Here is a 93,718-nt window from a genome sequence, read left to right as displayed (position 1 = left end):
GAATTCTACAGCGTTTCAAACCGCTGTCAACTGCCTTTTTCACCGCTTCCGACCTTGAAGATCGAAACCCCTCCGAGCTCTCTGAAACGGCCAACTCATTGATTAACAAAGAGTTTATCGTTTCGGCTGCGCCGGAAGTGGGGCGAATTATAGAGCGATTCTGGCGAGCGTCAATAGCCAATACGGATAAAGTTCAAGAAATATAAAATGGGCAATATATTGCTCATTTCATCCGCCTTGGCCATGATACGCCGCACGCATGCCTTTCACATCTGCCAAGTAGCCGACACATGACTCCGCCTTCGCTGACCACCAAGCTCTACCCTATCGCTCTTCTTATTATAGCCATGGCGTCCATCCAGACTGGTGCCTCGCTGGCCAAGGGCATGTTTCCCTTGATAGGTGCACAAGGTACGACAGCATTGCGCCTGATCTTCGCCAGCCTGTTCATGCTGGTACTGCTGCGCCCATGGCGCGCCCGACTGACCTGGACGACGCTGAAGACCGTGATGATCTACGGTATCGCTCTGGGCTGCATGAACCTGCTCTTCTATATGTCGCTGCGCACCGTCCCGCTGGGGATCGCCGTGGCCCTGGAGTTCACTGGGCCGTTGGCGGTAGCCATTCTGGCTTCGCGCAAGGCTGTGGATTTTGCCTGGGTCGCTCTGGCAGTCGTCGGGCTGCTGTTGTTGATACCCATGGGCGAGGCCGAGGCCGGACTTGATCCGGTCGGCGTGTGTTATGCGCTGGGTGCTGGCGTGTGCTGGGCGTTGTACATCCTGTATGGCCAGAAGGCCGGCGCCGACAATGGCGTACAGACTGCCGCACTGGGGGTAATGATCGCTGCGGTGTTCATCGCGCCGATCGGCATCGCGCATGCGGGCACCGCTTTGCTCGACATAGCGCTGATGCCGACCGCCATCGCCGTGGCAATCCTGTCCACGGCGCTGCCCTATAGCCTCGAGATGGTCGCGCTGACACGCTTGCCGGCCCGCACCTTTGGCACGTTGATGAGCATGGAGCCGGCCATTGGCGCGTTGTCGGGGCTGGTGTTCCTGCATGAAGTGCTGAGCACTACCCAATGGTTGGCAATTGGCGCGATCATCATGGCCTCTGTCGGGGCCACGTTGACCATTCGTGCTGAGCACGCTCCTGCCGTGGCCGCCGACTGATCTGGCTTTTCAAACCGGCAGCGTACGGTCGCGCAGCCATTGCAAGGAGACGCCTGCCAGCAGCGGTGCCACTCGCCGTTCCACTTCGGCATGGTAGTCGTTGAGCCATCGGCGCTCTGCTGTCGACAACGCGTGAACATCTATGCAGCGCGTATCGATCGGGCATAGCGTCAGGGTTTCGAAGTCGAGGAACTGGCCAAAGTCGCTTTGCCCGGCTTCGCGGGTGAGGACCAGATTCTCGATACGCACACCCCAACACCCGGGACGGTAGGTGCCCGGTTCGATCGACGTGATCATCCCCGGCAGCATGGCCGTCTGCGGTGTCGTCGCGGCTTGATAGGCGATGACTTGCGGCCCTTCGTGGACATTCATGAAATAACCCACCCCATGACCAGTGCCGTGCCCATAGTCGACCTGATCGGCCCAGATCGGCGCGCGTGCGATGGCATCGAGCAAGGGTGAAAGGATTCCCTTGGGAAAAGTGGCGCGTGACAGGGCGATCATCCCCTGCAGCACTCTGGTGCAATCCGCGCGCTGTTGCGCCGTTGGCGTACCGACCGGAATCATCCGGGTTATGTCGGTGGTACCGCCCAGGTACTGTCCGCCAGAGTCGATCAACAGCAGACCGTCACCCTCGATCACGGCATGAGCCTGTTCAGTGGCGCGATAGTGCGGCATCGCGCCGTTGGCGTTGAACGCCGCGATGGTCGAAAAGCTGAGCGAGACGAAGTTGGGCCGACGTGCGCGCGCCGCCGTAAGCTGCTCGTCGATGGTCAACTCGGTTATCCGTTCACGCCCCCAGGCGCCCTCCAGCCACGCGAAGAACTCGCAGAGTGCTGCCCCGTCCTGCTCCATGGCATGGCGGATATGCTCCGCTTCGGGTGCAGTCTTGCGCGACTTGCTCAACGTAGTTGGATTGAGTGCTTCTACCAGGGCCACACCCGTCCCGAGGTTTTCGATGATGCCAACGGTGACGCGAGCCGGATCGAGCAAAAGCTTCTCGCCTACCGGTACAGCGGCAAGGGCCGACGCGATATCGGCGTATTCGCGAACCTCGATGCCGTCCTGCGCCAGGCTGTCACGCACGGCGGTATCAACCCTGGACCCTGCCGTGAACAAGGTCGCCGAACGCTCGCCGATCAAGGCGAATGCGACGAAGACCGGGTTGTAGGGAACGTCCGACCCGCGCAGGTCAAACAGCCAGGCGATGTCGTCAAGGGTCGCCAATAGGTGCCACTGAGCCCCGTGCGCCTGAATCTGCTCGCGCAGTGTCTTCAGTTTTTCACCGCGCTCGCGCACGGCGTAGGGTGCGGCGTGTGCGTAGACCGGTTGCACCGGCAGTGCCGGGCGATCGGGCCAGGCCTGGGCGAAAAGGTCGGTATCGGTACGCAGTGACGCACCTGTTCGCTGGAGCTTTTCTCGCAACTGCCGTGCGGCGGCAATTGCCATGACCGCGCCGTCGACTGCAACCGTACCGCCTGCGCGCACCTGAGTACCCAGCCAATCCAGTGGACCGGGCTGCCCGGCGATCAGCTTGACCAACTCGATGCCGCTGTCGGCGAGTTCGACCCGTGCCTGCTCCCAATAGCGGCTGTCGGCCCAGAGACCGGCGAAATCGGGGGTCACGATCAGGGTTCCGACCGAGCCCTGGAACCCGGACAACCATTGGCGGGCCTGCCAGTGCTCCGGTAGGTATTCGGATAGATGCGGGTCCGCCGAAGGTACCAGCAAGGCATCTATGCCCTCGCGGAGCATGAGCGCGCGCATGTGGCGCAAGCGCTCGGCAACAGGAAAGCTGGCGGAAGGTGTCAGGCTCATTCGGGCTCCGGTTCGGGTGCTGGATCTTGTAGGCGGATCTTGTAGGCGGATAATGGCGAAGGCAGCTGCGCGGGGCAACCTCGGGCAAGGACGCTTCTTACCTCTCGACACCTTGGCGGTCACCTTGCAGCCTCGAGGCGTTCAGATGACGACGTTACGGACGAAGCGGACAGCCGTTTCGCTGTCGTTGCGGTACGCGTAGGGTTGATTGCTTGGGTAGACGAAAAACTCACCGGCCGCCAGTTCGCGGGTGCGGCCCGCCAATATGACGGTGAGGCGTCCCTCGCAGACGTAGATCTGCTCGCTCCAACCCTCGGCGTCCGCCTCCGATGCGTAGGATTCGCCAGGCTGCAGCAGCCATTCCCAGAGTTCCACCTCCTTGCTGGCCACCGTACTGGCCAGGAGCACAGCCCTGCTGCCCGGCAAGGTGCCGACCCACGCCAGCTCGTTGATACGGCTGGGGTCGCGGTTCTCGCCGGGCTGGATGAGGTCGCTGAAGGCAACATCCAGCGCTTGCGCGACGCGATCCAGGGTGGTCAGGCTGACGTTGTTGTCACCGGCTTCGATGGCCACCAGCATGCGGCGGCTGACTCCGGAGTGTTCCGCGAGAGCCGCCTGGGAAAGTCCGGCGGCCTGACGCAGGCGGCGCACGTTGTGGCTGACATGCTGAAGCACCGAAGCCTTGGAACTGGGGTCTTTGACCAAAGGGATTCGCGCTCGCTGTGAGTAGCCCCGCTGATCGACACAATCCTGGCGGAGCAAACGGTGGTAAAAATTTGTCATAAAAAAACAAGTCGTTACAGCATGCCTGTACGATTCTGCCACAGCTTGCGGGTTGGTGATCACCCAGTGACCCCGTATGATCGTTTTCAATATTCCTGCAGATTAGAAGCCTATGTCCTTGATAGTACTATTGCTTCTGCCCTTCGTAGGCAGTTGCGTGGCAGCCATTCTGCCGCACAACGCGCGCAACGCCGAGTCGCTTCTGGCTGGACTGGTTGCCTTGATCGGCACGGTACAGGTAGCCATGCTGTATCCGCAAATCGCCAACGGCGGTGTGATACGCGAGGAATTCCTCTGGCTGCCCAGTCTCGGGCTCAACCTGGTGCTACGCCTGGACGGCTTCGCCTGGCTCTTTTCCCTGCTGGTGCTGGGCATCGGCACGCTGGTGGCGCTCTATGCGCGCTACTACATGTCCCCGCAGGATCCCGTACCACGCTTCTTCGCCTTTTTCCTGGCCTTCATGGGCGCCATGCTTGGTCTGGTGATCTCCGGCAACTTGATCCAGATGGTGTTCTTCTGGGAACTGACCAGCCTGTTCTCCTTTCTTCTGATCGGCTACTGGCATCATCGCGCCGATGCCCGCCGCGGCGCCTACATGGCGCTCATGGTGACCGGCGCGGGTGGCCTGTGCCTGCTGGCCGGGGTGCTGCTGCTGGGTCATATCGTCGGCAGCTACGACCTGGACAAGGTGCTAGTGGCGGGCGACGCCATCCGCGCACATGCGTTGTACCCGGTCATGCTGACCCTGGTCCTGCTGGGCGCGCTCACCAAAAGCGCACAGTTTCCGTTTCATTTCTGGCTGCCCCACGCGATGGCAGCGCCAACGCCGGTTTCTGCCTATCTGCACTCGGCAACCATGGTCAAGGCCGGGGTGTTTCTGCTGGCCCGGCTATGGCCATCGCTGTCGGGAAGCGAACAATGGTTCTGGATAGTGAGCGGTGCGGGGGCATGTACCCTCGTGCTGGGCGCCTATGCGGCGATGTTCCAGAACGACCTGAAAGGCCTCTTGGCCTACTCGACGATCAGCCACCTGGGCCTGATCACCCTGCTGCTCGGCCTCAACAGCCCGCTGGCCGCCGTGGCGGCGGTGTTCCACATTCTCAATCATGCGACGTTCAAGGCGTCGCTGTTCATGGCAGCGGGCATCATCGACCACGAGAGCGGCACGCGGGACATACGCCGCCTGAGCGGTCTTTTCCGTTTGATTCCGTTCACGGCCACGCTGGCCATGGTCGCAAGCGCATCCATGGCAGGTGTGCCATTGATGAACGGCTTCCTGTCCAAGGAAATGTTCTTTGCCGAAACGGTCTTCATAAGCTCCACCGCCTGGGTCGAGATCGCCCTGCCAGTGGTGGCAACCCTGGCCGGTATCTTCAGCGTTGCCTATTCGCTGCGCTTCACGGTAGACGTCTTCTTCGGGCCGAAAGCGACCGATCTGCCCCACGTTCCCCACGAGCCACCGCGCTGGATGCGTGCGCCAGTGGAATTACTCGTGCTGACCTGCCTGGTGGTCGGCATCTTTCCTGCGCAATCGGTGGCGCCTTTTCTTGCCGCAGCGGCATTGCCGGTGGTGGGCGGTGAGCTGCCCGAATACAGCCTGGCGATCTGGCACGGCTGGAACGCGCCGATGGTCATGAGCCTGATCGCAATGGGCGCAGGGGTGCTGCTGTATGTACTGTTGCGCAACCAGTTCCGTCACGGTCGCCTGCGTTATCCACCGGTGATCGAACGCTTCAATGGCAAGCGCCTGTTCGAGCGTTCGCAGGTAGTGATGATGCGGCTGGCGCGAAGGGCGGAGCTGATGTTGACGACTCGACGCCTGCAGGCGCAGCTGTTCATGCTGGTGCTGGTAGCGGTGCTGGCAGGCATGGCGCCGATGCTGTACAGCGGCCTGAGCTGGGGTGATCGACCTAAAATCCCGGGGTCGGGTGTCTTCGTGATTCTCTGGTTGATTGCCATTGCCTGCGCGCTAGGCGCGGCCTGGCAGGCGAAATACCACCGATTGGCCGCATTGACCATGGTCAGCGTGTGCGGGCTGATGACGTGCGTCACGTTTGTCTGGTTCTCGGCACCCGACCTGGCGCTCACGCAACTGGTGGTCGAAGTGGTGACCACGGTATTGATATTGCTGGGGCTGCGCTGGCTGCCTCGGCGGATCGAGGAAGTGGCGCCGTCGCGAGCCACCCTGGACCGCGCCAAGCTGCGGCGTCTGCGCGATCTGGTGCTGGCCCTGGTCGTCGGCGGCGGCATGGCGCTGTTGTCCTATTCGATGCTCACTCGTGCCACACCCAACTTCATTTCCGAGTTCTATCTGAGCCGTGCCCTGCCCCAGGGCGGCGGGACCAACGTGGTCAACGTCATGCTGGTGGATTTCCGGGGCTTTGACACTCTGGGCGAGATCACGGTCCTTGCGGCCGTGGCGCTGACCGTGTTCGCCCTGCTGCGGCGCTTCCGCCCACCCAAGGAAAGCATGCAGTTGCCTGCGCAGCAGCGCTCACTGGCGCCTGACGTGGTCACCGACCTCATCAACCCACGTGGCGCGGATGACACGGCGCTGGGCTTCATGATGGTTCCGGCGGTTCTGGTCCGCCTGTTGCTGCCGGTGGCCGTGATCGTGTCGATGTATCTGTTCATGCGCGGACACAATCAACCAGGCGGGGGCTTCGTCGCCGGCCTGGTGCTGTCGGTGGCGTTCATCCTGCAGTACATGGTGGCAGGCACGCAGTGGGTCGAGGCCCAGATGCGTCTGCGTCCGTTGCGCTGGATGGGCACTGGGCTGCTGTTCGCGACCGTCACCGGATTGGGAGCGATTGCACTGGGCTACCCCTTCCTGACAACGCATACGGCGCACGTCCACTTGCCGCTGCTGGGTGATTTGCATGTGGCCAGCGCGCTGTTCTTCGACATTGGTGTATTTACCGTGGTGGTGGGTTCGACCCTGCTGATCCTGACCGCCCTGGGTCACCAGTCGGTGCGCGGTCATCGCCCGTCCAGCCTGCCCAAGGGCATTGCCCCCAAAGGAGCCGTCTGATGGAAGAAGTGATTGCAATCGCGATCGGCGTCCTGGCTGCGTCAGGTGTCTGGCTGATCTTGCGTCCGCGGACGTTCCAGGTGGTCATGGGCCTGTGCCTGTTGTCCTACGGAGTCAACCTGTTCATCTTCAGCATGGGCAGCCTGTTCATCGGCAAGGAGCCGATCATCAAGGAAGGTGTGCCACAGGACCTGCTCAACTACACCGACCCCCTGCCCCAGGCACTGGTGCTGACCGCCATCGTCATCAGTTTCGCGATGACCGCGCTGTTCCTGGTGGTGTTGTTGGCATCGCGGGGCCTGACCGGCACTGACCACGTAGACGGCCGGGAGCCCAAGGAATGAGCTGGATGCCCCATCTGATCGTTGCGCCCATCATCCTGCCACTGTTCACGGCAGCGCTGATGATGCTGCTCGGAGAAAAACACCGCCCGTTGAAAGCACGGATCAACGTCATATCCAGCATTATGGGACTGGCGATAGCCTGTTACCTGATGTGGTGGGTGCAGGATCAAGGCCAGGCCAGCTCGATTGGCGTGTACCTGCCTGGCAACTGGCAGGTGCCATTCGGTATCGTGCTGGTAGTGGACAGGCTGTCGGCCATGATGCTGGTGCTGACGGGCATCGTCGGGGTCTGTGCCCTGCTGTTCGCCATGGCGCGCTGGGATCGGGCAGGCGCCAGCTTCCATGCGTTGTTCCAGATCCAGCTGATGGGGCTCTACGGTGCCTTCCTGACGGCTGACCTGTTCAATCTGTTCGTGTTCTTCGAAGTGCTTCTGGCCGCGTCCTATGGCCTGATGCTGCACGGTTCCGGCAGGGCGAGGGTGTCGGCAGGCCTGCACTACATCGCGATCAACCTGCTGGCCTCGTCGCTGTTCCTGATCGGCGCAGCGATGATCTACGGCGTCACGGGCACCCTGAACATGGCGGACCTGGCCTTGAAGATTCCGCTGGTGCCCGAGGCGGATCGCGGCTTGCTGCATGCCGGTGCGGCCATCTTGGCGACAGCTTTCCTGGCCAAGGCGGGCATGTGGCCACTGAATTTCTGGCTGGTGCCGGCCTACTCCGCCGCCAGTGCGCCGGTTGCGGCTCTTTTTGCCATCATGACGAAAGTCGGCTTCTACACCCTGTTGCGACTGTGGACCCTGTTGTTCTCCGGACAGGCCGGCGCCTCGGCGCACTTCGGTGGCCAATGGTTGATCTACGGTGGGCTGGCGACCATCGCCGTGGCCGCGGTGTGCATCGTTGCGGCGCAGCGCCTGGAGCGCATGGCCAGCCTCAGCATCATGGTTTCGGCGGGCATCCTGCTGGCAGCCATCGGTTTCGGGCAGAGTGGATTGATCGGCGCCGCACTGTTCTATCTGGTCAGCTCGACATTGGCGCTCAGCGCCCTGTTCCTGCTGGCCGAGCTGATCGAGCGTTCGCGCTCGGCCAACGAGATCCCTCTGGAGTACGATGCCGATCCGCTGCCGGCGGCAGTCGAGGCCTTGCATCCGCCAAAGGGCATCAACCTCGATGACGAGCAAAAGGCTGTGGTGGGCCAGGTGATTCCATGGACCATGGCTTTCCTGGGCCTGAGCTTCATTGCCTGCGCACTGCTGATCATCGGCATGCCACCCCTTTCCGGGTTCATCGGCAAGCTGAACCTGATTTCTGCACTGTTCAACCCGCAGGGTCTGGGTGTTGCCAGCGAGCAGACCTTGAGTGCGACAGCATGGGCCTATCTGGCGTTGCTGATCCTTTCCGGACTGGCCTCGTTGATCGCGCTGGCGCGGGTCGGCATGCAGCGCTTCTGGACGCCCCACGAGCGGCCTTCACCGTTGCTGCGGCTTAACGAATGCGTGCCGATCATGGTCTTGCTGGGGCTTTGCGTCGTGCTGGCGATGCGCGCAGAGCCACTGTTGCGGTACACGGCGGACACAGCGGCGATGCTCGATGATCCCAAGCAATACGTGATGACCGTGCTGGGTGCTCAGCCGATACCCAGCCCGACCGCTATCAGCCTCGAGGGTGAACCATGAGCCGTCTGCTACCCGCCCCCCTGCTGTCGATTGCCCTCGCCGTGTTGTGGCTGCTGCTCAATGTCTCTTTGAGTGCCGGGAACTTGCTGCTCGCCGTGCTGCTTGGTTGGCTGGCGCCGTTGCTGATGTCTCCGCTGCGGCCTCAGGCGGTGCGGATCCGTCGGCCCATGGTGGTGCTGCAACTGCTGCTGCGCGTGGGCGGCGGCGTGCTGGTTTCCAACCTGCAAGTGTTCTGGCGGGTTTGGACAATGGATGTTCGCGCGCCCCGTTCGGCCTTCATCGAGATTCCGCTGCACCTGCACAATGCCAACGGCCTGGCAGCCCTGGCGGCCGTCGCCACCGTCATTCCCGGGACCGTGTGGTCCGAGCTGGCGCTGGATCGCAGCGTGCTGCTGATGCATGTGCTGGATCTGGATGACGAAGCGCAGTTCATCAAGGAATTCAAAGACACCTACGAACGCCCGCTGATGGAGATTTTCCAATGAGCGCATTGTTGTCCAACGCCATTGTCGCGAGCCTGTTCATCTTTGCCTTGGCCATGTTGCTGACCCTGATAAGACTGTTCAGGGGGCCGTCGGCCCAGGACCGGGTATTGGCCCTTGATTACCTGTATATCCTGGCGATGCTGGTCATGCTGGTGCTGGGCATACGCTACGCCAGCGACACCTATTTCGAAGCGGCGCTGCTGATCGCCCTGTTCGGTTTCGTAGGCTCGTTTGCGCTGGCCAAATTCCTGCTGCGTGGAGAAGTCATCGAATGAACTCGGTACAGGTCCTGCCGTTCTGGGTGGAGGTGGCCACAGCCATACTATTGCTGGCCAGCAGCGTATTCGCATTCACCGGCGCCTTGGGGCTGCTGCGCTTCAAGGACTATTTTCAGCGCATGCACCCGCCCGCACTGGCGTCCACATTGGGCGCCTGGTGCGTGGCGCTGGCTTCGATCCTGTACTTTTCCTGGCTCAAGCACGGGCCAGTAGTGCATGCCTGGCTCATACCCATACTGCTGTCGATCACCGTGCCGGTGACCACGCTGCTGCTGGCCCGGGCCGCGCTGTTCCGCAAGCGTACTGCGGGGGAAGCGGTGCCTGCCGAAGTCAGCAGCCACCGCAGCGACAGTGGTCACTGAGTTATTTGAGGCTGGCGCTGACTTTGCTGGCGACGTCTTCAGGTAGCCACGCCTTCCACACGTCTGGATGATCCTTCATGAAGGCTTCGCTGGCCTGGCGAGGCGATGTGCGGGCTTCGCTCATGTCGGCCAGGGCCTTGTTCAATGGATCGATGGGCAGGTCGACCTTGGCGAAGAAGTCGACCAGTTGCGGATACTCCTGCTGAAACGCCTTCGACACCCCTATCGACAACTTCGAGGGCAGCGAACGGCTCGGCAGCGGCGCAGGGTTGTCGGCATCGGTCAGCGTACCCCAGGCCTTGGCATCGAACGGCGGCTCTTCGAGCTGGACAAGCTTGTAACGCCCCAGCAGCGGCGTCGGCGACCAATAATAGAAGAGTACCGGTTTGCCGCGGCGGATCGACGATGCGATCTCGGCATCCAGCGCAGCGCCGGAGCCCGAACGGAAATTGACATAGTCATCCGTCAGCTTGTAGGCCTTGAGTTTCTGCGCGTTGACGACTTCGGATGTCCAGCCGATGGGACTGTTGAGGAAGCGGCCCTTGTCGGGGCTTTCCGGGTCTTTGAAGACGTCCTTGTAGCGCGCCAGGTCGGCGACGCTGCGCAGCTCGGGCGCAAGCGGCTTGATGCCCTTGGCAGCGTCCCCCTTGATAACGTATTCGGGAACGAACCAGCCCTCGGTGGCACCCTTGACGGTATCGCCCACGCCAATGACCTTGCCTTCGGCTTCGGCTTTGACCCATACCGGGCTGCGTCCTGCCCACTCTTCGGCGATGACCTGAATGTCATTCTTGGCCAGGGCCGTTTCCAGGGTGATGGTCGTGCCGGGTTGGGTATCGGTCGGCAGGTCGTAACCCTTCTCGACGATGTAGCGCAGCAGTTCGGTGATGAAGCTGCCGCTTTCCCAGTTCAGATCGGCAAAATGTATGGGTGCCGGTTGCGCGTGAGCCGGGATGGCTGCGGTCGATAGCCAGAAGCCGGCGCCACAAGCAGCCAGCCAGGCACGTAGTCCTTTCATGCGGGGTTCCTCGGTAAACAGTCGATGACGAGAGTAAGTCACCTTACTGTAGCGCAGGTTCCCCGGGGTGTTACTCGCTGGCCTTGAAGGTCAACTCGCCCTTGCGCCACTTCGCCGCCTTGGCGGTTGCCGCCTTCAAGGTCTTGCCGAGGTTTTCCTCGATGCGCTCGTGGGCAGCGAACACCAGCATGACCGTCTGGCCTTCCTTGAACACGATGCCCTCGCCCTGCGCCATGCTGACGAAGGCATACTCGCCGAGCCCGTAGACGGTAAGCTTGATGTCGCGAAACTTGAGTTCGAACTTGCCACCTTCGCGGCTGGGCAGGACCGCGGCGCGAAAATGGTCGCCGACTTTGAGTTCGAGCCTGGGCTTGTCATCGACCACCAGGGCGGACTCGGTGTCGAGTTCGGCCATATAGATGCCTTCCGCGCTTTGTTCGGTGACATAGACAAAACGCGACTGAAAGAGTTTGACCAACTTCGCACGCAAGTCGCCGAGCACAAAGAGTGCGTGCATATCCAGATTACTTACTGCCAATGAAGAATCCTCAAATCGAAACACAGACTACCGAGCGCGGTTCGCGTGGTAATAACCTGAAGACGCGGGGAGCGCCGAACGGTCGGCGGCACGTGCAATGACTGCCGCCGACCTGCTAACGAAAGACTAAAGGATCGAACCTTGATCCGGGATGCGCAGCGTCGACCCTGCTGCAGGGAAAGTTGCCGATGACCGCGAAGGAAAAAGGCAGGCCTGGACATGTGTGGCTGAGCGGCGCCGGGGCTGTATCGAGCAACCGGCGACCAACATGATCCGGGCGATGATGCGCATGACGGTGATCTGCCGCGAATAGTACCGAATCGAACCCCGGCCTGGTCAAGAAGTTTGTTGCATGGCTGTGGCGCAGACGCAAAGCGGTGCACAGGCCAATGCCTATCGCCGTCCGTGCTGCAGACAAATCCGGCATCGCAAGCGAACTCTGGCGAGGCCCTCGCCTCAGATACTGGGTAACCTTTCAATCATGGCTGGAAACGGCCGCAGAGGAGTCATCATGGACCTGCCGAACCCAAGCCTTACTGGCCTTTTCGATCAACTGGGCCTGGCCAGCGACGAGGCCGATATTCAGAAATTCATTGCCGAGCATCAGCTGGATCAAGACACCAAACTGGTGGATGCGCCCTTCTGGAGTGAACAGCAACGCAACTTCCTGAAAGAAGAGCTGCACAGCGACGCAGAATGGGCGCCCATCGTCGATGAGCTCAACGTGGCATTGCATCCGCAGGCGTAAGGGATACCTGCGCCGGGGAGATCATGCCTGACGCTGATGCTTGTCGATCTGCTCGTGGCGCTCTTGCGCCTCGATGCAGTACTTGGTGGTGGGGCTGATCAGCAGACGCTTGAGGCCGATCGGCTCGCCACTGTCATCGCACCAGCCAAAGCTGTCGTCGTTGATCCGGCCCAGGGCCATTTCCAATTGCGGCAGCAGGCGCTGGTCGCGATCGATGACATTGACCAGCCAGTGACGCTCCTCTTCCACGGAGGCAGCATCGGCGGGATCGGCCGGCGTATCCAGGCTTTCGATGGCTACACGGCTCTGCTCGATGCGCTCCTGGGTCTCGATCTTCATGGCCTGCAACAGCTCGGTGAAGTAGGCCAGTTGCTCGGCGTTCATGTAGTCATCAGCCGGCATGGCCAGCAACTTTTCCTTTGTCATTGATTTCTCTGCAAACGAATAATGCGCTAGGGCAAAACGGGAAGCTCGCGACGCTGGAAGCGACGCAGGCAGAATTCTTCAAGCACCACAGGGCACATGGTCAAGAGGGGCGGCAGTCTAAGGCCGGTTTTGACGCGCAGCAACCCTAAATTTGGCGCCCGCCAGGGTGATGACTTGCCATCGCGCGCATCGCCGCGCCACAGGCGGCGGCAGGCAGCCGGGCAAGCGTCTTTTTGCGCGGCTTTTATAGCATACTGGCCGTCTATGATTGTCTGCGATGATTGCCTGGGGTTTCGCCATGAACGACGTTGAAACGACTGCCTCCGAACCACTGCAGCTCGATGCCATCGAGATCCGCGTGCTGGGTGCACTGATCGAGAAGCAGGCCAGCAATCCGGAAACCTATCCGCTGACGCTCAATGCGCTGGTGTTGGCCTGCAACCAGAAGACCAGCCGCGAGCCGGTGACTCAGTACACCCAGGGGCAGATCGGGCAGAGCCTGCGCGCACTCGAAAGCCGGCAGATGACCCGACTGGTGATGGGCAGCCGTGCCGATCGCTGGGAACATCGGCTGGACAAGGCGCTTGAGCTGGTGCCCGCCCAAGTCATTCTGGTGGGCCTGATGTTCCTGCGGGGGCCGCAGACTGTTGGCGAGCTGCTATCGCGAAGCGCTCGCCTGCACGATTTCGAGGACGCCGAGCAGATCGTGCATCAGCTGGAGCGGCTGATCAGCCGTGGTTTCGCTGTGCACGTGCCGCGCCAGGCTGGCCAGCGCGAGGATCGTTACTCCCACGCCCTGGGCGATCCTGCTGCCATTGACGCAATCATGAGCGAGCGTGCTGTGACACCCGAACGCGGCGGTTCGCGGCCTGGCGATACCCGCCTCGACGAGCTGGAGGCGCGCATCGCCGCACTGGAAGAGCGTCTGTCGAGACTGGAATGACGCGCTGATCAGGTGCGGGCGTACTCGGTTGCCAACCGCAGTTGCTCGGCCGTTGGACGCACGCCGGTGTAGAGCACGAACTGTTCCAGGGCTTGGATGGCAATGACCTCCAGACCGGTGATCACCGGTTTGCCCAGTTCGCCCGCGGCCTTGATCAATGGTGTCTGCCAAGGCAACGCGACCACATCGAATATCCGCTGCGCTGCTTCTATGGCGGCGGTCTCGAACGACAACTCGTCGGCCTGCTCGCCACCGGTCATGCCGATCGGTGTGACATTGACCAGCAATTGCGGGCGCGAATCGCCCAGCTCGGCCTGCCAGGGATAACCGCAGGCGTCGGCCAACGCGCGGCCGGTTTCGTAGTTGCGGGCGATGATCAAGCCATTGTGCAGACCAGCGTCGCGAAATGCCGAAGCCACGGCCTTGGCCATCCCGCCGCTGCCGCGCAGGGCAAAGGTGGTGTCGGGATCGACGCTGTGCGTGTCGAGCAGTTGGCGAATGGCCAGGTAGTCGGTGTTGTAGGCCTTCAGGTGGCCGTTGTCATTGACGATGGTATTGATCGACTCGATGGCCGCTGCCGATGCATCCAGCTCGTCCACCAGGGGTATGCAAGCTTCCTTGAACGGCATCGACACGCCACATCCACGGATGCCCAGGGCGCGCATGCCGCTGATGGCGGCGGGCAGGTCGCGGGTGGTCATGGCTTTGTAGTAATAGTCGAGGCCCAACTGGTCGTACAGATGGTTGTGGAAGCGCACCCCGAATGTTCCGGGACGCGCGGCGAGAGACATGCACAGGATGGTATCGCGACTGGGAGAAATGGACATTGGTGGCCTCCGGGCGGCGTGTTACGTATGAAAGCGGGCAGACGACGCCATGCCCTTACACAAAATTTACCCATGGACAGGGACGCTTTCGACTGATTTTTTGTCATAGTCGTGTCCCCGGCGAAATGCTCTGAACCTATCGCAGGTTCGGACGCCAGGGGTGCGAAACACGAGGAATCTATCATGATGCGTCAACTTCCCAAGATCGCTCTGTTGATCGGCTCGCTGGCGATGGCCAGCCAGGCCTCGGCGCACGGCGGCGGCTGGCAGGGTGCCGGGCCGGGAATACTGGGCGCGGTATTGGGTGCGGCCGTGGTCGGCGCGGTGGTCACATCCAATGCACCGCAGCGGGTCTATGTGGAACAGCAACCGGTGTATGTGCAAAGCCCGCCACCGGTGTATGTGCAACAGCCTGTCTATGTACAGCAGCCAGTGTATGTCCAGTCGCAGCCGGTGTATGCGCAGCCCTACCCCGTGTACGCGGCACCGCCGCCGCGTGGATACTACGGGCCGCCGCGTGGCTACTATGGGCCACCGCCGGTCTACTACGGCTCGCCACGCTGGTGAGTCGCGGCGCTGGGGCGTGATAGGGATTGTCGATGGTGACTATCGAGCAAGGTGATTTCTAACGTGCAGGTCGATTTCGTAAGGTGGTCGGCAGGAACCACGGAGGTCTCTCATGCCTATATTAAGAATCATGTCGGTAGTCGGCAGCGCAGTCCCGGAAAAGTTGCGCGACTTGGGTCTTCTGGCCTGCTGGTATGTAGTGCGCGACGGCGAGGCAATCAGTGGCCCGCTGCCCTCCCTGCCCCATGCCAAGCAAGCGTACGCCACGCTCAATGCGGCGCAGCACCACCAACTGGCCTGAACCACTGCGCGCTCTACAAAGCCCCGCTGTGCGGGGCTTTTCATTGGGCAGCAGGCTGGATGAGCTTTTCTTCACGCAGTGCATCCCGACAAGCGCGACAATCGGCAGGCGCTTTGCCATACTTCCAGCGTGTGACACTCGACACTCTCGACCCCGCCTCGATCATCAGCCCGATCTACCTCTTTTTTCAGTGAGCGCTCCGCGTGAAGACCCCGCTATCTTTTTTCAGCCTGTGGCTGGCCTTGACCACCTTCGTCGTCGCCCCGAACCTGCAAGCGGCGGAAAAAGCCGCCATCCCGCGTGACCCGTCGCAGTTGCACCTGGCCTCGGGCAGTGCCTTGCTGATCGATCTGCAGACCAACAAAGTGGTCTACGAGAACAACGCCGACCATGTGGTGCCCATCGCGTCGGTCACCAAGCTGATGACCGGCATGGTGGTGCTGGATGCCAAACAGTCCATGAGCGAAGTGATTTCGGTAGACATCAGCCACAACAAGGAAATGAAAGGGGTGTTTTCGCGGGTCAAGCTTGGCAGCGAGCTGAATCGCCGGGACATGCTGCTCATTACCTTGATGTCTTCCGAGAACCGTGCAGCGTCCAGCCTCGCGCATCACTATCCGGGTGGCTACGGCGCGTTCATTGCGGCAATGAATGCCAAGGCCCGCTCGTTGGGCATGACCCATACGCGCTATGTGGAGCCCACGGGGCTGTCTACCAGCAACGTCTCGACCGCACGCGATCTGACCAAACTGCTGGTGGCGGCGCAGCAGTATCCGCTGCTGAGCGAACTGAGCACTACGCGGGAAAAGACCGTGGCGTTCAAGAAACCCAGCTATACATTGGGCTTTCACAACACCGACCACCTGATCAACAAGGATGATTGGGACATCAAGATCACCAAGACCGGCTTCACCAACATGGCCGGCCACTGCCTGGTGCTGGTGACGCGCATGGGGGGGCGGCCGGTGGCCATGGTGATCCTCGATGCCTTCGGCAAGTACACCCACTTCGCCGACGCCAGCCGCCTGCGCAAATGGGTGGAAACCGGTAAGAGCAGCGCACCGCCGGCAGTGGCAATGGACTACAAGGCGCAGAAGAAGCAAATGCGTCAGGCCGCGGACTGACTGCGTCGTTCACGAACGCCTGGCGGCCTGCTTGCGGGCATACATGGCGCCATCGGCATCGGCCAGCAGACGCTTGACGGTGTCGTGTCGCCCGGGGTCGTACTCGATGCGACCGACGCTGTAGGTGATCGTGTAGCGGCCTTGAAGTTCGGCGTTGGCCTCGGCCAAGGCCTGGCTCAAGCGGTCGATGACCGCATCGCCCGCGGCGGCATTGGACCCCAGCAGCAGCGCGACGAACTCATCCCCGCCCATTCGCCCGATCACATCCATTTCCCTGAGCACCCTGCGCAATACCTGGGCGAACGTGACCAGCGCACGGTCGCCTTCGGCGTGACCGAAGGTGTCGTTGATGGCTTTGAAACGATCGAGGTCGAAAAACAGCAGCGACGCCGGGGTGCCCATGCGCCTGCACATGCTCAGGGCATGCTCGGCAAGGGCTTCGAACCCGCGACGGTTGGACAATTGGGTGAGGTCGTCGATGCTGGCCAACTGCAAGGCGGCGATCTCGCGCTCGGCCATGCTCGCCAGGTCCAGCAGCAGGCCGCGTTCCTCGGCGTCGAGGACTCGCGGCCGGGTATCGAGCAGACACAACGTCCCGACGTTGCTGCCATTGCCCACTTTCAACGGGCAGCCGGCATAGAAGCGGATCTTTGGTTCACCGGTCACCAATGGGTTGTCGTGGAAACGCTCGTCGCTGCCAGCATCGGGGACCATGAGAATCTGGTCGCTGAGGATGGCGTGAGCGCAGAACGAGACATCTCGCGACGTTTCAGTGGCGGCCATGCCCTGGCAGGACTTGAACCATTGGCGGTCGCTGTCCACCAGACTGACCAAGGCAATGGGCACGTCGAACAGCCGCCTGGCCAGGCGGGTAAGGCGGTCGAAACGCTCCTCGGGCCGAGTGTCGAGAATGTTCAGGGCATGCAGTGCGTGTACGCGCTCTTCTTCATGCACAGGCTTGGCAGGCGCCAGCATTCGGTAGCTCCTCGGTGATGTCTGCCTCTAGCCTAGCTCATGGGCCAGGGGTTTATAAGCAGCCTGGGGTGGACTTCACGCCGTGGTACTGACCATGGACCCGGCGGTGCTGCTGCCGGATTCCTGCATGGCCTGAAGCAGCCCGGCGGTGGCGGTCTGCAACGCCGCAGAGGTGGCGACCACCTGCGCCTGGATGGCGGCCACGGAGGCTGCCTTGCTTTCTTCGCTTTGCTGGCTGGCCTGGATGCGGGCCATCTCCTGCTGCTGTTCCTGAAGCTGCTTCTGCAGCTCGGCAATCTGCTTTTGCAGCGCCTTGATTGTGTCCGATGTACCACTGCTGCCCTGGGCTGCGCCCGCGCCGCCAGCGCCACCGGCCGGCGCGCCTTTCTCGGTCGCGGCGGGCGCGGCAGCGGTCTGCGTCGCCTCGCTGTCGGCGACTGCCGTGGGCGCCGGCGCGGCAGTGCTGCTCGGGGCCGACGGGCGAATGCTCAAGGTGCTGGCGATGTTGCTCAAGGCGTTCATGACGAGTGCGTCCCTATAGGCTGTGACCGTTGCATCGGCCTGAAACGGCCAGGCTTTAGCAACACTGCACAGGAACCGTGTCATCCGTCGGCCTGCGGCCTTGGAACCGCCCTGGGATTACCCAGAAAAGATGAGGTGGCGCAAGATGAAAAAAACTTCAACGAGCCGTGCGCGGATTGTTGTCACAATGCCGCCATCCTCAGCAGACATCATCGGGTAGAGACCAACATGACGCGCGTACTGACCATCGAAGACGATGCCGTGACCGCCAGGGAGATCGTGGCGGAACTGAGCAGCCACGGCCTGCAGGTCGACTGGGTGGACAACGGCCGCGAAGGGCTGGTCAAGGCGGTGAGCGGCAACTACGACGTGATCACCCTGGATCGCATGCTGCCCGAGCTGGACGGCCTGGCCATCGTGACGACCCTGCGCACCATCGGGGTGAGCACGCCCATTCTGATGATCAGCGCACTGTCCGATGTCGACGAGCGCGTACGCGGCCTGCGTGCCGGTGGCGATGACTACCTGACCAAGCCGTTCGCCTCGGACGAGATGGCGGCTCGCGTCGAGGTGCTGCTGCGCCGCAACAACCCCGTAGCCGCCGCCGACAACACGCTGCGCGTCGCCGACCTGACCCTGGACCTGATGACCCGCGAAGCACGCCGTGGCGAGCAGGCGCTGAACCTGCTGCCCACCGAATACAAGCTGCTGGAATTTCTGATGCGCAATGCCGGGCAGATCCTGACGCGCATGATGATCTTCGAAGAAGTCTGGGGTTATCACTTCGATCCGGGCACCAACCTGATCGACGTGCACATTGGCCGCTTGCGCAAGAAGATCGACCCACCGGGCACCGCACCGTTGATCAAGACCGTGCGAGGCTCCGGCTATGTCATTGCCGAACCTGTCTAAAGGCTGGCGCTCCTCCAGCAGTCGGCTGCTGGCGCTCTACAGCTTTCTGTTCGTGGCCTGGAGCAGCATCCTCATGGGGGTGTTGTACTACGAGGTATCGACCTACCTTGCCGACCTGGCGCGGCACTCCCTGATGCAGCGTCAGCACCTGTTCTCGCGTTTCCACGGTGAAGCGCTGAACGAGGCACTGGCCGCCAGTGAAGCATTCGACGACCGCACCTTCGATGCCTATGGCCTGTTCGACCTGCAACTGCGGCCGTTGTCCGGCCAGCTGCTGCAGGTGCCGCGGGGCCTGCCGCTGGACGGTCGCATCCACGACCTGGACAGTTGCGTGGACAGCGCCAATCCGCAGATGCCGCAGAACAGCTGCGACGCGGTGGCCATGCGTACCCTGGACGGTCGCTGGCTGGTGCTGGTACGTGACAACGGCTCGTTGTTCGCGGTGACCCACATCATCCTGCGCGCATTGTTGTGGGGGATTTCGCTGACGATCATTCCCGGTATCGCCGGCTGGCACCTGCTGCGACGCAGGCCTTTGCGACGCATCCGCGCCATCGAGGCCCGTGCCGATGCCATCGTCGCCGGTGACCTGACCACCCGCCTGCCGCTCTCCGACCGCCGCGACGAACTGGACATGCTGGCGGCGATCGTCAACGCGATGCTCGAACGCATCGAGCAACTGATGATCGAGGTCAAGGGCGTCTGCGACAACATTGCCCATGACTTGCGCACGCCCCTCACCCGCCTGCGCGCCCAGCTGTATCGCATCCAGCAGGAGGCGCCCGCGGATTCGCGCCAGGCATTGCAGCTGGACGACGTGATCGCTGAAGCCGACACGCTGATGGCACGGTTTCGCGGGTTGTTGCGCATCTCGGAAATCGAAGACCACCGCCGACGTTCCGGCTTCATTTCCTTCGACCCGCAACCGCTGCTGCACGAACTGCACGATTTCTACCTGCCTTTGGCCGAAGACGAAGGCATCAATCTGCGTCTGGACGTACCGGACACGCTGCCGATGCTGCATGGCGATCGCGCGCTGCTGTTCGAAGCCGTGGGCAACCTGCTCAGCAACGCCATCAAGTTCACCCCGGCGCACGGCCTGGTGGTGCTTGGCGCCACGGCGGAAAACGGCGCCACGCGCCTGGAAATCAGCGACAGCGGGCCGGGCATCGCGCCCGAAGAGCGTGAAGCGATCTTTCAACGTTTCTATCGTTGCGAAGCCGACGGCCAGCACAGCGGCTTCGGCCTGGGGCTGTCGATCGTAGCCGCGGTGGTCAAACTGCATGGGTTCACCCTCGAAGTGGGCAGCAGCGAACAAGGTGGCACGCGGATGACCCTGTGGTGCCGGCAAAGCAAGGCATTGGTGTGAACATGAACCTGCTCTATATCAGCGACACGCCCGACACCGCACTGCAATGCGCCTTGGCGGAACATGCCACAACGCTGCACACGGTCGATACGGCCACAGCAGCGCAGACGCTTGCGCCAGGCCGCTATGGGTTCATCGTGCTGGCACTGGAACGCTCCGTCCAAGGGGCGCTGGAACATTGCCTGGCCCATCGGGGCGATGCCGCGGTGATGCTGTTGCTGACCGGCGACGACCGTCAGGCCCGCATCGCCGCCCTGCGTGCCGGGGCCGATGCGTGCTTGACGCAGCCAGTCGCCCCGGCTGAAGTACTGGCCCGTCTGCAGGCACTGGCCCGTCCGCGACCGCGCGTTGCCACCCTGCCGCCCTCGCGCCTGTGGCTGTCGCCCTCGCGACTCATGGTTGGACGAGGCAAGCGCCAGCAGAGCCTGACCGTCAGCGAGCATCGCTTGCTGGCGATGCTGGCCAGCAACCCCGGCGCGGTCAGTCGGCAATCCATCGAGCAACAGTTATGGGGCGCAGGCCAGGCGTCGAAGACGGCGCTGATCGAACGACATGTGTGCAACCTTCGTCGCAAGCTGGCCCAACTCGATTGCCCCGAGGCCCTGCAGACCCTGCGCGGCTTCGGCTACAGTCTGGCAGAACCCCTGCTGCTGCGCGCCGATTGAGCGCTCCCCGGACCCTCAGCGGGCGCGCACCATGCAGCGGGCGTAGCGCTCGTCCACCCGTTGGGCGAACCAGGCCGTGGTCAGGTTGCGGGTGATCTTCGGGCTCTGCAGTTTGATGCCCGGAAGGATCGCCCGCGGGACCGGCTTGCCGGCGGCCTTGTCAGCCAGGGCGAAGGTACGCTGGAAGAGCGTGGTCTTTTCGAAATCCAGGGTTTCCCCCTCCTCGAGGGCACGGCGAATGTCGCGGTCGTTCATGTTCAAGCGGTTGCCAAGATTGCGTACTGCCAGCTCGGTGTTGCTGGCAGCGCTGGAGTCGTAGCGGATCAGATCGCCGTCGAGCGCCAGACGGCCGCCTGACAATTGATTCACCGCATTCTGGAACGCTGCGTTGCGGCTTGCGTACCAGCCGGCGTTGAAATCGGCGAAGCGGTACAGCGGACGTTCGTAGCTGGCCGGATAGCCAAGCAGATGGGCAATGCCGAAATACATGCCGCCGCGCCGGGTGAACACTTCGCGGCGAATCGAACCGTCCACGGTGTAGGGGTAGCGCGCGCGGTGCTTCTCGGCGAAGTCGATGCTGACCTGCATGGGTCCGCCGGTGCGGACTGGATTGAAGGTGCCGAACAGCTGCCTGCCCAGGGGCACCATGCCGGTGAAGTCATCGAAGATTTCACTGAGCTGTTTTTCCGAGCGCGCAGCCTCCAGGCGTTGTGCATAGGACTTGCCGTCGCCCGAGCGAATGCCCAGAGCCGCGTCGACGAGAAAGCCAGGCACATGCACGCGGCCGGCGCGGCGGTCGATTTCCTGGCGGGCGATCTTGCCCAGCCCCGGCACGCTGGGGTCGACCTGGAAGGTGGATTCCTGCTCGGCCACGGCCAGCACCGCGCACAGATTTTCATCGCTGCCGGGGATGCCCTGCACGTTCAGGGCCGTTTCGATATCGGCAGCCCAGCCTTCGCGGTCCGTGACCTTGGCGGGCAACAGCTGCACGAGCTTGGCGCGGACCTGTTCGGGCGAGGGTGCCGGGGGTTGGTTGCTGCGTTGGCTGGAACAGGCGGCGAGCAGGACAAGGAGGATGCTCAGTGCGCCATGGCGCACGGCGAGCCGGCTTCTGGACATGTAAGGCCTTGGGAACGGATGGATTTGCGCCAGTATGGACGAGGCCCCGGCATGTCGACACCCCCAGTGCAAATACCCCGCAGTCTGGCTATGCTTGCGCTCATGACCATGGCCCCTGCCACTCGCCAACCCTGCCCACCCGGCGCTTGCATCTGCGAGCGCGAACGCCTGCACGCGGTCCCCGATGCCGACCTGCGCATCCTGCGCCTGACCCGCGATGAAGAAAAGCGCCTGCTCGAACGACTCGAGAACCTGGAAAGCCTGGACGACCTGCGGCGCTTGCAGCAGCGCATCTTCGACCAGCTTGGCCTGCGTGTCGAAGTCACGCCCGGCTCAGGCACCGTGCGCAGCATGCGTGGCATCGCTATCCACCTCGACGCGCTGCCGGGACTGTGCCGCAAGACGCGTCAAGCGATCCCGGCCGCCATCCGTCGCGGCCTGGAAAAGAACCCGCAGGTGGCCTACCGGCTCCTCGACGCCCACGACCTGCTCGGAGGCTGACGGGAGCTGGCACGGAATCTGCTCAAGCCCTGCTATTCAGTGTCGAAACGCCATGTTTTCGTCACTCTTTCCGAACAGACGGGGTTGGCATGGACACACGTTTTTCCTGCACGGGTTGTGGCAAATGCTGCAGCGACCATCACGTACCGCTGACGCTGTCCGAGGCGCGCCATTGGGCGGAAGATGGCGGCCAGTTGATCGTGTTGCTCGAAGCCTTCCTGGAAAACGGCCCCGGGCTGCACAGCCTGAACCTCAGCCACGCGCAACAGGAACATGCCAGACGGCGTTCGCTGCCCGTGTTGTGCGGCAGCGCGCCCGCCTACGTCTCGATCACCTTCGCCGCCTACAATGTCGGGCCCTGTCGCAATCTGAATGCCGACAATCGCTGCGGCATCTATGCCGAGCGGCCGCTGGTGTGCCGGATCTATCCGATGGAAATCAACCCGCACATCCCACTGCGCCCGGACATGAAGGATTGCCCGACCGAAGCCTGGGCCACTGGGCCGGCGTTGATTGCCGGTGGGCAACTGGTCGACGCGCCGCTGGCGGCGTTGATCGAGCGCTCGCGCCAGGCTGACCGTGACGACATCGCTGCCAAGGCGCAGGTGTGCGCGCAGCTGGGTATCCACACCGCTGCGCTCAAGGGTGATGGCTTCACCACTTACCTGCCGCCGCCCGCCGCTTTCCTCGCGGCGCTGCGCGAAGTCGACAACATGCCAATGCTGGCGAACAACCCGACGCGCTGGGACCTGCACGTCCCGGATGAGGACCTGGCACGGCGCCTAGCCGAAACCGGAGCGATGATTGCCGCCATCCTGGCCGACGACGCCATGTTCATTTCGCTGCGCCGCGCGGCCTGAGTACCGCAAACGCGTAGATGGGAGATGCATGTCTCGAATCATTACGTTATATTATAACCATAACATAATGGATCGTTGCACATGCGCTCACCTCGTTTTGCCCCCATGGCCGGCCTCGCCTTCAGCGTACTGGGGATGCCCGCCTACGCTGAAACCTCGCCCGAAACCCTCGAACTGGAAGCCATCAGCGTGACGGCGGGTGGCGATATGGAAACCGCGACCGGTCCGGTCACCGGCTACCGCGCGACACGTTCGGGCAGCGCGACCAAGACCGATGCCGCGATCAAGGACATTCCCCAAGCGGTCAGCGTGATTCCGGTCCAGGTGCTTGAGGACCTGGGCAGCAGCAATGTCGAACGTGCCCTGCAATACGCCGGGGGTGTGTCCCAGCAGAACAACTTCGGCGGCCTGACGCTGTACGAATACAGCGTACGCGGTTTCAGCACCTCGGAATTCTACCGCGACGGGTTCAGCGCCAACCGTGGCTACCCTGCGACCCCGGACGTCTCCAGCATCGAGCGCATCGAGGTGCTCAAGGGGCCGGCCGCCAGCCTGTACGGACGTGGCGATCCAGGCGGCACGGTCAACATCGTCAGCAAGAAACCACAGGCCGAGTCGTTCGCACGCCTGTACGGCAGCGCCGGCTCCTGGGACCGCTATCGCACCAGCTTGGACCTGAACACACCCCTGGATACCGAAGGCCAGGTGCTCAGCCGGGTCAACCTGGCGGTGGAAGACAACCACAGCTTCCGTGACCATGTGCAGAGCAAGCGGGTGTACGTGGCGCCTTCGCTGAGCTGGCAGCTGGACCCGGACACCTCGTTACTGGTGGAGACCGAGCTGGTGCGCCACCAATCGGTGTTCGACCGCGGTGTGGTAGCGCCGGGCAACGGCTGGGGTGGAGGCTCGCGCCGGACCTTTCTCGGCGAGCCGAACGACGGCTTCATCGACAACGACAACAACCGCATCCAGGCCGCGCTGGAACACCGGCTTAACGACGACTGGCAACTGCGCGTGGCCAGCCACTACAAGCAAGGCGAGCTGAGCGGCGATGCCAGTGAGGCACGCGCGCTCAACGCCGACGGCCATACGGTCAACCGGCGCTTTCGCGAGCGTGACATGGATTGGCACGACAGCATCAGCCAGGTCGAGCTGCGCGGTTTCCTCGACACGGCCAGCGTGCAGCATGAACTGTTGATCGGCAGCGAGTACGAGGATTACCGCAAGAACGAACAGGTGACCGCCACCGCAGGCGCCTACCGGATCGACATCTTCGACCCGGTGTACGGCCAGCCCAAACCCACAGGCGCGCGGTCGGGCTCGGATTTTCGCGAGCATGTGCGCAGCCACGCGCTGAATCTGCAGGACCAAATGGTATTCACCGACCAACTGCGCGGCATGCTGGGCGTGCGCTATGAACATTTCGAACAGCGCATCGCCGACTACACCACCGGCAATCGCAACCTCCAGCGCCAGGATGCCTTCACCCAGCGCGCCGGGCTGCTCTACCAACTCACGCCGCAATGGGGGCTGTTCGCCAATGCCTCGACGTCGTTCAAGCCCAACAGCGGGCTGGATGAGCGCGGCAAGTCGTTCGATCCGGAAGAAGGCATGGGCTACGAGGCCGGCCTCAAGGCCGAGTTGTTCGACGAGCGCCTGAGCGCGACCCTGGCGGCGTTTCACATCGACAAGGAGAACGTGCTGGCGCTGGACCCGGCGAGCAACCTCAATCGCGCTATCGGCAAGGCACGCAGCCAGGGCGTCGACTTGCAGTTCAGCGGCCAGCTGACCGATGCATTGCGTGTGATCGGCGCCTACGCCTGGATCGATGCCGAGGTTACCGAAGGCGACGCCAGCGTGCCCAAGGGTAGCCGCCTGCTGGGCGTGGCACGCAACAGCGCCAGCCTGCTGGGCGTCTATGCGTTTCAGGACGGGCCGTTGCGCGGCTCCGATATCGGTGCCGCGTTTACCTATGTAGGGGATCGGTCCGGCGAATCCGGGGGAAATTTCGAGTTGCCCGCCTATCACACAGTCGATTTGCTCGCGCATTACAAGGCCAGCGACAAAGTCACCCTGGGGGTCAACCTGAATAACCTGTTCGACGAGAAGTACTTCGAGCGATCCTACAGCAACTACTGGGCGATGCCCGGCGAGCCGCGCAACCTGACCTTGAGCGTGGCAGTGGATCTGTAGACAGCGCTTGCCAGGACGACGGCCTTATCTCTCAAGGCCGCCCTACCGGCGCATGCTCAGGCGTCAGATACGGAAACTGCCAACCAATTGCTTGAGGCGCAGCGCCTGCTGTTCGAGGTCGGCGCATGCACGCAGGGTGGACTGCAGGTTTTCCACACCTTCCTGATTGAGCGTATTGATCTCGGTGATATCGACGTTGATCGATTCCACCACGGCGGTCTGCTCTTCGGTGGCGGTGGCAACCGACTGGTTCATGCCGTCGATCTCGCCGATGCGCTGAGTCACGCTGACCAGACGCTCACCGGCCTGGTTGGCGATGGTGACGCTGGACTCGCTCTGGCCCTGGCTTTCGTTCATCAGGATGACCGCCTGGCGCGCACCCACCTGCAACTGCTCGATCATGCCCTGGACCTGCTGCGCCGATTCCTGGGTGCGGTGCGCAAGGTTGCGAACTTCGTCGGCGACCACGGCAAAGCCCCGCCCGGCTTCGCCGGCGCGCGCGGCTTCGATTGCCGCATTGAGCGCAAGCAGGTTGGTCTGCTGTGAAATGCTGGTGATCACTTCCAGAATCTGACCGATGTTGACGGTGCTGGCGTTCAGGCTTTCGATGTTGCTGCACGAGCCGCTGATCTTCTGCGACAGCACGTTCATGGCACTGATGGTCTGGCCGACCACCGCCTGACCATCGGCGGCCAGGTTGCGCGCGGCACTGGAGTGCTGCGAAGCCAGGGCGGCGTTCTGGGCGATCTCCTGCGCGGCGGCGCCCAGTTCGTTGATGGCGGCGGCCACGCTGCTGGTGCGGTTGACCTGCTGATCGGAGTTGGCCATCGAGGAATTCGAGGCGCTGACCACGCGCAGCGCCACTTCGTTGACCTGGCCGGTGGCCGAAGCCACCTCGCGGATCGAGTCGTGGATACGCTCGACGAAACGGTTGAACGACAGCGCCAGGGCGCCGAACTCGTCGGCGCTGTGCAGGGTGAGTCGACGGGTCAGATCGCCCTCGCCTTCGGCGATGTCGTGCATGGCCCGGCCCATTGCGTGCAGCGGTTGCATCAGCAAGCGAATCAGCATGCCAAGCAGGGCGATGGTGAGGACCACGGCAATGACCGTAGCGATCACCGCCGAGCTGCGAAACTGGCTGAGCATCGAGTAGGCCTTGGCCTTGTCCATGCTCAGACCGATGTACCAGTCGACCGAAGGCAGCCCCTCGACCTTGGCGAAGGTGACGATGGACGGACGGCCATCGCGTTCGACCTCGGTGACGTCGCTGCCGATGCGCGGTGTGTGCTGCGGGTACACGTCCTTGAGTGACTTCATCACCAACTGGTTGTCGGGGTGGACCAGGATCTTGCCGTCGGCGCTGACCAGAAAGGCGTAGCCACTGCCGTCGAAATCCAGCGAGTTGATGGTCTTGACCAGCGTCTCGAGGCTCAGATCCCCGCCCACTACACCGACCGGCTGACCATTGGCGCTCAGCGAGGGGGTGGCAATGGTGAGGATGGTCTTGCCGTTCGCGGCATCGACGTAAGGTTCGGTGAGGATGGTCCGGCGCGCGTTCATGGCGTCGGTGTACCAGGGACGGGTGCGCGCATCGTAGCCTTCGGGCATGGTATCGGGCGGCTCGAGGAAATAACCTCCCGAGACATTGCCCAGGTAGGCAAACTCGAAGTTGGCCAGCAAGGTTTTCTGTTTGAGCAGCGCGCCTATGGCCTCGGGGCTGGGGTTGAGGGCGACGCTCTCGGCCAGGGTCTCGGCCAGCAGAATACGCCCCAAAAGCCAGTGCTGGATATTCGTGGCGGTACCACTGCCCATTTCGTGCAGGTAGCTTTCCAGGTCGGCGCGGATGGCGTTGCGCTGCAGGTAATCGTTATAGAACGTGAACAGAGCGAAAGCTGCAGTCACGATGAGCGAAGCGGCCAGGAGAATCTTGTGGCTGAATTTCAGGGTTTTTTGCATGGCCGGTAGGTCCGCTGTGATGTTGCACGGGCTATCGGCAAATGTGTGACAGTATTTAGCGTGGATCCAATAATAGCCTGATGCCATTAGTTATTTCCGACTGTCGGTAGTTATTTCCATAACACGATGTGTCGGATTTGACTGACCGCTGGGCTTTGACCAACAGTGAGCAGCACTCGGGTCGATCGGTCCAACCGGGCACCGCAGGTGAGTGTCACGTATTGAGGAGTGAGCGCATGGCAATCGAACGCTACAACGGCCTCGCCCAAGCCTTGCATTGGCTGACGGTCGCCGCGCTGTGCCTGGTGCTGCCGTGTGTGTGGGTAGCGGAGAATTTTCCGCCCGGTCCGGTGCGGGTGCTCTGGTACCTGGCACATGAATCCATGGGCATCAGTGTCGGTCTCTTGGTGCTGATTCGGCTGACCTGGCGCTGGCGCCACCGGGCCCCGGCCTATCGAGCGGACATCGGTGCCGGTACGCGGGTATTGGCCCATCTGAATCATGGCTTGCTGTATGCGGTGTTGCTGACGATGCCAGTGACCGGGTACCTGATGGCCGGAAATGGCCAGGACGTACCGTTTTTCGGGCTGGTGTCGCTGCCTGGGTTCGTCCAGAACGAGGCGCTGGGTAAATTCGCCAACACCGTACATGTGTGGGGGCAATTCGCGCTGTACGGATTGATCATCCTGCATGTGGCCGCCACGGTATGGCACGTGGCGGTGCGCCGGGACGGCATGCTCGAGCGGATGCTGCCGCCGCAGCGCGACTGACGCGTACGGCGGCCGCCTGCCGTCAGCGCTGACCGATGCTGCTGAACTGTCCGAGCAACTGCGCGAACTGCGACAGAGGCATCTTCTGGCCGTTGAAATCCACCACGGCATCGCTGTAGCGCAGGCTGGCACGTAAATGCTCGCCTTCGTCCTTCACCAGGCCAAGCATCTGCCCCAGCGCGGCGACGGTGGCGCTCAGATCGCGCCCGGCCTGTTCCACACGCGCCGGGTCGGTCTGCCCCTGGAGCCTGGCCTGCAGGCTGCCCACGTCTGCCAGCATCGGCTTGGACAGTTGCAGATCCGCCTGAACATTGGCGATCAATGCGGGCCAATAGGCCGGCGAGCCCGGTTTGGCAGGCGCCGGATTGGCCAGGCGAGCCGTCATGTTCAAATGGCTTTCACCGTGTTCGGTGGCCAGGCTCAAGCGTTCCAATTGCAGCTGGGGCCTGGCGTCCAGGAGCCTGCCGACAAGCGTTTCCAATTGCTGCCGCTGCGTACTGTTCAGGCGCAAGGGCGGCAGCGTGCCGTCGGGCAGCGGTGTCTGCCACTGCGGTGCGATGACCGCTCGATAAAAATCACCGAAGTCACGACTGGCCGCAATATCCAGGTTGGCCAACTTGATGCTCATCTGCAGCGCGCCGACGGGTCGGCTGGCGTAGTTCAAGGCGCCGATGCTGTAGCTGGCCTGGACGTCAAGATTGCCTTCCACTTCCTGCATCAGACCGGAAGCGGAAAGGTTTTCAACCTGAATGGGGGCGATCTCGGCGCCCTGCAGACTGGCCTGGACCAACTTGAGGTCCGAGTGCCCCAGGTACAGGCCAGAGGCGCCCAGGGTGCCGCCGGTATCGAAGCTCAAGCCTTTGAATTGCGCCTGCAGGCGACCTGCCTGGCCTTCGATGTCGGCCAGCAGTTCTTCGCTGCGGCCGGTCAGGCTGTAATGACTGGCGTCGGCGCTCAGCACCAGGCGAGCGCTCAACCCGGAAAATCTCACGGTGTCGTTGCCCTCGCGGGCGTCGAGCGGCAACAGTTGCAGGTGCGTGTCACTGGCACCGTCGTAACCGATGCTGGCCTGACCGCGCAATGGCGGCTGGTCCTGACTCATGGCGAACCAGGCTTGGGTGTCGGCGTTGCGTTCGAGGGCGAAGTTGCTTGCGGCCATCACTGGCATCAACCTGAATGTTTTCAGGTGTGACCAAGGCAGCGGCCCGTGCTCGATGTGATCGACCAGCAACAGTTCGCGGTTTTCAGGCCCACCGTCGGCCTGCATGCCGTGGAGTCTGATTCGGTAGTGCGCAGTACTGGTGAAGAAGCGTCGCTCCAGGGACAGCAGCTCGATCTGCATGCCCGCCTGGCCGTCGACGCTGAAGGAGGCAGCGAGCTCGCGGTTGGCCTGCTCGATGGCGTTGTCGAGGACCGGCTCCAACTGGGTGCCGGTGTACCACGCTCCACCCGTGGTGGCGGCAGCAGCCACGACGACGATGCCGGCAATGATGCCTGTTGCTTTGTTCATGATCGGACTCATTCGAAAGGATACCGCTGCACCTGGAGCGCTGCTGCTCAGGGCGATGGCAGAACGGCCACGGGGCAGTGCCGGTCTGCAGGTTAGCACCTGCGCTCTGTGACCAGCCAGCCAGGCAGCGCCTCGTCCGGCTGCAAATTGCTACCGATGATGACTTCTGTCGCGGCCGCTGGAACGAGCCGTTTTCTTTGCATATCCGTAACTTGTGCGCAACAGTTTATGCCCTTTCGTCAGTCTTTTTTTTCCGGCACAGAACCCTTGCGCGTTGCGTCAGTCGACTGTTCAGACGCTTACGCATCATTGAAGGTACGCCCCATGACTACCGCCTCCATACTAGTCCTCGAAGATGAGGACCTTATCCGCCTTCTGCTGACTACAGTGCTCGAAGATGCGGGCTTCGAGGTGACGGCTTTTGCAACCGCCGACCAGGGCTACGACTTTCTGGAGACGCACCCGGGGGCCGTGAACATGGTCGTCAGCGATATCCGTATGCCTGGCCATATGGACGGTTACGATTTGAGCAAGATGGCCGCCGAGCGCTGGCCCAGCCTGCCGATTCTGTTGACATCCGGGTACTCGGGTCGCGATCTGGAATTGGGGCCCAATGTCCAGTTCCTGCCAAAACCCTGGACCAGTGAGCGGTTGTTGAGCAAGGTCAACACATCGCTGCATCTGCATTGATGCACAAGGCACGTCAGCGCAGCTTGTATTGCAGGGAGTCCCTGGCAAAAGTTGCAGCCTGACGGGTCATCTGGTCGAGTTGGCGATCGCGTTTCCTTTCGGCTTCAAGCATGGCTTTGCGCCCGTGCTGGTTGAGCAGGTAGGCGTGAATCTGCCGGACTTCCAGCGAAGCGTAGACCGGCGCGACGTCCAGCACGACAATGGGCTGATCGGTCGCCGTGCCATCACTGCTCAGCTTGACCTGCGGGCCCTGCGCGCCGATGACCTGAAATCCCATGTTCTCGAACCACGGCACTTTACCCAGCACGCAGGCCAGCTCGACGTGCGCGTGACGCCTTCTGATCGCCTCCAGCAGGGCCCGCGCCACCCCTTGCCTGCGCCGAGCCACGCGCACTGCCATGTAGGCCACGGTGCACACCGCAGGGTCATGCTCGGCCCGCAGGAACAGGGCAAAGCCGTCCAGCGTTTCCGGTTGCGCGGCGTCGAAACACAGTACCAGTTCAGGCCGTACCTCTCGCCCGCCTGTCATGGCCTCGAGGTACAGATGCACTTCATAGCCGACGCCGTATTGGTACAGCTGGTACAGCGGATTGCTGGGGGTGATGCCCAGGCTGCTGATGTCGGTGAGGTAGTCGACCACCATCTGCAGCAACTGACTTTTGACATCCTCGGACGGCGCCGAAGTGGAGTGATGAATCAGTGACATCGGTAGCAAGGCTCCGGCACTACGTGCACAGGTGAAAGTGCACGAATGATAAACCCTCGCTTGCCTGGATCGACAGTGGCATGTGCCCGCCACGCGCGTGGCGGGCGGACAGGACTGGCGTCAGCCGCGTCCAACGAACGGCATATTCGTCGCCATGACGGTCATGTTCAGCACGTTGGCAGATAACGGCAGCTTGGCGATGTAGCGAACCGCGTCGACAACGTGAACCATATCGACCATGGGTTCGACGGCTATGTCGCCATTGGCCTGGCGGACACCCTTGGTCATGCGCGCTGACAACTCGGTAAGGGCATTGCCGATGTCGATCTGGCTGCAGGCGATGTTGAACTCGCGACCGTCGAGCGCCAGGCTTTTGGTGATGCCCAGCACGGCGTGCTTGCTGGCCGTATAGGGCATGCTGAAACTGCGTGGCGTGTGCGCCGAGATCGAGCCGTTGTTGATGATCCGGCCGCCCTGCGGTTGCTGCCGGCGCATCAACCCGAAGGCTGCGCGACAACACAGAAACACCCCGGTGACGTTGGTCTGCAGTACATCAGCCCATTTGGCCACGTCCAGCTCGTCGATGGGCACTGCCGGCGCGCCGATGCCGGCGTTGTTGAAGATGACGTCGAGGCGCCCGTAAGTCTGCTCGACCGTGGCAAACAACGCGTCCACGCTGGCACTGTCACGGACGTCGGCCGCCACTGCCAAGGCTTCACCGCCCTGCTCGGCAATCGCCTGTGCCACCGCCTGCACCGCTTCCAGGCGTCTGCCGGCCAGCACCACGCAGAACCCGTCGGCTGCCAGCCCAAGGGCCGTCGCTCGGCCAATGCCACTGCCGGCACCTGTCACCAACGCTATCTTCTTCGACATGCTTGTCTCTCCGGTTTCGGGATCAGTTGCTGTCCGCCGCGCGCCCCTTGCGCTCCTGGATCATCTGCTCGCCACTTTGCTGGCGCTGCTGCTGGAGCATATCGCTGCCTTCAGGCGATGAGGAGGGCGCGGGCTGCTGGAGCGTACTCGAACTTCGAGTAGTCGGCGCGCGATTCATGCTGCTGGACGGGTTGCGGGTCGTATTGGCCTGGGGCTGCGCGGTGCTGGGCGCCGGGGCCGTGCTGGTTGCGGGGCTGGCAGTGGAACCGGTCGCTGGGCTGGAGGCACTGACGCCCTGCGCAGCACCCACGCCGCACGAGGCAGCGAAGAGCATTCCAACGAGGCCGGTGTACTTCAGGGCATGCAAAAGCGCTTTCATGGATGCTTACCTCAGGCAATGACGCGGGGTTTCCTGTTGTAGCTGAGCCTGTGGCGCCTGCGGAGTTCCCCGGCCGCGCCGAGCGCGCAGGCCGTCGTTGGCTTGGGGGGCCGCAGCTGGGTTACCCTTGCAGGGATTAATCTGCACATACCCCTACGTTTCAACAAGGATCGAAACAATGTCCGAGCCGGCGAAAAACCACGCCTCTCATCAGGCCCACTGCAAGGACTGCAGTCTGGCGCCGCTGTGCCTGCCGCTGTCCCTGGAGCTGGCCGACATGGACGCGTTGGACGACATCATCAAGCGCGGCCGCCCGCTCAGGAAGGGTGAGTTGCTGTTTCGCCAGGGAGAAGCCTTCGCCGCCGTCTACGCCGTGCGCTCCGGTGCCTTGAAGACGTTCAGCCTGAGCGACGCTGGTGAAGAGCAGATCACCGGCTTTCATCTGCCCAGTGAACTGCTGGGGTTGTCCGGTGTGGACCGCCTGGTGTACCCGGTGACCGCGCAGGCACAGGAAACCACGTCGGTGTGCGAGATTCCTTTCGAACGCCTCGACGAGCTCTCGGTGCAACTGCCGCAGCTGCGCCGCCAACTGATGCGGGTGATGAGTCGTGAAATCCGCGACGATCAACAAATGATGCTGCTGCTGTCGAAAAAGACCGCCGAGGCGCGTATCGCGACTTTTCTGGCCAATCTTTCGGCCCGGCACACTGCACGCGGCTATTCGGCGGTGCAGTTTCGTCTGAGCATGTCCCGCAACGAGATCGGCAACTTTCTCGGCATGGCGGTGGAGACGGTGTCGCGGGTGTTCACCCGGTTCCAGCACGGCGGCCTGCTCGAAGCCCAAGGCAAGGAAGTGCGCATCCTCGATGCGCAACGGCTGTGCGCCGTGGCCGGTGGCTCGGTGCTCGAATGAGCACGGCAGGTGAGGCAGTACTGGCCACCACTGAGGGTTATACTGCGCAACCCCTGCCCTGCCAGAGCAATGACCGATGGTTTTCGACGAACACAGCTTCAAATCCCTGATCCGCCCTGTGCCGGATTTCCCCAAGCCCGGCGTGGTGTTTCGTGACATCACTCCGCTGTTCCAGTCGCCCAAGGCCCTGCGTCTGGTGATCGACAGTTTCGTGCACCGCTACATCGACGCCCAGTTCAGCCATATCGGGGCCATGGATGCCCGGGGCTTTCTGATCGGTTCCATCGTTGCCCACGAACTGAACAAACCACTGATCCTGTTCCGCAAGCAAGGCAAGCTGCCGGCCCATGTGCTCAGCGAGGGTTACCAGACCGAATACGCCGAAGCGTTTCTGGAAGTGCATGCCGACAGCCTGTGCGAAGGCGACTCGCTGGTGCTGTTCGATGACTTGATCGCCACCGGTGGCACGCTGATCGCCGCGGCCAACCTGGTTCGGCGCATGGGTGCCGAGGTGTTCGAGGCCGCCGCGATCATCGACCTGCCGGAATTGCAAGGCTCGCAGCGTCTGCAGGACGCCGGCGTGGGCACCTTCTGCCTGACCCGCTTCGCCCTCGACGAGCGCTAGGGCTCGTCGCGGCAGTGCTGCGACGTTCGATCACAGGCAATCCGATGCAGTCCCCAGCGGGATGTTGCGGTCCACATCCGCAGCATCCACTCACAACTGGAGACACCATGACTCATTCTGCATTGGTAGTAGGCGCAAGCGGTATCGTCGGCAGCGCGACTTCGCGACTGCTGCTGGATCAGGGTTGGCAGGTGGCCGGATTGGCGCGCAAGCCCAACGTGGCCGAAGGGGTTACCCCTGTGCAGGCCGACCTGATGGACCCGGCCTCGCTCACCACGGCGCTGGCCGATCTGAAGCCCAGCCACGTGTTCTTGACCACTTGGGCCCGCCAGGACACGGAAGCGGAGAACATCCGTGTCAACGCCGCCATGGTGCGCAACGTGCTCGATGCGCTGCGCGCCTCTGGCAGCGTCCAGCACGTAGCCTTGGTGACCGGCCTCAAGCACTACCTCGGCCCGTTCGAAAACTACGGCAAGGGCAGCCTGCCACAGACGCCGTTTCGTGAGGAACAGGGCCGCCTGGACGTCGAAAACTTCTATTACGCCCAGGAAGACGAAGTGTTCGCCGCCGCCGAGCGCGATGGCTTCACCTGGAGCGTGCATCGCCCCCACACCATCACCGGTGTCGCGGTGGGCAACGCCATGAACATGGCAACCACCCTGGCGGTGTACGCGTCGATCTGCAAGGCCACCGGGCGGCCGTTCGTGTTCCCCGGATCGCGCGTGCAGTGGGACAGCCTGACCGACATGACCGATGCTCGGCTGCTGGCCAAGCAACTGCTGTGGGCCAGCACCACGCCTGCCGCGGCCAATCAGGCGTTCAACGTGACCAACGGCGACGTGTTTCGCTGGAGCTGGATGTGGCAGCAGATCGCCGACTGGTTCGGTATGCAGGCTTCGCCCTTTCCGCAGCAGGTTACGCCCCTGGCCGAGCAGATGGCCGATGATGCGGCGGTGTGGCAGCAACTGGCGCAGGAGCATGGCCTGCTGGAGGCCGATATCGACCGCCTGGTTTCACCGTGGCACACCGACGCCGACCTGGGCCGGCCCATCGAAGTGGTGACCGATGTTTCCAAGAGCCGTCGATTGGGCTTCAAAGAGTTCCAGGCGAGTGACCAGGCGTTCTTCGACGTGTTCGAGAAGCTGCGCAGCGAGCGCCTGATTCCCTGAGGCGGTGTATGCGATATGCTGGCGGTCTGCCTGACTGATCCGGACCCCCGCAATGAACGTTCTCAAACGCGCCCTGCTCGACCGCAAGCTGAAGAAGGCCCTGGCGGCACGCAAGTGCCGCCTCGACTGCGGCAGCCGGGGCCTGCGCAATGGTATCGAGCTGACCCTGGAAGAAGGCGTCAAGCTGCACGACGTCAAGCTGTTCGGGCAGCGCCTGAGCATTGGCGCGCATACTGCTGTCATGAGCGGTGCCGAATTGCATGAAGTGTCCGAGATCGGTCGCTACTGCTCAATTGCGGCCGGCACGGTCATCGGTCACAGCCGCCAGTCCCACCCGCTGGGCTGGTTGTCTACCCATAGCAAACTCTTTGCCCTGCGGGCGGCCCGTACCCCCGATGTGGCCGGCTACTACGTCAGCACTCCAACCACCCTGGGCCATGACGTGTGGATCGGGCGCGACGCGATGGTCATGGACGGCATCAGCATCGGCACGGGCGCCGTGGTCGGGGCCCAGTCGTTGGTGAACAAGGATGTGCCGCCTTACGCCATCGTCGCCGGTACGCCGGCACGGGTGATTCGCTACCGCTTCGACGCCGAAACCATCGAGCGACTGCTGGCCAGCCAGTGGTGGGAGCTACCGCCCCAGGCACTGGCCGAACTGCCAATGGAACACCCCCAGGCACTGCTCGAGACCCTGGCGCACACGCCTGCGAGCAGGCCGGCGCCGCGCCGGATCAAGCTGCACAGCGCAGCGTGGCGCATCGAGACGCTTTGACCTGCGGTCGCTGCCTGGCCTGGTCTGTGAAGAATGTTTGAATCCAGGCCGTGGCACGCCTGTCTCAACTGCACATTCATTGCACGAACGAGAGGCCGGTATGGACCTGGGAATCAAGGGGCGTGTGGCGCTCATCACTGGCGGCAGCGGCGGCCTGGGCCTGGCAACCGCAAGGCTGCTGGGCGAGGAAGGTGTTTTTGTCGTGTTGAGCGACAAGGATGCCGATAAGCTTGAAACAGCAGCTGCCGAGCTGCCCGGTACGGTGTTGACCGTCGTGGCCGACGTGACCGACCAGCAGCAGGTCGACCACCTCGTGGCCCAGGCCGAAGCACGCTTCGGCCAGATCGACATCGTGGTTCACACCGCTGGCGTCACCGGGGCCAAGGGCGACCCGCTGGCGCTGTCCGACGCCGATTACCAGGAAGCCTGGAGCACTGACTTCTTCTCTGCCGTGCGCGTGGCGAGGGCCACCATTCCGAAAATGCGTGAGCGTGAGTGGGGCCGTTTTGTCTGCATCACTTCGGAGAATGCGGTGCAACCGTACTGGGAGGAAGCGGTGTACAACGTGGCCAAGGCGGCGCTGGCGGCGTTCGTCAAGAACCTGTCCTACAAGGAAGCCGGATTCGGTGTGCTGTGCAACACCGTCGCGCCCGCCTTCATCGAGACGCCCATGACCGATGGCATGATGGAACAGCGCGCGCAGCAGATGGGCACTTCATTCGAAGAGGCAATCGACAGTTTTCTCGAAGAGGAACGCCCTGGCATCGTGCAGAAACGGCGAGGCAAGGCCGAGGAAGTCGCTGCGGTGATCGCCTTGCTGGTGTCTGAGCGAGCATCATTCGTCAATGGCAGCAACGTGCGCGTTGACGGTGGCTCGGTGAAAGCCGTGCAGAACTGAGGCCTTCGATGAAAAACCTCCCCGCAGGGCGCTGCGGGGAGGTTTTCTTCAAGCGAAGCCGATGGCCAAGTGGCGATCAGGCCAGATCGTTTTGCGCCTTGCCAGAACCCAGGTCAGCGCCGGTAACCGGATTGGCGTCGGGATCGGACTCGGTGCGCAACTTCAATGCTTCCAGCACCTTGGCATCCTTGGCGCTCAGCACCACCGACGCACTGCCGTCACCGCCGTCCACTGCCGGTTCCGGGTCGGCCACGAACTCCCACTCTTCGCCCTGGTTCCACGGGCCGCGCACATTGGGCTCACCGGACATATTGAAATACTTGTTGGTGAACTCCGGCATGCCCGGCAACTTGCCTTGGGGAAAGTTGGGTTGAATGGCATGCAGCGCGTTTTCGAATGACAGTTGGTGAGCGATTTCCCGAGTCATCAAGAATCCCAATGCTTCTTTCACGCCTGGATCGTCGGTGACATTCATCAAGCGCTCGTAAACAATCTTTGCCCGTGATTCAGCGGCGATATTGGAGCGCATATCGGCGGTCGGCTCACCGATGGTGTCTATATAAGCAGCGGTCCAAGGAACGCCTGCGGAGTTCGTCAGGGGAGCACCGGCGCCATACAGCAGGCTGGTGATATGAGAATCATTGCCCGCGCCATTGATTGCACGGTACAACTCGCCTTCTTCCTGAACACCTTCTGCCAACTGGCCTTTTGCGCCCTTGTTGAGCATGACGATGATCGAACCGACGATCTCCAGATGGCTGAGTTCCTCAGTGGCGATGGACATCAGCAGGTCCTTGCGGCCCGGATCATCCTCGGCCAGGGCCTGGGTGAAGTAACGTGCCGCCGCGGCCAGTTCGCCCTGGGCACCGCCGAATTGCTCCAGCAACAGGTTGGCCAAACCTGGATTGGGTGCCGCGACACGCACGGTGTATTGCAAACGCTTGTTATGCAAGAACATTGTGGTTTCCTCAGGCTGATCTAGTTAGGAATCGGCACGCGCTCACTCTTGATCGAGAAGAGACAACGGAACAGCACCGTCATAACTAGGAAACGACAGCCTTGGGTTAATCCCTTTTAATTACCGCAACCGGATCAATGGTTGTACTTTCAAAGAATAACTACTGGCCTATTGGCTTGATCAACAGCACTCATAGTTTGCGTACGATATATTAGATAGTTTAAAAGCTCACACCTATACTACGCACCAATACCGACCCTGTAGCAGCGGCGCGAGCCGCGTCGGCGACCCACACGGGAAGTCGGCAGCACGCTGCTGTGCCCAGACTCAGCGCGCCCCGCCGCCACGATAACCTTCGACCCGTCAGTGGGATTTCCCGAAGAGTTTCTTGCCCAGGCTGACCACTGCCAATACCGCGGCGCCGGTAAGGATGCCGGTCAACGCGTCGACCAGAGTGCTCGCCACCGTACCCATCAGACCGCCGCCAGCCAGCGCCACCGCCGCTTCACTGAGGTGATGCACGAACGGCAGGCCGTGGGCGATAATTCCGCCACCTACCAGAAACATGGCAATGGTGCCCAGGATCGACAGCACCTTCATCAGCACAGGCGCCAACCACAGCAGGCCGTTGCCCAGTGCCTGGCTGGCCACGCCGGTCTTTTGCTTGAGATAGAGGCCAACGTCGTCGAGCTTGACGATGCCGGCTACCAGCCCATACACACCTACGGTGATCAGCACGGCAGTAATCACCAGCACGCCGACCTGGTCCAGGAAGGGCCGGGTGGACACCACCCCCAACGCCAGCACGATGATCTCCGCCGAGAGGATGAAGTCAGTGCGCACTGCGCCTTTGATCTTGTCCTTTTCGAACGCCACCATGTCGACCTTGGCATCGGCCATGGCGGCCTTGCGCCGCTCGAGTTCGGCGGCCGAATCCTTGTGCAGGAATTTGTGCACGACCTTCTCGAAACCTTCGAAGCACAGATAGGCACCGCCGATCATCAACAGCGGCGTGATCAGCCAAGGCGCGAATGCGCTGATCAACAGCGCCGCTGGCACCAGGATCGCCTTGTTCAGCAAGGAACCCTTGGCCACCGCCCAGACCACCGGCAGTTCACGATCCGCCTTGACCCCGGTGACCTGTTGGGCATTGAGCGCCAGGTCGTCGCCCAGCACCCCGGCGGTTTTCTTCGCGGCCAGGGAAACGTCGTCGAGCAAGGTCGCGATATCGTCGAGAAGCGTCAGCAAATTGCCTGCGGCCACGGGGAGTATCCTTATGAGTAAGATAGGTGGCTGACGCACGGGGGTCGGCTAAGTTCCCTGCCGGGCCATTGTTGAGAGCCCGGCAACGCCGGTGCTACCATCGCGGACCCTCCGGCACAGCCGAATGCCATTGCGCAGAAACAAGGATCTTCGCCCACCATGAGCAGTATTCGCGAGCGCAACAAGGCACTGATTCTGCGCGCGGCCAGTGAGGAATTTGCCGACAAGGGTTTCGCCGCTGCCAAGACCCACGACATCGCCAGCAAGGCCGGCGTGCCCAAGCCCAACGTCTACTACTACTTCAAGTCCAAGGAAAACCTCTACCGCGAGGTGCTGGAAAGCATCATCGAGCCGATCCTGCAGGCCTCCACGCCGTTCGATACGGCGGGCGATCCGCAGGACGTGCTGCGCGCCTACATCCGCTCCAAGATCCATATCTCCCGCGCCCTGCCCTTCGCCTCGAAAGTGTTCGCCAGTGAAATCATGCACGGCGCGCCGCACCTGAGCGCCGATCAGGTGGAGCAGCTCAATGCCCAGGCCCGGCACAACATCCAGTGCCTGCAGACCTGGATCGATCGCGGCCAGATCGCTCCGGTCGATCCGCATCACCTGATGTTCAGCATCTGGGCCGCGACGCAGACCTACGCCGACTTCGATTGGCAGATCGCTTCGATCACCGGCAAGGCGAAGCTGGACGACGCCGATTACGAAGCCGCCATCGACACCATCACGCGCCTGGTGCTCAAGGGCTGCACACCGGATTAGCCTTGCCCTCGCCGAGGCGGGCCAAGGGTTGGCGCACGGCCTTGCACCGGCGCGGCAAAGCTCCTACGCTGTGCGCCTCTTCGGGAAGCACCTTTCTATGACCACTCTGCGTGATCGCCTGTACGTCGTCGTTTTTCAAAGCGACACCCCTGCCGGACGGCGCTTCGACAAGACCTTGTTGCTGATCATCCTCGCCAGCCTGCTGGTGGTGATCATCGACAGCGTCGAGACCGTCCACAGCCAGTATGCCGACCTGTTCGCCTGGATCGAATGGGGCTTCACGTTCATCTTCGCCATCGAATACCTGCTGCGCCTGTACTGTTCGCCCAAGCCGCTGCGCTACGCGTTCAGCTTCTACGGCCTGATCGACCTGCTGGCGATCGTACCCGGCATCCTGGCCATCTACTACAGCGACGCCCAGTACCTGATGATCGTGCGCGTGGTGCGCATGCTGCGGATCTTCCGCGTACTCAAGCTCAGCCCTTATCTGAAACAGGCCAACTACCTGCTGGCAGCCCTGCGCGGCAGCAAGCAGAAGATCATCGTGTTTCTGGTCAGCGTCAGCACCCTGGTCACGGTATTCGGCACCCTGATGTACGTGGTCGAAGGACCGCAGAACGGCTTCGCCAACATCCCCACCGGCATCTACTGGGCCATCGTCACCCTGACCACCGTCGGCTACGGCGACATCGTGCCCACCACGCCCATCGGCCAGGTGCTCTCGGCGATGGTCATGATCACCGGCTATTCGATCATTGCAGTGCCCACCGGCATCTTTACCGCCGAACTGGCCAACGCCATGCGTGGCGAAGGCCTGCAGCACGAGTGCGCGGTGTGTCACAAGGGCAGCCATGAGCAGGCAGCTTCCTTCTGCTCGCAATGCGGCAACGCCTTGTTCGAAAAAGCGCTATAAGCACAGCAGTTTTTGATCTAACCGTGCCCATCATGTCGAGGTAGCGGCGCAGGCATAATGCCGCCTATTTCCAAGAACGCTCGAAGAGGGAACTGCAGTGAAGAAATTGATCGGTGCCTCGCTGTTGGCGGCAGGCTTGACCCTGACCGGCCTGGCCCAGGCTGCGCCCAGCCTGCTCAACGTCTCGTACGACGTGATGCGCGACTTCTACAAGGACTACAACAGCGCCTTCCAGAAACACTGGCAGGCTGAACACAATGAAGCGATCACCGTGCAGATGTCCTTCGGCGGTTCGAGCAAGCAGGCGCGCTCGGTGATCGACGGCCTGCCGGCCGATGTCATCACCATGAACATGGCCACCGACATCAATGCCTTGGCTGACAACGGCAAGCTGGTGCCCGACAACTGGGTCACGCGCCTGCCGAACAACAGTGCACCGTTCACCTCGGCGACCGTGTTCATCGTTCGCAAGGGCAACCCCAAGGCGCTCAAGGACTGGCCCGACCTGCTCAAGGACGGCGTGCAGGTCATCGTCCCCAACCCCAAGACGTCCGGCAACGGCCGCTACACCTACCTGTCGGCATGGGGCTATGTGCTGAAGAACGGCGGCGACGAAAACAAGGCCCGCGACTTCGTCGGCAAGCTGTTCAAGCAGGCGCCGGTACTCGACACCGGCGGCCGCGGTGCGACCACCACCTTCATGACCAACCAGATCGGCGATGTGCTGATCACTTTCGAGAACGAAGCGGAAATGATCGCTCGTGAGTTCGGCCGCGACCAGTTCGAAGTGATCTACCCCAGCGTGTCCGCCGAAGCCGAGCCGCCGGTCAGCGTGGTCGACAAGGTGGTCGACCGCAAAGGCACGCGCGCCGCAGCCGATGAATACCTGAAATACTTGTGGTCGCCCGAAGGCCAGGAGATCGCCGCCAACAACTACCTGCGCCCACGGGATCCGGCAGTGCTGGCCAAGTACACCGACCGCTTTCCAAAGGTCGAATTCCTCTCGGTGGAGAAAACCTTCGGCGACTGGCGCAGCGTGCAGAAGACCCACTTCAACGACGGCGGCGTGTTCGACCAGATCTACACCGGCCAGTAACGGCGCTCAGCGTTTGCAGGTCTGCTTGACGCCCACCACGGCTCAGGGATGCTTGCGGCCCAATCCCGCCGGCACGCCGGTGGTGTCGGTGGCTTCCCAAGGGCCTTTGGGGCTGGTGGCCCAGCTCCAGCCATCATTCCACCGGTAGTAAGTGCGCTGCCGATAGTAGGTGTCGGGTTGATCTTCGAGCACGTAGACGCCCAGGCTCGGGTCCCAGTGACTGGCGCCACCGGGCGGCGGCGCGAAGCTGGCCGAGGTGCGTGGCAGGGGCTTGGGTGCTGGTGGGGTCGGGGTGGGCGTTGGCGCCGTGCTGGGTCCGGACGGTGGCAGGGTCTGCACCGGCGGCCGTGGCTCCGGTTCTGACGGGTGCTGCACCGCACAGGCACTCATGCCCAGGGCCAGGCCGATCACGGCCATTCGAGCTAAACGGTTCATGGCATCTCTCTACAGGTCGGGACTGTCGATCATCAATTGCTGCACGGCGGCGCTGTCGCTGGCGATCGGCGCACCTCGCGCCAGCCACTCACCTTGTGTGGGCTGGCCGGCCCTGGATATCCGGGCGATCAGTTGGACTTCGGGAAAGTTCGACAGTTTCAGCTGCGGCATCATCGCGTCGCTGTCCGCCAACTCGACCTGCGCCGGCAGGTCGGCGACCGTCAGGCGCTTGACCGCCAGCGGCATCGGCGGCCCGGACACCGCGCGGGCAAAGACGAACACACTGTCACCGGGCTGCACCCTGGCGGCCAGCGCGGGGGCCAGGGTAACCCACACCTTCAACCCGGCGCGCGCTGGGTCGGGCTGGGGCGATGACGGTTTGCCGGCGGACACCAGTTGGCCACGAGCGCGCTCGATTCCGCCCTGCAACGCGGTTCGCGCCGGGTCCGTATCCGGCAACGTGGCCAGCAGACGCTCCCAGTAGCCAATGGCCTGTTCGAAGCGCTGGCTCTCGAAAGCGGCAATGCCGAGCAAGCCCAGGCTGGTCGGCTCCTTCGGATCGCCCAGCAGGGCTTCGTCGGTCAACGCCTGGATGGGCTCGGACCACTGTCTGCCAGCGGCGAAATAAAGCGCTTGAGCCCACTGCCCCAACACTTCGGGCTGACGCCCGGTCAGTGACGCTGCACGCTCGAACAGTCCGGCCGCCTGCGCCGGGCGGTTCTGCGCCATATAGGTCCGGCCCAGGATATAGATACCCTCGACGGCCTCTGGCTGCATCTGCACCGCCCGTTCCAGGCGCGCGGTCATCTGGACCATGGACGTGGGCGGCACGGCGAACTCGCGGCTCAACTCGACCTGGTCGCTGGCGCCATAATGCAGGTAGAGCGCCAGCCCCACGACCGGCACCAGCAGCGCCGCGGCCAGCGGTACCGCGCGACCCAGGCGGATATCCGTCGCCGCTTGGCTGCCGTCGGTATCAGCGAGCAGTTCACGGGCCGCTTCGGCCTGACCGCTTTCCAGCTGCGCGGGGGTCAGCACACCCGCCCTTTGCTGGGTGTTCAGTTCGGCCAGGCGCTCCTGGTACAGCGCCACGTTGAGTGCGGTGCGGTCCTGTTCTGGCTGCTCGCGACGCGCACGCAGCAACGGCACCAGCACGAAGCTCAGCGCGACCAGCAGCAACAGCCCGGCAGCGAGCCAGAAATCGATCATGGGCGGTCTTCATCCAGCGGTTTTTGGGCAAGCAAGTCAGCCAGGCGTGCCCGCTCGCCCGGGTCGAGATCGCGCGGACTGGTGGCCGGTTGCCGACGTCGGCGGCGCACCGTCACCGCAATCACCCCCACGCCGGCCACGAGCAAGGCCGCCGGGCCGAACCAGAGCAGCCCGGTGCGTGCGGTCAGCGCCGGTCTGTAGCGGACGAATTCGCCATAGCGGTCGACCATGAACTCGATGATCTGCCCGTCGCTCTTGCCTTCGGTCAACAGCCGATGGATCTCCCGGCGCAGGTCGCCGGCAATGGGCGCGTTGGAATCGGCGATGTCCTGATTCTGGCACTTCGGACAACGCAGCTGCTGAGTCAACTGGTGAAAGCGCTCGCGCAAGTCGTCATTGGCGAACCGATAGGTGTCGATGGCGGCGTGCGCCGCTCCGGCCAGGCTCGACAACAGCATGCAGGTCAACAGCCAGCGTTTCATGTTCATGGTCGGGCCTCGTCGAGCAACGCCTGGTACAGCGGTGCCAGCTGCTCGCGCCATACGGTCTGGTCGATGACCCCTACCCACTTGTGGCGAATCACCCCGTGGGCATCGATGAGAAAGGTCTCCGGCGCGCCGTACACGCCCAGATCGAGGCCCAGGGTGCCGTCCTTGTCATTGATGTCCAGCGCGTAGGGGTTGTGATAGTCCGCCAACCAGCGGCGTGCGGCTGCGTTGTCGTCCTTGTAGTTGATGCCATAGATCAGCACGCCCTGCCGGGCCAGTGTGTTGAGCACGGGATGTTCGACGCGGCAGGCTACGCACCACGTCCCCCAGACATTGACCAGCGCGGGTTTGCCCAGCAGGTCGGCGCGGGTCAACGTTCGTTCGCCCTGGGTATCGGCCAGGCTGAACGCGGGAAACGGTTTGCCGATAAGCGCCGATGGCAACTGGGCCGGGTCCAGGTAGAGGCCGCGGTAAAGCAGCACCGCCACTATCAGGAATGCGCCCAGCGGCACCGCCAGCAGCCAACGCTTCATGCCTCGGCTCCCTGGCCAAGGACATCACGCACGCGCGCTTTGACCTTGAGCCGATAGCGCTTGTCCAGCGCGGCGAGCAGTCCCCCCAGCCCCGTCAGCAGCCCGCCCAGCCAGATCCAGCGCACGAACGGCTTGACGTGGATGCGCACTGCCCACGCACCGTTTTCCAACGGCTCACCCAAAGCGACGTAGAGGTCGCGGGTAAAACCGGCGTCGATGCCAGCCTCGGTCATCACCGATTGCTGAACGGTGTACAAGCGCTTTTCGGGGTGCAGCAGGCTGACCTGTACACCCTTGCGCAGGACCTGGACGCTGCCACGCTGGGCAGTGAAATTCGGCCCTCGATGGGACTCGGCACCGTGGAAGATGAATTGATAGCCACCCAGCTCCACCGCATCGCCCGGCGCCATGCGCAGGTCGCGCTGGGTGCTGTCGTGGCTCGACAGCACCACGCCCAAGGCACACACGGCAATGCCCAGGTGGGCCAGTTGCATGCCCCAGTAGCTGCGGGGCAAGCCCACGATCCCTCGGCGAAAGCCGGTGTGACGGGTCTTGTCGTGCAGGTCGCGGACACCGGCCAGCAGCACCCAGGCCGCCAGGGCGAAGATGGTCAGTACCGGCCAGGCGAAATCACCCAGGCACCACGCGGCCAGCGGCGCCAGCACGGCACTGCCGATCAGTACGGGTACCAGCATGCCGCGCAGCCAGGCCGTGGGTGTATGTTTCCAGCGCACCAGCACACCGACTGCCATGGTCAGCATCAGCAGCGCCATCAAGGGCACGAACAGCGCATTGAAATACGGCGGCCCCACCGACAGCTTGGCGCCGGTCAGGGCATCCAGGGCCAGCGGATACAACGTACCCAGCAGAATCATGGAGGCGGCTACCAGCAGAATCAGGTTGTTGCCCAGCAGCAGGGTTTCGCGCGACCACAGGCCAAAGCCCACATGACTCTTGACCACCGGCGCGCGCAGCGCGAACAGGGTCAGCGACCCCCCCACCACGAACAGCAGGAAGATCAGGATGAACACCCCGCGCGTCGGGTCGGACGCGAACGCGTGCACCGAGGTCAGCACGCCCGAACGCACCAGGAACGTTCCCAGCAGGCTCAGGGAAAACGCGGCAATGGCCAGCAACACCGTCCAGCTCTTGAATACGCCGCGCTTCTCGGTGACGGCCAGCGAATGGATCAACGCGGTGCCGACCAGCCAAGGCATGAACGAGGCGTTCTCCACCGGGTCCCAGAACCACCAGCCGCCCCAGCCCAGTTCGTAGTACGCCCACCATGAACCCAAGGTGATACCGATCCCCAGAAAGCTCCACGCCACCATCGTCCAGGGACGTGACCAGCGTGCCCAGGCCGCGTCCAGCTTGCCGCCCAGCAGCGCGGCAATGGCGAACGCGAAAGCCACCGAAAAACCGACGTATCCCATGTACAGCATGGGCGGGTGGACGATCAGGCCGATGTCCTGCAGCAAGGGGTTGAGGTCGCGCCCATTGGCTGGAATCTGCGGCAACACCCGAGCAAAGGGATTGGACGTCAGGATCAGAAACAGCAGAAATCCGACGCTGATCATGCCCATCACCGCCAGCACCCGCGCCAGCATGACCTGCGGCAATTGTCGCGAGCCAATCGACACGGCGAAGGTCCAGCCGCCCAGGATCAGCGCCCATAACAGCAACGAGCCTTCGTGGGCACCCCACACCGCGCTGAATTTGTAGTACCAGGGCAAGGCGCTATTGGAGTTTTCGGCCACGTAGCGCACGGAAAAGTCGTCGTTGAGGAAGCTTGCGGCCAGGCAGGCGAACGCCAGCGTCAAGAACGTGAACTGACCCCATGCAGCCGGCCGCGCCAGGCCCATCCACAGCCGGTCGCCGCGCCATGCGCCCAGCAACGGCACGCTGGCCTGTACCAGGGCCAGACACAGCGCCAGAATCATCGACAATTGGCCCAGCTCGGGCACCAGCAGCGCACCGATCATGGCGAAGCTTCCATTCGGCCAGAGTCTTTCAAGGCTTTGGTGACCTCCGGCGGCATGTATTTCTCGTCGTGCTTGGCCAGTACCTCGTCCGCCTGCACCACGCCGGCAGCGTTCAGGGTGCCGAGGGCAACGATGCCCTGCCCTTCGCGAAACAGGTCGGGGAGGATGCCGCGGTAGGTGATGGTGACGCTGCGTTGGAAGTCGGTGACCACGAAGCGTACATCCAGCGAATCGCCGGAACGCTGCAGCGAGCCCCGCTCGACCATGCCGCCGGCGCGAATGCGCGTGCCCACCGGCGCCTCGCCATTGGCGATCTGAGTCGGCGTGTAGAACAGGTTGATGTTCTGTTGCAATGCACCCAGGGCCAGACCCACGGCAAGTGCGACACCTGCCACCAGGGCAAGGATGAGCGTCAGGCGTTTTCTGCGCTGCGGATTCACGGTCGCGCCTCCCGGCGCAGACGTCGCGCTTCCTTCTGCAGATGACGTCGCCAAGCCAACAGCGGTCCGGCCACATTGATGATCAGCACCACCATGCACAGGCCATAGGCCGACCAGACGTAGACGCCGTGGCGACCCATGCTCACGAACTCGCCGAACGAATCGAAGCTCATGGTCCGGCCCTCGTTTTCAAGGCACCGGCCAGGTACTCCTGAACCCAGCGGCTGCGGGCTTCGCGCCTGAGCACTTCCAGGCGCATGCGCAGCAACAGCACAGCGCCGAAGAAACAGTAGAAGCCTAGCACCGTAAGCAGCAGCGGCAACCACATCTGCGCGGGCATCGCCGGTTTCTCGGTCAGGCTGAACGTGGCGCCCTGGTGCAAAGTGTTCCACCACTGTACCGAATACTTGATGATCGGAATGTTGACCACGCCAACGATGGCCAGTACCGCACAAGCCTTGGCCGCGTTCTCGCGGTTGCCGATGGCCTGCCCAAGGGCGATGAGCCCCAGGTAGAGAAACAGCAGGATGAGCATCGAGGTCAGGCGCGCATCCCAGACCCACCAACTGCCCCACGTCGGTTTGCCCCAGATGGCGCCCGTAGCCAACGCCAACACGGTCATCCAGGCGCCCACCGGTGCGGCACATTGCAGCGCGATATCGGCGATCTTCATCTTCCACACCAGCCCGACCACGCCGGCCAGGGCCATCATCACGTAGCAGGACTGGGCAAGCATGGCCGCAGGCACGTGGATGTAGATGATGCGAAAACTATTGCCCTGCTGGTAATCCGGCGGCGCGAACGCCAGCCCCCAGACCACGCCCGCGCCGATCAGCAACGCCGCCGCCACGCTCAGCCAGGGCAGCAGGCGTCCGCTCAGGGCGTGGAACGCCTTGGGCGAGCCGAGCCTGTGAAACCATGTCCAGTTCATCAGCTTGTTCTTCATGACCACGTATCCAAGAGCATGGGCCAGGCGCACAGGTTGCCTCGTCCGTTCATTCGCCGACACTGATTTTCAGCCCGGCCGCGATCGCGAAGGGTCCCAAGGTCACCGACAGCGCTGTCAGGCTGCCCAGCCACAACAAGTGACCCGTGGCTGGCAGCTGCTGCAACGACGCCTGCAGGGCGCCACTGCCCAGAATCAGCACCGGGATGTACAACGGCAGCGTCAGCAGCGCCAACAGCAGGCCGCCGCGCTTGAGTCCGACCGTCAAGGCTGCACCCACTGCTCCGAGCAGGCTGAGGACCGGCGTGCCAAGCAGCAACGACAGCAACAGCACTGGCAGGCAGCGCTCGGGCAACCCAAGCATCAGTGCCAGCAGCGGTGAAACCAGCACCAGCGCCAGCCCGGAAAACAGCCAGTGCGCCAGCACCTTGGCCAGCACCAGCACGGGCAGCGGATGCTGGGACAATACCCATTGTTCCAGCGAACCGTCTTCCAGATCGCTGCGAAACAGGCCGTCGAGGGACAGCAGCACGGCCAGCAGGGCCGCTACCCATACCAGGCCGGGGGAAAGGCCTTGCAGCACCTGCATCTGCGGCCCCACGGCAAGCGGGAACAGCGCGACGACGATGGCGAAAAACACCAGCGGGTTGCCCAGCTCGGCGGGCCGTCGACACAGCAGCTGCACTTCGCGCTTGAGCAACAGGACGAAGACGCTCATGCCGCCTGCGCGTCCAGTTCCAGCCGCCGGTAACTGCCGGGAGTCTGTGCCAGCAGATGGTGGGTGGTCAGCACGACCATGCCGCCTCGCTCGCAGTGTCCAACCAGGTGCCGTTCCAATTGCTCCACCGCTTGTGCATCGAGTGCGCTGAAAGGTTCGTCGAGAATCCACAACGGCGGGCCGGGCAGATGCAGGCGAGCAAGCGCCACGCGGCGCCGCTGGCCGGCCGAAAGCCGGTGACACGGCACGTCTTCGAAACCGTGCAGGCCGACGGCCGCCAATGCCGCCCAGATGCGCTCGCGGCTCGCCGGGGTGTGCAGCGCGCAGAGCCAGGCCAGGTTTTCCTCGGCACTGAGCGTTTCCTTGATGCCGGGCGCGTGGCCGATCCATACCAGCGGGCAGCCACGTTCGCGCCGGTGTGCGATCTGCGTCTGCGCCGTCAGGGCGATCTGCCCTGCAGCGGGCTGCATCAGCCCGGCCAACAGGCGCAGCAGGCTGGTCTTGCCACAGCCGTTGGGCCCACACACCTGAAGCATGTCGCCCGCTGCCACCTGAAGCTGCAGACGCTCGAACAGCAGCCGCCCATCGCGCTCGCAGGATAAATCGGTGGCTTGCAGGTATGGGGTCAAGAGTCGGCCTTGTGAAATCGGGTCGCACGTCACGGCATCGAGCCGCGTTCAAGTTCCGCAGGGCATGGCCGCTATACTTCCATGGCGCTGTATAGCAGAGCCGGCCGCAGTGGCCGCGCATTATACATGCGCAGCTCACGCCCAAGGGCGCAACCGACACAGGTTTCATCCATGCCTGACCTGATCAGCAATCTAGCCGCGCTGCCGTCCGCCAGCGGAGCGGCGCGCGCCAGTGCCTCGAATACCGAGATGGTGAAGATCACCCAGCCACTGGACAACCTGCTGGCCCTGGGTGAGACGGTCGACGCCGAGGTGGTGTCGGTCAAGGCTGGCGCGCAGGATTTTCAATTGCTGTTGCGCCTGAGCCTGGCTGGCGGCGGCGTGGCGACGATCACCGCCAGCAGCCTGCAACCGTTGCCCCAGGGCACTGCATTGCTGGTGTCGCACCTGGCCGGTGGCGCGGCCCTGGTCGCCACCCAGGACCGTGGCAATGGCGCACCGTTGACCCTGACCCGCATCGACACCCAGGCATTGCCGGTGGGCACGCTGTTGCAGGGCAAGGTCAGCAGCAGCCAAATGCTGCCGCAGATCGCCGGGCAGCCAGCGGTGTATAGGGCCATGGTGACCCTGCTCAACACCGCTCAGGCGGGCAACATCCTGGCCATCGAGAGCCCTCAGCCCCTGCGCCTGGGCAGCCTGCTCAGCGCCCAGGTGATGAGTGACCGCAGCCTGAACTTCGTGCCTTTGAGCGGGCGCATGGACCAGTTGGCAGTGGCCCAGCAACTGGGCGCCCAGCAAGCCCGGCAAGGTTCGTTGGACAGCCTCCTGAACGCCGCGCAGACCCTGCGCCAGAACCCGGAACTTGCGCCGCCGACACGAGCCGGCCTGGAACGCCTGTTGGCCAGCCTGCCGGACGTGCAGCAAATGGCCGACCCGAAAGCCGTCGCCCAGGCGGTGGTCGCCAGCGGCGCATTTCTGGAAGCCAATCTGCTCAACGGTCAACCGGCACCCGATCTCAAGTCGGCGCTGCTGCGCCTGATGGCGCAGATCGCGCCTGCGGCGTTGCCCGGTCCGGCGGCGCAACCGGCCGTAGCGGCCAATGTGCTCGCTCAGGTGCTGCCGGGGCGGGTGCGCAATGCCCTGAATGCCTGGGGACAGGTCAGTGAAAAAACCGTGCCGGTAAGCTTTCCCCTGCCAGCCCGCACTGCGCAGAAAAGCGAGGGCGAAGACGACCTCGAACACCTGCTGCGCCTGGCCGGTGCGGCCGTGGCGCGTCTGCAGAGCCATCAGCTCGCGGGACTGGAACAGACCGGGCGCACCCCCGATGGCGCCACGCAGACCACCTGGCAACTGGAAATTCCCATGCGCCACCTGCACGATTTCGTCCCGCTGCAGGTCAAGGTGCAACGCGAAGACCCGCCACCGGACCAGCAGCCCCATGACAAAAGCGATCCCAGACCGGCCCAGGAAAAGATCTGGCGCCTGGACCTGGCCTTCGATCTGGATGCACTGGGCCCGCTGCAGGTGCAGGCGCAACTGGCTCACGGCAGCCTCTCCAGCCAGTTGTGGGCACAACGGCCTGCCACCGCCCTGCTCATCGAGAACCAGTTGGACAATCTGCGGCAGCGCCTGCAGGCCAGCGGTTTGAACGTGGCCGATCTGCAGTGCCATCAAGGCACCGCCCCCCAAGGCGCTCGTACGCGACTGGAACAACGCTGGGTGGATGAAACCGCATGAACGAACGAGCCCCGCGCCAAGCCATCGCCCTGCGCTACGACGGCCAGAAAGCACCCACCCTCACCGCCAAGGGCGACGATGAGCTGGCCGAAGCGATCCTGGCCATGGCCCGCGAATACGAAGTGCCGGTGTACGAAAATGCCGAGCTGGTGAAGATGCTGGCACGCATGGAACTGGGCGACAGCATTCCCCACGAGTTGTACCTGACCATCGCAGAGATCATCGCCTTTGCCTGGCACCTGCAAGGCAAGACGCCTTCCGGCTTCGAACTGGCGCCTGCGCCGAGCGAGCGCGACATCACCCCCAAAGCCCCGTAGCGTCTGGGCCACTAGGCTTTTCGCCGCCCTCGGAGCGCGCCTTCGGCAGCCGTCTCGATAGCCTGTCCGGAGTCGGTTTGCTACCGGCACCGGCGGCGGGCGCCCTACATAGTTACCACGTCCACCGACTGCCCCGAACGAATCATGGCCTGGCACGACTTTCCGTGCTCATAAAGGAATACCGCCATGACTTCCCGATTCATCAGCGCGCAGGGTGTTCAAGCCGTCCGCGACTCCCTCAAGCATTACCCCAGACCCGATCGCGCCGCTGCCGAGGCAGTGCGCAAGTGGGCCTCGCAACAAGGCCTGGAGCTGAACCCGGACAAGGTCGATGCCGTCACGCTGCACTATCAATTCAAGGGCCAGCGCTGCATCGCCAAGGTCGTGCGCAAACTGACCATGACCCAGGCGCTGCTGTCGAACTGGCAGGGCGAATCGAACAACGATCTGATCGGCGCGGCCCTGCATGCCGCCTGGGCCGGCACGCCGCCGCCCTACCCGATCACCCTGGTCGACCATCTGGATGAAAAGGGTCTGTTCGACTACGGCAGTGAGTACGTGGTGTACAACGGCTTGTACCGGCAGACATCGCCGGCGAACTATGACGCCGCGCACCACGTGCGCATTCCTGCCGAGAACTTCCAGCGCTTCATCTGGCAGATGGATTTCCAGACGCCCTACAAGCGCATGCTCAAGGCGTACTGGACAGACGGTTTGCAGGCCTACCGCGATGCCGCGAAGGTCAACTTCATTGCGGCCTGCAACAGGCAGATCAGCAACGCCAGCCTCAGTGATGCCGGGCGCGTGCTGGCCTGGCAGGTCGCCGGCCTGCAACCGCGGCCACACGGGGTACACGTCGCCTGCCTGAATATCTACGGATATGCGGCCACCAACCTGCTGTGCCTGAAGAACACTGCCACTGGGCTGACCCTGCTGTATATCCCCGGCAACAGCTTGCCATTCCACGAGTTCGCCGACGAATCGTCGATGAGCTCGTGGGTGGCCGAGCAATGCAAGCACCCACACACGCGTCAGGCGCTGGAAGAGCATTTCCCGCCTGGTGACGAGGCCGACACGCTCGGGTTCAGTGGCCTCGAGACCGCACTGACGGGGCTGGGGTTATACCCGGCCTATCACCATTTCGATCCCGACAGACATCCAGGTTTCGCCACCAGCGGCCTGTGGGTGCCACACGACACCATCAACTACCGGACCAGCAAATACAGCCCGCCCATCGAGGGCGACCTGTTCATGGCCATGGCCCACAACCAGAAGAGACGCAGCGAACAGGATGCCGAGTTCATCATCAACACCGACCATTCGGTGACCAAGGAAAAATGGCGCGGCTACTTCACCTCCGCCATCAATACCCTGGCACCCATTGCGATGGTTGTCCCTGAACTGGCCCCGATCTTTGCCCTGGGCGGCATCGTTCAACTGGGACTGGGCCTGGATCGGGCGATCCACGGTAGAAACCTGGAGCAGCGCGCCGCTGGCGTTGACGATGCGATCTGGGGAGTGCTCAACGCGACGCCGCTGCTGCACATGCAGATTCCGCAGACGCCGGCGGTCTGGCGCTTCAAGCGGCCGGAGTTCGTCTTTCCGGCACGCATCAACGGCCAGATCGGCTATCCCTTGAGTCCGATCCACGCGCCGCACCTTCCCACCCTGGAGCCGGTTCTGGAAACTGCCTTCAGCCTGCCAGAATCCATGCGGCCTGTGGCCGGTGCCAACCCGGAGATTGCCGACGCCGTCATTCGTGTGCCCAGTTACAGCGGCAAGCGTGACCTTCTGGAATGTGAGATCGATGGATACGTCACCCATGTTCACTACGATATAGAGCACGACGCGTTCGTGCAGAGCACGGATCTCAATGAGCTCGATCCGCCCTACTTCGTCGCGCCCAAACCTGGCCAGCGCTCGCTTTCACGGCTGCAGGACGTCGAGCGTGTCGTTACCGACGCCCAGCGCGCGCACACCTTGCAGGCCCTGGGGGTCGATCTGATACTGCCGCTGAGCCTTGGCGAACTGCGCCCGCCAGTGATGAAATCCATTCCCAAAAAAATCTCCTGCCTGTGGGTCGGCGACAAGATCATCAACCCTGGGCTGCTGGAAAACGTAGGCCGCAATGCCGCCTTGCTGCGTGACAGCGGTTACGAATATCGGCTGTTTTTGTCCACGGCGTCGCCGCAGGTCTACGCACGCAATGTCGAGTTGCTGGCCGAGCACGCACTGTCGCTGCAGGTCATCGCCCTCGAATCTCATCCGCTGTACACGGAGTTCGAGCGCAGCCGCTACTTCCGGCAATACCAGGCTGCCATCGAAGGTAACGGCGGCGTCGCCACCAACTACGCTTCGGCATCCGACGTGCTGCGCTACCGAGTGCTGAAAAGCGAAGGCGGACTGTACATGGACCTGGATGACAGCATTCTGGCACCCGGAGAGAAAAACCCGCTGGGGCGCGTGGCCGAACCCATCGATGGCGTGCCGCTGCGCACCTCGAACAGGGGCCTGATCCTTTCAGTACCCCTGTCTAACGAGACCCTGGGCATGAACATCCAGTATGGCAACAGCATGATCGGTAGCCACCCTGGCAATCCGACCCTGGATGCGATATCCGAGACGATGCTGGAACGCTTCGAAGCGCAACCGGACTTCTACCACAGTCGTCCGAGTGCCGTGACCGACCCTGCGGGTTTCCAGCGTTACGCCATTGCCTTGAATCACATCAGCGGGCCTGGCGCCCTCAACGACACCATCAACCAACGGTTGCTGGAGCTGGCGCAGTACCGCGAGGTGTGGAATCTGTCGGCGCTGCCGATGCGTGACAACGCCGGCGTGCTCGACTGGTCGGGGTTCAACGATGCGTATGAGGCGCTCACGCCGCTCAATCGCTTCGCCAAAGCAGGCAGCAGCCTGAGTTGGGCGCATACCTGATCGATGCTGCCGGGCGATGTCGATGAGCAGACGGCCGCCGGATCAGCCGCGGTGCAGTTTGCTCATCAGCTCGGCCTCGGCTTGGGTGAGGCCGCAGGCCTGGGTCAGCTCATCCACCGAGGCACCCATGGCCACCAGTTTGCCCGCCTGGGCGAACGACAGGCTGCCCGGATCGCGTTGTTCGAGCTGCGCCAGCTTCTCCGGCAATGGCCCGACCACCGCGCGCAACTCGTGCAGCGCCTCGCCCAGGCGCACATTGAGATTCTGGTAGTCGTCCAGGCGCTTGGTCAGCTCGCGCAGCCGCTGGTCACGCAGCGCATCTCCTGCCGCCTGTTCGGCGGCCAGCAGGCGCTGGCTTTTCTGATAGGACAGGAACAGCGAAACCGTTCCAACCCACAGCACTGCCAGCAGGACTACCGCAACCTCGAAGATCAATCAGATATTCTCCAGCTCGGACCACTCTTCCTCGGACATCATCTTGTCCAGCTCGACCAGAATCAGCAGTTCGCCATTCTTGTTGCACACGCCCTGGATGAATTTGGCCGACTCGTCGTTGCCGACGTTGGGTGCAGTTTCGACCTCGGACTGGCGCAAGTAGACGACCTCGGCCACGCTGTCGACCAGAATCCCTACCACTTGCTTGTCGGCCTCGATGATGACGATGCGCGTATTGTCGCTGACATCGCTGGAATCCAGACCGAAGCGCTGACGCGTATCGATCACCGTGACCACGTTACCGCGCAGGTTGATGATACCCAGCACGTAGCTGGGCGCACCCGGCACCGGCGCAATCTCGGTGTAGCGCAACACTTCCTGCACCTGCATCACATTGATGCCGTAGGTTTCATTGTCCAGACGGAAGGTGACCCACTGCAGGATCGGATCTTCGGAACCTTGGGCGGACGACTTCTTCATGCTACTAACCCCTCAAATGCCATGACGGCGGCGTGTTCATTCAATTCTTGATGATAGCGGTGGTGGTGGCGACAGGCTTGCCTGGCGCCGAGGCGACTGGACGCAGATGGCGTGCACCGCCACTGGCGATCAGCTCGGCCAGCTCGGCGACGTCCAGCAGCGCGCACATGTGTTCGATGACGGTTCCCGCCAGCCATGGCCGCTGGCCGCGCTGGCTGCGCCACTTGATCTCGTTGGGGTCCAGGCGCAGCGAGCGGCTGACTTGGTGCACGGCAAGACCCCACTCGTAACCCTGCACCGAGATCACGTACTGCAACCCCTGGCGAAAGTCGTCGCGGTAGCGGTCGGGCATGACCCAGCGCGCGGTGTCGAGCACTTTCAGGTTGCCACTGTTGCTGGGCAGGATGCCGAGAAACCAGTCGGGCTGGCCGAACAGCGGCGTCAGGGTCTGGCCAGCCAGCGCATAGATCGAACCCAGGCACACCAGCGGCACGGCCAGGGTCAGCCCGGCGACGTCGAACAGCAGGCACTCGAACGGCTCGGCGGCCCAGCTGGGGCGGCCATCGACGGCAGCCGAAAGCGGCTGCGGAGTGGCCGACGGCAGATGAACGTCGACCACGGGTGCGACCAATGCAAGGCTGGCCGGTGGAATGGGATCGGCAACGGTTGAGGGCAGCTGCACCGGCGGCGCAGGCGCTGGCGCTGGCACTGGCACTGGCACCGGCTGCGGGCTTACGGCATCGCGCACCTGTTCTTCGAGCACGGCTGCCTGGAACTCGTCGAGCCTGTCCAGGCCGGCGTCGAGATCGAGCGCCTCGAACGCCTCGGTGGCTTCATGCAGCAGGCCGTCCAGGTAGGACTGCAAGGCCACCTGGGGCCGCTGGGCAATATCGACGGGACGGTTCATCAGGCTACCTGCGCGACGAGTTGTTGGGCCAGCAGATGCTTGAGCAAGGCACGATAGGCGACGACTGCTCGGCTCTTGCCATCGAAGCGCGAGGGTGTCTGTCCGGCCCGGCTGGCATCGCGCAGACGAGTGTCGACCGGGATGTAGCCCGGCCATATGTGCTGCGGGTAGTCGTCGCGCAGGGTACGCAGGGTACTGAGCGACGCTTGGGTACGACGATCGAACAACGTCGGAACGATGCTGTACGGCAGGGCCTGGCGGCGCGAACGGTTGATCATGGTCAAGGTGCTGACCATGCGCTCCAGGCCTTTGACTGCCAGGTGCTCGGTCTGTACCGGGATCACCAGTTGCTGGCTAGCCGCCAATGCATTGACCATGAGCACGCCCAGCAGGGGTGGGCTGTCGATGACGGCGTAGTCGAAATCCTGCCACAGTTGCGCCAGGGTCTTGGCAATCACCAGGCCCAGGCCGCTCTGTCCGGGTTGCTGGCGCTCCAGCGTCGCCAGCGCGGTGCTCGAGGGCAGCAGCGACACGTTGGCTTCGCCGGTTGGCAGCAGCAGTTGGTGGGCCAGGCCGGGTGGTACCGCGCCCTTGTGCAGGAACAGGTCGTAACAGCTGTGCGCCAGTTCATCGGGGTTGTGCCCGAAATAACTGGTCATCGAACCATGCGGATCGAGATCGACCATGACCACGCGCTTGCCTGCCTCGGCGAGCAAACCGGCCAAGGCGATCGAAGTCGTGGTCTTGCCTACCCCGCCTTTTTGATTGGCTACTGCCCAGACTCTCATGGTGGTGATTTCCCCTCGGTAAACGGCGCACTACCGAGATAGTGAAGCTTTCGGGTTAAGGGCCGGGCGGCGGACTTTTGACAGACCCAGGCGCGGACGGCACGGTTAAGGGCGTCTTTGCAGTTTGTGTGCCAGCCCGGCGCAGTGCTGCATCCGGCTGCGCGTTGGCGCTGCCAGAACTGGTGATGCTGCGACGCACGTCAAGGTTGCGCGAAATGACCAGCACTACCCGACGGTTGCGCCCTCGTCCATCGGCGCTGGCGTTGTCGGCCACCGGCTGGAACTCGCCATAGCCGACCGCCGCCATGCGCCGCGGGTCGATGCCCTCCATAGCCATCATGCGGACAATGCTCGCTGCCCGAGCGGTCGACAGCTCCCAGTTGGTCGGGAACTGCGCGGTGCTGATGGGCAGATTGTCGGTGAAGCCCTCGACATGAACCGGATTGTCGAAAGGTTTGAGAATACTGGCGACCTTGTCGACGATGGCGAACGCCATGTCGCTGGGCATGGCATCGCCACTGCCGAACAGCAGGCTGGACTTGAGTTCGATCTCGATCCACAGCTCATTGCCGCGTACGGTCAGTTGATCCGAAGCGATCAGGTCGCCGAACGCCTGACGGACATTGTCGGCAATGGTCTGCAGAGGGTCGACCGCCTCGCCGATGGCCGCCTCCGATTGCTCGCTGTCGGTGACCAGCGGTTGCACGGGACGGGTGGTCAAGGGTCGTTCCTCGCCGATCGGGATGGGCCTGACGCTGCGGTCCGGGTCACTGAACACCCCGACCAGCGCTTGCGACAGGACCTTGTACTTGCCTTCGTTGACCGACGAGATCGAATACATCACCACGAAGAAAGCGAACAGCAAGGTGATGAAATCGGCGTAGGACACCAGCCAGCGCTCATGGTTTTCCGGCTCTTCGAGGCGACGACGACGGGCCATGCCATGCTCTCCTAGTCGAGGTAGCCTTGCAGCTTCATTTCGATGGAACGTGGGTTCTCACCTTCGGCGATGGACAGCAACCCTTCGAGCAGCATTTCCCGATAGGCCGCCTGACGCTGGGCGAGGGCCTTGAGCTTGTGCGCCACGGGCAGCAGGAGCAGGTTGGCGCTGGCCACACCGTAGATGGTCGCCACGAACGCCACCGCGATGCCGTTGCCCAGCTGGCTGGGGTCGGCCAGGTTGCCCATGACATGGATCAACCCCATCACCGCACCGATGATGCCGATGGTGGGCGCATAGCCACCCATGCTTTCGAACACCTTGGCTGCCTGCAGGTCACGGGTTTCGCGGTTGTACAGATCCACCTCGAGAATACTGCGGATGGCCGCGGCTTCGGCGCCATCGACCAGCAGCTGCAGGCCCTTGCGCGCGTAGTCATCGGGCTCCGCTTCGGCGCTGGCTTCCAGCCCCAGCAAGCCTTCCTTGCGCGAAACCAGGCTCCAGTTCACCACACGGTCGATACCGCCGGCCATGTCGATCCTGGGCGGGAAAAGAATCCAGCGCACGTTGTGCAGCGCGCGCTTGAACGCACTCATGGGCGACTGGATCAGCGCCGCTGCCAGCGTGCCGCCGACCACGATCAGCGCAGCAGGACCATTGAGCAGAGCCGACAGGTGGCCACCCTCGAGGAAGTTGCCACCAATGATGGCAACGAACGCCAGAATGATCCCGATCAGGCTCAGTACATCCATCAGCCGCACGCCTCGACCAGGTGCCGGCCAATGTCATCGAGGCTGTAGATGGCGTCGGCCAAACCAGCCTTGACGATGGCCATGGGCATGCCGTAGATCACGCAGCTCGCTTCGTCCTGGGCCCAGATGTGACTGCCGCCCTGCTTGAGCAGACGCGCGCCCTCTCGACCGTCGGCGCCCATACCGGTGAGTACCACCGCCAGCACCTTGTCGCCGTAGGACTTGGCCGCCGAACCGAAGGTGATGTCCACGCAGGGCTTGTAGTTCAGCCGCTCGTCACCGGGCAGGATCTTCACTGCACCGCGCCCGTCGATCATCATCTGCTTGCCGCCGGGTGCCAGTAACGCCAGCCCGGGACGCAGCACGTCGCCATCCTCGGCTTCCTTGACGGTGATCCGGCAGAGCTTGTCAAGACGCTCGGCGAAGGCGCGAGTGAAGGCCGCAGGCATGTGCTGGACCAACACGATCGGCGTTGGAAAATGGGCCGGCAGCTGGGTCAATACACGCTGAAGCGCTACCGGCCCGCCGGTGGAGGTACCGATGGCCACCAGTTTGTACGGCTTGCGCCGTGGCGTCGCAGTGCTGGCGGTCGGCGCCGGAGCCCGCGCCGGCGTAACCGGTGCTGGCGTGCGCGCCGGCACGGCCCGCGACGACGCGGGGGCGGCTGGCGCCGGGGTGACAGTGGACGCGAGCGTCGGGGCTGGCGTGGCCATGTGCGCACCCAGCCGGCGGTTGCTGCGCGAGAGTGTATGGATCTTCTCGCAGAGCATCTGCTTGACCTTCTCGGGGTTGCGAGAAATGTCTTCGAAATTCTTCGGCAGGTAATCCACTGCCCCCGCGTCGAGCGCGTCGAGGGTAACCCGCGCGCCCTCGTGGGTCAGCGAGGAAAACATCAGGACCGGAGTGGGACAGCGCTGCATGATATGACGCACGGCAGTGATGCCGTCCATCATCGGCATCTCGTAGTCCATGGTGATCACGTCGGGCTTGAGCGCCAGGGCCTGATCGATCGCTTCGCGGCCATTGGTAGCGGTCCCGACCACCTGGATGGTGGGGTCCGACGAAAGAATTTCCGAGACGCGGCGGCGGAAAAAACCGGAATCATCCACCACCAGGACCTTGACTGCCATAAACACTCCACTACGATCAGATACGCCGTGTGGCGTAGCGCTTGAGCATGCTCGGTACATCGAGGATCAAGGCTATTCGGCCGTCACCGGTGATGGTCGCGCCGGACATGCCGGGCGTGCCCTGCAGCATCTTGCCCAGCGGCTTGATCACCACTTCTTCCTGCCCGACCAACTGGTCGACCACGAAACCGATGCGTTGGGTGCCGACCGACAGAATGACCACGTGGCCCTCGCCCTGCTCCTCGTGAGCGGCCGATTTGACCAGCCAACGCTTGAGGTAGAACAACGGTAGCGCCTTGTCACGCACGATGACCACTTCCTGGCCGTCGACGACGTTGGTGCGCGAGAGGTCCAGGTGGAAGATCTCGTTGACATTGACCAGCGGGAAGGCGAACGCCTGGTTGCCCAGCATCACCATCAGCGTCGGCATGATCGCCAGGGTCAGCGGCACCTTGATGACGATCTTCGAGCCCTGGTCCTTGGCCGAGTAGATATTGATCGAGCCGTTCAGCTGGCTGATCTTGGTCTTGACCACGTCCATGCCCACGCCACGGCCCGACACGTCGGAGATTTCCGTCTTGGTGGAAAAACCCGGTGCGAAAATCAGGTTGTAGCAGTCCGATTCGCTGAGGCGGTCGGCGGCGTCGCGGTCCATCAGGCCCTTTTCCACGGCCTTGGCGCGCAGCACCGCAGGGTCCATGCCCTTGCCGTCATCACTGATCGACAACAGGATATGGTCGCCTTCCTGTTCTGCCGACAACACCACGCGCCCACCGCGCGCCTTGCCGTTGCGTTCGCGCTCTTCCGGCGTCTCGATGCCGTGATCGACGGCGTTGCGCACCAAGTGCACCAACGGGTCGGCCAAGGCCTCGACCAGATTCTTGTCCAGGTCGGTTTCTTCACCGACCAGTTCCAGGTTGATTTCCTTCTTCAACTGCCGCGCTAGGTCGCGGACCAACCGCGGGAAGCGTCCGAAGACCTTCTTGATCGGCTGCATGCGCGTCTTCATGACGGCCGTCTGCAGGTCGGCCGTGACCACGTCCAGGTTCGATACGGCCTTGGACATGGCTTCGTCGGCGCTGTTGGCGCCCAGGCGCACCAGGCGGTTACGCACCAGCACCAGCTCGCCCACCATGTTCATGATTTCGTCGAGGCGCGCGGTGTCGACCCGTACGGTCGTCTCGGCTTCGCTGGCGACCGGCTTCTCGGCCACCGGCGCACGCGCGGGCGCTGCCTCGACCTTGCGTGGTGCTGCCACCGGCACAGACGCGGACGGCGTCGGCTGAGTCTCGGGCAGGCTGGCGACATCGCTGAACTTGCCCTTGCCATGCAGCTGATCGAGCAGTGACTCGAATTCGTCGTCGGTGATCTGGTCGCTCGTGGGGGCCTGCGCCTCGGCAGGCGGCGCTGCCTTGACCGCATCGGCGGTGAACGCGCCCTTGCCATGCAACTGGTCGAGCAGGGCCTCGAACTCGTCGTCGGTGATTTCGTCGCCAGGCGCTGTCGCGCCAGCCTGCGCCGCGGCAGTTGGCGACGTTGCAGCCGGTGCCAGCGCATCGACGGCGAACTGACCCTTGCCGTGCAGCTGGTCGAGCAGCGACTCGAATTCGTCGTCGGTGATCTCGTCACTGGCCGCGCCGTGCTGTGCCACAGCAGCAGGTGCAGCCGGCGCAGTGGCCTGCGCCTTGGCCGCGCTCAGGGAATCGAGCAATTGCTCGAATTCGCTGTCGGTGATGTCTTCGCCCGGCGTCGAAACCGGCGCAGCAGCTGGCGCTGCCACCGGCGGCGCGACAACTGCCGCAGCCGGTTCGGCCAGGCGCGCGAGGGCATCGAGCAACTGGGGGCTGGCCGGTGTGACCGGGGCGCGTTCACGCACCTCGGTGAACATGCCGTTGACCGCGTCCAGCGCTTCGAGCACGACGTCCATGAGTTCGGCGTCGACCCGGCGCTCACCTTTGCGCAAGATGTCGAAGACGTTTTCGGCGATATGGCAGCACTCCACCAGCTCGTTGAGCTGGAGGAAGCCGGCGCCGCCTTTTACAGTGTGAAAACCGCGAAAAATTGCATTGAGCAAGTCGGCATCATCGGGACGGCTTTCCAGCTCGACCAGTTGTTCGGACAGTTGCTCGAGAATTTCGCCGGCCTCTACCAGGAAATCCTGAAGGATTTCTTCGTCGGCGCCGAAGCTCATGTGGATGCTCCCTGGAGTACGTGATTAACGGTCAACACAGTCAGGCGCAGGCGATGGCCTAGAAGCCCAGACTGGACAGCAGATCGTCGACATCGTCCTGACCGGATACGACGTCTTCACGTTTATCGGCATGGATCTGCGGACCTTCACCCTTGGCAGGATGTTTTTCTTGATCTTTTTCGGCGCGAAGCTGTTCGTGGTCGTGCTGGATGCCGGCAAAGCGATCCACCTGGCTGGCCATCAGGACCAGTTTGAGCAAGTTGCTCTCCACTTCGGTGACCAGCGCGGTGACACGCTTGATGACCTGGCCGGTGAGGTCCTGATAATCCTGGGCGAGCACGATGTCGTTGAGGTGGCTGGCGACTTCGCGATTGCCCTGCTCGCTACGGGTCAGGAAGCCGTCGACCCGGCGTGCCAGTTCGCGGAATTCGTCGGCGGCCACTTCGCGGCGCATGAAGCGCTGCCAGTCGACGCTCAAGACACTGGCCTCGGCACTCAGCGTGTTGAGCACCGGTGTGCTCTGCTCGACCAGATCCATGGTGCGGTTGGCCGCGTTTTCGGTCAGGCGCACCACATACGACAGACGTTCGGTCGCATCGGTGATCTGCGAAACCTCTTCGGCCTGGGGAATGTTCGGATCGATCTGGAAACTGACGATTGCGCTGTGCAGCTCCCGCGTCAGCTTGCCCACTTCCTGGTACAGGCCGCGATCGCGGGTCTGGTTCAATTCGTGGATCAGTTGCACCGCTTCGCCGAAACGGCCTTTTTCAAGGCTGTCGACCAGCTCCACGGCGTGTTTCTTCAGGGTCGACTCGAAGTCCCCCAACGTGCTTTGTTTGTGGTCCATTGCGCCCCCATTGCAGACTTCAGCTATTGACGCGCTCGAAAATCTTCTCGATTTTTTCTTTCAGCACTTGCGCAGTGAAAGGCTTGACCACATACCCGTTGACCCCGGCCTGGGCGGCTTCGATGATCTGCTCGCGCTTGGCCTCGGCGGTCACCATGAGCACCGGCAGGTGCTTGAGGCGATCGTCGGCGCGCACCTGGCGCAGCAGGTCGATGCCGGACATGCCGGGCATGTTCCAGTCGGTGACGAGAAAGTCGAAATTGCCGCTGTGCAACATCGGCAAGGCGGTGTTGCCGTCGTCGGCCTCGGCGGTGTTGGTGAAGCCCAGGTCACGCAGCAGGTTCTTGATGATGCGCCGCATCGTCGAGAAATCGTCGACGATGAGGATTTTCATGTTCTTGTCCAATTAGACCTCCAGCAGTCTTGAACACGCCCAGCCCCTGGACGTGCGTAACAATCGAATCCGGTTATATCCGCGGCCGTCGCAGATCGGCATTTCCCCGCAATCGCGTGGGAGCGGTCATCGGCCGCGAATCAGGCGCCGCTGTATGTCTGACATACATCGGTGCTCCCTTCGCGGCCAATGACCGCTCCCACATGTCCTGCGAATCCCTTTGGGTCAGCGTGCCCGCCACTCTCCCAGGCGCCCGCGCAGTCGCGCCGCGCACTGGCTGTGCAACTGGCTTACCCGCGATTCGCTGACACCCAGTACCTCACCGATTTCCTTGAGGTTCAGTTCCTCGTCGTAATACAACGACAAGACCAGCTTCTCGCGTTCGGGCAGGTTGGCGATGGCCTCGGCCAGCGCGCCTTGAAAGCGTTCATCCTCGAGATCCCGCGAGGGCTCCAGCGAACCGCTGGCGCCGTCTTCGTGCAGGCCCTCGTGCTCACCGTCCTGCAGCAGATCGTCGAAACTGAACAGGCGGCTGCCCAGGGTATCGTTCAGGATCCCGTAGTAATCATCCAGACTCAGACTAAGTTCGGCCGCGATCTCGTGATCTTTAGCGTCGCGACCGGTTTTCGACTCGATTCGGCGAATGGCATCACTGACCATGCGGGTATTGCGGTGGACCGAACGCGGCGCCCAGTCACCCTTGCGCACTTCATCGAGCATCGCGCCGCGGATCCGAATGCCGGCATAGGTCTCGAAACTGGCCCCTTTGCTCGAGTCGTACTTGGTCGAGACCTCCAGCAGACCGATCATGCCGGCCTGGATCAGGTCTTCCACCTGCACGCTGGCTGGCAGCCGCGCCAGCAGGTGGTAGGCGATACGCTTGACCAGCGGCGCGTATTGCTCGATCAGCTGATGCTGCTGCGAGTCGCGCGACGCCTTGCTGTACATACGGTATCCGCTGGCGCTCATGATACGGGCCCTGCGCTGGTTTGCTGGACCAGGCGTTCGACGAAGAACTCCAGGTGGCCACGGGGATTGGCCGGCAACGGCCAGGTGTCTACTTTCTGCGCGATTGCCTTGAAGGCCAGCGAGCATTTGGAACGGGGAAACGCCTCGTACACGGCGCGCTGCTTCTGCACGGCCTTGCGCACCGACTCGTCGTACGGAACGGCGCCAACGTACTGCAGGGCCACGTCGAGGAAGCGGTCGGTCACCTTGGTCAGCTTGGCGAACAGATTGCGCCCTTCCTGGGGGCTTTGCGCCATGTTGGCCAAGACCCGGAAGCGGTTCATGCCGTGGTCGCGATTGAGCAGTTTGATCAGGGCGTAGGCATCGGTGATCGAGGTCGGCTCGTCGCACACCACCAGCAGGACTTCCTGGGCCGCGCGGACGAAGCTCACTACCGATTCGCCGATACCGGCGGCGGTGTCGATGATCAGCACGTCGAGGTTGTCGCCCACATCGCTGAAGGCCTGGATCAGGCCGGCGTGCTGGGCCGGGCTCAGCTGGACCATGCTCTGGGTGCCGGAGGCTGCGGGCACGACACGGATGCCCCCAGGGCCCTGCAACATCACGTCGCGCAGTTCGCAGCGACCTTCGATCACGTCGGCCAGGGTGCGCTTGGGGGTCAGGCCCAGCAACACGTCGACGTTGGCCAGGCCAAGGTCGGCGTCCAGCAACATGACCCGGCGGCCGAGCTCGGCCAACGCCAGGGACAAGTTCACTGACACATTAGTCTTGCCGACGCCACCTTTGCCGCCGGTCACCGCGATCACCTGTACGGGATGCATGCTGCCCATGTTCGTTCTTTACCTTGTCTAGACCGAGGCCACACGAGTGGCTGCCAGTTCGATTGCTCGAGTGTTTCCTGGCAACCCTACGATGCAGGAAGAGTGTGCTTGCATAACGTTCTTCACCTCAGCCAACTCGCTTGTCGGGGCTGTGGTAGAGACCCGCGAACATATCGGCCATGGCCTCTTCGCTGGGCTCTTCTTGCATTTGCACGCTCACTGCGCGGCTGACCAACTGGTGCCGGCGCGGCAAATGCAAGTCATCGGGAATGCGCGGCCCATCGGTAAGATAGGCAATCGGCAGTTCCTGACTGATGGCCAGGCTCAGCACTTCGCCGAGACAGGCCGTTTCATCCAGTTTGGTCAGGATGCACCCGGCCAGACCGCAACGCTTGTAGCTATGGTACGCGGCGCTGAGCACCTGCTTCTGGCTGGTGGTTGCCAGCACCAGGTAGTTGCGCGCATTGATGCCGCGTCCGGCCAGGCTCTCGAGCTGCATGCGCAGGGCCGGATCGCTGGCTTGCAGGCCCGCGGTGTCGATCAACACCACACGCTTGCGCAGCAAGGGTTCCAGCGCCTGTACCAATGACTGGCCCGGATCGACCTGAGTCACCGATACATTGAGAATGCGACCCAGGGTCTTGAGCTGCTCCTGGGCACCGATGCGAAAGCTGTCCATGCTCACCAGGGCCACGCTCTGGGAACCGTACTTGAGCACATAGCGGGCTGCCAGCTTGGCCAGGGTGGTGGTCTTGCCCATGCCGGCCGGGCCGACCATGGCAATCACACCACCTTCTTCAAGCGGTTCCACTTCAGGTGTACGGATCATACGCGCCAAGTGCGCCAGCAGCATCCGCCATGCCTGCCGAGGTTCGTTGATTTCGCTGGTCAGGCTGAGCAGCTCGCGAGCGATCGGGCCGGACAAGCCGATGCGCTGCAAACGACGCCACAGATTCGCCTGCGCCGGCTTGCTGCCTTGCAGCTGGGTCCAGGCCAGTGAGCCCAGCTGCACTTCCAGCAGTTGGCGCAAACCGTTGAGTTCGGAACGCATGGAATCGAAAAGACGTTGGTCGACGGCAGGCTGTGGCGCGGGGGCCGCCTGGACACGCGGTGGCTCTTCGCGACGCGGCTCGACCAGCGGCTCGGCGGCGGTCAACGGCAGGCCTGCGACCAGCTGGCGGTTGGTGGCCGCATCGCTCTCGCCACGGGTGCTCAGCTCGGCCTGGGCCGAAACGATCCGCGACTGGGTCTTGCGCAGCTCTTCTTCCAACTCGAGGTTGGGCACGCGCGGCGCCAGGGCCGACAGCTTGTAGTCCAGCGCTGCGGTCAGCTCGACGCCGCCGGCGATCCGACGGTTGCCGATGATGGCAGCGTCGGCGCCCAGCTCGTCGCGGACCAATTTCATGGCCTGACGCATGTCGGCGGCGAAAAATCGCTTCACTTGCATAACCCACTACCTCAGCCGTTGGGCCCTACTGTCGCAACGATGGTGACTTGCTTGTTATCAGGGATTTCCTGATAGGCCAGTACATGAAGGTTGGGGATCGCCAGGCGACCGAAGCGTGACAGCATCGCGCGGACCGGACCGGCCACCAGCAGTATTACCGGTTGGCCCTGCATCTCCTGCCGCTGCGCCGCATCGATCAAGGATCTCTGCAGTTTCTCCGCCATGCTCGGTTCCAGCAAAACGCCTTCTTCCTGACCCTGACCAGCCTTCTGAAGACTATTTAGCAATATCTGTTCCAACCTTGGTTCCAGCGTGATGACAGGCAGCTCCGACTCAATGCCTACAATGCTTTGCACGATGGCGCGGGACAAACCGACCCTGACGGCCTGGACCAGCGCGGCGGTATCTTGACTCCGATGCCCATTGTTGGCGATCGCTTCCGCAATGCTGCGGATGTCGCGAACCGGTACCTGCTCTGCCAGCAGCGCCTGCAGCACCTTGAGCAGCGAAGACAGCGAAAGGATGCCGGGAACCAGCTCTTCGGCGAGCTTGGGCGAGCCTTTTGCCAGAACTTGCAGCAGTTGTTGGACTTCTTCGTGGCCGATCAGCTCATGGGCATGCTTCTGCAGAATCTGGTTCAAGTGCGTGGCCACTACCGTACTGGCATCGACCACCGTGTAGCCCAGCGACTGCGCCTGGCTGCGCAGGTTGACGTCGATCCAGACCGCGTCCAGACCAAACGCCGGATCCTTGGCGGTGATGCCGTTCAACGAGCCGAAGACCTGACCGGGGTTGATGGCCAGCTCGCGATCCGGGTAGATCTCGGCTTCGGCGAGAATCACCCCCATGAGCGTCAAACGATAGGCGCTGGGTGCCAGGTCGAGATTGTCGCGAATATGAACAGTAGGCATGAGGAAGCCCAGGTCCTGGGACAGCTTCTTGCGTACGCCCTTGATCCGCGCCAGCAACTGGCCGCCCTGGTTGCGGTCCACCAGGGGGATCAGCCGATAGCCGACTTCCAGGCCAATCATGTCGATGGGCGTGACGTCGTCCCAGCCCAGCTCTTTGGTTTCCTGGGTCCGCGTCGGTGACGGCAGCAGCTCCTGTTGACGCTGCACTTCGGCCTGGGCCTGGACCTTGACGTCGTTCTGTTTTTTCCACAGCAGGTAGGCACCGCCACCGGCGATGGCGCCCAGGGTAATGAAGGCCATGTGCGGCATTCCGGGCACCATGCCCATGATCACCATCAGCGCGCCGGAGACGGCCAGCGCCTTGGGCGAGGCGAACATCTGCCGCTGGATCTGCTTGCCCATCTCCTCGGAGCCCGATGCACGGGTCACCATGATGGCCGCTGCAGTGGACAGCAGCAGCGATGGCAGCTGCGCGACCAGGCCGTCACCGATGGTCAGCAGGGCGTACACCTTGCCCGCCTCGGCGAATGGCATGTTGTGTTGCAGCATGCCCACCAGCATGCCGCCGATCAGGTTGATGAACAGGATCAGCAGACCGGCGATGGCGTCGCCACGGACGAATTTGCTGGCACCGTCCATCGAGCCGTAGAACTCGGCTTCGGCGGCCACTTCGGTACGACGCGCCTTGGCCTGGTTCTGATCGATGAGACCGGCGTTGAGGTCGGCGTCGATAGCCATCTGCTTGCCGGGCATGGCATCCAGGGTGAACCGCGCGCTCACCTCGGAGATGCGCCCGGCGCCCTTGGTGACGACCACGAAGTTGATGATCATGAGGATGGCGAACACCACGATACCGACGATGTAGTTGCCGCCGATCACCACCTCACCAAATGCCTGGACCACTTTACCCGCGGCGGCATGGCCTTCCTGACCGTGGAGCATGATCACCCGCGTCGACGCCACGTTGAGCGCAAGGCGCAGCAGCGTGGCCACCAGCAGGATGGTCGGGAACACGGCGAAGTCCAGCGGACGCAGGGCGTACACGCACACCAGCAGCACGACGATGGACAAGGCGATGTTGAAGGTGAAGAACACGTCCAGCAGCAGTGCCGGGATCGGCAGCATCATCATCGCCAGCATCACCAGCAACAGCAGCGGCACACCCAGATTGCCGCGGCCAAGGCCGACGATGTTGCTACGAGCGGTGTTGATTAATTGAGAGCGATCCACCGACATTCCCCACTTCCCCAAGCGAACTTTTGACGCGCCAGGCGTCTTGCCAAGGGGCAGTGCAAGAAGAGGTCCAACTTTTGCCAGAGGGACTAAAGATTATCGAGGGGCTGCCGAGCCGGAGTGAAATCGATCTAACGGTGGTGCGTTCTTCGCGGGCGCTGACCGCTCCTACGGAGATCGCGGCAGGTCCGATCTTTCTGTGGAAGCGGTCCGTGACCGCGAAAAGCGCCGACCGCTCCTACAGAGATCGCGGCAGGTCCGAACTTTCTGTGGGAGCGGTCCGTGGCCGCGAAGGGCGCGACTCGCCCTAACTGTCTCGCTGCAGATCCGGCGGGATCGGCAGGTCCTGCAACGGATCGGGACGCTTGCCCCGCCCGGCCTGGTACTGGCGGATCTGGTAGACATAGGCAAGCACCTGCGCCACTGCCAGGTACAGCCCCGCCGGAATCTGCTGTTCGATCTCGGTGGAATAGAAGATCGAGCGCGCCAGTGCCGGCGACTCCAGCACCTGAATACGATGCTCGTTGCCAATCTCGCGAATCTTCAAGGCAATGAAGTCCGAGCCCTTGGCCAGCAATACCGGCGCGTTGCCCTTCTCCGGATCGTATTTCAACGCCACTGCGTAGTGGGTCGGGTTGGTAATGATCACGTCCGCCTCGGGAATCGCCGTCATCATCCGTCGCTGCGACATTTCGCGCTGCAACTGGCGCACCCTCCCCTTTACCTCGGGCCGCCCTTCGGAGTCCTTGTGCTCGTCCTTGACCTCCTGCTTGGTCATCATCAGCTTCTGTTTGCTGCTGTACAGCTGGAACGGCACGTCCACGGCGGCAATCAACGCCAGTCCGCAGGACATCCACAAGGCGCTCCAGCCGACCAACTGCACGCTGTGGATGATCGCCATTTCCAACGGCTCGTTGGCAATGGCGAGCAGGTCGGTACGGTCTTTGGCCAGCACCATCATGGCAACGATCAGGGTGATGGCGAACTTGGCCAGTGCCTTCAGCAACTCGGTCAATGCATGCATGGAGAACATGCGCTTGAGGCCGGCGGCCGGGTTCATGCGGCTGAACTTGGGAGCCATGGAGCTGGCCGCGAACAACCAGCCGCCCAGCGCGACCGGGCCGATCAGCGCCGCCAACAGCAGAGTCACCAAAATCGGCTGGGTCGCCAGGATCGCCACCTTGCCCGACTGCAGCAGAAAGATGCCCATGTAGCGTTCATCGAGCAGCACCTCGCGGCTCAAGGTGAAGTTGCTGCGCATCAGTTCCAGCAGGCTTTGCGCCAGATGCCCGCCGAACGCCAGCAGCGCCCCGCACCCGGCAACCATCACTGCCAGCGTGTTGAGCTCTTTGGAACGGGCGATCTCGCCCTTTTCGCGCGAATCCTTCTTGCGCTTGTCCGTGGGGTCTTCTGTCTTGTCCGCACCGCTTTCGCTTTCGGCCATTGCCTACTCCGCTCGCGCCAATTCGCGCAGCCACTGCAAGGCGTTGGCTGCCAGCGGCTGATACTGGTTGAGAATGTCGCCCAGGCTGACCCACAGGATGAACATCCCCAGCACCAGGGTCAGCGGGAAGCCGATGGAAAAGATGTTCAACTGAGGCGCAGCGCGGGTCATCACGCCGAAGGCAATGTTGACCACCAGCAAGGCCGTGATGGCCGGCAGCACCAGCAGCACGCCCGCGCCCAGCACCCAGCCCATGCGCAGTACCACGTCCCAGTAGTGCGCGGTCAGCAGGCCGCCGCCGATGGGCAGCGTGGTGAAGCTCTCGGTCAGCACCTCGAACACCACCAGATGGCCGTTCATCGACAGGAACACCAGGGTCACCAGCATGCTGAAGAACTGGCCGATCACGGCCACGGACACACCGTTGGTGGGGTCGACCATGGACGCGAAGGCCATGCCCATCTGGATCGCGAGAATCTGTCCGGCAACGGTGAAGGCCTGGAACAGGAACTGCAACGAGAAACCGAACAACGCGCCGATGATGATCTGTTCGGCCACCAGCAGCAGCGCCTGGCCGCTGATGGCATCCACCGTGGGCGCTGGCGGCAATCCCGGCACGATGACCACAGTGATGGCCACGGCGACGTACAGGCGCACGCGCTGCGGCAGCACCTGCGTGCCGAAGATCGGCATGGTCATCAGCATCGAGGCGACGCGGAACAGCGGCAGGATGAAGCTGGCCACCCAGCCACCGATCTGCGCATCGGTCAGTTGCAGCAAGGGCTGCATCAGCCGATCACCTGCGGAATATTGGAATACAGCGTGGTGATGTACTCCATGAAGGTACGCACCATCCACGGCCCGATGACGATCAGTGTCACCAGCATCACCAACAGGCGCGGCAGGAAGCTCAGGGTCTGTTCGTTGATCTGCGTGGCGGCCTGGAACATGGCGATGATCAGGCCGACGATCAGGCTCGGCAGGACCAGGATCGCAACCATCACGGTGGTCAGCCACAGCGCTTCGCGGAACAGGTCGACGGCGACTTCTGGAGTCATGGGTTCAAGCTCCCTGGAAAGACAGATCAGACACCACCGAAACTCCCGGCCAGGGTCCCGATGATCAGCGCCCAGCCATCGACCAGCACGAACAGCATGATCTTGAACGGCAGCGAGATGATCAACGGCGACAGCATCATCATACCCATGGCCATCAGCACACTGGCCACCACCAGGTCGATGATCAGGAACGGAATGAAGATCATGAAGCCGATCTGGAACGCCGTTTTCAGCTCGGAGGTAACGAACGCCGGCACCAGAATGGTCAACGGCGCCTGATCGGCGCTGGCGATGTCGGTGCGTTTGGACAGCCGCATGAACAGCTCCAGGTCGCTCTGCCGGGTCTGCGCCAGCATGAAGTCCTTGATCGGGCCTTCGGCGCGGGCGACGGCATCCTGGGCGCTGAGCTGTTCACTCAAATAGGGTTGCAGGGCCTGCTGGTTCACCTTGTCGAACACCGGCGCCATGATGAACATGGTCAGGAACAGCGCCATGCCGGTCAACAGCTGGTTGGACGGCGTCTGTTGCAGGCCCAGTGCCTGGCGCAGGATGGAAAACACGATGATGATGCGCGTGAAGCTGGTCATCAACATGACGAACGCCGGAATGAAACTCAGCGCGGTCATGATCAGCAGAATCTGCAGGTTGACCGAATACTCCTGCTGCCCGTTGGCGCCGCTGGTCATGGTCAGCGCCGGAATCTGCAGCGGATCGGCGGCCAGGGCCATGGGCGCCGCCAACATCAGGCCCAGCGGCAGAACCGTGCGCAACACACCCATCACTTCTTATCCTTCTGGTCCTTGCCCAGCAGTTCCATCAGGCGCTGGGCGAATTCGGGTGTAGCCTGGGTGGTGCGGTCGGGTGGCTGCACCGGCGTGCTCATCACGTGCAGCGCGCTGATACGCCCCGGGCTGACACCCAGCAGGATCTGCTCCTCGCCCACCTGCACCAGCACCAGCCGGTCTCGCGGCCCCAGTGCCTTGGCACCGATCACGTCGATGACCTGACCCTGGCGCGGTGCCGCCTGCTGCACGCGCCGCATCAGCCACGCCAGCGCGAAGATCAAGGCCACCACCGCCAGCAGGCCCAGCACGGTCTGGGTCAACTGACCGGCCAAACCAGTGCCTCCCGAGGCCACCACCGGCGTCGCCGCGGGGGTCACTTCGGGCGCCGCGAACACGGCCACGGGCAAAAGCAGCAGGGCCCACAGGTACCTGCCCATCACCGCAGCTTCTTGATGCGTTCGCTGGGGCTGATCACGTCGGTCAGGCGAATGCCGAACTTTTCGTTGACCACCACCACTTCGCCGTGGGCGATCAGCGTGCCGTTGACCAGCACGTCCAACGCCTCGCCAGCCAGGCGGTCGAGTTCGATCACCGAGCCCTGGTTGAGCTGCAGCAGGTTGCGAATGCTGATGTCGGTCGCCCCGACCTCCATGGAAATGGTGACCGGAATGTCGAGGATCACATCGAGGTTCGGACCCTCGAGCGTGACCGGCCCGTTACCCGATTTGGGCGAACTGCCGAACTCTTCCATCGGCAGGCGCGAGGAACTCGAGCCGCCGCGCGTATCGGCGGCCAACAGCGCGTCGATGTCATCCTGCCCGGCATCCCCGGACTCATCCAGAGCAGCCGCCCATTCATCGGCGAGCGCCTGGTCTTCGGCAGAAATTGTCTCATCTTGATCAGCCATCAGTGGTCCTCGACGGGCATCTAAATCATCAGGTCGAACCGATCAGCGACGCTCGATCGGTTCGATAACTTGTAAAGCCAGGTTGCCTTTGTGCGAGCCAAGCTTGGCCTTGAACGAAGGCACGCCATTGGCGCGCAGGATCAGCTCTTCCGGCAGCTCCACCGGGATCACGTCGCCGGGCTGCATGTGCAGGATGTCGCGCAGCTTGAGCTGGCGCCGCGCCACGGTGGCGCCCAGGGGAACGCTGACATCCAGAACGTCTTCGCGCAGCGCCTTGCTCCAGCGCTCGTCCTGGTCGTCCAGGTCGGACTGGAAGCCGGCATCGAGCATCTCGCGCACCGGCTCGATCATCGAGTACGGCATGGTCACATGCAGGTCGCCACCGCCGCCATCGAGTTCGATGTGGAAGGTGGACACCACGACCGCCTCGCTGGGCCCGACGATGTTGGCCATGGCCGGGTTGACCTCCGAGTTGATGTACTCGAAGTTGACTTCCATGATCGCCTGCCACGCTTCCTTCATGTCGAGAAAGGCCTGGTCCAGCACCATGCGTACCACCCGCAGTTCGGTAGGGGTGAACTCGCGGCCCTCGATCTTGGCATGACGGCCGTCACCGCCGAAGAAGTTGTCGACCAGCTTGAATACCAGCTTGGCATCGAGAATGAACAGGCCGGTGCCGCGCAGTGGCTTGATCTTCACCAGGTTGAGGCTGGTGGGCACGTACAGTGAATGCACGTACTCGCCGAACTTCATCACCTGCACGCCGCCTACCGCTACATCGGCGGAGCGACGCAGCAGGTTGAACATGCTGATGCGGGTGTAGCGGGCGAAGCGCTCGTTGATCATTTCCAGCGTCGGCATGCGCCCACGCACGATGCGGTCCTGAGTGGTCAGGTCGTAGCTCCTGATCCCCCCGGGTTCGCCATTGCCTTCGGTTTGCACCAGGCCATCGTCGACGCCATGCAGCAGCGCATCGATCTCGTCCTGGGACAGCAGGTCCTGTACGGCCATGAGTTGTTCCTACTGCAATACGAAGTTAGTGAAGAGCACCTGGTCGATCACGGGCTTGCCCACCTCTTTCTGCGCCACTTCCTGAACGCTTGCGGTAGCCTTCTGGCGCAGCATTTCCTGGCCGATCGGCGTGGTCAAGGTTTCGAAAGGCTGACCGGAAAACAGCATGACCAGATTATTGCGGATGACCGGTGTGTGCACCTTCAGAGCATCCATGTCGGCCTTGTCCCGCGCCTGCAGCACGATGCTGACCTGCATGTAGCGATCACGACCGTTCTGCTTGAAGTTGACCACGAAGGCGGGTGTCAGCGGTTCGTAGATTGCCGCAGGTTTGACGTGGGCAGCATCGGCCGGGGTTTTATCCGCGGGCGCCTCGGCGGGTTTGTGCATCAGGAACCAGGTGGCCCCGACCGACAGGCCGATGGCCAGCAGCAGGCCCACGACCAGCAGGATGATCAGCTTGAGTTTGCCCTTGCCTTCCTTGGCTGCGGGTTCCTTTGCTTCTTCGGTCTTTGCCATGCCAATAATCCGTCACCATTGAGGGGTAAGCGTACCCATGGCGACGATGGAGCAAGGGTTATGCCAACAATCCCTGCGGCTGAACTTCAAGGCCTGCAACCGGCCTTTCACGCACGGTCAGGCGTAGTAATCCACGGCGCTGCTCCCCAGCACCGTGCTGGAGGCTACTGGCTGTGCCGTCGCCACGGCAGGCTCGGCGGAATCGAGCGCGTCCGTGCCGGAGCGCTCGCCCCCACTGCGACGGCTCTGCTGTGCCTGCTGCTCGCCCTGAGACTGACGCGACTGATCGGACACGTTGACGTCCAGCTGCCCCATGCCCTGCTGGTTGAACATATCCTTGAGGCGATGCTGCTGGCTTTCCAGCGCCTCGCGCACGCCGATATGGGCGCTGGTGAAGGTCACCTGGGTCTGCTGGTCAGGTGTGATGTCGACACGGATGTCCAGACGCCCCAGTTCTGCGGGTGTCAGTTGAATGTCGGCTGATTTCAGATTCTGGCTCGACAGGTACATGACCCGATTGACCAGGCCTTCGGTCCATCCCGATTGCTGCATGGCCAACGGCTGGCCGAGCGGGCTGGCCAGCGGCGCCGCACTGCCGGTCTTGGCCGTGGTCGTCTGGGTCAAGGCCTGCAGGCGGTCGGCGAAGTTATCGACGCGGCTGTCGCTGGCCGCAGCGTCGGCATCCTTCAAGGCCCCGCCGATCAAGCCAGCGAAACCGTCATCGCCGCCCTCGCCCGCTTCGCCTGCCGACTCCTTGCTCACCATGGCCGCCAGACCATTGACGAAAGTGCCGTCGAGACCCTGCTCGCTGGCCGTCGAGGCGTCAGCCGATGACGTTTGGCTGGCATGTGCAGAGGTGGTGCCATTATTTTTGGCGGTCTGCTCCAACGCCAGCCGCAACGCGGGCAAATCGGCCAGCACGTCCTGGGTCGGGTCGAAAGCCTCGCCGGCGCCGTCGGTATCGCTGTCCAACAGACCGGTAGCGGTCACTGCCGGTGGCTGCACCTGGACCAATACGGGATTGACGGCGGGATCGGCCGGGACCGGCACCGCTGCAGGATCGACCGGCGCCGCGGCAGCGCTGACGCTGGGATCGTCCTTGTCGGCGGTATCGCTGACCTTGTCGTCGTCCTTGCCGGCAGGCTTGTCGGCCTTGTCTGTCTTGTCGAGCTTTTCAGGCTTGTCGGCCTTGGCAACTGGCAACTTCTTGCCGCTATCGGCAACCGTCGGGTTGGCGCCAGCCGCCTTTGAGGCCGGCGGCGTGGCGTTTTCCCGTGGGGCAGGCGGCGCAGGCTCGGTCCGCGCCTTGACCGCAACTTCGTGGTTTTGCCGTGCATAGAGATCGGCGAAACGTGGCGCCGAATCGTTGTCCGCTGCAGTGGGCTTGGCCGCGCCGGTGACTGATGCCGCGCGTGCAGCGGCGCCCAGTTGCAGCAACAAAGGGTTTGAAGCGACAGCCATGAAGATCTCCCCGATACGGTGGCGTTAACGCTGATAGCCATGGAGGAAGCAAGTATCGGGCCAGCGACAGGCTGCCGGTATCAACGACGCTCAACGCGCAAAGCGCGCGCGCTCTTGCGAATACAGTTGCAGGACCAGCACGAACTCGCGGTCGATCCGCTGCACGTGGGCATCGACGCCGTCGAGTGCGCCATGTCGGCAGTACTGCTCGAGCTCGCTGCACAGCTGCGCCAGGCGCAAGGCGCCCATGTTGCCGCTGCTGCCCTTGAAGCTGTGTGCAGCATGGCCCAGTTCGACCAGATCGCGTGATCGGTGCAGTTCGTTCAAGCGCAGTTGCGAGTCGCTCAGGAAGGTGTCCAGCAACAGCGGATATTCATCTTCCATGACTTCCCGCAAGGCCTCGAGGGCCGCAGGATCTGCATGGGCCCTTTGCAGCTGTTCGTCTGCCAGCTGTTCGTCTGTCAATCGCTCGTCTGCAAAGTGTTCGATAGTCACTTGTTCGCTCCTTGATCAAGCCGATTACGCTTGAGACTCCCAGGTAAATTCGACATGCGCGCTGCGCCCGTCTTCCGACCAGCCCGCGCTGTGGCTCAGTTGGCGGACCAGATTGACCCCGCGCCCAGACAGCCCGTGCACGCTGGGCGGCTTCGCCAGGACCTGTTTCGGATCGAATCCCTTGCCGCTGTCTTCGACCACGATTCTCAGGACCCCGCCAACCCCTTGCGGGCGTACCTGCAAGTGTATGCGTATATAGCCCTCTTCCAAAGCCGCCAGGCGACTGTTGCGCAGCGTGTAGTACTGGGCAAACCCGGCGGCATCGCACTTGAGCGCGGAATCGAGGTTCAGGACACCGTGCTCCAGGGCGTTGGAGTATAACTCGGCGAATACGCTGTAGAGCTCTCCGCTCTGCGAGCGCAGCCCGTGAATCTCCTGCAGCAGTTGCAGAATGTAGGGCAACGGGTTGAAGCGGCGCAACGTGTCTGCACGAAACTCGTACGTGGCCGACCAGTCGAGCGGACTCGACTGGCCGCTGTCGGAATAGATCAGGCTGGCCGGCGGCTGGCGTTCGGCGTCGATCAATGCCAACTGCACCATGCTCACATCGTCGCGCGATTCGCCGCGGAAATCATGCAGCGCCTGCAGAATGCCTTCGAACAGTGATTCAGGGTCCTTGTGGGTGTCGAAGACGCGTTCGAGCCGCTCCACGCCGAACGACACTTCCTGCGCATTGCTGGTTTCGATGACGCCGTCGGACAGCAGCAGGACCCGGTCGCCCGGCGCCAGCGGCCAGACCTCGGTCTGGTCTTCGAAACGGGTGGCCGGCAATACGCCCAGCGGCAGATGACGCGACACCAGCGCCACGCGCGCCGAGCCGTCCTGGCGATGCAGGTAGCCGTCGGGCATGCCGCCGTTCCAGACTTCCACCGTGCAGTGCTGAAAACTCAGGCGCAGCATGGTGGCGCAGCAGAACATGTCGACCGGCAGGATCCGCTTGAGCTTGGCGTTCATCTCGCGAAGGATTTCGGTCAGTCCGTAGCCCTTCGCCGTCATGCCATAGAACACCTCGGCCAAGGGCATCGCGCCTACCGCCGCGGGCAGCCCGTGCCCGGTGAAATCACCGAGCAGCACGTGCATGTCGCCCGAGGGTGTGTAGGCAGCCAGCAGCAAGTCGCCGTTGAACAGCGCGTAGGGCGACTGCAGGTAACGCACGTTGGGCGCGTCGAGGCATCCGGAATGCGCGATCTGGTCGAATACCGCCTTGGCCACGCGCTGCTCGTTGAGCAGGTAATCATGGTGACGGGTGATCAGGTCGCGCTGCTCGAGCACCGTGGCCTGCAAACGGCGCAGGCGATCCATGGCCTTGATCTTGGCGGCCAGGATCACCTGGTTGTAGGGTTTTGCCAGGAAGTCGTCGCCACCGGCGTCCAGGCAACGTACCAGCGCCTGTTCTTCGGTCAGCGAGGTCAGGAAGATCACCGGCACCAGGGCCTCACCGGCCAGCTGCTTGATGGCACGCGCGGCCTCGAAGCCGTCCATGACCGGCATCATGGCGTCGAGCAGCACCAGCTGCGGGCGCTGCTGGCGGAACGCTTCGACCGCCTCCTGGCCGTTGCTGGCCGTGATCACCGCGTGGCCCTGACGTCGCACGATGCTGGACAGCAGCATGCGGTCGGTCATGTTGTCGTCGGCGATCAGGACCGTCAGCGCCTCTTCATCGGCCGGCTGCATCAGGAGATCTTGAACAACTTGTCGAAGTTGGAGATCGCCAGGATCTTGCGCACGTCCGGGGAGATGTTCACCAGCGCAATGTCGGCGTTGTCGCCACCGGCGTGGTCACGCAGCAACAGCAGCATGCCCAGCGCCGAGCTGTCCATGTAGGTGGTGTTCTTCAGGTCGATGACATAACGGCTGGGCTTGCCTGCACGCTCGTCTTCGTAGGCTTCGCGAAACTGCTGATGCAGGCTGAAATCGAACCGGCCTGAAATAGCCACCGATGAGGTATTGCTTTCGGCGTCGAAGGTCTGGGTGACAGAACTCTGGGTTACAGCCATGTAGTAATGCTCCTTGGGTGTGCCTTGCAGGCAAGATGTAGCACCGCTCTGCAGAGCGTTCAACGGGTACTGACAGATTCCGGCTAAAAGTTCTCGTGCCTGGGCAGGCGTTGCGACAACTCGTCGAGCAGCCGCTGCTCTCGCTTGTCTTCCAATTGCCGAGCCTCGAGGATGTAGCGCTGCACCAGCTTGCGCAGCCCTTCAACTCGAGCATAGGCCTGCTGCCAGGTCGCGCGCGCATTGTTGAGGTTGTTCTGATGCCACGCAAGGCTCTGTTTCTGCTGGCCGACCGCGGTTTCCAACTGGTTGAGAAAGCGCTGGTAGTTCAACAGCCACTGCCCGGACACGCCGCGGCTGCCATTGCTGATCCACTGTTGCTGGTAGTCGTTGCGGAAGCGTTCGAGCTCGGCCAACTTGGCTTCGGCCAGGCTCACCTGGCCTTGGAAATGCCCCAGGCGCTGCGCAGCCTTGCGTTCGGTACTTTCGGCCATTTCCACCACGGGAGCCAGACGGGCTGCACGACTCATCGCCATCGTCGCTTACCCCGGTGCCACGGGTGTGAACACTGCCGCCAGGCGCTCGGCGCTGGCCTGCAGGCTTTCATTGTCGTTCAGCCCCTGGCGCAGATAGCGTACCAGTTGCGGCTGAAGGGCAATGGCCAGGTCAGTCTCGCGATCGCCGCCAGCCACGTAGGCACCGACGCTGATCAAATCACGGCTCTGCTGGTAGCGCGACCACAGCTGCTTGAACTGCTGGGCCTGGGCCAGGTGCTGGGGGCTGACCACGCTGGGCATCACCCGGCTGATCGACGCTTCGATATCGATGGCCGGGTAATGCCCTTCTTCGGCCAGGCGTCGCGACAGCACGATGTGGCCATCGAGTACACCCCGTGCCGAGTCGGCGATCGGGTCCTGCTGATCGTCGCCTTCGGACAACACCGTATAGAACGCGGTGATCGAGCCGCCACCGGCCTCGGCATTGCCGGCCCGCTCGACCAGCTTGGGCAGCTTGGCGAAAACAGAGGGCGGATAGCCCTTGGTGGCAGGTGGCTCGCCGATGGCCAGGGCGATTTCCCGCTGGGCCTGGGCGAAACGGGTCAGCGAGTCCATCAGCAACAGGACATTCTTGCCCTTGTCGCGAAAGTACTCGGCAATGCGGGTGCAGTACATCGCCGCGCGCAGACGCATCAGCGGCGCTTCGTCTGCCGGCGACGCCACCACCACCGAACGACGCAGGCCCTCCTCGCCCAAGGTGTGTTCGATGAACTCCTTGACCTCGCGGCCGCGCTCGCCGATCAGCCCGACGACGATGATGTCGGCCTCGGTGAAGCGCGTCATCATGCCCAGCAGCACACTCTTGCCCACACCGGTACCGGCGAACAGGCCCAGGCGCTGGCCACGGCCCACGGTCAACAAGCCGTTGATGCTGCGAATGCCGACATCCAGCGGCTGGCTGATCGGATCACGCTTGAGCGGGTTGATGGTGGGACCGTCCATGGGGATCCAGTCCTCCGCCTTCATGCCGCCCTTGCCGTCCAGCGCGCGCCCGGCGCCGTCGAGAATACGTCCGAGCATGCTCATGCCCATGGGCAGGCGGCCAGTGTCGGCGACCGGGACCACCCGCGCGCCCGGCGCGATGCCGCTCACGCTGCCCACCGGCATCAGGTAGATCTTGCTGCCGGAAAAGCCCATGACTTCCGCTTCGACCTGCACCGGCTGGTCGCTGTCGTCGTTGATCACCACACAGCGACTGCCCATGGCGGCACGCAGCCCTTCGGCCTCCAGGGTGAGCCCGACCATGCGCAGCAGGCGCCCTTCGACGATCGGTTGGCGCGGCAGGTCGATGGCCGCCTCGTAGGTGCCCAGGCGTTTGCCGAAGCTGGTGCGGTCAAGCTTCATCGGACGCACCCAGCTCGATAGTGATGTCAGCCGGGGCCGGGTGCATGTTCTGCTCGTGCAATTGATCGAACAGCTGGGCAATGGCCTGGGTAATGCGTGTCTCCATGCTGGCATCGATACGACTGTGTTCGGTTTCGATGCGGCAACCACCGGGCTGCAACGCGTCGTCTTCCTGGATACGCCAGTTTTCCTCGTGCTTCTCCCGCAATGACTTGATCTGCTCGAAGTCCTGGGGATTGATGAAGATACGGATGTTGTTGGCACCCATGGGCAACAGCTTGAGCGCCTCACGCAGGACTTTCTCGATCTGGCTGGAATCGGTGACCAGCTCGCGGCGAATGACCTGTCGGGCGATGTGCCCCACCAGCTCGACCAGGGATTTTTCGATCTGGGTGTCCTGATCGGCGATGGGCGTCAACAGGTGACCCAGCAGCCGGTCGAACTGCACGAGCTTGCTGGCCAGTGCAGCCTCGGCTTCCTGGCGCACTTTGAGCTGGGTACTGTGGAAGCCTTCTTTCTCGCCAGTGGCGAAACCCTCGTTATAGGCTTCCTGGCGAATGGCTTCGAGTTCTTCCAGGGTGATGGGTTGAACCTCGTCGAGGGGCACCTCTTCGATCTCCTCGACCGAGGCCGGGGCCAGCACCACCTCGGCGGCAGGCCGTTCGGGATCGAAGCTGGGCAACGCCCACAGGTCGGCGCTGCGCGCATCGACGGCGCGGATCAGTTCACTGACGGGTTCTTGCGGGGGGCGGGACATGGCTTGCGATTCCTGGCGCCTGGGTGCGGAATGGGGTCGCTCGGAGCCGACCACCCCAGGGTGGCCAGCCTCCACGACAGAGGTCCGGGAGAGAGATGATTAGATCATCTCTTCCCCACCCTTGCCACCCAGCACGATTTCACCGGCCTCGGCCATGCGCCGGGCGATGGTGAGCACTTCCTTCTGCGCCGACTCGACGTCGCTGACCCGCACCGGCCCCTTGGCCTCGAGGTCGTCGCGCAGCAGCTCGGCCGCGCGCTTGGACATGTTCTTGAAGATCTTTTCGCGCACGCCTTCGTCGGCGCCCTTGAGCGCCACCACCAGCACGTCGGAAGAGACTTCGCGCAGCAACGCCTGGATGCCGCGATCGTCGACATCCTTGAGATTGTTGAAAACGAACATCAGGTCTTCGATCTGCCCGGACAGTTCTTCGTCGACCTCGCGTATGGAATCCATCAACTGGCCCTCGGACGAGCTGTCGAGGAAGTTCATGATGTCGGCGGCGCGCTTGACCCCACCCAGGGTGGTCCGCGTGGCGTTGGAGTTGCCGGAGAACTGTTTCTCCAGAATGGTGTTGAGTTCTTTCAGCGCCGCGGGCTGTACGGTGTTGAGCGAGGACACGCGCAGGATGATGTCCAGGCGCGCCTTGTGCTCGAAATGCGCCAGCACTTCGCCGGCCTGGTCGGGGTCGAGGTAGGCCACCACGATCGACTGGATCTGCGGGTGTTCGTAGCGAATGACGTCGGCCACGGCGCGTGGCTCCATCCATTTCAGGCTGTCCAGGCCACTGGTGTTGCCGCCCAGCAGAATCCGGTCGATCAGGCCGTTGGCCTTGTCTTCGCCCAGGGCCGAGGTGAGCATCTTGCGGATGTAGTTATCAGAGCCGACACCCAGACCGGTCTGATCACCGACCACGGTGACGAACTCGCTCATCACCTGCTCGACCTGCTCACGGTGCACGTTGCGCATCTGCGCCATGGCCACGCCCACGCGCTGGACCTCTTTGGGCCCCATGTGGCGAAGCACCTGCGCCGCGTCGGTTTCACCCAGCGACAGCAGAAGAATGGCGGCCTTGTCGACCTTGGTCAGCTTGGGGGTGACGGCTTGTGAACTACTCATCGGCATTGATCCACTCTTTCACGACCTGGGCCACTCGGCCCGGGTCTTCGGCCACAAGACTCTTGATTGCATTCAGTTGGGCGTCATAGCCCTCGGTCGGGCTGGGCAGCAGAATGCTCTGCGGCCCACCCAGGCTGACCCGATCGTTGGCCAGCTCGCTGTCCATGCCCAGGGCGGCCACACCGTCCAGCCCGCCAGTAGCACCGAGTTCGGCATCGCCTGGCTTGGATTTGCCACCACCGGTGATATTGGTCAGCACCGGGCGCAACACGCCGAATACCAGGACCAGGATGAACAGCACGCCCAGCGCCTGTTTCATGATGTCCCAGAACCAGGGTTCCTTGTAGAACGCAGGCTCGGTGATGACTTCCGCCGAGTTGGGCGCAAACGGTACGTTGATCACCGTCACGCTGTCGCCACGGCTGGCATCGAAGCCTACGGCGTCCTGTACCAGGCGCGTGAAACGGGCCAGCTCCTGAGCATTCCAGGGTGCCAGGGTCACCGTGCCGTCGGCCGGGTTGACCTTGGCCTGATCATCGACCACCACGGCGACCGACAACCGGGTCAGGCGACCCTGCTGCTGCTTGGTGTGGCTGATGGAGCGGTCAAGCTCGAAGTTCTTGGTCGACTGCTGGCGCTTGTCGGCCGGATACGGCGCCAGCATCGGCTGGCCGGTGGCCGGGTCCATGATCTGCTGGCCATTGGCGTCCAGTAGCGGCTGGCCTGGTTGGATCGCGCCGGCAGCTGCCTGCCCCTGGGCGGCATTCTGCGGTGCAGTGGCCGGGCCCGGTGGCTGGTTGCTCAAAGCGCCGGGCACACCCGATGGGCCCGAACCACTGGAACGCTGTTCGCTGGTGGACTGCTCGCTGCGCAGTGCCGGCTGGTCCGGGTTGAACTGCTCGGAGGTCGATTCGACCGCGCTGAAGTCCAGGTCTGCCGACACCTCGGCCTTGAACCGATCACTGCCCACCACCGGTTGCAGTATGTTGTGCACACGCTGGGTCAGCATGCTCTCCATGCGGCGGCTGTAGTCGTATTGCTTGCCGGCCATGGTCAGCGCGTTGTCTTCCAGCTGCGCCGACAGCAGCGTGCCCTTCTGGTCGACGACCGACACGTTGGACTTGTTAAGTTCCGGGACGCTGGTTGCCACCAGATTGACGATGGCCGCCACCTGGCCGGCATCCAGGGTACGGTTGGGGTACATTTCTACCAGCACCGAGGCAGTCGGCTTGCGCTCGTCACGGACGAACACCGAACTCTTCGGGATGGCCAGGTGCACGCGCGCCGCGCGGATATTGTTCAGGCTGCCGATGGTGCGGGCCAGCTCGCCTTCCAGGCTGCGGCGGTAGCGCGCAGTTTCCATGAACTGGCTGGTGCCCAGGCCTTGTTCCTTGTCGAGCGACTCGTAGCCGACATTGCCGTCGCTGGGTGCAACGCCGGCCGAGGCGAGGGCGATGCGCGCGCGCGACTGGTCGTCGGCCTTGACCAGCAAGGCACCCGAATTGGGTTCCACGGTATAGGGAATGTTGGCGGTGGTCAGGGTGTCGATCACCTGCTTGGTGTCCATGCCCGCCAGGCTGCCGTACAGCGGCCGGTAGTCGGGTTGCTGCGACCAGAGCACCACGGCGAAGCCGATCGCGACGCTCGCGGCCAGGCCGACCAGCAGGCCGACCTGACGCAGCATGGTCATCTGCGACAGATTCTGCAGGACAGACAAGCCCATGAGCGGCGATTTGTTGCCGCTCTTGGCAGGGAGGTTATCGGTGGTCGCTTCAGCCATGACTCAATTCGTCCTCAGACCGGCATCTGCATGATGTCTTGGTATGCCTGGACCAGCTTGTTGCGCACTTGGGTCAAGGCCTGGAACGAGACGCTGGCTTTCTGCGAGGCGATCATCACATCGGTGAGGTCGACGCCACTCTTGCCGATCTCGAAGGCAGTGGCCAACTGGCTGGAAGCACCCTGCACGTCGGCGACCTTGTTGATGGCGCCGCCGAGCATGTCGGCAAAGCTGCTGGCGCCGACTTCCGGCGCCGCAACCGCTGCAGGCTTGGCCATGGCGTCCGCCTGCATGGCGCGCATGTCCAGCATCAAGCGGTTGAATTCAATACCTTGGCTCATGGGTGACCCTCTGCGACGACCTGCGTTTTTTTGACACTGCTGCATTCTCTACGGAGGTAGTAGCAAGGAGGGTGCCAGTTGCAGTCGCAGGCTTGCGAAACAGATCGGTGGCGACGAATTGCCACAGCGGTTACCAGTCAGCGCGCCCCATTCAAGAGGCGAACAGGCTGGCTTCCACGTCCATTCCGGCATCGCGCATCTGCGCCAGCTTGTAACGCAGTGTCCGCGGGCTGATGCCCAGGCGCTCGGCGGCTTCCTTGCGGCGGCCGCGCTCGCTGCGCAGGGTGTCAATGATCATCTCGAATTCACGACGGCGCAGATCGTCTTCCAACGCCCCGGCCGGCAGCCCCGCCGGCGCCTGGGTTTCCAACGGCAGTGCCGGGGCACGGGCTTGCACCACCAGGCTCAACGGCGGCAACGGCGCCGCGCCTGCAGGCCCGGCCAGGCAGAAGTCGGCGGCCTGGATCAGGCCGCCGTGCTGCAGGATCAAGGCGCGCTGGATGGCGTTGTCCAGCTCGCGAACGTTGCCCGGCCACGGATGATCGAGCAGAGACTGTTCGGCCTGCGGCGAGAAACGCACAGGCGCATGCTTCATCTTGTCGACGTGGCGAGCCAACAAGCGTCGCGCCAGCGGCAGGATATCGGCGCGGCGCTCGCGCAGAGGTGTCCACGCCAGCGGGAAGACCGAAAGACGGTAGAACAGGTCTTCGCGAAAACGCCCTGCCGCCACGTCCGCCGCCAGGTTGCGGTTGGTGGTGGCGATGACGCGTATGTCCAGGGCAATCGGCTTGCGCGCGCCGACGCGCTCGACCTCACGCTCCTGCAACACGCGCAACAGCTTGGCCTGCAGGCCCAGCGGCATCTCGGAAATTTCGTCGAGCAGCAAGGTGCCGCCATCGGCCTGCTCGAACTTGCCTGCCTGCGCCGCGACAGCGCCAGTGAACGCACCCTTCTCGTGGCCAAACAGCGTGGCTTCGAGCATGTTGTCGGGAATGGCCGCGCAGTTGATGGCGACGAAAGCCTGTTCTGCGCGCCGCGACTGCTGGTGAATGTAGCGCGCCAGCACTTCCTTGCCGGTGCCCGATTCACCGGATATCAGCACCGTGGAATCACTGCGCGCGACCCGCGCCGCCAGCTCGAGCAAGGCCAGGCTGGCCGGCTCCAGTGCCACCGGGCCGTGATCGGTGCCGGCCGGGACCAGGCCGCGGCCATGCCGGGTCACCAGGTCGAGCAGCGCACGCGGCTCGAATGGCTTCACCAGATAGTCCGCCGCACCTTGACGCATCGCATCCACCGCGCGCTCGACAGCGCCATGGGCCGTCATCAGCAACACCGGCAGTTGCGGCTGCCGGGCACGTAGCCTGGCAAGCAACTGGTGCCCATCGATACCGGGCATGTTGACGTCGCTGACGACGATCCCGAAGGGCTCGCGCGCCACCGCCAGCAGCGCTTCCTCGGCACAGCTCACCGCCTCGAATTCGAAGCCACCCAGCTCCAGCGTATCGCCCAGCGCCTCGCGCAGGGCGCGGTCGTCCTCGACCAACAGCACCTTGATGCTCATGGCGCACGCTCCTGCAGGGCAACCAATGGCAGGGTCAAGGTGGCGCAGCTGCCGCGACCAAGCGTTGAGCGCAGCGTCAACTCGCCTTGATGCGCCCTTGCCACGGCCTTGACCACCGACAGGCCAAGCCCGGTACCGGTGGGCTTGGTGGTGAAGAACGGCTCACCCAGCCGCGCCAGCGTTGCCGGGGCCATGCCGGGCCCGTCGTCACTGACGCACAGGCGCAGGGTGTCGTCGCGCGCATACAGGTGGACCTTCAGCCGTGCCTCGCCGGCGCTGGCCTGGATGGCGTTGTCGAGCAGGTTGAGTACCGCGCCCACCAAGGTGTCCTTGTTGCACAGCAACTCGCCGGCATGGCTGTCGCATTGCCAACGCACGGCAACGTTCTGCACGTGGGGCTGAGCGGCAGCCTGCAGGGCCTGCAACAACTGCCGGGGTGTGAGGCGATCGGACAGCGGTAGCTCGCCGCGGGCGAACACTAGCATGTCGCGAACCTGGTTTTCCAACTCGTGCAGACGTTCCTTGAGGCGGCCAGCGAAGCGCTGCTGGGTCTGCACCGGGAGTGGCTTGTCGGTCAGGTGACTGGCGTACAACAGCGCCGCCGACAGCGGCGTGCGTATCTGGTGAGCCAGCGAGGCCATCATCCGGCCCAATGACGACAGGCGTTCGCTGCGCGCCACTTCGCTCTGCAGACGGCGGGTTTCGGTCAGATCGGTGAGCAGTACCAATTGGCCAGGCTCGGCGTCCAGCGAGCGGGTGGAAATCGACAGACGCCGCCCATCGTTCAAGGAGATCTCATGACCATCGTCGCGGCGGGGCGCGAAACTGCGGACGATCACCTCGCGCCACAGTTCGCCTGCCAGAGGCTCACCCAGCATTTGCGCGGCTGCCGGGTTGGCTTCGCGCACGCGACCCTGTCCATCGATGACGATGACGCCGCCGGGCAACAGATCGAGCAGGTTCTGCAGGCGATTGGCAAGCCGTTCCTTTTCTGCCAGTTCGGCCAGGCGCTGGGCGCTGACCACTTCCAGCTCACCCTTGAGCGATGCCACACGCGCCTCGAGCAGGCTGTAGGAGTCGCTCAACCGGTCGGACATCTGGTCGAACAGCGCGAAGGCCTGGTCCAACCCCTGGCGGCTGTCGGCTGGCGCTACGGACACGGAAGCGTCGCTGCGGGGCATGGGCGCGGACGGCTGGCTAGCGGCCTGTGGCATGGGTCTCTCTCACTTGGCTCACCGTCAAAAACGGTATCGTGAAAGGGACAAAAGCAATAGCCGTGCCGGATGAAACCTTGCGGGCTGCAAGCACCGCGAGGAACATTCCAATGGAGCGGGGAAAGTGTGGGAGTTCAAGCGCTTGGCGCGCTTTGAGTGAAGCGCAGGACATCGCATGAAGCATGGCCGCTGCCTGAAAGGCAGCGGCCGGTCGAGCCACAGGCGTCAATCGTCTGCCTGTTGCTCTTCGCCTTCGCCTTCGCGTCGGCTCATGCCGTACTTGCGCATCTTCTCCACCAGGGTGGTGCGACGGATGCGCAGACGCTCCGCGGCGCGCGCAACGATACCGTTGGCATCGTCCAGCGCCTGCTGGATCAAGCCCTGCTCCAGGCCACCCAGGTAGTCCTTGAGGTCGAGCCCCTCGGGCGGCAGCATGGCGCTGGAAGCGAAGTCGGGCGTATGGCCGTTGATTGCCACGCGCTCTTCCAGATCGCTGCGCAGGCTGTCGACCAGTTGCTCATCTTCGTCGTCGACGTAGCGGAATTTCTTCGGCAACTCGACCACGCCGATCACGCCATACGGATGCATGATCGCCATGCGCTCGACCAGGTTGGCCAGTTCACGCACGTTGCCCGGCCAGCCATGGCGGCAGAGCGACATGATGGCTGCCGAGTTGAAGCGGATCGAGCCACGCTTTTCATGCTCCATGCGCGAGATCAGCTCGTTCATCAGCAACGGGATGTCTTCCACGCGCTCGCGCAGCGGAGCCATCTCGATGGGGAACACGTTGAGGCGGTAATACAGGTCTTCACGGAACGTGCCGACCTCGATCATGCTTTCCAGGTTCTTGTGCGTGGCCGCAATGATGCGCACATCGATGCTTTGGGTTTTGTTGCTGCCCACGCGCTCGAATGTCCGTTCCTGTAACACCCGCAGCAGCTTGACCTGCATCGGCAACGGCATGTCGCCGATCTCGTCGAGGAACAGGGTGCCGCCGTTGGCCAACTCGAAGCGGCCGGCGCGGCTGGTGATCGCCCCGGTGAAGGCGCCCTTCTCGTGACCGAACAGCTCGCTTTCGAGCAGCTCGGCCGGAATGGCGCCGCAGTTGACCGGCACGAACGGCGCATCGCGACGCTTGGAATGGTAGTGCAGGTTGCGCGCGACCACTTCCTTGCCGGTGCCCGACTCGCCGAGGATAAGCACGCTGGCATCGGTATCGGCCACTTGCTGCATCATCTGGCGCACGTGCTGGATGGCACGGCTGGTGCCCACCAGGCTGCGGAACAGGTTGGGTTCGCGCTGACGGCCGCGCTCGCGGGCCTGGTCGTACATCTCGCGATAGACCTGGGCACGGTGCAGCGAATCGAGCAGCTTGCTGTAGCTGGGTGGCATCTCCAAATGGGAGAGCACACGACGACGCAGGTCGTCAGGCAGCTCGACGGCACCGGGCTCGCCCAGCAGGAGGACGGGCAGGAACTCGTCCCAGTTGGCGAGCGTCTTCAGCAGGCCGGCAAGGTTGCCCGAAGACACCTCCCCCACCAGGACGCAGAGCACCTCGCGGCTGGACGACAGCGCATCGACCGACATCTGCCAGTCACCGCTGCCACAGGCCAGGTTTTCTTCGCCAAGAAAGTTCAGGATGACCGCCAGATCCCGGCGGCGAACGCTATCGTCATCGATCAGCAGAATTTTGGTTTCACGCCACATGCAATAGCAACTTCCCTAGTCAACTCGAAGCCCGAAAGGGCGCTTTCGACGTTTTTGGCCATGGTTTCAGCTAACAGACGCCAGACGAATCGTAACAGCCACTAGTAAAGGCAAAAAAATCGACTTAGTCAAATTTATGGCGCAATGGCTGTCAGCGAAACAGATGGTAAACCTTTGCAGCGTTCTTCGCTTGGGTGAACTGTGACATTTCGTCGACAACTGACTGACGCGCTAATCGAGTGACGTTGAGTAATTGACGGTAGACCTCGAGCAGATCCTCGAGATGACTGCGCAGCTGCAATGGGTCTTCGGGGACTTCCTGCAGCACGCTGTCGACGCAGGCACGGCATTCGATGTCGAGAACGCCGATCGCGTCCCAGTCGCCGGCCTGCATGGCGTCTACCAGGGCGTGGCGAGTCTGCTGAATCCGCTGTAGTGCACTCATGGCAAACTCCTCAGGCCGGCTGTGCCGATTCGTGGCTGGCGATCGCGTCCCAGCCGCTCTTGACGGTGATCATCAACCGGGCGACTTCGTCGATCAGCTGCGGGTCGTTCTTGATGTTGGCTTCGGTGAGGCGGCCGGACATGTAGGCGTACAGGTCGTCGAGGTCCTTGATGGACTGCTCGTTTGCCGTTTTGCTTGCGTCCAGCCCCTGGCGCAGGCCGCCGATGATGGCCACCGCCTTGCCGAGCATCTCGCCCTTCTGCGAAACCTGACCGCGGCTCAGCGCACCTTTGGCCTGGGCCATGCGATCGAGACTGCCCTGCATCAGCATCTGCACCAGCCGATGCGGCGTGGCTTCGGATGTCTGGGCATGGGAATCGACCTTCTGGTATTGGCTCAGCGCTCTCATGGCGTTCATTGCGGCGGACCTCGTAACACATGATTTGATGTTGTATCGCTTGGTTACTATGTCGTCGCGCCGAGGCAAAACTTTAGCGGAGTGAAGGGAATATGCGTACATGCATGCCATCGGGTGGGCAATGCCTTCGATCTGGATGCGATCGAGTAAAAAACTGATATGCAAAGGCCCGACATGAGCCGGGCCTTTGGTTTGCACGATGCATCAGTCGTTGTCGGCGTTGTTCAGCGCATTGAGCGTGGTCATGATGCTCTTACTCGTGGCGTTGAGCTGCGCGACGAGGGTGTCCATGGCGGTGTACTTGGCTGTCAGAGTTGTCGTCAGATTGGTGATTCGACGGTTCAGGGCCTCCTGCTGCTCGGTCAGCTTGGTCAGGGTGTTGGACAGCGAGCCCGAGCGTGATTCAAGAATGCCCCCTTTCACCGCATAGGAGTCGGTCGCGGTGGTCATCCGCGAAAGCAGACCGTCCTTGCCTGTGAACATGTCCTGGATGGCTGCCACGTTGGCGGGATCGGCCATGGCCGTGTTCCATTTGGCGTCATCCATTACCAGCAAACCGGTCTTCTGGTCAGTGTTGATCCCGAATTGCGACAGGGTCAGCTTGCTCGAGCCCGAGGAGGTAACTAACTCGTTGCGCATCGACTGGATGAGGTGGCGCACGGTGGAGTCGCCGGTCAACCCTCCCCCACTGGTCGTGCCGTCGGCCCCGGTGCTGACCTTGGTCAGGGTGTTGAGCTGGGTCATCAGCGCGTTGTAGGCATCGACGAAGCCAGTGGTGGCTTTCTTCAGGGTGTCAGTGTTGGTGCTGACCGAGATGGTCGTCTTGGCGGCCCCTGCTTCCAACAGTTTGATTGACACGCCGCTGATAGCCGCGGCGACCGTGTTGGTCGACGACTCCATCTCGATGCCGTCGATCTTGTACGTCGCATTGGTGGGCTCGTTCACAGTGGTGGAGGCAGTCAGCTTGTCGAGGCCGCTGCCCGCATCGGCGGTCATGGAAATCTCGGTACCCTTGCCGGTGGTCGACGAACTCAGGACCAGGCGCGAGCCACTGGCGTCGGTCAGGATGTTGGCACTGATACCACGACCGACCAACTGGGTGTTGATCAGATCGCGCGTCTGCGCCAACGTCGCACCCGCCGGAATGCTGATATTGCTGTCTTTGAAGGACTGGGTGATCGTCAACGTCTGGGCGGAAGACGTAGCATTGACCACGGCTGCGCTCTTGTCGGCGTAGACGCCGGAAGAAATCTTCGAGGACGTCGCCAGGGTCGTTACTTCAAGCGAGTAGGTACCGTCGGAGGCGGAATCGGTCACGGTCACCGAAGCCGCCTTGTCGTTGGACGAGGCACCGGTCAAGCCGCTGAACGCCGAGGCCTTATTCATTGCCGCGACGGCGGCCCGATAAGTTTCCAGCGAGCTCTTGACGGTGCCAACGGCGGTCAAGGTCGTGGTGGTGGTCAGCGTCTGCGTGTCGATCTGCTTCTGCTTGGGCGCTTTCTCGGCATTCACCAAGGCGGTGACGATGGCATCGGTGTCGATACCCGTGCCTACACCACTGGATTTGATCGCCCCGCTGGTGCTGGTTGTACTGGTGGTGCTCTTGGCAGTGGTGGTGGCCGCGGTAGTCGCAGCAGTGGTCGTGGTGCCGGTAGTGGAGGAAACAGTAGCCATCGGTATCTCCTAGAATCGAGTCAGGCATGTTTTTGACGGATACCGCCCCAAGCACACCCAGCTACATTTTTCGTGCCAGCTCAGATCGTCGCGTCGAGCAGACCGCTGCGACCTTCCGCGAGGCTCTGCGCCAACTTGAGTGCGGCTTCGGTTGGCAACTGACGAATGATTTCACCGCTGTCCGTAGCGATGACCTTGACCACGACGGCATGCGTCGAGTCGTCGATGGAGAATTCCAGGTTGCGCTGTGCGGTATTCACATGCGCCTGGAGGTCCTTCACCGCTTGTTCCAATTCGGCCCGCTCGGGAGTCACCGACTCGACCGCGGGTTCATCCTGCTTGACCTGCCGGGCAGGCAGGGAGGCGGCGCTAGCTGCCGCTGACGTGGTGGCAAGAGGCAATCTTGCGGTAACGCTCATGTCCATGTTGATCACCCCGAAAATCAAAAACGGAAGGGTGCGTGGGCACCCTTCCGTCAGTCAGCCAGGGGCCGTATTACTGAAGCAGCTTCAGTACGGACGATGGCAGCTGGTTGGCCTGGGACAGGATCGCGGTGGATGCCTGCTGCAGGGTCTGCTGCTTGGTCAGCTCGGCGGTTTCCGAAGCGAAGTCCGCGTCCCGGATACGGCTACGAGCGGCCGAGGAGTTCTCGGAGATGCTCTGCAGGTTCGACACAGTGCTGTCAAAACGGTTTTGCACCGCACCCAGATCGGCGCGCTGGGCGTCGATGTTGGAGATGGCCTTGTCCAGTGCAGCGATTGCGTTCTGAGCGTTGAAAGCGGTAGTAATGTCGGTTTCGCTAACCGAGGTCAGCTCGGAGGCCACACTGGTCGTACCAGCGGCTGCGAACAGACCTGGCACACCGGTGCCTGCAACCGAATACCCTTTAGCTGAGTCCAGCGAGACAGCGCCAGTTGCGGTCAACCCATTGGCTACTGCAACAGCCCCCCCAACCTTACCGCTAGCATCTTTGGTTGCAACTTCCACAGCAGCAGCACCGGCGTTAGCACCGCCGAATACAATGTTCTCACCGGTGTCAGATTTGACCGAAAGAGTGCCAGCTTTGCTGTCGTAGTTGACACTGATACCGAGTTTGGCAGCGTTCGAATTCAACTGATCGGCAAGGGATGCTGTATCGGTCACGCCTACCATATTTACGGCGTCGCTATCGCCGACCTTGATCGTGAAGGTTGCAGGTGCAGCTTTGGCCGCTGCTGCGTCCACAGTGAAGGTGGCTTCTGTGCTGGCGGTCGCAGTCAGGCCAGGTACCGCACCACCCAGTTGACTTGCGATAGTCTTGGCCGAAGAGCCAACAGCGATCTTGACGTCTTTGGTAGCACCACCACCCGTAACGGTAATGTCACCAGCTGCTACGCCAGTAGTCGATGGATCGACACCAACGCTCTTGATCTGCTGCGAACCGATAGCGTTGGCGGACACGTCACCCAAGGTCACGTTGATGGTTTCGTTGGCGTTGGAACCGATCTGGAACGCCGTGGAACCGAACGAGCCGTCGACCAGGTTACGACCACCAAAGGTGGTGGTGTTGGCGATACGGGTCAGTTCCGAAGTCAGCTGGGTGTACTCGGACTGCAGCGAAGTGCGGTCGTCGGTGCTGTTCGAACCGTTCGCCGACTGCAGGGCCAGTTCACGCATACGCTGCAGGATGTTGGTGGATTCCTGCATCGCGCCTTCAGCGGTCTGGGCGATGGAGATACCGTCGTTGGCGTTCTTCACTGCGACCGACAGGCCGTTGATCTGGCTGGTCAGACGGTTGGAGATCTGCAGGCCGGCGGCGTCGTCTTTGGCGCTGTTGATTTTCAGGCCCGAGGAAAGACGGGTCATCGAGGTGCTCAGCGCATCGGAAGCCTTGTTCAGGTTTTTCTGAACGGTCAAGGAAGCGGTGTTGGTGTTTACAGATAAGGCCATGACAAATTCCTCGGGGTTGTTAGCTGTGGCTTCCGGCCCTGGCGAGCGCCGGGTGTGGCCTAGAGAACCTTCGTAGTAGTTATCGTCGGTTCAGCGCTTTGCTTGAGGGCGATTGCAATGTTTTTTCGCCTTCAAGCCGCTGTAGCCGGAAAAAGCAAGCGTTGGCTTGATCTCTCTTGATAACTGTTTCGTCCGAGGAAGGGGGAACTTGAGGGGAATGGACAGCGATAGCGCGAATTTCTGGCGTCAACGGATCAACGGTCGCGGTGGCTCTTCTGCGTGGTCCTGTAGGAGCGGTCAGCGGCCGCGAAAAGGGCCACGCGGAATGGCTGATGCAGCGCGGTGTCTGCTTCGCGGCCGAAGACCGCTCCCACAAAGGTTGCCGTATACCGTGGGAGCGGTCAGCGGCCGCGAAAAGGGTTACGCGGAATGGCTTATGCAGCGCAGTGCCCCCTTCGCGGCCGAAGACCGCTCCTACAGGGGGATTCGTCGTCCTATGGATCAGGGGCGGTAGATGAGCGCCGAGCCCCAGGACAGGCCGACACCGAAGCCACTCAGGGCGACGCGCTTCCAGGCGGAGTCGAGAATGTGCTTTTCCAGCAGCAGCGGGATACTGCTGGACACCGTGTTGCCGGTTTCGACCATGTCCTTGATGAACTTCTCCGGCTCTTCCTCGAAACGCCGGGCCACGGCATCGACGATTGCC

At 62.9% G+C, this 93,718-nt stretch carries 99 protein-coding genes (1 of these 99 only partly in view); 32 read left to right on the top strand and 67 right to left on the bottom strand.

The annotated features are described in order from the left end of the window. Nucleotides 1-206: hypothetical protein (locus IFT98_RS20950; protein ID WP_206758021.1), on the top strand; the 206-nt coding region annotated here is incomplete at its 5' end. 84 nt (nucleotides 207-290) lie between these two features. Then, on the top strand, nucleotides 291-1,172 hold the full coding sequence (gene rhtA / locus IFT98_RS07365; protein WP_192047895.1) for a threonine/homoserine exporter RhtA: 882 nt from the start codon (nucleotides 291-293) through the stop codon (nucleotides 1,170-1,172). 9 nt (nucleotides 1,173-1,181) lie between these two features. Here the strand turns inward: rhtA and IFT98_RS07360 are convergent, their stop codons facing one another. Both IFT98_RS07360 and IFT98_RS07355 read right to left on the bottom strand, forming a co-directional pair. Then, nucleotides 1,182-2,990, bottom strand: coding sequence for an aminopeptidase P family protein (locus IFT98_RS07360; RefSeq protein WP_192047894.1), 1,809 nt, complete (start codon nucleotides 2,988-2,990; stop codon nucleotides 1,182-1,184). A 141-nt stretch (nucleotides 2,991-3,131) separates the two neighbouring features. Continuing rightward, nucleotides 3,132-3,695, bottom strand: coding sequence for a helix-turn-helix domain-containing protein (locus IFT98_RS07355; protein WP_122794778.1), 564 nt, complete (start codon nucleotides 3,693-3,695; stop codon nucleotides 3,132-3,134). Nucleotides 3,696-3,885: 190 nt separating this feature from the next. On the opposite strand from IFT98_RS07355, the gene IFT98_RS07350 reads away from it, so the two are divergent. The 6 genes from IFT98_RS07350 to IFT98_RS07325 are packed head-to-tail and all read left to right on the top strand — an operon-like array spanning nucleotide 3,886 to nucleotide 9,949. Next, entirely contained in the window at nucleotides 3,886-6,804 is a 2,919-nt protein-coding gene (locus tag IFT98_RS07350; RefSeq protein ID WP_192047893.1) for a monovalent cation/H+ antiporter subunit A, read from the top strand. Further along, the gene (locus IFT98_RS07345; RefSeq protein ID WP_043186251.1) at nucleotides 6,804-7,148 is read left to right on the top strand and encodes a Na+/H+ antiporter subunit C; all 345 of its coding nucleotides are present in this window, start codon (nucleotides 6,804-6,806) and stop codon (nucleotides 7,146-7,148) included. The genes IFT98_RS07350 and IFT98_RS07345 overlap by 1 nt, the downstream gene beginning before the upstream one ends. Beyond that, on the top strand, nucleotides 7,145-8,824 hold the full coding sequence (locus IFT98_RS07340; RefSeq protein ID WP_192047892.1) for a monovalent cation/H+ antiporter subunit D: 1,680 nt from the start codon (nucleotides 7,145-7,147) through the stop codon (nucleotides 8,822-8,824). The genes IFT98_RS07345 and IFT98_RS07340 overlap by 4 nt, the downstream gene beginning before the upstream one ends. Further along, nucleotides 8,821-9,309: a Na+/H+ antiporter subunit E gene (locus IFT98_RS07335; RefSeq protein WP_122794781.1), complete on the top strand. Its 489-nt coding sequence runs from the start codon at nucleotides 8,821-8,823 to the stop codon at nucleotides 9,307-9,309. Before IFT98_RS07340 ends, IFT98_RS07335 begins: the two co-directional genes overlap by 4 nt. After that, nucleotides 9,306-9,584 (top strand): K+/H+ antiporter subunit F, encoded by a 279-nt coding sequence (locus IFT98_RS07330; RefSeq protein ID WP_049858721.1) that lies wholly within the window; start codon nucleotides 9,306-9,308, stop codon nucleotides 9,582-9,584. Before IFT98_RS07335 ends, IFT98_RS07330 begins: the two co-directional genes overlap by 4 nt. After that, the gene (locus IFT98_RS07325; RefSeq protein ID WP_122794782.1) at nucleotides 9,581-9,949 is read left to right on the top strand and encodes a Na+/H+ antiporter subunit G; all 369 of its coding nucleotides are present in this window, start codon (nucleotides 9,581-9,583) and stop codon (nucleotides 9,947-9,949) included. Before IFT98_RS07330 ends, IFT98_RS07325 begins: the two co-directional genes overlap by 4 nt. A gap of 1 nt (nucleotide 9,950) precedes the next feature. On the opposite strand, the gene IFT98_RS07320 is transcribed toward IFT98_RS07325, so the two are convergent. Continuing rightward, the gene (locus IFT98_RS07320; protein ID WP_192047891.1) at nucleotides 9,951-10,967 is read right to left on the bottom strand and encodes an ABC transporter substrate-binding protein; all 1,017 of its coding nucleotides are present in this window, start codon (nucleotides 10,965-10,967) and stop codon (nucleotides 9,951-9,953) included. A gap of 70 nt (nucleotides 10,968-11,037) precedes the next feature. Continuing rightward, nucleotides 11,038-11,505, bottom strand: a complete 468-nt coding sequence (locus IFT98_RS07315) for a hypothetical protein (protein ID WP_122713642.1) — start codon at nucleotides 11,503-11,505, stop codon at nucleotides 11,038-11,040. A gap of 511 nt (nucleotides 11,506-12,016) precedes the next feature. Here IFT98_RS07315 and IFT98_RS07310 point away from each other — a divergent pair. Further along, nucleotides 12,017-12,253 (top strand): DUF2789 domain-containing protein, encoded by a 237-nt coding sequence (locus IFT98_RS07310; RefSeq protein WP_122713643.1) that lies wholly within the window; start codon nucleotides 12,017-12,019, stop codon nucleotides 12,251-12,253. 21 nt (nucleotides 12,254-12,274) lie between these two features. Here IFT98_RS07310 and IFT98_RS07305 read toward each other — a convergent pair whose 3' ends face one another. After that, on the bottom strand, nucleotides 12,275-12,679 hold the full coding sequence (locus IFT98_RS07305) for a TraR/DksA family transcriptional regulator (RefSeq protein WP_122475798.1): 405 nt from the start codon (nucleotides 12,677-12,679) through the stop codon (nucleotides 12,275-12,277). A gap of 298 nt (nucleotides 12,680-12,977) precedes the next feature. Here IFT98_RS07305 and IFT98_RS07300 point away from each other — a divergent pair, with 298 nt between their 5' ends. Beyond that, nucleotides 12,978-13,622, top strand: a complete 645-nt coding sequence (locus IFT98_RS07300; protein WP_192047890.1) for a YceH family protein — start codon at nucleotides 12,978-12,980, stop codon at nucleotides 13,620-13,622. 8 nt (nucleotides 13,623-13,630) lie between these two features. Here IFT98_RS07300 and IFT98_RS07295 read toward each other — a convergent pair whose 3' ends face one another. Next, on the bottom strand, nucleotides 13,631-14,449 hold the full coding sequence (locus tag IFT98_RS07295; protein WP_192047889.1) for a shikimate 5-dehydrogenase: 819 nt from the start codon (nucleotides 14,447-14,449) through the stop codon (nucleotides 13,631-13,633). 183 nt (nucleotides 14,450-14,632) lie between these two features. Between IFT98_RS07295 and IFT98_RS07290 the strand changes: the two genes are divergently transcribed. The 3 genes from IFT98_RS07290 (at nucleotide 14,633) to pbpG (ending at nucleotide 16,441) form a co-directional block, all read left to right on the top strand. Further along, the gene (locus IFT98_RS07290; RefSeq protein ID WP_192047888.1) at nucleotides 14,633-15,016 is read left to right on the top strand and encodes a hypothetical protein; all 384 of its coding nucleotides are present in this window, start codon (nucleotides 14,633-14,635) and stop codon (nucleotides 15,014-15,016) included. Nucleotides 15,017-15,128: 112 nt separating this feature from the next. Beyond that, a complete protein-coding gene (locus tag IFT98_RS07285) occupies nucleotides 15,129-15,317 on the top strand; it encodes a hypothetical protein (protein WP_192047887.1) in 189 nt (62 codons plus the stop codon). Between the two features lie 203 nt (nucleotides 15,318-15,520). Continuing rightward, on the top strand, nucleotides 15,521-16,441 hold the full coding sequence (gene pbpG / locus IFT98_RS07280; RefSeq protein ID WP_192047886.1) for a D-alanyl-D-alanine endopeptidase: 921 nt from the start codon (nucleotides 15,521-15,523) through the stop codon (nucleotides 16,439-16,441). 9 nt (nucleotides 16,442-16,450) lie between these two features. Here pbpG and IFT98_RS07275 read toward each other — a convergent pair whose 3' ends face one another. Beyond that, a complete protein-coding gene (locus IFT98_RS07275; RefSeq protein ID WP_192047885.1) occupies nucleotides 16,451-17,416 on the bottom strand; it encodes a sensor domain-containing diguanylate cyclase in 966 nt (321 codons plus the stop codon). Between the two features lie 75 nt (nucleotides 17,417-17,491). Further along, the gene (locus tag IFT98_RS07270) at nucleotides 17,492-17,938 is read right to left on the bottom strand and encodes a hypothetical protein (protein WP_122794791.1); all 447 of its coding nucleotides are present in this window, start codon (nucleotides 17,936-17,938) and stop codon (nucleotides 17,492-17,494) included. A gap of 228 nt (nucleotides 17,939-18,166) precedes the next feature. Between IFT98_RS07270 and IFT98_RS07265 the strand changes: the two genes are divergently transcribed. From IFT98_RS07265 to IFT98_RS07255, 3 genes are read left to right on the top strand one after another with little or no spacing between them, the layout of a single operon-like run. Beyond that, on the top strand, nucleotides 18,167-18,850 hold the full coding sequence (locus IFT98_RS07265; protein ID WP_122475810.1) for a response regulator transcription factor: 684 nt from the start codon (nucleotides 18,167-18,169) through the stop codon (nucleotides 18,848-18,850). Further along, a complete protein-coding gene (locus IFT98_RS07260) occupies nucleotides 18,828-20,219 on the top strand; it encodes a sensor histidine kinase (RefSeq protein ID WP_122475812.1) in 1,392 nt (463 codons plus the stop codon). Before IFT98_RS07265 ends, IFT98_RS07260 begins: the two co-directional genes overlap by 23 nt. A gap of 2 nt (nucleotides 20,220-20,221) precedes the next feature. After that, nucleotides 20,222-20,884 carry a response regulator transcription factor gene (locus IFT98_RS07255; RefSeq protein WP_192047884.1) on the top strand — a complete coding sequence of 221 codons (663 nt, stop codon included), beginning with the start codon at nucleotides 20,222-20,224 and terminating at the stop codon, nucleotides 20,882-20,884. A gap of 15 nt (nucleotides 20,885-20,899) precedes the next feature. On the opposite strand, the gene IFT98_RS07250 is transcribed toward IFT98_RS07255, so the two are convergent. After that, a complete protein-coding gene (locus IFT98_RS07250) occupies nucleotides 20,900-22,003 on the bottom strand; it encodes a DUF1615 domain-containing protein (protein WP_192047883.1) in 1,104 nt (367 codons plus the stop codon). A 102-nt stretch (nucleotides 22,004-22,105) separates the two neighbouring features. On the opposite strand from IFT98_RS07250, the gene IFT98_RS07245 reads away from it, so the two are divergent. The 3 genes from IFT98_RS07245 to IFT98_RS07235 all read left to right on the top strand — a co-directional run bounded on the left by IFT98_RS07245 (nucleotide 22,106) and on the right by IFT98_RS07235 (nucleotide 25,557). After that, nucleotides 22,106-22,504 (top strand): hypothetical protein, encoded by a 399-nt coding sequence (locus IFT98_RS07245; protein WP_192047882.1) that lies wholly within the window; start codon nucleotides 22,106-22,108, stop codon nucleotides 22,502-22,504. An 89-nt stretch (nucleotides 22,505-22,593) separates the two neighbouring features. Further along, nucleotides 22,594-23,364: a YkgJ family cysteine cluster protein gene (locus IFT98_RS07240; protein ID WP_192047881.1), complete on the top strand. Its 771-nt coding sequence runs from the start codon at nucleotides 22,594-22,596 to the stop codon at nucleotides 23,362-23,364. A gap of 81 nt (nucleotides 23,365-23,445) precedes the next feature. Beyond that, nucleotides 23,446-25,557 (top strand): TonB-dependent siderophore receptor, encoded by a 2,112-nt coding sequence (locus IFT98_RS07235; protein ID WP_192047880.1) that lies wholly within the window; start codon nucleotides 23,446-23,448, stop codon nucleotides 25,555-25,557. A gap of 63 nt (nucleotides 25,558-25,620) precedes the next feature. On the opposite strand, the gene IFT98_RS07230 is transcribed toward IFT98_RS07235, so the two are convergent. Continuing rightward, nucleotides 25,621-27,513, bottom strand: a complete 1,893-nt coding sequence (locus IFT98_RS07230; protein ID WP_192047879.1) for a methyl-accepting chemotaxis protein — start codon at nucleotides 27,511-27,513, stop codon at nucleotides 25,621-25,623. A 236-nt stretch (nucleotides 27,514-27,749) separates the two neighbouring features. On the opposite strand from IFT98_RS07230, the gene IFT98_RS07225 reads away from it, so the two are divergent. Beyond that, nucleotides 27,750-28,283, top strand: coding sequence for a cytochrome b (locus IFT98_RS07225; RefSeq protein ID WP_192047878.1), 534 nt, complete (start codon nucleotides 27,750-27,752; stop codon nucleotides 28,281-28,283). Nucleotides 28,284-28,305: 22 nt separating this feature from the next. Here IFT98_RS07225 and IFT98_RS07220 read toward each other — a convergent pair whose 3' ends face one another. Further along, nucleotides 28,306-29,793, bottom strand: a complete 1,488-nt coding sequence (locus tag IFT98_RS07220) for a YdgA family protein (protein WP_192047877.1) — start codon at nucleotides 29,791-29,793, stop codon at nucleotides 28,306-28,308. A gap of 324 nt (nucleotides 29,794-30,117) precedes the next feature. Between IFT98_RS07220 and IFT98_RS07215 the strand changes: the two genes are divergently transcribed. Further along, complete coding sequence (locus IFT98_RS07215) at nucleotides 30,118-30,483, top strand: response regulator (protein ID WP_192047876.1); 366 nt, start codon at nucleotides 30,118-30,120, stop codon at nucleotides 30,481-30,483. A gap of 13 nt (nucleotides 30,484-30,496) precedes the next feature. On the opposite strand, the gene IFT98_RS07210 is transcribed toward IFT98_RS07215, so the two are convergent. The 3 genes from IFT98_RS07210 to IFT98_RS07200 form a co-directional block, all read right to left on the bottom strand. Next, nucleotides 30,497-31,189: a GNAT family N-acetyltransferase gene (locus IFT98_RS07210; RefSeq protein WP_192047875.1), complete on the bottom strand. Its 693-nt coding sequence runs from the start codon at nucleotides 31,187-31,189 to the stop codon at nucleotides 30,497-30,499. Nucleotides 31,190-31,309: 120 nt separating this feature from the next. Then, nucleotides 31,310-32,062, bottom strand: coding sequence for an SDR family oxidoreductase (locus tag IFT98_RS07205; RefSeq protein ID WP_192047874.1), 753 nt, complete (start codon nucleotides 32,060-32,062; stop codon nucleotides 31,310-31,312). A gap of 22 nt (nucleotides 32,063-32,084) precedes the next feature. Further along, the gene (locus IFT98_RS07200; RefSeq protein WP_192047873.1) at nucleotides 32,085-32,441 is read right to left on the bottom strand and encodes a hypothetical protein; all 357 of its coding nucleotides are present in this window, start codon (nucleotides 32,439-32,441) and stop codon (nucleotides 32,085-32,087) included. Between the two features lie 178 nt (nucleotides 32,442-32,619). Between IFT98_RS07200 and fnr the strand changes: the two genes are divergently transcribed. From fnr to IFT98_RS07175, 5 genes are all read left to right on the top strand, one after another. Next, nucleotides 32,620-33,354, top strand: coding sequence for a fumarate/nitrate reduction transcriptional regulator Fnr (gene fnr, locus IFT98_RS07195; protein ID WP_192047872.1), 735 nt, complete (start codon nucleotides 32,620-32,622; stop codon nucleotides 33,352-33,354). A 76-nt stretch (nucleotides 33,355-33,430) separates the two neighbouring features. Continuing rightward, the gene (locus tag IFT98_RS07190; RefSeq protein WP_192047871.1) at nucleotides 33,431-33,979 is read left to right on the top strand and encodes an adenine phosphoribosyltransferase; all 549 of its coding nucleotides are present in this window, start codon (nucleotides 33,431-33,433) and stop codon (nucleotides 33,977-33,979) included. A 107-nt stretch (nucleotides 33,980-34,086) separates the two neighbouring features. Further along, complete coding sequence (locus IFT98_RS07185; protein ID WP_192047870.1) at nucleotides 34,087-35,148, top strand: SDR family oxidoreductase; 1,062 nt, start codon at nucleotides 34,087-34,089, stop codon at nucleotides 35,146-35,148. Nucleotides 35,149-35,200: 52 nt separating this feature from the next. Beyond that, nucleotides 35,201-35,923: a CatB-related O-acetyltransferase gene (locus tag IFT98_RS07180; protein WP_192047869.1), complete on the top strand. Its 723-nt coding sequence runs from the start codon at nucleotides 35,201-35,203 to the stop codon at nucleotides 35,921-35,923. 100 nt (nucleotides 35,924-36,023) lie between these two features. Continuing rightward, nucleotides 36,024-36,821 carry an SDR family NAD(P)-dependent oxidoreductase gene (locus IFT98_RS07175; RefSeq protein WP_192047868.1) on the top strand — a complete coding sequence of 266 codons (798 nt, stop codon included), beginning with the start codon at nucleotides 36,024-36,026 and terminating at the stop codon, nucleotides 36,819-36,821. 76 nt (nucleotides 36,822-36,897) lie between these two features. On the opposite strand, the gene IFT98_RS07170 is transcribed toward IFT98_RS07175, so the two are convergent. Then, nucleotides 36,898-37,779, bottom strand: coding sequence for a manganese catalase family protein (locus tag IFT98_RS07170; RefSeq protein ID WP_122713670.1), 882 nt, complete (start codon nucleotides 37,777-37,779; stop codon nucleotides 36,898-36,900). Nucleotides 37,780-38,142: 363 nt separating this feature from the next. Then, the gene (locus IFT98_RS07165) at nucleotides 38,143-39,042 is read right to left on the bottom strand and encodes a DUF808 family protein (protein WP_192047867.1); all 900 of its coding nucleotides are present in this window, start codon (nucleotides 39,040-39,042) and stop codon (nucleotides 38,143-38,145) included. Between the two features lie 159 nt (nucleotides 39,043-39,201). Between IFT98_RS07165 and IFT98_RS07160 the strand changes: the two genes are divergently transcribed. The 3 genes from IFT98_RS07160 (at nucleotide 39,202) to IFT98_RS07150 (ending at nucleotide 41,816) form a co-directional block, all read left to right on the top strand. Next, nucleotides 39,202-39,807: a TetR/AcrR family transcriptional regulator gene (locus IFT98_RS07160; protein WP_192047866.1), complete on the top strand. Its 606-nt coding sequence runs from the start codon at nucleotides 39,202-39,204 to the stop codon at nucleotides 39,805-39,807. A gap of 97 nt (nucleotides 39,808-39,904) precedes the next feature. Next, nucleotides 39,905-40,720: an ion transporter gene (locus IFT98_RS07155; RefSeq protein WP_192047865.1), complete on the top strand. Its 816-nt coding sequence runs from the start codon at nucleotides 39,905-39,907 to the stop codon at nucleotides 40,718-40,720. Nucleotides 40,721-40,817: 97 nt separating this feature from the next. Beyond that, nucleotides 40,818-41,816: a sulfate ABC transporter substrate-binding protein gene (locus tag IFT98_RS07150; RefSeq protein ID WP_192047864.1), complete on the top strand. Its 999-nt coding sequence runs from the start codon at nucleotides 40,818-40,820 to the stop codon at nucleotides 41,814-41,816. 42 nt (nucleotides 41,817-41,858) lie between these two features. On the opposite strand, the gene IFT98_RS07145 is transcribed toward IFT98_RS07150, so the two are convergent. The 10 genes from IFT98_RS07145 to ccmA form a co-directional block, all read right to left on the bottom strand. Next, entirely contained in the window at nucleotides 41,859-42,251 is a 393-nt protein-coding gene (locus IFT98_RS07145; protein ID WP_192047863.1) for a hypothetical protein, read from the bottom strand. Nucleotides 42,252-42,260: 9 nt separating this feature from the next. Then, a complete protein-coding gene (gene ccmI, locus IFT98_RS07140) occupies nucleotides 42,261-43,460 on the bottom strand; it encodes a c-type cytochrome biogenesis protein CcmI (RefSeq protein WP_192047862.1) in 1,200 nt (399 codons plus the stop codon). Continuing rightward, nucleotides 43,457-43,942 carry a cytochrome c-type biogenesis protein gene (locus IFT98_RS07135; protein ID WP_192047913.1) on the bottom strand — a complete coding sequence of 162 codons (486 nt, stop codon included), beginning with the start codon at nucleotides 43,940-43,942 and terminating at the stop codon, nucleotides 43,457-43,459. Before IFT98_RS07135 ends, ccmI begins: the two co-directional genes overlap by 4 nt. Before the next feature lie 2 nt (nucleotides 43,943-43,944). Then, nucleotides 43,945-44,481, bottom strand: a complete 537-nt coding sequence (locus IFT98_RS07130) for a DsbE family thiol:disulfide interchange protein (protein ID WP_192047861.1) — start codon at nucleotides 44,479-44,481, stop codon at nucleotides 43,945-43,947. Then, on the bottom strand, nucleotides 44,478-46,448 hold the full coding sequence (locus IFT98_RS07125) for a heme lyase CcmF/NrfE family subunit (RefSeq protein WP_192047912.1): 1,971 nt from the start codon (nucleotides 46,446-46,448) through the stop codon (nucleotides 44,478-44,480). Before IFT98_RS07125 ends, IFT98_RS07130 begins: the two co-directional genes overlap by 4 nt. A gap of 11 nt (nucleotides 46,449-46,459) precedes the next feature. Continuing rightward, nucleotides 46,460-46,903 (bottom strand): cytochrome c maturation protein CcmE, encoded by a 444-nt coding sequence (ccmE, locus tag IFT98_RS07120; protein WP_122713679.1) that lies wholly within the window; start codon nucleotides 46,901-46,903, stop codon nucleotides 46,460-46,462. Next, nucleotides 46,900-47,076, bottom strand: a complete 177-nt coding sequence (gene ccmD, locus IFT98_RS07115; protein WP_192047860.1) for a heme exporter protein CcmD — start codon at nucleotides 47,074-47,076, stop codon at nucleotides 46,900-46,902. Before ccmD ends, ccmE begins: the two co-directional genes overlap by 4 nt. After that, nucleotides 47,073-47,837, bottom strand: a complete 765-nt coding sequence (locus tag IFT98_RS07110; RefSeq protein ID WP_192047911.1) for a heme ABC transporter permease — start codon at nucleotides 47,835-47,837, stop codon at nucleotides 47,073-47,075. The genes ccmD and IFT98_RS07110 overlap by 4 nt, the downstream gene beginning before the upstream one ends. A gap of 61 nt (nucleotides 47,838-47,898) precedes the next feature. Continuing rightward, complete coding sequence (ccmB, locus tag IFT98_RS07105) at nucleotides 47,899-48,567, bottom strand: heme exporter protein CcmB (RefSeq protein ID WP_192047859.1); 669 nt, start codon at nucleotides 48,565-48,567, stop codon at nucleotides 47,899-47,901. Continuing rightward, nucleotides 48,564-49,196, bottom strand: coding sequence for a cytochrome c biogenesis heme-transporting ATPase CcmA (gene ccmA / locus IFT98_RS07100; protein WP_192047858.1), 633 nt, complete (start codon nucleotides 49,194-49,196; stop codon nucleotides 48,564-48,566). The genes ccmB and ccmA overlap by 4 nt, the downstream gene beginning before the upstream one ends. A gap of 171 nt (nucleotides 49,197-49,367) precedes the next feature. Here ccmA and fliK point away from each other — a divergent pair, with 171 nt between their 5' ends. From fliK to IFT98_RS07085, 3 genes are all read left to right on the top strand, one after another. Continuing rightward, nucleotides 49,368-50,933 carry a flagellar hook-length control protein FliK gene (gene fliK / locus IFT98_RS07095; RefSeq protein WP_192047857.1) on the top strand — a complete coding sequence of 522 codons (1,566 nt, stop codon included), beginning with the start codon at nucleotides 49,368-49,370 and terminating at the stop codon, nucleotides 50,931-50,933. After that, nucleotides 50,930-51,250: an EscU/YscU/HrcU family type III secretion system export apparatus switch protein gene (locus IFT98_RS07090; protein WP_122713684.1), complete on the top strand. Its 321-nt coding sequence runs from the start codon at nucleotides 50,930-50,932 to the stop codon at nucleotides 51,248-51,250. The genes fliK and IFT98_RS07090 overlap by 4 nt, the downstream gene beginning before the upstream one ends. 186 nt (nucleotides 51,251-51,436) lie before the next feature. Further along, nucleotides 51,437-54,187 (top strand): dermonecrotic toxin domain-containing protein, encoded by a 2,751-nt coding sequence (locus tag IFT98_RS07085; RefSeq protein ID WP_192047856.1) that lies wholly within the window; start codon nucleotides 51,437-51,439, stop codon nucleotides 54,185-54,187. A 42-nt stretch (nucleotides 54,188-54,229) separates the two neighbouring features. On the opposite strand, the gene IFT98_RS07080 is transcribed toward IFT98_RS07085, so the two are convergent. From IFT98_RS07080 to IFT98_RS06880, 41 genes are all read right to left on the bottom strand, one after another. Beyond that, nucleotides 54,230-54,622, bottom strand: a complete 393-nt coding sequence (locus tag IFT98_RS07080) for a DUF2802 domain-containing protein (RefSeq protein ID WP_049858773.1) — start codon at nucleotides 54,620-54,622, stop codon at nucleotides 54,230-54,232. Further along, nucleotides 54,623-55,102 carry a chemotaxis protein CheW gene (locus tag IFT98_RS07075; RefSeq protein WP_043186096.1) on the bottom strand — a complete coding sequence of 160 codons (480 nt, stop codon included), beginning with the start codon at nucleotides 55,100-55,102 and terminating at the stop codon, nucleotides 54,623-54,625. A 40-nt stretch (nucleotides 55,103-55,142) separates the two neighbouring features. Further along, the gene (locus tag IFT98_RS07070; RefSeq protein WP_192047855.1) at nucleotides 55,143-56,009 is read right to left on the bottom strand and encodes a CheW domain-containing protein; all 867 of its coding nucleotides are present in this window, start codon (nucleotides 56,007-56,009) and stop codon (nucleotides 55,143-55,145) included. After that, complete coding sequence (locus tag IFT98_RS07065) at nucleotides 56,009-56,797, bottom strand: ParA family protein (RefSeq protein ID WP_122475877.1); 789 nt, start codon at nucleotides 56,795-56,797, stop codon at nucleotides 56,009-56,011. Before IFT98_RS07065 ends, IFT98_RS07070 begins: the two co-directional genes overlap by 1 nt. 55 nt (nucleotides 56,798-56,852) lie before the next feature. Then, a complete protein-coding gene (gene motD, locus IFT98_RS07060) occupies nucleotides 56,853-57,737 on the bottom strand; it encodes a flagellar motor protein MotD (RefSeq protein ID WP_192047854.1) in 885 nt (294 codons plus the stop codon). Nucleotides 57,738-57,748: 11 nt separating this feature from the next. Continuing rightward, a complete protein-coding gene (locus IFT98_RS07055; RefSeq protein WP_122713689.1) occupies nucleotides 57,749-58,489 on the bottom strand; it encodes a flagellar motor protein in 741 nt (246 codons plus the stop codon). Continuing rightward, the gene (locus tag IFT98_RS07050; RefSeq protein WP_192047853.1) at nucleotides 58,489-59,619 is read right to left on the bottom strand and encodes a protein-glutamate methylesterase/protein-glutamine glutaminase; all 1,131 of its coding nucleotides are present in this window, start codon (nucleotides 59,617-59,619) and stop codon (nucleotides 58,489-58,491) included. The genes IFT98_RS07055 and IFT98_RS07050 overlap by 1 nt, the downstream gene beginning before the upstream one ends. 16 nt (nucleotides 59,620-59,635) lie before the next feature. Next, nucleotides 59,636-61,810 (bottom strand): chemotaxis protein CheA, encoded by a 2,175-nt coding sequence (locus IFT98_RS07045; protein ID WP_192047852.1) that lies wholly within the window; start codon nucleotides 61,808-61,810, stop codon nucleotides 59,636-59,638. A gap of 58 nt (nucleotides 61,811-61,868) precedes the next feature. Further along, entirely contained in the window at nucleotides 61,869-62,657 is a 789-nt protein-coding gene (locus tag IFT98_RS07040; RefSeq protein ID WP_192047851.1) for a protein phosphatase CheZ, read from the bottom strand. A gap of 19 nt (nucleotides 62,658-62,676) precedes the next feature. Then, complete coding sequence (locus IFT98_RS07035) at nucleotides 62,677-63,051, bottom strand: chemotaxis response regulator CheY (RefSeq protein WP_090362272.1); 375 nt, start codon at nucleotides 63,049-63,051, stop codon at nucleotides 62,677-62,679. 225 nt (nucleotides 63,052-63,276) lie between these two features. Next, complete coding sequence (gene fliA / locus IFT98_RS07030; RefSeq protein WP_240998692.1) at nucleotides 63,277-64,023, bottom strand: RNA polymerase sigma factor FliA; 747 nt, start codon at nucleotides 64,021-64,023, stop codon at nucleotides 63,277-63,279. Further along, complete coding sequence (fleN, locus tag IFT98_RS07025; RefSeq protein WP_192047850.1) at nucleotides 64,017-64,850, bottom strand: flagellar synthesis regulator FleN; 834 nt, start codon at nucleotides 64,848-64,850, stop codon at nucleotides 64,017-64,019. Before fleN ends, fliA begins: the two co-directional genes overlap by 7 nt. Before the next feature lie 118 nt (nucleotides 64,851-64,968). Continuing rightward, nucleotides 64,969-66,288, bottom strand: coding sequence for a flagellar biosynthesis protein FlhF (gene flhF / locus IFT98_RS07020; RefSeq protein ID WP_122794826.1), 1,320 nt, complete (start codon nucleotides 66,286-66,288; stop codon nucleotides 64,969-64,971). An 11-nt stretch (nucleotides 66,289-66,299) separates the two neighbouring features. After that, nucleotides 66,300-68,429 carry a flagellar biosynthesis protein FlhA gene (gene flhA / locus IFT98_RS07015; RefSeq protein ID WP_122476754.1) on the bottom strand — a complete coding sequence of 710 codons (2,130 nt, stop codon included), beginning with the start codon at nucleotides 68,427-68,429 and terminating at the stop codon, nucleotides 66,300-66,302. Between the two features lie 310 nt (nucleotides 68,430-68,739). Next, on the bottom strand, nucleotides 68,740-69,876 hold the full coding sequence (gene flhB / locus IFT98_RS07010; protein WP_122475891.1) for a flagellar biosynthesis protein FlhB: 1,137 nt from the start codon (nucleotides 69,874-69,876) through the stop codon (nucleotides 68,740-68,742). A gap of 3 nt (nucleotides 69,877-69,879) precedes the next feature. Then, the gene (gene fliR / locus IFT98_RS07005; protein ID WP_122475893.1) at nucleotides 69,880-70,665 is read right to left on the bottom strand and encodes a flagellar biosynthetic protein FliR; all 786 of its coding nucleotides are present in this window, start codon (nucleotides 70,663-70,665) and stop codon (nucleotides 69,880-69,882) included. Then, the gene (fliQ, locus tag IFT98_RS07000; protein ID WP_043186065.1) at nucleotides 70,665-70,934 is read right to left on the bottom strand and encodes a flagellar biosynthesis protein FliQ; all 270 of its coding nucleotides are present in this window, start codon (nucleotides 70,932-70,934) and stop codon (nucleotides 70,665-70,667) included. Before fliQ ends, fliR begins: the two co-directional genes overlap by 1 nt. Nucleotides 70,935-70,960: 26 nt before the next feature. Then, nucleotides 70,961-71,713, bottom strand: coding sequence for a flagellar type III secretion system pore protein FliP (gene fliP, locus IFT98_RS06995; RefSeq protein WP_122713696.1), 753 nt, complete (start codon nucleotides 71,711-71,713; stop codon nucleotides 70,961-70,963). Further along, nucleotides 71,713-72,156 carry a flagellar biosynthetic protein FliO gene (gene fliO, locus IFT98_RS06990; RefSeq protein WP_192047849.1) on the bottom strand — a complete coding sequence of 148 codons (444 nt, stop codon included), beginning with the start codon at nucleotides 72,154-72,156 and terminating at the stop codon, nucleotides 71,713-71,715. Before fliO ends, fliP begins: the two co-directional genes overlap by 1 nt. Further along, nucleotides 72,156-72,626, bottom strand: coding sequence for a flagellar motor switch protein FliN (gene fliN, locus IFT98_RS06985; protein ID WP_122713698.1), 471 nt, complete (start codon nucleotides 72,624-72,626; stop codon nucleotides 72,156-72,158). The genes fliO and fliN overlap by 1 nt, the downstream gene beginning before the upstream one ends. A gap of 42 nt (nucleotides 72,627-72,668) precedes the next feature. Further along, on the bottom strand, nucleotides 72,669-73,637 hold the full coding sequence (fliM, locus tag IFT98_RS06980) for a flagellar motor switch protein FliM (protein ID WP_192047848.1): 969 nt from the start codon (nucleotides 73,635-73,637) through the stop codon (nucleotides 72,669-72,671). A gap of 9 nt (nucleotides 73,638-73,646) precedes the next feature. Further along, nucleotides 73,647-74,156, bottom strand: a complete 510-nt coding sequence (fliL, locus tag IFT98_RS06975) for a flagellar basal body-associated protein FliL (RefSeq protein WP_192047847.1) — start codon at nucleotides 74,154-74,156, stop codon at nucleotides 73,647-73,649. Between the two features lie 117 nt (nucleotides 74,157-74,273). After that, on the bottom strand, nucleotides 74,274-75,617 hold the full coding sequence (locus IFT98_RS06970) for a flagellar hook-length control protein FliK (protein WP_192047846.1): 1,344 nt from the start codon (nucleotides 75,615-75,617) through the stop codon (nucleotides 74,274-74,276). Between the two features lie 90 nt (nucleotides 75,618-75,707). Beyond that, entirely contained in the window at nucleotides 75,708-76,052 is a 345-nt protein-coding gene (locus IFT98_RS06965; RefSeq protein ID WP_446730816.1) for an Hpt domain-containing protein, read from the bottom strand. Nucleotides 76,053-76,136: 84 nt separating this feature from the next. Beyond that, the gene (locus IFT98_RS06960; protein ID WP_192047845.1) at nucleotides 76,137-77,846 is read right to left on the bottom strand and encodes an ATP-binding SpoIIE family protein phosphatase; all 1,710 of its coding nucleotides are present in this window, start codon (nucleotides 77,844-77,846) and stop codon (nucleotides 76,137-76,139) included. Next, nucleotides 77,846-78,169 carry an STAS domain-containing protein gene (locus tag IFT98_RS06955; protein WP_122794832.1) on the bottom strand — a complete coding sequence of 108 codons (324 nt, stop codon included), beginning with the start codon at nucleotides 78,167-78,169 and terminating at the stop codon, nucleotides 77,846-77,848. Before IFT98_RS06955 ends, IFT98_RS06960 begins: the two co-directional genes overlap by 1 nt. An 83-nt stretch (nucleotides 78,170-78,252) precedes the next feature. Further along, complete coding sequence (gene fliJ, locus IFT98_RS06950; RefSeq protein WP_122475909.1) at nucleotides 78,253-78,702, bottom strand: flagellar export protein FliJ; 450 nt, start codon at nucleotides 78,700-78,702, stop codon at nucleotides 78,253-78,255. Between the two features lie 6 nt (nucleotides 78,703-78,708). Next, the gene (gene fliI, locus IFT98_RS06945; protein ID WP_122475911.1) at nucleotides 78,709-80,067 is read right to left on the bottom strand and encodes a flagellar protein export ATPase FliI; all 1,359 of its coding nucleotides are present in this window, start codon (nucleotides 80,065-80,067) and stop codon (nucleotides 78,709-78,711) included. Next, entirely contained in the window at nucleotides 80,057-80,824 is a 768-nt protein-coding gene (gene fliH / locus IFT98_RS06940) for a flagellar assembly protein FliH (protein ID WP_192047844.1), read from the bottom strand. Before fliH ends, fliI begins: the two co-directional genes overlap by 11 nt. A 99-nt stretch (nucleotides 80,825-80,923) precedes the next feature. Further along, nucleotides 80,924-81,943, bottom strand: a complete 1,020-nt coding sequence (fliG, locus tag IFT98_RS06935; protein WP_043193255.1) for a flagellar motor switch protein FliG — start codon at nucleotides 81,941-81,943, stop codon at nucleotides 80,924-80,926. Next, complete coding sequence (gene fliF, locus IFT98_RS06930; RefSeq protein ID WP_192047843.1) at nucleotides 81,936-83,723, bottom strand: flagellar basal-body MS-ring/collar protein FliF; 1,788 nt, start codon at nucleotides 83,721-83,723, stop codon at nucleotides 81,936-81,938. Before fliF ends, fliG begins: the two co-directional genes overlap by 8 nt. Before the next feature lie 14 nt (nucleotides 83,724-83,737). Next, on the bottom strand, nucleotides 83,738-84,064 hold the full coding sequence (gene fliE, locus IFT98_RS06925; RefSeq protein WP_122794834.1) for a flagellar hook-basal body complex protein FliE: 327 nt from the start codon (nucleotides 84,062-84,064) through the stop codon (nucleotides 83,738-83,740). 151 nt (nucleotides 84,065-84,215) lie between these two features. Further along, nucleotides 84,216-85,625 carry a sigma-54-dependent transcriptional regulator gene (locus IFT98_RS06920; RefSeq protein WP_192047842.1) on the bottom strand — a complete coding sequence of 470 codons (1,410 nt, stop codon included), beginning with the start codon at nucleotides 85,623-85,625 and terminating at the stop codon, nucleotides 84,216-84,218. Further along, nucleotides 85,622-86,806 (bottom strand): ATP-binding protein, encoded by a 1,185-nt coding sequence (locus IFT98_RS06915; protein ID WP_244650905.1) that lies wholly within the window; start codon nucleotides 86,804-86,806, stop codon nucleotides 85,622-85,624. The genes IFT98_RS06920 and IFT98_RS06915 overlap by 4 nt, the downstream gene beginning before the upstream one ends. A gap of 258 nt (nucleotides 86,807-87,064) precedes the next feature. Then, nucleotides 87,065-88,546 (bottom strand): sigma-54 dependent transcriptional regulator, encoded by a 1,482-nt coding sequence (locus IFT98_RS06910; protein WP_122713709.1) that lies wholly within the window; start codon nucleotides 88,544-88,546, stop codon nucleotides 87,065-87,067. A gap of 151 nt (nucleotides 88,547-88,697) precedes the next feature. Then, nucleotides 88,698-88,991 carry a flagellar protein FliT gene (locus IFT98_RS06905; protein WP_122713710.1) on the bottom strand — a complete coding sequence of 98 codons (294 nt, stop codon included), beginning with the start codon at nucleotides 88,989-88,991 and terminating at the stop codon, nucleotides 88,698-88,700. 10 nt (nucleotides 88,992-89,001) lie between these two features. Further along, the gene (gene fliS, locus IFT98_RS06900; RefSeq protein WP_122713711.1) at nucleotides 89,002-89,409 is read right to left on the bottom strand and encodes a flagellar export chaperone FliS; all 408 of its coding nucleotides are present in this window, start codon (nucleotides 89,407-89,409) and stop codon (nucleotides 89,002-89,004) included. Between the two features lie 204 nt (nucleotides 89,410-89,613). Continuing rightward, nucleotides 89,614-91,083 carry a flagellar filament capping protein FliD gene (fliD, locus tag IFT98_RS06895; protein WP_192047840.1) on the bottom strand — a complete coding sequence of 490 codons (1,470 nt, stop codon included), beginning with the start codon at nucleotides 91,081-91,083 and terminating at the stop codon, nucleotides 89,614-89,616. A gap of 80 nt (nucleotides 91,084-91,163) precedes the next feature. Next, on the bottom strand, nucleotides 91,164-91,508 hold the full coding sequence (locus tag IFT98_RS06890; RefSeq protein ID WP_192047910.1) for a flagellar protein FlaG: 345 nt from the start codon (nucleotides 91,506-91,508) through the stop codon (nucleotides 91,164-91,166). Between the two features lie 70 nt (nucleotides 91,509-91,578). Beyond that, on the bottom strand, nucleotides 91,579-93,012 hold the full coding sequence (locus IFT98_RS06885) for a flagellin (RefSeq protein ID WP_192047839.1): 1,434 nt from the start codon (nucleotides 93,010-93,012) through the stop codon (nucleotides 91,579-91,581). A gap of 501 nt (nucleotides 93,013-93,513) precedes the next feature. Then, nucleotides 93,514-93,718 carry the 3' end of a ketoacyl-ACP synthase III gene (locus tag IFT98_RS06880; RefSeq protein WP_122475930.1) on the bottom strand. It continues 722 nt past the right edge of the window, so the window shows 205 of its 927 coding nt (coding positions 723-927); its start codon lies beyond the right edge, outside the window; its stop codon occupies nucleotides 93,514-93,516.

This window comes from Pseudomonas sp. CFBP 8770 (assembly GCF_014841705.1).
GTDB lineage: Bacteria > Pseudomonadota > Gammaproteobacteria > Pseudomonadales > Pseudomonadaceae > Aquipseudomonas.
This window is presented reverse-complemented; position numbering and strand designations above follow the sequence as displayed.

Coding starts and splice junctions, on each gene's coding strand:
- flhB (WP_122475891.1), bottom strand. CDS start 69,876: ATGGCCGAAAGCGAAAGCGGTGCGGACAAGACAGAAGACCCCACGGAC.
- IFT98_RS06955 (WP_122794832.1), bottom strand. CDS start 78,169: ATGGCTGTAACCCAGAGTTCTGTCACCCAGACCTTCGACGCCGAAAGC.
- IFT98_RS07335 (WP_122794781.1), top strand. CDS start 8,821: ATGAGCCGTCTGCTACCCGCCCCCCTGCTGTCGATTGCCCTCGCCGTG.
- flhF (WP_122794826.1), bottom strand. CDS start 66,288: ATGCAAGTGAAGCGATTTTTCGCCGCCGACATGCGTCAGGCCATGAAA.
- IFT98_RS07180 (WP_192047869.1), top strand. CDS start 35,201: ATGAACGTTCTCAAACGCGCCCTGCTCGACCGCAAGCTGAAGAAGGCC.
- IFT98_RS07285 (WP_192047887.1), top strand. CDS start 15,129: ATGCCTATATTAAGAATCATGTCGGTAGTCGGCAGCGCAGTCCCGGAA.
- fliQ (WP_043186065.1), bottom strand. CDS start 70,934: ATGACTCCAGAAGTCGCCGTCGACCTGTTCCGCGAAGCGCTGTGGCTG.
- IFT98_RS06920 (WP_192047842.1), bottom strand. CDS start 85,625: ATGAGCATCAAGGTGCTGTTGGTCGAGGACGACCGCGCCCTGCGCGAG.
- IFT98_RS07320 (WP_192047891.1), bottom strand. CDS start 10,967: ATGAAAGGACTACGTGCCTGGCTGGCTGCTTGTGGCGCCGGCTTCTGG.
- fleN (WP_192047850.1), bottom strand. CDS start 64,850: ATGGGCAGCATGCATCCCGTACAGGTGATCGCGGTGACCGGCGGCAAA.
- IFT98_RS07305 (WP_122475798.1), bottom strand. CDS start 12,679: ATGACAAAGGAAAAGTTGCTGGCCATGCCGGCTGATGACTACATGAAC.
- fliJ (WP_122475909.1), bottom strand. CDS start 78,702: ATGGCGATGAGTCGTGCAGCCCGTCTGGCTCCCGTGGTGGAAATGGCC.
- IFT98_RS07235 (WP_192047880.1), top strand. CDS start 23,446: ATGCGCTCACCTCGTTTTGCCCCCATGGCCGGCCTCGCCTTCAGCGTA.
- IFT98_RS07075 (WP_043186096.1), bottom strand. CDS start 55,102: ATGAAGAAGTCGTCCGCCCAAGGTTCCGAAGATCCGATCCTGCAGTGG.
- IFT98_RS07050 (WP_192047853.1), bottom strand. CDS start 59,619: ATGGCAGTCAAGGTCCTGGTGGTGGATGATTCCGGTTTTTTCCGCCGC.
- fliH (WP_192047844.1), bottom strand. CDS start 80,824: ATGTCCCGCCCCCCGCAAGAACCCGTCAGTGAACTGATCCGCGCCGTC.
- fliL (WP_192047847.1), bottom strand. CDS start 74,156: ATGGCAAAGACCGAAGAAGCAAAGGAACCCGCAGCCAAGGAAGGCAAG.
- fnr (WP_192047872.1), top strand. CDS start 32,620: ATGTCCGAGCCGGCGAAAAACCACGCCTCTCATCAGGCCCACTGCAAG.
- IFT98_RS07220 (WP_192047877.1), bottom strand. CDS start 29,793: ATGAACAAAGCAACAGGCATCATTGCCGGCATCGTCGTCGTGGCTGCT.
- IFT98_RS07310 (WP_122713643.1), top strand. CDS start 12,017: ATGGACCTGCCGAACCCAAGCCTTACTGGCCTTTTCGATCAACTGGGC.
- IFT98_RS06970 (WP_192047846.1), bottom strand. CDS start 75,617: ATGGCTGTCGCTTCAAACCCTTTGTTGCTGCAACTGGGCGCCGCTGCA.
- rhtA (WP_192047895.1), top strand. CDS start 291: ATGACTCCGCCTTCGCTGACCACCAAGCTCTACCCTATCGCTCTTCTT.
- IFT98_RS07240 (WP_192047881.1), top strand. CDS start 22,594: ATGGACACACGTTTTTCCTGCACGGGTTGTGGCAAATGCTGCAGCGAC.
- IFT98_RS06890 (WP_192047910.1), bottom strand. CDS start 91,508: ATGGACATGAGCGTTACCGCAAGATTGCCTCTTGCCACCACGTCAGCG.
- IFT98_RS07160 (WP_192047866.1), top strand. CDS start 39,202: ATGAGCAGTATTCGCGAGCGCAACAAGGCACTGATTCTGCGCGCGGCC.
- IFT98_RS07290 (WP_192047888.1), top strand. CDS start 14,633: ATGATGCGTCAACTTCCCAAGATCGCTCTGTTGATCGGCTCGCTGGCG.
- fliF (WP_192047843.1), bottom strand. CDS start 83,723: ATGGCTGAAGCGACCACCGATAACCTCCCTGCCAAGAGCGGCAACAAA.
- motD (WP_192047854.1), bottom strand. CDS start 57,737: ATGGCCCGTCGTCGTCGCCTCGAAGAGCCGGAAAACCATGAGCGCTGG.
- IFT98_RS07250 (WP_192047883.1), bottom strand. CDS start 22,003: ATGTCCAGAAGCCGGCTCGCCGTGCGCCATGGCGCACTGAGCATCCTC.
- IFT98_RS07035 (WP_090362272.1), bottom strand. CDS start 63,051: ATGAAAATCCTCATCGTCGACGATTTCTCGACGATGCGGCGCATCATC.
- IFT98_RS06915 (WP_244650905.1), bottom strand. CDS start 86,806: ATGCCCCGCAGCGACGCTTCCGTGTCCGTAGCGCCAGCCGACAGCCGC.
- IFT98_RS07090 (WP_122713684.1), top strand. CDS start 50,930: ATGAACGAACGAGCCCCGCGCCAAGCCATCGCCCTGCGCTACGACGGC.
- IFT98_RS07055 (WP_122713689.1), bottom strand. CDS start 58,489: ATGGATGTACTGAGCCTGATCGGGATCATTCTGGCGTTCGTTGCCATC.
- fliR (WP_122475893.1), bottom strand. CDS start 70,665: ATGCAGCCCTTGCTGCAACTGACCGATGCGCAGATCGGTGGCTGGGTG.
- IFT98_RS07230 (WP_192047879.1), bottom strand. CDS start 27,513: ATGCAAAAAACCCTGAAATTCAGCCACAAGATTCTCCTGGCCGCTTCG.
- IFT98_RS07130 (WP_192047861.1), bottom strand. CDS start 44,481: ATGAAGCGTTGGCTGCTGGCGGTGCCGCTGGGCGCATTCCTGATAGTG.
- fliS (WP_122713711.1), bottom strand. CDS start 89,409: ATGAACGCCATGAGAGCGCTGAGCCAATACCAGAAGGTCGATTCCCAT.
- ccmI (WP_192047862.1), bottom strand. CDS start 43,460: ATGATCGATTTCTGGCTCGCTGCCGGGCTGTTGCTGCTGGTCGCGCTG.
- fliK (WP_192047857.1), top strand. CDS start 49,368: ATGCCTGACCTGATCAGCAATCTAGCCGCGCTGCCGTCCGCCAGCGGA.
- IFT98_RS07185 (WP_192047870.1), top strand. CDS start 34,087: ATGACTCATTCTGCATTGGTAGTAGGCGCAAGCGGTATCGTCGGCAGC.
- IFT98_RS07245 (WP_192047882.1), top strand. CDS start 22,106: ATGACCATGGCCCCTGCCACTCGCCAACCCTGCCCACCCGGCGCTTGC.
- IFT98_RS07300 (WP_192047890.1), top strand. CDS start 12,978: ATGAACGACGTTGAAACGACTGCCTCCGAACCACTGCAGCTCGATGCC.
- IFT98_RS07190 (WP_192047871.1), top strand. CDS start 33,431: ATGGTTTTCGACGAACACAGCTTCAAATCCCTGATCCGCCCTGTGCCG.
- IFT98_RS07295 (WP_192047889.1), bottom strand. CDS start 14,449: ATGTCCATTTCTCCCAGTCGCGATACCATCCTGTGCATGTCTCTCGCC.
- IFT98_RS07210 (WP_192047875.1), bottom strand. CDS start 31,189: ATGTCACTGATTCATCACTCCACTTCGGCGCCGTCCGAGGATGTCAAA.
- IFT98_RS06905 (WP_122713710.1), bottom strand. CDS start 88,991: ATGAGTGCACTACAGCGGATTCAGCAGACTCGCCACGCCCTGGTAGAC.
- IFT98_RS07155 (WP_192047865.1), top strand. CDS start 39,905: ATGACCACTCTGCGTGATCGCCTGTACGTCGTCGTTTTTCAAAGCGAC.
- IFT98_RS07255 (WP_192047884.1), top strand. CDS start 20,222: ATGAACCTGCTCTATATCAGCGACACGCCCGACACCGCACTGCAATGC.
- fliP (WP_122713696.1), bottom strand. CDS start 71,713: ATGGGTGTGTTGCGCACGGTTCTGCCGCTGGGCCTGATGTTGGCGGCG.
- IFT98_RS07085 (WP_192047856.1), top strand. CDS start 51,437: ATGACTTCCCGATTCATCAGCGCGCAGGGTGTTCAAGCCGTCCGCGAC.
- fliG (WP_043193255.1), bottom strand. CDS start 81,943: ATGAGTAGTTCACAAGCCGTCACCCCCAAGCTGACCAAGGTCGACAAG.
- ccmD (WP_192047860.1), bottom strand. CDS start 47,076: ATGAGCTTCGATTCGTTCGGCGAGTTCGTGAGCATGGGTCGCCACGGC.
- IFT98_RS07135 (WP_192047913.1), bottom strand. CDS start 43,942: ATGAAACGCTGGCTGTTGACCTGCATGCTGTTGTCGAGCCTGGCCGGA.
- IFT98_RS07045 (WP_192047852.1), bottom strand. CDS start 61,810: ATGAGCTTCGGCGCCGACGAAGAAATCCTTCAGGATTTCCTGGTAGAG.
- IFT98_RS06885 (WP_192047839.1), bottom strand. CDS start 93,012: ATGGCCTTATCTGTAAACACCAACACCGCTTCCTTGACCGTTCAGAAA.
- IFT98_RS07340 (WP_192047892.1), top strand. CDS start 7,145: ATGAGCTGGATGCCCCATCTGATCGTTGCGCCCATCATCCTGCCACTG.
- IFT98_RS07175 (WP_192047868.1), top strand. CDS start 36,024: ATGGACCTGGGAATCAAGGGGCGTGTGGCGCTCATCACTGGCGGCAGC.
- IFT98_RS07200 (WP_192047873.1), bottom strand. CDS start 32,441: ATGAAAGCGCTTTTGCATGCCCTGAAGTACACCGGCCTCGTTGGAATG.
- fliM (WP_192047848.1), bottom strand. CDS start 73,637: ATGGCCGTACAGGACCTGCTGTCCCAGGACGAGATCGATGCGCTGCTG.
- IFT98_RS07260 (WP_122475812.1), top strand. CDS start 18,828: ATGTCATTGCCGAACCTGTCTAAAGGCTGGCGCTCCTCCAGCAGTCGG.
- IFT98_RS07325 (WP_122794782.1), top strand. CDS start 9,581: ATGAACTCGGTACAGGTCCTGCCGTTCTGGGTGGAGGTGGCCACAGCC.
- fliE (WP_122794834.1), bottom strand. CDS start 84,064: ATGAGCCAAGGTATTGAATTCAACCGCTTGATGCTGGACATGCGCGCC.
- IFT98_RS07215 (WP_192047876.1), top strand. CDS start 30,118: ATGACTACCGCCTCCATACTAGTCCTCGAAGATGAGGACCTTATCCGC.
- fliN (WP_122713698.1), bottom strand. CDS start 72,626: ATGGCTGATCAAGATGAGACAATTTCTGCCGAAGACCAGGCGCTCGCC.
- IFT98_RS07360 (WP_192047894.1), bottom strand. CDS start 2,990: ATGAGCCTGACACCTTCCGCCAGCTTTCCTGTTGCCGAGCGCTTGCGC.
- IFT98_RS07265 (WP_122475810.1), top strand. CDS start 18,167: ATGACGCGCGTACTGACCATCGAAGACGATGCCGTGACCGCCAGGGAG.
- IFT98_RS07225 (WP_192047878.1), top strand. CDS start 27,750: ATGGCAATCGAACGCTACAACGGCCTCGCCCAAGCCTTGCATTGGCTG.
- IFT98_RS07270 (WP_122794791.1), bottom strand. CDS start 17,938: ATGAACGCCTTGAGCAACATCGCCAGCACCTTGAGCATTCGCCCGTCG.
- IFT98_RS07040 (WP_192047851.1), bottom strand. CDS start 62,657: ATGGACCACAAACAAAGCACGTTGGGGGACTTCGAGTCGACCCTGAAG.
- IFT98_RS07205 (WP_192047874.1), bottom strand. CDS start 32,062: ATGTCGAAGAAGATAGCGTTGGTGACAGGTGCCGGCAGTGGCATTGGC.
- ccmB (WP_192047859.1), bottom strand. CDS start 48,567: ATGAGCGTCTTCGTCCTGTTGCTCAAGCGCGAAGTGCAGCTGCTGTGT.
- IFT98_RS07070 (WP_192047855.1), bottom strand. CDS start 56,009: ATGAACCGTCCCGTCGATATTGCCCAGCGGCCCCAGGTGGCCTTGCAG.
- IFT98_RS07145 (WP_192047863.1), bottom strand. CDS start 42,251: ATGAACCGTTTAGCTCGAATGGCCGTGATCGGCCTGGCCCTGGGCATG.
- IFT98_RS07350 (WP_192047893.1), top strand. CDS start 3,886: ATGTCCTTGATAGTACTATTGCTTCTGCCCTTCGTAGGCAGTTGCGTG.
- IFT98_RS06910 (WP_122713709.1), bottom strand. CDS start 88,546: ATGTGGCGTGAAACCAAAATTCTGCTGATCGATGACGATAGCGTTCGC.
- IFT98_RS07170 (WP_122713670.1), bottom strand. CDS start 37,779: ATGTTCTTGCATAACAAGCGTTTGCAATACACCGTGCGTGTCGCGGCA.
- IFT98_RS07275 (WP_192047885.1), bottom strand. CDS start 17,416: ATGCTGGCGCCTGCCAAGCCTGTGCATGAAGAAGAGCGCGTACACGCA.
- fliI (WP_122475911.1), bottom strand. CDS start 80,067: ATGAAGCTTGACCGCACCAGCTTCGGCAAACGCCTGGGCACCTACGAG.
- IFT98_RS07345 (WP_043186251.1), top strand. CDS start 6,804: ATGGAAGAAGTGATTGCAATCGCGATCGGCGTCCTGGCTGCGTCAGGT.
- fliD (WP_192047840.1), bottom strand. CDS start 91,083: ATGGCTACTGTTTCCTCCACTACCGGCACCACGACCACTGCTGCGACT.
- IFT98_RS06960 (WP_192047845.1), bottom strand. CDS start 77,846: ATGCAGCCGGCCGATGAAGAGGCGCTGACGGTCCTGATCGCCGACGAC.
- IFT98_RS07065 (WP_122475877.1), bottom strand. CDS start 56,797: ATGAGAGTCTGGGCAGTAGCCAATCAAAAAGGCGGGGTAGGCAAGACC.
- fliO (WP_192047849.1), bottom strand. CDS start 72,156: ATGGGCAGGTACCTGTGGGCCCTGCTGCTTTTGCCCGTGGCCGTGTTC.
- IFT98_RS07330 (WP_049858721.1), top strand. CDS start 9,306: ATGAGCGCATTGTTGTCCAACGCCATTGTCGCGAGCCTGTTCATCTTT.